At 43.1% G+C, this 115,343-nt stretch carries 98 protein-coding genes, 8 tRNA genes and 2 pseudogenes (2 of these 108 running past the window's edge); 51 read left to right on the top strand and 57 right to left on the bottom strand.

The annotated features are described in order from the left end of the window. The 3 genes in view from ACG9ZB_RS03490 to ACG9ZB_RS03480 are tightly spaced (at most 35 nt apart) and all read left to right on the top strand, a layout consistent with a single transcriptional unit that may run on beyond the window. Positions 1–752, top strand: the end of a protein-coding gene (locus tag ACG9ZB_RS03490; protein WP_419324189.1) for an FUSC family protein. Its footprint begins 1,330 nt before the window's first position; only the last 752 of its 2,082 coding nucleotides appear in the window; the start codon falls outside the window, past its left edge; the stop codon is at positions 750–752. Positions 753–754: 2 nt separating this feature from the next. After that, positions 755–961 (top strand): DUF1656 domain-containing protein, encoded by a 207-nt coding sequence (locus ACG9ZB_RS03485; RefSeq protein WP_005400946.1) that lies wholly within the window; start codon positions 755–757, stop codon positions 959–961. 35 nt (positions 962–996) lie between these two features. After that, positions 997–2,004, top strand: coding sequence for an HlyD family secretion protein (locus ACG9ZB_RS03480; RefSeq protein WP_419324144.1), 1,008 nt, complete (start codon positions 997–999; stop codon positions 2,002–2,004). 81 nt (positions 2,005–2,085) lie between these two features. Here the strand turns inward: ACG9ZB_RS03480 and ruvX are convergent, their stop codons facing one another. From ruvX to recN, 3 genes are all read right to left on the bottom strand, one after another. After that, on the bottom strand, positions 2,086–2,529 hold the full coding sequence (gene ruvX / locus ACG9ZB_RS03475) for a Holliday junction resolvase RuvX (protein WP_419324142.1): 444 nt from the start codon (positions 2,527–2,529) through the stop codon (positions 2,086–2,088). Then, a complete protein-coding gene (locus ACG9ZB_RS03470; protein ID WP_087527061.1) occupies positions 2,522–3,076 on the bottom strand; it encodes a YqgE/AlgH family protein in 555 nt (184 codons plus the stop codon). The genes ruvX and ACG9ZB_RS03470 overlap by 8 nt, the downstream gene beginning before the upstream one ends. A gap of 112 nt (positions 3,077–3,188) precedes the next feature. Then, positions 3,189–4,850, bottom strand: coding sequence for a DNA repair protein RecN (gene recN, locus ACG9ZB_RS03465; RefSeq protein WP_419324140.1), 1,662 nt, complete (start codon positions 4,848–4,850; stop codon positions 3,189–3,191). Between the two features lie 391 nt (positions 4,851–5,241). Here recN and ACG9ZB_RS03460 point away from each other — a divergent pair, with 391 nt between their 5' ends. From ACG9ZB_RS03460 to ACG9ZB_RS03450, 3 genes are all read left to right on the top strand, one after another. Next, entirely contained in the window at positions 5,242–5,565 is a 324-nt protein-coding gene (locus ACG9ZB_RS03460; RefSeq protein WP_125273379.1) for a pyrimidine/purine nucleoside phosphorylase, read from the top strand. A 141-nt stretch (positions 5,566–5,706) separates the two neighbouring features. Next, positions 5,707–6,456 carry a 23S rRNA (guanosine(2251)-2'-O)-methyltransferase RlmB gene (rlmB, locus tag ACG9ZB_RS03455; protein WP_419324138.1) on the top strand — a complete coding sequence of 250 codons (750 nt, stop codon included), beginning with the start codon at positions 5,707–5,709 and terminating at the stop codon, positions 6,454–6,456. A 31-nt stretch (positions 6,457–6,487) separates the two neighbouring features. After that, entirely contained in the window at positions 6,488–7,405 is a 918-nt protein-coding gene (locus ACG9ZB_RS03450) for a DMT family transporter (protein WP_419324136.1), read from the top strand. A gap of 13 nt (positions 7,406–7,418) precedes the next feature. Here the strand turns inward: ACG9ZB_RS03450 and coaE are convergent, their stop codons facing one another. Genes coaE through pilB form a run of 4 tightly spaced genes read right to left on the bottom strand, consistent with a single transcriptional unit; the run spans position 7,419 to position 11,857 of the window. Then, entirely contained in the window at positions 7,419–8,018 is a 600-nt protein-coding gene (gene coaE, locus ACG9ZB_RS03445; protein ID WP_419324134.1) for a dephospho-CoA kinase, read from the bottom strand. 6 nt (positions 8,019–8,024) lie between these two features. Further along, positions 8,025–8,885 carry a prepilin peptidase gene (locus ACG9ZB_RS03440; protein WP_419324132.1) on the bottom strand — a complete coding sequence of 287 codons (861 nt, stop codon included), beginning with the start codon at positions 8,883–8,885 and terminating at the stop codon, positions 8,025–8,027. Beyond that, a complete protein-coding gene (locus ACG9ZB_RS03435; protein ID WP_411371066.1) occupies positions 8,885–10,111 on the bottom strand; it encodes a type II secretion system F family protein in 1,227 nt (408 codons plus the stop codon). The genes ACG9ZB_RS03440 and ACG9ZB_RS03435 overlap by 1 nt, the downstream gene beginning before the upstream one ends. A gap of 30 nt (positions 10,112–10,141) precedes the next feature. Beyond that, complete coding sequence (pilB, locus tag ACG9ZB_RS03430) at positions 10,142–11,857, bottom strand: type IV-A pilus assembly ATPase PilB (RefSeq protein ID WP_419324130.1); 1,716 nt, start codon at positions 11,855–11,857, stop codon at positions 10,142–10,144. A gap of 279 nt (positions 11,858–12,136) precedes the next feature. On the opposite strand from pilB, the gene tpiA reads away from it, so the two are divergent. The 11 genes from tpiA (at position 12,137) to ACG9ZB_RS03375 (ending at position 19,388) form a co-directional block, all read left to right on the top strand. Further along, complete coding sequence (tpiA, locus tag ACG9ZB_RS03425; protein WP_419324128.1) at positions 12,137–12,928, top strand: triose-phosphate isomerase; 792 nt, start codon at positions 12,137–12,139, stop codon at positions 12,926–12,928. A 13-nt stretch (positions 12,929–12,941) separates the two neighbouring features. Beyond that, positions 12,942–13,271, top strand: coding sequence for a preprotein translocase subunit SecG (gene secG, locus ACG9ZB_RS03420; protein WP_411371063.1), 330 nt, complete (start codon positions 12,942–12,944; stop codon positions 13,269–13,271). Between the two features lie 53 nt (positions 13,272–13,324). After that, a tRNA-Leu gene (locus ACG9ZB_RS03415) sits at positions 13,325–13,409 on the top strand. A 49-nt stretch (positions 13,410–13,458) separates the two neighbouring features. Next, positions 13,459–13,535 (top strand) — tRNA-Met (locus ACG9ZB_RS03410). 74 nt (positions 13,536–13,609) lie between these two features. Then, positions 13,610–13,686 (top strand) — tRNA-Met (locus tag ACG9ZB_RS03405). A gap of 69 nt (positions 13,687–13,755) precedes the next feature. Then, positions 13,756–13,832 (top strand) — tRNA-Met (locus ACG9ZB_RS03400). Between the two features lie 89 nt (positions 13,833–13,921). Then, positions 13,922–13,998: transfer RNA gene (locus ACG9ZB_RS03395), tRNA-Met, on the top strand. Between the two features lie 228 nt (positions 13,999–14,226). Next, positions 14,227–14,751 (top strand): ribosome maturation factor RimP, encoded by a 525-nt coding sequence (gene rimP / locus ACG9ZB_RS03390; protein WP_308954896.1) that lies wholly within the window; start codon positions 14,227–14,229, stop codon positions 14,749–14,751. Positions 14,752–14,790: 39 nt separating this feature from the next. Next, positions 14,791–16,275, top strand: coding sequence for a transcription termination factor NusA (nusA, locus tag ACG9ZB_RS03385; RefSeq protein ID WP_419324126.1), 1,485 nt, complete (start codon positions 14,791–14,793; stop codon positions 16,273–16,275). Between the two features lie 9 nt (positions 16,276–16,284). After that, entirely contained in the window at positions 16,285–18,984 is a 2,700-nt protein-coding gene (infB, locus tag ACG9ZB_RS03380) for a translation initiation factor IF-2 (RefSeq protein ID WP_419324124.1), read from the top strand. Further along, the gene (locus ACG9ZB_RS03375) at positions 18,984–19,388 is read left to right on the top strand and encodes a ribosome-binding factor A (RefSeq protein ID WP_004978763.1); all 405 of its coding nucleotides are present in this window, start codon (positions 18,984–18,986) and stop codon (positions 19,386–19,388) included. Before infB ends, ACG9ZB_RS03375 begins: the two co-directional genes overlap by 1 nt. Before the next feature lie 392 nt (positions 19,389–19,780). Here the strand turns inward: ACG9ZB_RS03375 and ACG9ZB_RS03370 are convergent, their stop codons facing one another. The 15 genes and pseudogenes from ACG9ZB_RS03370 to ACG9ZB_RS03300 form a co-directional block, all read right to left on the bottom strand. Further along, positions 19,781–20,179, bottom strand: coding sequence for a Na+/H+ antiporter subunit G (locus tag ACG9ZB_RS03370; RefSeq protein WP_419324122.1), 399 nt, complete (start codon positions 20,177–20,179; stop codon positions 19,781–19,783). 11 nt (positions 20,180–20,190) lie between these two features. Continuing rightward, complete coding sequence (locus ACG9ZB_RS03365) at positions 20,191–20,466, bottom strand: monovalent cation/H+ antiporter subunit F (RefSeq protein WP_004692700.1); 276 nt, start codon at positions 20,464–20,466, stop codon at positions 20,191–20,193. After that, positions 20,463–20,984 (bottom strand): Na+/H+ antiporter subunit E, encoded by a 522-nt coding sequence (locus tag ACG9ZB_RS03360; RefSeq protein ID WP_004692699.1) that lies wholly within the window; start codon positions 20,982–20,984, stop codon positions 20,463–20,465. The genes ACG9ZB_RS03365 and ACG9ZB_RS03360 overlap by 4 nt, the downstream gene beginning before the upstream one ends. A gap of 2 nt (positions 20,985–20,986) precedes the next feature. Continuing rightward, a complete protein-coding gene (locus tag ACG9ZB_RS03355; RefSeq protein ID WP_419324120.1) occupies positions 20,987–22,795 on the bottom strand; it encodes a monovalent cation/H+ antiporter subunit D in 1,809 nt (602 codons plus the stop codon). Further along, positions 22,795–23,160: a Na+/H+ antiporter subunit C gene (locus ACG9ZB_RS03350; RefSeq protein ID WP_004692695.1), complete on the bottom strand. Its 366-nt coding sequence runs from the start codon at positions 23,158–23,160 to the stop codon at positions 22,795–22,797. Before ACG9ZB_RS03350 ends, ACG9ZB_RS03355 begins: the two co-directional genes overlap by 1 nt. Before the next feature lies 1 nt (position 23,161). Next, on the bottom strand, positions 23,162–26,002 hold the full coding sequence (locus tag ACG9ZB_RS03345; RefSeq protein WP_419324118.1) for a monovalent cation/H+ antiporter subunit A: 2,841 nt from the start codon (positions 26,000–26,002) through the stop codon (positions 23,162–23,164). Between the two features lie 361 nt (positions 26,003–26,363). After that, on the bottom strand, positions 26,364–27,728 hold the full coding sequence (locus ACG9ZB_RS03340) for an ATP-binding protein (protein ID WP_419324116.1): 1,365 nt from the start codon (positions 27,726–27,728) through the stop codon (positions 26,364–26,366). 38 nt (positions 27,729–27,766) lie between these two features. After that, the gene (locus ACG9ZB_RS03335; protein WP_419324114.1) at positions 27,767–29,269 is read right to left on the bottom strand and encodes an AAA family ATPase; all 1,503 of its coding nucleotides are present in this window, start codon (positions 29,267–29,269) and stop codon (positions 27,767–27,769) included. 11 nt (positions 29,270–29,280) lie between these two features. Then, entirely contained in the window at positions 29,281–30,063 is a 783-nt protein-coding gene (hisIE, locus tag ACG9ZB_RS03330) for a bifunctional phosphoribosyl-AMP cyclohydrolase/phosphoribosyl-ATP diphosphatase HisIE (protein WP_148826855.1), read from the bottom strand. Between the two features lie 189 nt (positions 30,064–30,252). Then, positions 30,253–31,527, bottom strand: a pseudogene (locus tag ACG9ZB_RS03325) (FAD-dependent oxidoreductase). A 260-nt stretch (positions 31,528–31,787) separates the two neighbouring features. Beyond that, the gene (locus tag ACG9ZB_RS03320) at positions 31,788–32,864 is read right to left on the bottom strand and encodes a patatin-like phospholipase family protein (protein ID WP_419324112.1); all 1,077 of its coding nucleotides are present in this window, start codon (positions 32,862–32,864) and stop codon (positions 31,788–31,790) included. Positions 32,865–33,025: 161 nt separating this feature from the next. After that, complete coding sequence (locus ACG9ZB_RS03315) at positions 33,026–34,645, bottom strand: ABC1 kinase family protein (RefSeq protein ID WP_419324110.1); 1,620 nt, start codon at positions 34,643–34,645, stop codon at positions 33,026–33,028. Positions 34,646–34,675: 30 nt separating this feature from the next. Beyond that, a complete protein-coding gene (locus ACG9ZB_RS03310) occupies positions 34,676–35,329 on the bottom strand; it encodes a ubiquinone biosynthesis accessory factor UbiJ (protein ID WP_419324108.1) in 654 nt (217 codons plus the stop codon). Positions 35,330–35,352: 23 nt separating this feature from the next. Next, a complete protein-coding gene (ubiE, locus tag ACG9ZB_RS03305) occupies positions 35,353–36,297 on the bottom strand; it encodes a bifunctional demethylmenaquinone methyltransferase/2-methoxy-6-polyprenyl-1,4-benzoquinol methylase UbiE (RefSeq protein ID WP_419324106.1) in 945 nt (314 codons plus the stop codon). 167 nt (positions 36,298–36,464) lie between these two features. Next, positions 36,465–37,169: an FFLEELY motif protein gene (locus tag ACG9ZB_RS03300; RefSeq protein WP_419324104.1), complete on the bottom strand. Its 705-nt coding sequence runs from the start codon at positions 37,167–37,169 to the stop codon at positions 36,465–36,467. Between the two features lie 196 nt (positions 37,170–37,365). On the opposite strand from ACG9ZB_RS03300, the gene ACG9ZB_RS03295 reads away from it, so the two are divergent. Continuing rightward, entirely contained in the window at positions 37,366–38,793 is a 1,428-nt protein-coding gene (locus ACG9ZB_RS03295) for a phosphate--AMP phosphotransferase (protein WP_419324102.1), read from the top strand. 53 nt (positions 38,794–38,846) lie between these two features. Here the strand turns inward: ACG9ZB_RS03295 and ACG9ZB_RS03290 are convergent, their stop codons facing one another. Continuing rightward, positions 38,847–39,389 carry a hypothetical protein gene (locus ACG9ZB_RS03290; protein WP_419324100.1) on the bottom strand — a complete coding sequence of 181 codons (543 nt, stop codon included), beginning with the start codon at positions 39,387–39,389 and terminating at the stop codon, positions 38,847–38,849. Positions 39,390–39,567: 178 nt separating this feature from the next. Here ACG9ZB_RS03290 and ACG9ZB_RS03285 point away from each other — a divergent pair, with 178 nt between their 5' ends. From ACG9ZB_RS03285 to recD, 3 genes are read left to right on the top strand one after another with little or no spacing between them, the layout of a single operon-like run. After that, positions 39,568–43,248 carry an exodeoxyribonuclease V subunit gamma gene (locus ACG9ZB_RS03285; protein ID WP_419324098.1) on the top strand — a complete coding sequence of 1,227 codons (3,681 nt, stop codon included), beginning with the start codon at positions 39,568–39,570 and terminating at the stop codon, positions 43,246–43,248. A gap of 3 nt (positions 43,249–43,251) precedes the next feature. Continuing rightward, positions 43,252–47,004, top strand: a complete 3,753-nt coding sequence (locus ACG9ZB_RS03280) for a UvrD-helicase domain-containing protein (protein ID WP_419324096.1) — start codon at positions 43,252–43,254, stop codon at positions 47,002–47,004. 39 nt (positions 47,005–47,043) lie between these two features. Next, positions 47,044–48,828 (top strand): exodeoxyribonuclease V subunit alpha, encoded by a 1,785-nt coding sequence (gene recD, locus ACG9ZB_RS03275; protein WP_419324094.1) that lies wholly within the window; start codon positions 47,044–47,046, stop codon positions 48,826–48,828. Between the two features lie 692 nt (positions 48,829–49,520). Here the strand turns inward: recD and ACG9ZB_RS03270 are convergent. Beyond that, complete coding sequence (locus ACG9ZB_RS03270) at positions 49,521–50,819, bottom strand: serine hydrolase domain-containing protein (RefSeq protein ID WP_419324092.1); 1,299 nt, start codon at positions 50,817–50,819, stop codon at positions 49,521–49,523. 251 nt (positions 50,820–51,070) lie between these two features. Between ACG9ZB_RS03270 and rpsO the strand changes: the two genes are divergently transcribed. The 3 genes from rpsO (at position 51,071) to ACG9ZB_RS03255 (ending at position 55,065) form a co-directional block, all read left to right on the top strand. Next, on the top strand, positions 51,071–51,340 hold the full coding sequence (gene rpsO / locus ACG9ZB_RS03265; protein ID WP_004692669.1) for a 30S ribosomal protein S15: 270 nt from the start codon (positions 51,071–51,073) through the stop codon (positions 51,338–51,340). A gap of 260 nt (positions 51,341–51,600) precedes the next feature. Next, positions 51,601–53,688 carry a polyribonucleotide nucleotidyltransferase gene (pnp, locus tag ACG9ZB_RS03260; protein WP_419324187.1) on the top strand — a complete coding sequence of 696 codons (2,088 nt, stop codon included), beginning with the start codon at positions 51,601–51,603 and terminating at the stop codon, positions 53,686–53,688. A 141-nt stretch (positions 53,689–53,829) separates the two neighbouring features. Beyond that, positions 53,830–55,065: a magnesium transporter CorA family protein gene (locus ACG9ZB_RS03255; RefSeq protein WP_419324090.1), complete on the top strand. Its 1,236-nt coding sequence runs from the start codon at positions 53,830–53,832 to the stop codon at positions 55,063–55,065. A 120-nt stretch (positions 55,066–55,185) separates the two neighbouring features. Here the strand turns inward: ACG9ZB_RS03255 and ACG9ZB_RS03250 are convergent, their stop codons facing one another. From ACG9ZB_RS03250 to ACG9ZB_RS03220, 7 genes are all read right to left on the bottom strand, one after another. Beyond that, positions 55,186–55,446, bottom strand: a complete 261-nt coding sequence (locus ACG9ZB_RS03250) for a YdcH family protein (RefSeq protein ID WP_086209810.1) — start codon at positions 55,444–55,446, stop codon at positions 55,186–55,188. A 70-nt stretch (positions 55,447–55,516) separates the two neighbouring features. Further along, positions 55,517–55,873 carry a chaperone modulator CbpM gene (locus tag ACG9ZB_RS03245; RefSeq protein WP_086209667.1) on the bottom strand — a complete coding sequence of 119 codons (357 nt, stop codon included), beginning with the start codon at positions 55,871–55,873 and terminating at the stop codon, positions 55,517–55,519. 10 nt (positions 55,874–55,883) lie between these two features. Beyond that, positions 55,884–56,837 carry a DnaJ C-terminal domain-containing protein gene (locus ACG9ZB_RS03240; RefSeq protein ID WP_419324088.1) on the bottom strand — a complete coding sequence of 318 codons (954 nt, stop codon included), beginning with the start codon at positions 56,835–56,837 and terminating at the stop codon, positions 55,884–55,886. A 144-nt stretch (positions 56,838–56,981) separates the two neighbouring features. Next, the gene (locus ACG9ZB_RS03235; RefSeq protein ID WP_419324086.1) at positions 56,982–57,434 is read right to left on the bottom strand and encodes a DUF2147 domain-containing protein; all 453 of its coding nucleotides are present in this window, start codon (positions 57,432–57,434) and stop codon (positions 56,982–56,984) included. 199 nt (positions 57,435–57,633) lie between these two features. Beyond that, entirely contained in the window at positions 57,634–58,509 is an 876-nt protein-coding gene (locus ACG9ZB_RS03230) for an Hsp33 family molecular chaperone HslO (RefSeq protein WP_183174638.1), read from the bottom strand. A 50-nt stretch (positions 58,510–58,559) separates the two neighbouring features. Then, complete coding sequence (locus tag ACG9ZB_RS03225) at positions 58,560–60,401, bottom strand: monovalent cation:proton antiporter-2 (CPA2) family protein (RefSeq protein WP_419324084.1); 1,842 nt, start codon at positions 60,399–60,401, stop codon at positions 58,560–58,562. A gap of 82 nt (positions 60,402–60,483) precedes the next feature. Further along, positions 60,484–62,706, bottom strand: coding sequence for a primosomal protein N' (locus ACG9ZB_RS03220; protein WP_419324082.1), 2,223 nt, complete (start codon positions 62,704–62,706; stop codon positions 60,484–60,486). A gap of 152 nt (positions 62,707–62,858) precedes the next feature. On the opposite strand from ACG9ZB_RS03220, the gene gspF reads away from it, so the two are divergent. The 4 genes and pseudogenes from gspF to ACG9ZB_RS03200 all read left to right on the top strand — a co-directional run bounded on the left by gspF (position 62,859) and on the right by ACG9ZB_RS03200 (position 65,648). Next, positions 62,859–64,064, top strand: coding sequence for a type II secretion system inner membrane protein GspF (gspF, locus tag ACG9ZB_RS03215; RefSeq protein ID WP_419324080.1), 1,206 nt, complete (start codon positions 62,859–62,861; stop codon positions 64,062–64,064). Between the two features lie 33 nt (positions 64,065–64,097). Further along, positions 64,098–64,535, top strand: coding sequence for a type II secretion system major pseudopilin GspG (gspG, locus tag ACG9ZB_RS03210; protein WP_419324078.1), 438 nt, complete (start codon positions 64,098–64,100; stop codon positions 64,533–64,535). 283 nt (positions 64,536–64,818) lie between these two features. Then, positions 64,819–65,154 carry a hypothetical protein gene (locus tag ACG9ZB_RS03205; RefSeq protein WP_005400913.1) on the top strand — a complete coding sequence of 112 codons (336 nt, stop codon included), beginning with the start codon at positions 64,819–64,821 and terminating at the stop codon, positions 65,152–65,154. 213 nt (positions 65,155–65,367) lie between these two features. Then, a pseudogene (locus ACG9ZB_RS03200) lies at positions 65,368–65,648 on the top strand (tRNA-binding protein). Positions 65,649–65,714: 66 nt separating this feature from the next. Here ACG9ZB_RS03200 and lnt read toward each other — a convergent pair. Both lnt and ACG9ZB_RS03190 read right to left on the bottom strand, forming a co-directional pair. Beyond that, positions 65,715–67,274, bottom strand: a complete 1,560-nt coding sequence (gene lnt / locus ACG9ZB_RS03195; RefSeq protein WP_419324076.1) for an apolipoprotein N-acyltransferase — start codon at positions 67,272–67,274, stop codon at positions 65,715–65,717. Then, the gene (locus tag ACG9ZB_RS03190) at positions 67,271–68,110 is read right to left on the bottom strand and encodes an HlyC/CorC family transporter (RefSeq protein WP_004978829.1); all 840 of its coding nucleotides are present in this window, start codon (positions 68,108–68,110) and stop codon (positions 67,271–67,273) included. The genes lnt and ACG9ZB_RS03190 overlap by 4 nt, the downstream gene beginning before the upstream one ends. A gap of 212 nt (positions 68,111–68,322) precedes the next feature. Here ACG9ZB_RS03190 and tusA point away from each other — a divergent pair, with 212 nt between their 5' ends. Next, entirely contained in the window at positions 68,323–68,580 is a 258-nt protein-coding gene (gene tusA, locus ACG9ZB_RS03185; RefSeq protein WP_004692640.1) for a sulfurtransferase TusA, read from the top strand. 72 nt (positions 68,581–68,652) lie between these two features. Continuing rightward, positions 68,653–69,180: a hypothetical protein gene (locus ACG9ZB_RS03180; protein WP_234963117.1), complete on the top strand. Its 528-nt coding sequence runs from the start codon at positions 68,653–68,655 to the stop codon at positions 69,178–69,180. A gap of 152 nt (positions 69,181–69,332) precedes the next feature. On the opposite strand, the gene ACG9ZB_RS03175 is transcribed toward ACG9ZB_RS03180, so the two are convergent. Then, complete coding sequence (locus ACG9ZB_RS03175; RefSeq protein ID WP_317455252.1) at positions 69,333–71,045, bottom strand: electron transfer flavoprotein-ubiquinone oxidoreductase; 1,713 nt, start codon at positions 71,043–71,045, stop codon at positions 69,333–69,335. A 191-nt stretch (positions 71,046–71,236) separates the two neighbouring features. On the opposite strand from ACG9ZB_RS03175, the gene ACG9ZB_RS03170 reads away from it, so the two are divergent. The 5 genes from ACG9ZB_RS03170 to ACG9ZB_RS03150 all read left to right on the top strand — a co-directional run bounded on the left by ACG9ZB_RS03170 (position 71,237) and on the right by ACG9ZB_RS03150 (position 75,671). Beyond that, positions 71,237–71,848: a DUF1285 domain-containing protein gene (locus ACG9ZB_RS03170; protein ID WP_419324074.1), complete on the top strand. Its 612-nt coding sequence runs from the start codon at positions 71,237–71,239 to the stop codon at positions 71,846–71,848. Positions 71,849–71,895: 47 nt separating this feature from the next. After that, the gene (gene murI / locus ACG9ZB_RS03165; protein WP_419324072.1) at positions 71,896–72,765 is read left to right on the top strand and encodes a glutamate racemase; all 870 of its coding nucleotides are present in this window, start codon (positions 71,896–71,898) and stop codon (positions 72,763–72,765) included. Positions 72,766–72,896: 131 nt separating this feature from the next. After that, complete coding sequence (locus tag ACG9ZB_RS03160) at positions 72,897–73,922, top strand: DUF4062 domain-containing protein (protein WP_419324070.1); 1,026 nt, start codon at positions 72,897–72,899, stop codon at positions 73,920–73,922. Between the two features lie 69 nt (positions 73,923–73,991). Beyond that, complete coding sequence (hemH, locus tag ACG9ZB_RS03155) at positions 73,992–75,014, top strand: ferrochelatase (protein WP_419324068.1); 1,023 nt, start codon at positions 73,992–73,994, stop codon at positions 75,012–75,014. Positions 75,015–75,026: 12 nt separating this feature from the next. Continuing rightward, the gene (locus ACG9ZB_RS03150; RefSeq protein WP_236769187.1) at positions 75,027–75,671 is read left to right on the top strand and encodes an MBL fold metallo-hydrolase; all 645 of its coding nucleotides are present in this window, start codon (positions 75,027–75,029) and stop codon (positions 75,669–75,671) included. Positions 75,672–76,067: 396 nt separating this feature from the next. Here the strand turns inward: ACG9ZB_RS03150 and ACG9ZB_RS03145 are convergent, their stop codons facing one another. After that, entirely contained in the window at positions 76,068–76,241 is a 174-nt protein-coding gene (locus ACG9ZB_RS03145; protein ID WP_259233708.1) for a DNA gyrase inhibitor YacG, read from the bottom strand. 85 nt (positions 76,242–76,326) lie between these two features. Here ACG9ZB_RS03145 and ACG9ZB_RS03140 point away from each other — a divergent pair, with 85 nt between their 5' ends. The 3 genes from ACG9ZB_RS03140 to ACG9ZB_RS03130 are packed head-to-tail and all read left to right on the top strand — an operon-like array spanning position 76,327 to position 78,624. Beyond that, a complete protein-coding gene (locus ACG9ZB_RS03140; RefSeq protein ID WP_419324185.1) occupies positions 76,327–76,986 on the top strand; it encodes an SAM-dependent methyltransferase in 660 nt (219 codons plus the stop codon). A gap of 3 nt (positions 76,987–76,989) precedes the next feature. Then, on the top strand, positions 76,990–78,201 hold the full coding sequence (locus ACG9ZB_RS03135; RefSeq protein WP_419324066.1) for a TIGR03862 family flavoprotein: 1,212 nt from the start codon (positions 76,990–76,992) through the stop codon (positions 78,199–78,201). A 57-nt stretch (positions 78,202–78,258) separates the two neighbouring features. Beyond that, positions 78,259–78,624 carry a GFA family protein gene (locus tag ACG9ZB_RS03130; RefSeq protein ID WP_419324183.1) on the top strand — a complete coding sequence of 122 codons (366 nt, stop codon included), beginning with the start codon at positions 78,259–78,261 and terminating at the stop codon, positions 78,622–78,624. Positions 78,625–78,726: 102 nt separating this feature from the next. On the opposite strand, the gene ACG9ZB_RS03125 is transcribed toward ACG9ZB_RS03130, so the two are convergent. After that, complete coding sequence (locus ACG9ZB_RS03125) at positions 78,727–79,287, bottom strand: hypothetical protein (RefSeq protein WP_419324064.1); 561 nt, start codon at positions 79,285–79,287, stop codon at positions 78,727–78,729. Between the two features lie 12 nt (positions 79,288–79,299). Then, complete coding sequence (locus tag ACG9ZB_RS03120) at positions 79,300–80,079, bottom strand: class I SAM-dependent methyltransferase (protein ID WP_419324062.1); 780 nt, start codon at positions 80,077–80,079, stop codon at positions 79,300–79,302. Between the two features lie 122 nt (positions 80,080–80,201). Here ACG9ZB_RS03120 and ACG9ZB_RS03115 point away from each other — a divergent pair, with 122 nt between their 5' ends. The 3 genes from ACG9ZB_RS03115 (at position 80,202) to ACG9ZB_RS03105 (ending at position 82,883) form a co-directional block, all read left to right on the top strand. Beyond that, positions 80,202–81,488 (top strand): hypothetical protein, encoded by a 1,287-nt coding sequence (locus ACG9ZB_RS03115; protein ID WP_419324060.1) that lies wholly within the window; start codon positions 80,202–80,204, stop codon positions 81,486–81,488. Between the two features lie 120 nt (positions 81,489–81,608). After that, a complete protein-coding gene (locus ACG9ZB_RS03110; RefSeq protein ID WP_419324059.1) occupies positions 81,609–81,803 on the top strand; it encodes a hypothetical protein in 195 nt (64 codons plus the stop codon). Positions 81,804–81,926: 123 nt separating this feature from the next. After that, the gene (locus tag ACG9ZB_RS03105) at positions 81,927–82,883 is read left to right on the top strand and encodes a 2-hydroxyacid dehydrogenase (RefSeq protein WP_419324057.1); all 957 of its coding nucleotides are present in this window, start codon (positions 81,927–81,929) and stop codon (positions 82,881–82,883) included. Positions 82,884–82,935: 52 nt separating this feature from the next. On the opposite strand, the gene ACG9ZB_RS03100 is transcribed toward ACG9ZB_RS03105, so the two are convergent. The 7 genes from ACG9ZB_RS03100 to glyQ form a co-directional block, all read right to left on the bottom strand. After that, positions 82,936–84,173 (bottom strand): IS3 family transposase gene (locus ACG9ZB_RS03100; RefSeq protein ID WP_419324055.1). Its coding sequence is split into 2 segments (ribosomal slippage): positions 82,936–83,837 and positions 83,837–84,173, totalling 1,239 coding nucleotides; the frame shifts between segments, so codons are not numbered across the junction. A gap of 89 nt (positions 84,174–84,262) precedes the next feature. Further along, positions 84,263–84,826, bottom strand: coding sequence for a hypothetical protein (locus ACG9ZB_RS03095; protein ID WP_419324053.1), 564 nt, complete (start codon positions 84,824–84,826; stop codon positions 84,263–84,265). A 168-nt stretch (positions 84,827–84,994) separates the two neighbouring features. Further along, complete coding sequence (locus ACG9ZB_RS03090) at positions 84,995–85,516, bottom strand: hypothetical protein (protein WP_419324051.1); 522 nt, start codon at positions 85,514–85,516, stop codon at positions 84,995–84,997. A 299-nt stretch (positions 85,517–85,815) separates the two neighbouring features. Then, the gene (locus ACG9ZB_RS03085; protein WP_004978867.1) at positions 85,816–86,205 is read right to left on the bottom strand and encodes a hypothetical protein; all 390 of its coding nucleotides are present in this window, start codon (positions 86,203–86,205) and stop codon (positions 85,816–85,818) included. Between the two features lie 72 nt (positions 86,206–86,277). Next, entirely contained in the window at positions 86,278–87,219 is a 942-nt protein-coding gene (locus tag ACG9ZB_RS03080) for a COG2958 family protein (RefSeq protein ID WP_419324049.1), read from the bottom strand. Between the two features lie 70 nt (positions 87,220–87,289). Then, a complete protein-coding gene (glyS, locus tag ACG9ZB_RS03075; RefSeq protein ID WP_419324047.1) occupies positions 87,290–89,359 on the bottom strand; it encodes a glycine--tRNA ligase subunit beta in 2,070 nt (689 codons plus the stop codon). Then, positions 89,359–90,345 (bottom strand): glycine--tRNA ligase subunit alpha, encoded by a 987-nt coding sequence (glyQ, locus tag ACG9ZB_RS03070; protein WP_419324045.1) that lies wholly within the window; start codon positions 90,343–90,345, stop codon positions 89,359–89,361. The genes glyS and glyQ overlap by 1 nt, the downstream gene beginning before the upstream one ends. Before the next feature lie 259 nt (positions 90,346–90,604). Here glyQ and ACG9ZB_RS03065 point away from each other — a divergent pair, with 259 nt between their 5' ends. Both ACG9ZB_RS03065 and ACG9ZB_RS03060 read left to right on the top strand, forming a co-directional pair. Continuing rightward, entirely contained in the window at positions 90,605–91,018 is a 414-nt protein-coding gene (locus ACG9ZB_RS03065; protein ID WP_419324043.1) for a lysozyme inhibitor LprI family protein, read from the top strand. 110 nt (positions 91,019–91,128) lie between these two features. Further along, positions 91,129–92,226 carry an HPP family protein gene (locus tag ACG9ZB_RS03060; protein ID WP_419324041.1) on the top strand — a complete coding sequence of 366 codons (1,098 nt, stop codon included), beginning with the start codon at positions 91,129–91,131 and terminating at the stop codon, positions 92,224–92,226. 96 nt (positions 92,227–92,322) lie between these two features. On the opposite strand, the gene ACG9ZB_RS03055 is transcribed toward ACG9ZB_RS03060, so the two are convergent. Then, entirely contained in the window at positions 92,323–92,598 is a 276-nt protein-coding gene (locus ACG9ZB_RS03055; RefSeq protein WP_419324039.1) for a PspC domain-containing protein, read from the bottom strand. 281 nt (positions 92,599–92,879) lie between these two features. Here ACG9ZB_RS03055 and ACG9ZB_RS03050 point away from each other — a divergent pair, with 281 nt between their 5' ends. Further along, positions 92,880–93,524, top strand: a complete 645-nt coding sequence (locus ACG9ZB_RS03050; protein WP_419324037.1) for a hypothetical protein — start codon at positions 92,880–92,882, stop codon at positions 93,522–93,524. A gap of 147 nt (positions 93,525–93,671) precedes the next feature. Here the strand turns inward: ACG9ZB_RS03050 and ACG9ZB_RS03045 are convergent. From ACG9ZB_RS03045 to ACG9ZB_RS03025, 5 genes are all read right to left on the bottom strand, one after another. Then, a tRNA-Lys gene (locus tag ACG9ZB_RS03045) sits at positions 93,672–93,747 on the bottom strand. Between the two features lie 103 nt (positions 93,748–93,850). Beyond that, positions 93,851–93,926 (bottom strand) — tRNA-Lys (locus ACG9ZB_RS03040). A 19-nt stretch (positions 93,927–93,945) separates the two neighbouring features. After that, positions 93,946–94,021: transfer RNA gene (locus ACG9ZB_RS03035), tRNA-Lys, on the bottom strand. A gap of 130 nt (positions 94,022–94,151) precedes the next feature. Further along, complete coding sequence (locus tag ACG9ZB_RS03030) at positions 94,152–95,993, bottom strand: long-chain-acyl-CoA synthetase (protein ID WP_419324035.1); 1,842 nt, start codon at positions 95,991–95,993, stop codon at positions 94,152–94,154. Between the two features lie 170 nt (positions 95,994–96,163). Continuing rightward, positions 96,164–99,646 carry an Rne/Rng family ribonuclease gene (locus tag ACG9ZB_RS03025; RefSeq protein ID WP_419324033.1) on the bottom strand — a complete coding sequence of 1,161 codons (3,483 nt, stop codon included), beginning with the start codon at positions 99,644–99,646 and terminating at the stop codon, positions 96,164–96,166. A gap of 758 nt (positions 99,647–100,404) precedes the next feature. On the opposite strand from ACG9ZB_RS03025, the gene ACG9ZB_RS03020 reads away from it, so the two are divergent. Together ACG9ZB_RS03020 and ACG9ZB_RS03015 are read left to right on the top strand one after the other, a co-directional pair. Next, complete coding sequence (locus ACG9ZB_RS03020; protein ID WP_419324031.1) at positions 100,405–101,343, top strand: RluA family pseudouridine synthase; 939 nt, start codon at positions 100,405–100,407, stop codon at positions 101,341–101,343. Positions 101,344–101,614: 271 nt separating this feature from the next. After that, positions 101,615–102,283: an HAD-IA family hydrolase gene (locus ACG9ZB_RS03015; protein ID WP_419324029.1), complete on the top strand. Its 669-nt coding sequence runs from the start codon at positions 101,615–101,617 to the stop codon at positions 102,281–102,283. Positions 102,284–102,542: 259 nt separating this feature from the next. Here the strand turns inward: ACG9ZB_RS03015 and ACG9ZB_RS03010 are convergent, their stop codons facing one another. Continuing rightward, positions 102,543–103,220, bottom strand: a complete 678-nt coding sequence (locus ACG9ZB_RS03010) for a DUF1345 domain-containing protein (RefSeq protein WP_125274602.1) — start codon at positions 103,218–103,220, stop codon at positions 102,543–102,545. A gap of 308 nt (positions 103,221–103,528) precedes the next feature. Then, on the bottom strand, positions 103,529–104,428 hold the full coding sequence (gene hcaR, locus ACG9ZB_RS03005; protein WP_419324027.1) for a DNA-binding transcriptional regulator HcaR: 900 nt from the start codon (positions 104,426–104,428) through the stop codon (positions 103,529–103,531). A 333-nt stretch (positions 104,429–104,761) separates the two neighbouring features. Between hcaR and ACG9ZB_RS03000 the strand changes: the two genes are divergently transcribed. The 3 genes from ACG9ZB_RS03000 (at position 104,762) to katG (ending at position 109,454) form a co-directional block, all read left to right on the top strand. Beyond that, positions 104,762–105,700, top strand: coding sequence for a cation diffusion facilitator family transporter (locus tag ACG9ZB_RS03000; RefSeq protein ID WP_419324025.1), 939 nt, complete (start codon positions 104,762–104,764; stop codon positions 105,698–105,700). A 70-nt stretch (positions 105,701–105,770) separates the two neighbouring features. Next, positions 105,771–106,826 carry an MBL fold metallo-hydrolase gene (locus ACG9ZB_RS02995; RefSeq protein ID WP_419324024.1) on the top strand — a complete coding sequence of 352 codons (1,056 nt, stop codon included), beginning with the start codon at positions 105,771–105,773 and terminating at the stop codon, positions 106,824–106,826. Positions 106,827–107,261: 435 nt separating this feature from the next. Continuing rightward, entirely contained in the window at positions 107,262–109,454 is a 2,193-nt protein-coding gene (katG, locus tag ACG9ZB_RS02990; RefSeq protein ID WP_419324022.1) for a catalase/peroxidase HPI, read from the top strand. A 130-nt stretch (positions 109,455–109,584) separates the two neighbouring features. Here katG and ACG9ZB_RS02985 read toward each other — a convergent pair whose 3' ends face one another. The 3 genes from ACG9ZB_RS02985 to ACG9ZB_RS02975 form a co-directional block, all read right to left on the bottom strand. Continuing rightward, a complete protein-coding gene (locus tag ACG9ZB_RS02985; protein ID WP_326942888.1) occupies positions 109,585–109,986 on the bottom strand; it encodes an NF045616 family extracytoplasmic (lipo)protein in 402 nt (133 codons plus the stop codon). Next, positions 109,983–110,594, bottom strand: coding sequence for a zinc protease (locus ACG9ZB_RS02980; protein WP_419324020.1), 612 nt, complete (start codon positions 110,592–110,594; stop codon positions 109,983–109,985). Before ACG9ZB_RS02980 ends, ACG9ZB_RS02985 begins: the two co-directional genes overlap by 4 nt. A gap of 335 nt (positions 110,595–110,929) precedes the next feature. Beyond that, positions 110,930–111,550: a TetR/AcrR family transcriptional regulator gene (locus ACG9ZB_RS02975; RefSeq protein WP_419324018.1), complete on the bottom strand. Its 621-nt coding sequence runs from the start codon at positions 111,548–111,550 to the stop codon at positions 110,930–110,932. 78 nt (positions 111,551–111,628) lie between these two features. Here ACG9ZB_RS02975 and ACG9ZB_RS02970 point away from each other — a divergent pair, with 78 nt between their 5' ends. Next, a complete protein-coding gene (locus ACG9ZB_RS02970) occupies positions 111,629–113,281 on the top strand; it encodes an acyl-CoA dehydrogenase family protein (RefSeq protein WP_419324017.1) in 1,653 nt (550 codons plus the stop codon). Positions 113,282–113,287: 6 nt separating this feature from the next. On the opposite strand, the gene ACG9ZB_RS02965 is transcribed toward ACG9ZB_RS02970, so the two are convergent. Together ACG9ZB_RS02965 and ACG9ZB_RS02960 are read right to left on the bottom strand one after the other, a co-directional pair. Continuing rightward, positions 113,288–114,424, bottom strand: coding sequence for a DUF389 domain-containing protein (locus ACG9ZB_RS02965; RefSeq protein ID WP_419324015.1), 1,137 nt, complete (start codon positions 114,422–114,424; stop codon positions 113,288–113,290). A 281-nt stretch (positions 114,425–114,705) separates the two neighbouring features. Continuing rightward, on the bottom strand, positions 114,706–115,158 hold the full coding sequence (locus tag ACG9ZB_RS02960; protein WP_086210007.1) for an Lrp/AsnC family transcriptional regulator: 453 nt from the start codon (positions 115,156–115,158) through the stop codon (positions 114,706–114,708). Positions 115,159–115,309: 151 nt separating this feature from the next. On the opposite strand from ACG9ZB_RS02960, the gene ACG9ZB_RS02955 reads away from it, so the two are divergent. Next, positions 115,310–115,343 carry the beginning of a LysE family translocator gene (locus ACG9ZB_RS02955; protein WP_419324013.1) on the top strand. Its footprint extends 581 nt past the window's final position, so only the first 34 of its 615 coding nucleotides appear in the window; the start codon lies at positions 115,310–115,312; its stop codon lies beyond the right edge, outside the window.

Raw genomic sequence — 115,343 nt, 5'->3', positions numbered from 1 at the left:
TCTTTCCGCACATTAGCGCTTTTTGGATGTTGGCTCTGGTGTTAGCCCCTTTTTGTATGTACTGTCTGATGCTGTTTTTACACCCACCACTCACAGGTTTGGCGCTACCTTTGATAATGGGTGTGGTCATGGGCTTAAACCTGCAAAACCGTTATCACCTTGACCAAGTGATGTTTTTTGATGCATCGATTGGGACGGTGCTTGGCCCCATCATTTCTGTCTATGTGATTCACTTGGTGCGTGCGATGTCGCCGGACATTACCGCCAAGCGAATCCTGTCTTTACATTATAAAGCGATACGACAAGCGCTTTATTTACCTTATGGGGTGGAGTTTAGAGTGCATTTGCGCAGTATGTTGGATCGGATAGGCGTACTGAATACCAAATTGGTACAGTCGGATCGATTGAAGCAAAAAATTAATTTGGCCCTGATTGAATCCAGTGCGGTGATTGATTTAACTCGGGTGCAAGAACTGATTGAAAAAATGCCTGTGCAGGCCTCTATCACGCTGCATCTACAAGAACTACAAAGCCAAATGGATGCTTATTTCTACGCAAAAGAATTAGACCATAGCGACCTACAGGTTAGACAACACATTTTGGACAAAATTCAGATCATTCAGGCCGAGCTTATAGAGCTGCAAGACTTAAGTATTGCTCGGCGTTTGCAAGTTTCACTGAATAATATTCAAAGCAGTCTCTGTCATGCGACATGGGACGAAATGTCTCAAGTCCGTTTGTTGGGAGCATAACAATGGGTGAACTTAATATCTATGGTGTTTATGTGCCAGTTTTGGTCATTCAGGCGGTATTGGCCTACATCGTATTAAGGTTACTCATGCGGGTGACTGATCCTTGGGTCGACAAAGGCTGGATTTTTTTACCCAGTATTTTTTATTTATGCCTCTACATTACAGTGCTTGGCATGGTCCATTGGGGTTTTATCGTGAGCTTTGCCTAAGCGCACATCTGATTGAAATGAATGAGGTAAAAGAAATGGCATCCTTTGATTGGCGTAAACTGAGTCGTCCCATCACTTTAGTCCTGATTGCGGGTACCGCGATCGCAGTGCTCGTGCATCTTTGGCATTATTATAATGCTGAACCGTGGACACGTGATGGGCGGGTTCGTGGCGATGTGATTCAAGTGTCTTCCGATGTTTCAGGCTTAGTTACTGAAGTTTTAGTGCATGATAATCAAAGCGTCAAACAAGGGCAGGTGCTGTTTAAAATTGATGTGGCGCGTCAGGCGCTTGATGTGGAACAAGCCAAATCAGACTTGGCTAAAGCCAAAGCTAGTTTAGCCGCCGCCGAAGCGGAGCTATTTCAAAGCAAGGCCAATTTGACCAAATCACAAGCCAATAGCCACTTGGCTGATAAAAATGCAGAACGCTATGCCAACTTGATGGACGGTGCGATTTCAAAACAAGAACAAGATCAGATGTTTGCCGTACGAGATCAATCGCATGCCGAACATGAACAAATGCAAGCGGCGATTCAGCAGGCCAAAGCCAATATTGCGCAGCAACAGGCGTTAATCGATGTAGCCACCAGTCATTTACATTTGGCTGAATTAAACTTGAACCGTTCCGAGGTGGTAGCACCAGCCGATGGCACACTGTCTAATTTTGAGATGAAAGCAGGGAATTATGTCAAAGTGGGACAAGCGGTAGCGGCATTATTAGATCGCTCACAGCTTTATGTGGTTGGTTATTTTGAAGAAACCAAATTAAATAAAATATATTTGGGTGCACCTGCGACTGTACAGTTGATGGGCGATTCAAACATCTTAAAAGGGCATGTGCAGGGGATTGCTTCAGGCATTGAAGATCGTGAACGAACTACAAGTACAGGTTTGTTGGTCAATGTAAACCCAACCTTTAGTTGGGTACGTTTAGCGCAGCGCGTTCCTGTGAAAATTGCACTGGATGATATTCCAAAAAATGAATTGGGGTTTGTCGCGGGGCGAACTGTGACAGTACATATTATCGAGAAGAGCCACTAAATGGGTCTCTGTTCATTTCAAAAAAGCATCTAATGAAGATGCTTTTTTAGGATGATACGCTATGTTTCGAGAGACTCCGAACTAAGGGTTAAGTCCTTTGGGTTCACGATACCAACTTTCAATAAAGAATGTTGCGGCCAGGCTATCAGCAGAAAGTTTTTTGCCTCGACCTTGCGCATGGTAATGGCTGAGCTCATCACGGGCTGCACGAGTACTTAAGCGTTCATCTACCATCCATGTTTCAATATTGGTTTGATGGCGTAAACGACGTGCGAACTTACGCGCTCGAGTAGATAATTCCGACTCGCTATCATCCATATTGAGCGGTAAACCGACTAAAAATAAATTGGGTTGGTATTGCTTAATAATTTTATGCAGTTCATCCCAATTGGGGATGCCATCTTTCATGGGAAACAAAGCCAAAGGTGTTGCACTTTCAATCAGTGCTTGACCGACTGCCATGCCCATTTTTTGTGTGCCGAAGTCAAATGCCATAATCATTTGGGGCGTGTTTAAATCAGGCATGTCCAATCTCAGAAGACAACCAGGTTCGATCCAGCCCGAGCTTTTTATAGGCAGCGTCCCAACGGTCGTCATAAGGAATATTAAAAATCAAATCCATATCAGCATCGCAGACTAACCAATCACCACGAGACAGTTCATCTTCCAATTGGTTTTTGGTCCAACTGGCATAGCCCAAAGCAATTTGATAGCGACCTACACCTTCATTATGTGCAATCGCATCTAAAATATCTTTAGACGTGGTGATACAGATATTCTCGCCCACCGCAATGGAAGAGTGCCATGTCGGCTGGCCCGTATGTAAGACAAAGCCAGCTTCTGGACGCAAAGGCCCACCTTGGAGAACATCGTGTGGTCGGACGTGATCGGCTTCAATTTCAAGATCATTGAGCAGTTCTTTGACTGAAAGGCCTGAAGGGCGGTTGATGATGATGCCTTGAGCACCTTCCTCATCGTGTCGGGCCAAATAAATCACGGTATGGGCAAAGACTTCATCTGCCATATCGGGTGGGGCAATGAGACAGCGATGCGTCAGATATTGTTTGCTCACCTAAAGGCTTCTCCTTGAAATTAAAATGCTTCTAGTCAAATGTTGTTATCTACCACGTTACTAGACTAATGCACTTTCTCCAAATCTTTTTTTGTGATCCAGTCTACATAAATTAGGTGGATTGAAACTTCAACTGACGTAATTGCTTGGCATGTTGTAGCGTGGTGTCATTAATTTCAACGCCACCTGTCATACGTGCGAGTTCATTGATACGCTCATTTTCTTCTAAGTTTAAAATGGTGCTGCTGGCAGGGTCAGTCTGACGTTTTTTCACCAACAAGTGCTGGTCAGACTGTGCTGCAACTTGAGCTTGGTGTGTAATACACAGAATTTGCACATGCGAACCCAAGTCGGCCAAGAGACGACCGACAATTTCCGCCGTGCCACCACTAATGCCGACGTCAATTTCATCGAAGACTAAAACTTCTGCTTCAGTTTTTTCAGCATTCATCACTTGCATCACCAACGCGATACGTGACAACTCTCCGCCTGAAGCAACTTTGGCTAATGGTTGTGGTGGAATGCCTTTGTTGGCGGTGAACAGTAATTGGATAAAACTTAGGCCTTCACTAGAAACTTGCTCCATTGGTTCAAACTTAAACTCAAAGTGTGCTTCAGGCAGAGCCAATTGTTTGACCTGTTCGGTTAAATGTTTTGCCAATGGTGCGGCTGCATCGCGACGAATTTGGTCGAGGTGCTGGGCTTTATTTAACAGGTCCTGATGCGAGACTTCAACTTGCTCAGCTAGTGTTTCTGGATCTTCTAATAAATGAAGCTCTGCCAGTTCAGATTGCCATTGTTCATGTTCTTGTTTTAAGTGTTCTGGCTGCGTGCGGTACTTACGGGCAAAACGGTGGAACATCTCAAGTTGGGTGTTCAACTCTTCCATGCGTTCTGGGTCATAACTTTGACGGTCAATAAACTGACGGAGGTTGGCTGTGGCATCGTCAAGCTCACTTTGTGCATTCAGCAAAGACGTATGAATCTCGGCCAATTGTTCACTGCGTCCTGCATGTGACTCTAAGCGGCGAATAATACTAGAAATTTCTTGATTAATATTTTGTTCAGCATCATCTAAGGCCGTAACGGCATAACTACAGTCCTGCATGATATTTTCATGATGAGACAGGCGGTCGAACTCTTGTTCAATCTCTTTATAGTCGATTTGCACCACATCTTCGAGTTCTTCTAATTGTAAACTCAAAGTATCCATACGTTGTTTACGCGTGGCTTGAGCATCCAATGCGGCTTGGTGCTGACGAATGTCTTTTTGCCATGTGCTATAGGCTTCACGCACAGCTTGCGCTTCTGGGTAGAAGTTATGATAGAGGTCTAACCAACGTCTTGGATAAGGCGGTTCTAATAGCTGTTGCTGACTGTGTTGACTATACAGCTGTACCAGCAAACGCCCGATTTCTTTCAATTCAGCTAAGCTGCTTGGACGACCATTAATCCATGCTTTGCTACGGCCAGTGGCAAAAATAACCCGTCTTAGATGAATTTCGCCTGACTCATCATCTAACTCATGTGCCTTTAACCATAAGGCTTCAGGACTGTGCTCTTGATAGCTGAAAATAGCTGTGACATCGGCTTTATCTGAACCGAAACGGACATAGTTGGTGTCGGTGCGTTCTCCCAGACAGGCGGACAGTGCATCTAGCAATAATGATTTGCCTGCACCCGTTTCCCCAGTCAGGACATTAAAACCTTGATCGATATCAAGTGCTAAGTGATCGGCTAAAGCAAAATTAATTAAAGTTAAATGTGTCAGCATAAACGCATCCGAGCTGCGAAAAGTTTTAGTTTAAGATAGTGAAGTTTTATTCAGCCGACAAGACGGCAACGCTATTCGTTTTGTGCAAAGTCGGCTTATTTTAGCGTGAATCTGAAAGTCGACCTAGCAGATTTTTTTAAATCCAACTGTTATAGCAAACTCGGCACAAACGTGTGGGTATGCGGTGTGTATAGAAAGAGCACGACTCAGGGAACGATCGCATTGGCAAAAAACAAGCCAAAATGGGCTAGAAATTGAGGCAATTGTACGATGGTCGGACTTTAACAAAATATTGATTGAGGGGAATAAAACATGGATTGATTAGTTAATCGCACATCTTTAAACTAGCACATCAATATGATTATAAATGCGCATTATCTGGAGTGTATGCATGTCAACTCAGTTCGATCATGTCTCTGTCATTAAAAAATCCAATGTTTATTTTGGCGGTTTATGCATCAGTCATACTGTGCAATTTGAAGATGGTACCAAAAAAACGTTAGGAGTTATTCTTCCGACAGAGCAAGCTTTGACGTTCGAAACACATGTGCCAGAGCGTATGGAAATTATTTCAGGCGAATGCCGTGTAAAAATTGCAGACAGCGAAGAGAGCGAATTGTTCCGCGCAGGTCAGTCTTTTTATGTGCCTGGCAATAGTCGTTTTAAAATTGAAACCGACGACGTATTGGACTATGTGTGCCATTTAGAAGGCTAAGCTTTCAGACGATACTCACTAAGTAATTTTAAGCAAAATCAGTTAAACTAGATATTGAACAGTAATCCTGTAAAGTCAGCTTTACAGGATTTTTATTTTGGCACATCGTGTCGATGGTGATTTATCTTTTAGAGGTCTTACATGGCTAAACCTGAATATTTTTATGGCGTTCATTCGGTGGAGTCATTGTTGGAGCTTGAGCCTGAACGTGTGCTCACACTTTTTACCTTAAAAGGGCGTGATGACCAGCGTTTAAAGCGTGTACTTGAATTGGCTGAACCGTTTGGTATTAGCGTACAACAAACGGGCCGTGATCGATTAGAAAAAATGGCGGGCTTGCCATTCCACCAAGGGGTTGTGGCGGCGGTCCGTCCTCATCCAGTTTTCAATGAAAAAGATTTAGAAGCCTTACTGAAGCAATCGCCAAATTGTTTATTACTGGGTTTAGACCAAGTCACCGATCCGCATAACCTCGGCGCATGTATCCGTACCGCGGCTGCAATGGGTGTCGAAGCTGTAATTGTGCCTCGTGATCGCTCTGCAAGTTTGACCCCGACCGCGCGCAAAGTTGCGGCAGGTGGTGCTGAAAAAGTCAAATTTATCCAAGTGACCAATTTGGCTCGGACTTTAGCGCAAATTAAAGATGAGTTTAATGTGCGTGTGGTCGGTACCATGTTGGATGAAAAAGCCTTGCCGTTACAACAGTTCGATTTTACTGGAAAGGCTGTATGTGTGGTGATGGGTGCTGAAGATACTGGTCTGCGTCCAATTACCCAGTCTCAATGCGATCAAACGGTTTATATTCCGATGGCGGGCAATCTACAAAGTCTGAATGTCAGTGTAGCAACGGGTATGGCTTTGTATGAAGCATGCCGTCAACGTAATGTCTAAGATTTTTAATTTCTGATTTAATGTAAGCCCAATGATGACCTCTCAAAAACAAGGCTATATCTTTATTGCCATCACCATGTGTATTTGGGGGGGATTTACCTTAACGGCACGTCTCAGTGCTAATTGGGGCATTGGTGCGTGGGATATTACCGCCTTACGTTTTCTGTTGGCGTTTTGCATCTTAATGCCGATCTTGATTTATAAAAAAGATACCGCCTTTTTGTGGAAGAAAGAGCCTTTTATTTTGGCGATGATTGGAGGGGTGTGTTACTGCATCACTGCTTATAGCGCTTTCCATTATGTGCCTGCGGCACATGCTGCGATCTTTCTCAATGGCTGCATTCCACTTTGTACAGCTGTTGCAGGTTATCTGCTATTTCGACAACCGTTTGACCGGCATACTTGGCTCAGCCTCAGTATTATGTTGCTCGCACTGACGGCCATGAGTGCGCTGATGTATAAAGAAACAGGTGTTGCTTTTAGTTTAGGTGATGGCTTGTTTTTCCTCAGTGCTGTGCTGTGGGGAACATTTACCGTTTTATTGAGACAGTGGAAACTGTCGGCATGGCACTCTATGGCAGGTGTTGCGATTTGGGCTGCGATTATTTTTGTGCCAATTTATGTTTTATTCCTCCCCAAAACTATAGCGCATGTGCAACCTGTGCAATTGATTGCTCAGGTGGTATTTCATGGTGTGTTTGTGGTCATCGTGGCGACCCTCACTTATGTCGAAGCCATTAAGCGTTTGGGGGCATTTAAAACAGGCAGTATTGTGACGTTGGCGCCTTTTATTGCTGCGATTATTGCGGTTCCTTTGCTCAATGAGCCTTTGAGTGTTGCGATTTTATGTGGGCTTCTGGGAATGGGGATCGGGGCCTTGCAGCCATGGCGTTGGATACGGCAGGACAGTCTGAAAGCCCAACTCGCACAACAAAAAAAGCAGTCATAATCGACAGCTTTTTTTAGACCTCTAAATGGGCCAAATATTTTAAATGCAACGGTCTGAGTTGTGCGTATAAGTGTTCCAAGTGTCCATCATTTACCACAATATCATCAGCTAACGATTGTTTTTGTTCACGGGACATTTGCGCTTTAATGATTGTTTGAATTTGCTCAATGGTTTGATGGTCGCGCTGCGAAGCACGAAGAATCTGGATATCAATTGAAGCATCGATCAGAAGCGTATGTTGTGTTAGTTCATGCTGATTGGTTTCAAAAAGTAGCGGTGAAACCAAAATTGCATATGGGCTGGTTGCAGCTTGTAATTGTTGCATGATGGACTGACGAATTGCAGGGTGGGTGATCTTTTCCAATTGCTTACGGGCAGACGGGTCCTGAAAAATGTGTTCACGTAAAGCGCGTCGATTCAGTTCGCCGTTGTCCAGCAAGACCCAATTGCCGAAGCTGCTTCGAATTTGCTGAAGTGCAGGCTGACCTACAGCAACAATTTCTCGAGCAACGACATCGGCATCGACCACTTGTATGCCTTGTTGTTCAAACCAGTGACTTGCGGCAGATTTTCCACTGCCAATCCCGCCTGTCAGACCTAAAATAAATGACATATTATTTTAATTGCCTAAGTATATTTTCATAATTTGCTCACCCCACAAAAAGGCAATCCATCCTGCGATGGCAATATACGGACCAAAAGCAAAAGGCTGATTTTCTTTACGCACTTTGAGCAGGATGATGCCGATAATGGCACCTACAAAAGAGGAAAGTAGCACAACCAGCGGCAGCAGCAAAGGGCCCATCCATGCGCCTAAAGCAGCAAGTAACTTAAAGTCACCATAACCCATACCTTCCTTGCCTGTGAAGAGTTTAAACAGATAGTAGACAATCCATAAGCATAAGAAACCAATGATATAGCCCCAAATGGCTGCTGTTGGCGTGGTGTAAATCGCATAACTATTGACCCCTAAACCTAGACCTGCAAGGGTGAGGGTATAGCGATCAGGTAAAAGTTGAGTGTCAAAATCAATAAAAGTTAAGGCGATTAAAATGTAAGTGAGTACGAGACCGAACAGCATTTGGACTGTTGGACCAAATACTGCAACCACGACCAATGCACAAATGGCGGTCAAGAGTTCAATCGCAGGGTAGCGAATGCTGATCGGGTTATGGCAAGTACCACACTTTCCTCTTAGCATTAACCAACTCATCACAGGGATATTTTGATACCAGTGTATGGCACTTTTGCATTTGGGGCAGGTCGATGCAGGCTTACTCAACGTGAGCTTAGTTTCATCAATAATCGGCTGCTCAGGATGAAGTAGAAATTGGCAGTCTGTGCGCCATTCTTGTTCCATCATTTTTGGCGTGCGATAGATCACTACATTCAGAAAACTACCGATGCACAAACTAAAAACTCCAACGGCGAAATAAAGCGCCATTGGAGTATTGATCAGATAGGAAATTATTTCTTGCATTAAACCACCGAACCCATTTGGAAGATTGGTAGATACATGGCAATCACTAGGCCACCCACAAGTACACCCAAGACCGCCATGATGAGAGGCTCCATCATTGCAGTTAAGCCATCCACCGCATTATCGACTTCGTTTTCATAGTGAGTTGCAACTTTATCCAGCATGGCATCGAGCGCACCAGATTCCTCACCAATCGCCACCATTTGTACGGCCATTGATGGAAATTTATTGGTGGCACGCATCGCGAATTGAAGTTGTTGCCCTGTTGCGACATCTTCACGGATTTTCATTACTGCTTCTTCATAGACTACATTATTGGTTGCACCCGCGGTAGACTCGAGGGCATCAATTAAGGGTACACCCGCAGCAAAGGTGGTAGACAGCGTGCGGCTATAGCGTGCGATAATCGCTTTATAGACTAAATCACCAAAAATCGGGGCTTTCAGAGCGGCTTTATCCAGCATGTCACGAAACTTTTTACTGCGTTTTTTTGTTTCGAGTAATGCTGTAATGCCAATACCAATCACTATAATCAAAATGAACCAGTATTTCTGCATCCATTCAGACATATTCACCACCATTTTAGTGAATGCAGGTAAGTCTGCACCAAAGGAGCTAAAGAGTTCTTGGAACACAGGGACGACTTTGACCATCAAAATAATAGTCACGATCACCGCAACCACAACCACGGTTGCTGGGTATTTCATGGCTTTTTTAATTTTTTGTTTTAACAACTCACTTTTTTCTTTATAGACCGCCACACGATCCAGCATGGTCTCAAGCGCACCTGATTGTTCACCCGATTCAACCAATGAACAGAATAAGTTGTCGAAATATTGCGGATATTTTTTGAGTGCTCCCGCAAAGGTGTTACCACCTTCGACTTCACCTTTAATGCCCAGTACAACTTCACGCATAGACGGGTTTTCCAAACCTTCAGCCACAATTTCGAAACCTTGTACCAGTGGTACACCGGCTTTCATCATGGTTGCAAGCTGTCGGGTGAAAATCGTGATGTCCAGTGTCGTTACTTTTTTCTTCATTATGCCTTCAAAAATATTCTTTTTCTTTTCTCGAATACTCTTGATGGTAATCCCTTGTTTGCGCAAAGTAACTTTGGCGAGGGCAAGATTACGTGCAGGCAATTCCCCTTTAATTTTTGCCCCTTTACGATCAATCCCTTCATAACTGAAGGTTGGCATCATCTGTGCTTTTTTGACAGCCATGCATTTATCCTTATTCTTTCAATATTTCAACTATTCGCTGGTTACACGATTCACTTCTTGTAAGGAAGTGACCCCCTGCATAACCTTGAGTAAACCTGAACGACGTAAATTGTTAAATCCTAATTTTGCAGATGCTTCCGCAATCTGTAAGGCATTGCCATCTTCCATAATAATTTTTGAAATTTCTGGCGTGACTTTCATGACTTCATAAATACCAACACGCCCTTTATAACCTTCACGGCACTCAGCACACCCCACCGGTTGATAAACTTTGAAGTCTGGATTTTGGATATCTGTTGAAGTAAAGCCCATTTCGAGCAAGCTTTGTTCAGGAATATCGACAGCGGCTTTGCATTGGTTACATAAGCGGCGCGCTAAACGTTGTGCAATCACCAAATTGACCGAGGTTGCAATATTAAAAGATGGAACCCCCATATTGCGTAAGCGTGTCAGGGTTTCAGGCGCACTATTGGTGTGGAGTGTCGACATGACCATGTGACCTGTTTGCGCGGCTTTAATCGCGATTTCAGCTGTTTCAAGGTCACGAATCTCACCGACCATCACAATATCAGGATCTTGACGTAAGAAGGACTTCAGTGCAGCAGAGAAGGTGAGGCCGACTTTATTGTTCACATTGACCTGATTAATGCCTTCCAAGTTAATCTCAACGGGGTCTTCCGCAGTTGAGATATTGGTGTCTTCTTTATTTAGAATATTCAAACCTGTATACAGCGATACTGTTTTACCTGAACCTGTCGGGCCAGTAATTAACAACATGCCTTGAGGTTTGTCTAAAGCCTGCATAAACAGGTCTTTTTGATCAGGTTCATAACCTAAAGCATCGATTCCTAGCATAGCACTAGATGGATCGAGAATACGCAGAACCAGTTTCTCGCCAAACAAGGTTGGAAGTGAGTTGACACGGAAGTCGATGGCTTTGCTTTTCGACAGCTTTAATTTAATTCGGCCATCTTGCGGGACGCGCTTTTCAGAGATGTCCATTTGTGACATAACTTTTAAACGTGAAGCAAGCCGAGTCGCCAGTTGTAGTGGTGGGCTGGCAATATGACGCAGAACCCCATCTACACGATAACGGACACGGTAAGATTTTTCATAAGGTTCAAAGTGTAAATCTGATGCGCCCATACGAATCGCATCGATCAGTAATTTATTAATGTATTTGACGATCGGTGCTTCATCGCCTTGAGGTGAGTCATTGTCCTCTTCATCATTTGAGTCTTGATGTCCTTGCTCTAAATCTAAATCAATATCTTCATCAGAAAATTCAAAGCTATCGGCCTGCGCAAAATTTTGTTCAATCAGTTTTTCAAGCTGAGGATGTTCAACAATAATTGCTTGAATATTCATTTTAGAATTGAAGCGAACTGCGTCCATCGCATCAATGTTGGTTGGATTGCTGGTAGCGATATAGAGGATATTGCCACGACGGTATATCGGCAACACACGATGCTTGGTGATGAGTTTATCTTCGACCAAATCCCGTAGAATTTGTACAGAATCATAGACACTTAAGTCAAAAACGGGCTCGCCAAACTCTAAAGAAATCGTCTCAGCGATCATTTGTGGAGAGAGTTTATGATTTTCAATCAGATAAGGAACGATGTCTTGCTGAGCTTTTTTTGCAGAGAGTATTGCCTGTTGCATATTTTCAGCAGTCATGCGTCCGTCTTCGACTAAGCGTCGAATGAAGCCTGTGAATTTAGGCAAACCATTTGATACTGACATACCCCAGATCCTTAACTTCTCAATTGTTTATAATTGGTATTGTAAAATTATACTTTTGTTGCACAAAAATACCATATCTGAAAGTGTTGTCACCACCTTAATATCGATTAAAAGCATGAACTGGTCGTGATAGCAGGCGGTTTTTTTACAAAAAGATGTCTTTATTTTCATTCGTATTATTTTGATTGCCGAAGAAATTCTAGAAGAAAACTATATTTGAAAAATAAATACCGTGTAGAATGAGGCCGTTTTTATGAACTGTTTTGAATAGGGTGCTGTATGTCGGGTTTGACGATTAAGCCATGGGTTGTCGGCAATTGGAAGATGAACCCAATGCAGGCAGATGCCAAGCAATTGCTTCAAGAATTTAAACAGCTCTTGCAAGAGAATGAAATAGCAGAAGAAAAATGTAATATTGGGCTTGCGCCTGTGACGCTGGCTTTGACGTCAACGCAGACTGAATTGGCGAATGCTGCACGTTCAGTTTTCACTGTGGCGCAGGATGTTTCGCGTTTTGCCAACATGGGTGCATATACCGGTGAGGTGAGCGCAGAGCTGCTCAAAGATAGTCAAATTGAATATGTTTTAATTGGTCACTCAGAACGTCGTGAATATTTTGCTGAAAGCGCAGCGATTTTAAATGCTAAAGTGGAAAATGCCTTAAATGCGGGTTTAAAAGTCATTTACTGTGTAGGTGAAAGTTTAGAGCAGCGTGAGTCTGGCCAGGCAGAAGTAGTGGTTTTACAACAAATTTGCGATTTAGCCAGTGTGCTAACGGCAGGGCAGTGGCCTCATATAGTGATTGCCTACGAGCCGATTTGGGCCATTGGTACAGGAAAAACCGCTTCACCAGAAGATGCACAAACCATGCATGCTAAAATCCGTGAAGGTCTCACGCAAATTACTAGTCATGGCGCGAACATGGCCATTTTATATGGTGGTAGTGTAAAAGCTGAAAATGCAGTAGAGTTAGCGGCCTGTCCAGATATCAATGGTGCACTCGTCGGTGGGGCATCTTTAAATGCAACGTCGTTTTATAAAATTGTCGAAGCATTTGCAAATACAAAATAATTAGGAGTTCAGCATGCAAACTTTTGTGCTGGTAGTACATATTATCTTAGCTGTGTTGATGATCGTGCTGATTTTGGTTCAGCATGGTAAAGGTGCAGATGCTGGTGCTTCGTTTGGTGGTGGCGGTGCTGCAACAGTATTTGGCGCATCAGGTTCAGGTAATTTCTTAACCCGATTGACTGCGGTTTTGACGGCCTTATTTTTTATCACCAGTTTGTCACTAGCTGTGTTTGCCAAAAAGCAAACCACAGATGCCTATAGCTTAAAATCAGTGCAAACGACAAGTTCTGTACCTGCAAAATCGACTGAAACTTCGCCAGCTGCACCTAAAACAAGCGAATAATTGGAATTAGTCCTTTCTTTTTTGTGACGATGCTACTAGAATGCGTCACAGCTGCGGTGGTGGTGGAATTGGTAGACACGCTACCTTGAGGTGGTAGTGCTTTCGGGCGTGGGGGTTCAAGTCCCCCCTTCCGCACCAACTTATGAATCCAGAAGATTAAGTTGGTGTATGCAGCGAATTCTATTGATGCGGGATGGAGCAGTCTGGTAGCTCGTCGGGCTCATAACCCGAAGGTCGTTGGTTCAAATCCAGCTCCCGCTACCAATCAATCTTATTTTAGATGCAAACTAAGGTGAGTAGCTTAATAATTATTAAGTTAAGAATATTTTGCGTTTTGTTGCGGGATGGAGCAGTCTGGTAGCTCGTCGGGCTCATAACCCGAAGGTCGTTGGTTCAAATCCAGCTCCCGCTACCAATCTTATTTTAGATGCAAACTAAAATAAGCAGTTTAAGTGATTAAATTGAAATAATTTTTGCGTTTTGTTGCGGGATGGAGCAGTCTGGTAGCTCGTCGGGCTCATAACCCGAAGGTCGTTGGTTCAAATCCAGCTCCCGCTACCAATTTGATTTAGGTGCAACTAAATCAGAGCAAGTACGAAGTATTTAGATTGAAAAATAGTTCATATTTGTATATAATTTTTGCACGTTGATGCGGGATGGAGCAGTCTGGTAGCTCGTCGGGCTCATAACCCGAAGGTCGTTGGTTCAAATCCAGCTCCCGCTACCAAGTTTCTAAAAAGAGGCTCACAACAAGGTGGGCCTTTTTGCACAGTGGATATTAATTTTCTGTGCAATAATTGGGGCGATTACGCCCTTTTTTATTGGCTATCGTGTAGTGTCGATGTGAGCCGGATACGGTGAAAATCAAAGTGTCATGTTCCACTACTACTATAGTTTGTATTGGCTTGTAGTGGTCTGTTTCGGCCATTGAATCGCACAAAAATGACGAGAGTAAATGAAGCTATCAAATAAAACTCAAGCACTCCAAGACTTAATTGCTCCTGCAGTGCAAGCCTGTGGTGTTGATCTTTGGGGGATTGAATTTCTTCCTCAAGGAAAACGTTCTTTATTACGCATTTATATCGACAAAGCGGTCGACGAAAATGCAGAACCCATCATCAATGAAGATGGTGAAGAAGAGCAGGGCCGTGGCATCGGCGTACAAGACTGTGTACGCGTGACTCAGCAAGTTGGCGCAATGATGGATGTCCATGATCCAATTTCAGGTGAATATGCACTTGAAGTGTCATCTCCGGGTTGGGATCGTCCATTTTTCCAACTTGAACAATTCCCTGCATATATTGGTCAACAGATCGCTTTCCGTTTGATCAGTGCGGTCGATAACCGTCGTAAATTCCAAGCTAAATTGGTTGCTGTAGATCTTGAAGCTGAAATGATTCAAGTCGAAGTGGAAAAGCAACAGGTGCTTGAAATCGATAGTAATAATATTGATAAAGCCAATTTGGTCTATCAAGATTAATTCATTTAATAAATAAGAATCTGAACGAATAGGTGGCTTATGGCACGTGAAATTCTTACCGTAGTTGAAACGGTTAGTAATGAAAAAGGTGTACCTCGTGAAGCGATTTTCGAAGCCTTAGAACAAGCGCTTGTTGCTGCGACTAAAAAGAAATTTTACGAAGGAACAAACTCTGAAGAAGCTCAGCTTCGTGTAGAGATTGATCGTAAAACGGGCGAATACAGCACTTTCCGTCAATGGGAAGTGGTTGCGGATGAAGATCATGAAATGCCAGCATGTCAAGATGCGATTTCTGATGTTGATCCTGCACAATGGTCGATTGGTGATATTCGTGAGCTTGAAGTACCTTCAATTGACTTCGGTCGTATTGCGGCGCAAATTGCAAAACAAGTGATTGTTCAAAAGATTCGCGAAGCTGAACGTGCGCTGATTGCAGATGCCTACGAGTCTAAAGTGGGTGAGTTGATCTACGGTGAAGTGAAAAAGCAAACTAAAGATGGCTTTATCATTGACTTAGGTGACAATGCTGAAGCGTATCTTGCACGTGAAGAAATGATTGCAAAAGAAATTTTGCGTCCGAAGCAACGTGTAAATGCGATTTTGTTCAATGTGAACCGTGAAGGCCGTGGTGCACAACTACAATTGTCACGTGCCAAGTCTGAAATGCTCATCGCTTTGATGAAGAAAGAAATTCCTGAAATTTCTGAGGAAATCATTGAGATTAAAGCGGCAGCGCGTCAACCTGGTGTTCGTGCTAAAATTGCTGTGAAAACCAATGATCATCGTATTGATCCAGTGGGTGCATGTATTGGTATGCGTGGTACACGTATCCAAGCAGTTCAGCAAGAATTGAACGGTGAGCGTATTGATGTTGTTGTATGGTCTGATGATCCTGCACAGTACATTGCAAGTGCTTTAGAGCCAGCAGATGTATCGGGTATTGTGATTGATGAAGAAGAACGTACAGCGGATATTATTTTCGCAACTAGCGATCAATTAGCGCGTGCGATTGGTTCACAAGGTCAAAACGTACGTTTAGCTTCTGAACTTACAGGCTACAAACTCAACATGATGCTTGAAGATGAGTATCATGCTCGTCAGCAAAATGAAGCACAACAATACTTAGACCTATTTGTATCGCGTCTAGATATTGAAGAAGATTTGGCAATGGCATTGGTTGAAATGGGCTTTACTTCTTTAGAAGAGATTGCTTATGTTCCAGCTGAAACATTTGACGAAATCGAGCTAGATGCTGAAGTTGTTGAATTACTTCAAAGTCGTGCCAAAGAAGTTGCATTGGCTGATGCATTACAGCAGCAAGAAAACATCCAAGATCCAAGCGCGGAACTCGTTGCAATGGAAGGGATGACGCAAGAGATTGCTTATGCACTTGCAGCACGTGGTGTCATCACAATTGATGACTTGGCTGACCAAGCGACTGACGATATTGCTGATATTGAAGGTCTGGGTACAGAGAAAGCGGGTCAACTTATTATGAAAGCGCGCGAATCATGGTTTAACTAGGAGATCTACATGACGGATAAGACGATACAAGAGTTAGCTCTCAGTGTGAACCGCCCTGTTGAGAAGCTCCTAGAGCAGGTTCGTGATGCTGGTTTACCACAGCGTAAATCGGACGATATAATCTCTACTGAACAACAAGATGCCCTCGTGCACCATTTGAAGAAAATTCATGGTCAAAACGATGGTCAGGCAGGAAAAATCACGTTGAAACGTAAAACGACCAGTACCGCTAAAGTAGCGAGTACTTCAGGTAAGGCAAAAACGATTAATGTAGAAGTTCGTAAGAAACATACATTTACCAAGCCAGATCCAGAACAAATTAAAGCGGAAGCTTTGGCAAAAGCGCAAGCTGAGCAACAAGCTCGTGCGAACGTTCAAGCTATGGTTGAACCTAAAGCTGAAACTCCAGCAGTAAATAAAGCGGCTGCAAACTTTGAAGCAATGCGTGCTGCTGCAAAGCAAGAAACGACGAAGCAAGAAGTTGCGAAAGCTGCGGTAGTTGTGAAGCGTAAATCAAACAATAAGCCTGTGGTTAAAGCACAAGTTAAAGTTGTTGAAACACCTGAACAGAAAAAAGCACGTGAAGCTCAAGCCGCTCAATTAAAAGCGACCGAAGAAGCAGCACGTCGTAAGGCAGCTGAAGAAGCGCAGCAACGTACACTTGAACAAATGCGTCAAATGGCATCTAAGTATTCAAATGAAGATGCAACTGCGACCATTCGTGTAGTGGATGATTCTCCACTTGCTGCGGGTCTGGTTGGTCAAGCATATGAAGACTCATTTGCGAAAGAAGACCGCGAAATCAAACGTGGTACCAATACGCCAGCTACACGTGCACCGAAGAAAGGTAGTCGTCGTGGTGAAGAGCAATCTTTCCGTGATAACTCGCATAAACGTGGTTTAAAAACAAGCTCTGCAAACAAGCATGGCTTTGAAAAACCGGTTAAAAAGCAAGTTTATGATGTTGAAATTGGTTCAACCATTGTTGTTGCTGACTTGGCTGCGAAAATGGCAGTTAAGGTACGTGAAGTAATTAAGTCACTCATGAAAATGGGTGAGCTTGTGACTCAGAACCAAGCGATTGATCAAGAAATTGCGGCATTAATCGTAGAAGAAATGGGCCATAACCCAGTTCTTGTATCGGATACACAAGCTGAAGATAACTTACTGGAAGCAGCAGAAGAAGCACGTGGCGCTCAAACGACTCGTCCTCCTGTTGTGACTATCATGGGCCACGTTGACCATGGTAAGACATCCTTACTTGACCGCATTCGTCGTGCTAAAGTGGCACAAGGCGAAGCAGGTGGTATTACACAGCATATCGGTGCTTACCACGTTACAACGGACAAGGGTATCATTACTTTCCTAGATACTCCGGGACACGCAGCATTTACTGCAATGCGTTCACGTGGTGCGAAAGCAACAGACATCGTGGTGTTGGTTGTTGCAGCGGATGATGGTGTAATGCCACAAACAGCTGAAGCGATTGATCACGCACGTGCTGCAGGTACGCCGATTATTGTTGCCATTAACAAGATGGATAAAGAATCTGCTGATCCAGATCGCGTATTGAATGAATTGACTGTGAAAGAAATCGTGCCTGAACAATGGGGCGGTGACGTTCCTGTTGCAATGGTTTCAGCACATACAGGTCAAGGTATTGATGAGCTTCTAGATATTATTTCAATTCAAGCTGAATTACTTGAGTTGAAAGCATCTGAAGAAGGTGCTGCTCAAGGTGTCGTGATTGAAGCACGTGTAGACAACAGCCGTGGTGCGGTAACGTCTATCCTTGTTCAAAACGGTACATTGAAAGTAGGTGACCTGGTTCTTGCGGGTGCATCTTATGGTCGCGTACGTGCGATGACAGATGAAAACGGTAAACGTATTCAATCTGCTGGTCCTTCAATTCCAGTTGAAATTTTAGGTCTACCTGAAGCGCCAATGGCGGGTGATGAAATTCTTGTTGTGAATGACGAGAAGAAAGCACGTGAAGTTGCCGATGCGCGTATGGATCGTGAACGTCAAAAACGTCTTGAGCGTCAAAGCGCAATGCGTCTTGAAAATATCATGGCGTCTATGGGCAAGAAAGATGTGCCTATCGTCAATGTGGTATTGAAAACTGATGTACGTGGTACATTGGAAGCATTACACGTTGCTCTTGCTGATCTTGCAACAGACGAAGTTAAAGTCCGTGTTATTGGCTCAGGTGTTGGTGCGATCACCGAATCTGACGTGACACTGGCTGAATCTTCTGAAGCGGTACTTCTTGGCTTTAACGTACGTGCTGATAACGCAGCGCGTCAAAAAGCGGATGCTGATGGTATCGACATTCGTTACTACTCAATCATCTATCAATTGATTGATGATGTGAAAGCAGCGATGAGTGGTAAGCTTGCGCCTGAACACCGTGAAACTATTTTAGGTGTGGCTGAAGTACGTGAAGTGTTCCACTCAAGTAAGTTTGGTGCAGCAGCAGGCTGTATGGTGCTTGAAGGTGTATTACACCGTAATAAACCAATTCGTGTCCTTCGTGATGACGTGGTGGTATTCCAAGGTGAGCTTGAGTCACTTCGTCGCTATAAAGACGTGGTGGAAGAAGTTCGCGCAGGTATGGAATGTGGTCTTGCGGTGAAAGGTTATAAAGACATCAAAGAAAAAGACAAGATCGAAGTCTATGATGTTCAATTGATCAAACGGAGTCTTTAATGGCGGGTAGTCAACGTCTTAAGCGCATGGCGGATACAGTACAACGTGAGTTGTCAGAACTGATTCGCCAAGAGCTGAAAGATCCGCGCTTAGGTGGTCTCGTGACCATCTCTGCGGTGAAGGTTAGTCCAGACTTAGGTTATGCTGAAGTATACGTGACTGTGATGGGCCGTGAGCTTGGCGATGAGCAAAGTGAAGCAGCCAATAAAGAAACGTTAGATGTGCTGAACAAAGCATCTGGTTTCTTGCGTCACGAACTCGGCCGTCGTATTAAGACACGTATTACACCGCGTTTGCGTTTCCATTACGATAAAACCAATGCATATGGTAACTATATGTTTGGTCTGATTGCTGAAGCAGTAAAGGATTTACCTGCTGATGAAGCAAACAAAGATGATGAATAATTCAGTCTAACTGAATCAAAAAGCCACCTTCGGGTGGCTTTTTTTATGCGGGGCTGGAGCTAGATTAAGACTTGAAAGATATTGCATAGGATTGTGATAGGGGAATAGAGGGTTGAGCTTTTAGGGATTATTTTGACTATCAAGTTGCTGTGGACTGGATTGATATGGACAATGATTTACTAGCGGGACACGTTGATCATTTTAATTTTTGCTAGCTCGAGTATCAATTAGTTTGATTAGTCCACCTGTGTTGGTCAATGTAATGGATGCGACACCATCTAATACTTTTGAACCTTATCATTAGTACAATATACAGATTAGCGCAACAGTACCATGTCAGTGCTGAAGCGCTAGAAATGTATTTATTTTTATATCTTTAAGGATACAAACGTTTAAAGACGATGTTCAGTGTCTTCATGATTATTGCTAAAAGCTCTGCGACGAGTACGTTGCCAAGGCAGTGGACGATTGAGTGCTTCTGGAACGTCACCACTTAGTGAGCGTAAGCGTAAATGTAGAGCCGCTTGTGCCATCAAATTCGCCGATACAGGCGCGGTTAAGAAGGCGAACAGCGTTAATAACAGCTCAGCAAAACCAAAGCGTCCTTGAAATGCAGAATAGATCATTGCCGCGATCAAGAAGCTCCCTAAGCCTAAGGTACTTGACTTAGTTGGAGCGTGCAGGCGCATGAATAAATCGGGCAGGCGTACCATTCCAATTCCTCCGACCAGCATGAAGAAAGTGCCGATCATGAGAAAAATGGAGACTAAAATTTCCATCGTAAGTTGCATCGATCTTGCTCCTAGTCAATCACATGACCTGAGGTGAAGTAGCGTGCTAAAGCGGCTGTAGAGACAAAGCCGAGCATCGCAACCAAAAGAGCACCTTCAAATAATGAAGTGCTGGCCCAGTAAATGCCTAAAATAATAATGAGGCAGATTGCATTTAAAAAGAGTGTATCGAGTGCTAAGAGTCGGTCTACAATCGATGGGCCGATGATTAAGCGAATTAAGCACAGCAACATTGAAATGGTGACAGCGATTAAACAAATCCCGAGGGCATAAGGCAAAATAGTCATGCTTTGTCTCCTGCTTCGACACCAAAAATTTGCATCAACGGTTTTTCATAACGCGCTTTGATATTTTCAATCTCGGCATTTTCATCATCGGTGCTGAGGGCGTGAACTAAAATGTCCCCACGATCTTGATCGATGCCTGCTGAAACAGTGCCTGGTGTAGTGGTAATAATCATCGCCAGTAAGGTGTTTACTTCCTCATGTTGTGTTTCCAGCGGAACACGAAACCACTTGGGTTGTAGACGATCAATTGGGCCGAGGACCAATTTAGCCACTTGAATATTCGACATCACAATGTCGTATAACACCACAAAAAAGAGTTTCACCGCCGCTTTCCATTCAATATTTGGAGTGTAAGTAATGAATGGTCTGATCAGACGCGGAATAAAAATGGCCAGTAAAAATGCCATCACTAAACTGGCTGCGTCGACACTATGTGCCAGCATCACCCAGCTCAGCGCAACAATCACCGAGACAAAAGGGTGGGGTAACCAACGTTCCAAAAACGACGTTTTTTTCATGTTTAAGGCTCCACCATCGGTTGTAGGCTTTCAGCATTGGGATTCACTTCAGCCTGTTGTTGCTGTTGCATTTGGCGTTTTTTGTATTCTGAAATATGTTCGCCTTCCAGTGTTTCTTCTGAAATTAAATATGGAATCAAATGAGCATTTGGATCCACCCGTTCGCCACCATATTTGGTTTCCGGTAAATTTTCGCTGTCGAAAGGTTGTACGCTAATGGTTTGGCCATGCTCATCAGTTTTGAGTAAAGTTTGTTCATAGAGCACATTATTTTGGATTTGCTCAGCCGTTTGATAAGTGTACTTTTGAATTGGACCTGCAAACACCATATAAGCGATTAACCCTGCCAACAATAGATAGATGGTTTTGTCATTGCGCTTCGGTGCTTGTTCAGGCAAAGCTTGATACACTGCATAAGCAGCTTCATTCGGGTTGTCTTCTGGTTTAGTTGCGCGCCAAAAAATCACGAAACCTACACGTGTAAACGCAATAATACTCAACAAGCTCACCACTAAAATGGTCACAATAATCAGCAATTGATACGGTGAGTGTGCGGTGGCTTGAAGAATAAACACTTTGCCTAAGAAGCCACTAAAGGGCGGTAAACCTGCCATCATCAAGGCAATGGTGAAATAGGTTAACGCCACCACCTTATGCTGTTTCATTTGCGGGGCAATTTTAAAGTGGTCTTTAAACTCACCACGTTGAGAGGTAATCCAACCACTTAAAATGTAGAAAGCTGCCGCAATAATGGTGCTGTGCACCAAATAATACAGTGCCGCTGCCCATGCCAAGGTATTGAATAGGGAAATGGCAATTAAAATCGTGCCCACAGAAGACAAAATCATAAAGCCAATGAAACGACGTAAGCGTTCTGCGCCCATCGCGCCAATCACACCATAGACTGAGGTAATTAAACCAATCGGCAATAGAATGTATTGCAGAATTTCACGGCTAATGGCATCGTCAAATACGGTGCCATTAACACGTAAAATGGCATAAATACCGACTTTGGTCATGATGGTGAACAGTGCCGCCACAGGAGTGGTCGCGACCGCATAGGTTTTCGGTAGCCAAAAACCGACAGGTAGCATGGCTGCTTTAATGCCAAAGACTGTAAACAACAACAGCCCGCCAGCAACAGCAATACGATGTTGATCGCCTTCTAATAGAGGCATCAAACGTGCAACATCCGCCATATTGAGGCTGCCGATGCTGCCGTAAATCATGCCCAGACCAATCAGAAACAGAGCTGATGCCAACAAGTTAATAGTGACATAGTGAATGCCGAGTTGAAAACGCGCTTTGCCTTGGCCATGCAGTAACAGGACATAGGAGGCCATCAATAAAATTTCAAAGAATACAAACAGGTTAAATAAGTCGCCTGTCAGGAAGGCACCGGTTAAACCCATCAGTAGGAAATGGCACATGGCATGGAAATAACGGCCACGTTCATCCCATTCTTTGCTGGCAAACCACATCACTGGAACAGCCAAGCCGTAGGTTAAAACCAACATCAGGGCAGACAGTTGGTCGAGGACTAAAACAATACCAAATGGTGCTGCCCATTCACCAAGGTTATAAACACTGATTTGCCCTGAGCTGGCAAAGATCAGATAGTTGACTGCTGTAAATAAGCCCAACAGACCAGAGGTATAACTGATGCCTCGACGCCACGGTTGTCGCCAGTCTTGTGCTAAAGAACCTGATCCTGGATTACCCAGTAATACCAAAATAAAGGCAGTAATGGCAGGAATTAAAATACTAAAAATTGGGGTGTGTTCGGTCCAAAATTGGATGAGGTCATTCATTATGGCTCATCCTCACGTGGGTCAATTTGTGGTATTTCTTCTTTAGAGTCAACGTGGTCGGTTCCTGTTTCATAACGACTGCGTAAAGCCAGTTGTACAATAAACGCCGTGGTAGCAAAGCCAATCACAATCGCGGTTAACACCAAGGCTTGTGGCAAAGGATCAGTGGCTTTGCTGGCTTCCGTGAGTACCGCGGGTGCATTAAGTTGAAGTCGCCCCATGGCAAATAAAAATAAATTGACTGCATAACCAATCATGGCCAAGCCAAGTACCACAGGGAAAGTACGGGCACGCAAGATCAGATAGATGCCTGTGGCAGTCAACAGACCAATAGCGGAGGCAAGTAACAGTTCTAAACTAATCATATTAATCCCCCTTTGGTACTGGACCAGACATACTAGAGTGACGCGAGTCCCCAAGTACTGAAATAAGTAGCATGGTTGCACCTACGACCGTGATATAAACCCCGACATCGAACAGTGCAGCTGTCGCTAGGTGCATTTCACCTAAGATCGGTGGCGACACATAAAAGTGTGCACTGGTGAGGAAGGGGCGTCCCCAGAACCATGCGCCTAAGCCTGTTAATCCTGCAATGACCAGACCGCTTCCAATCCAGATTTCATACAAACGACCAGACTTGGCTTTGAGCAGCTGTTCAGTATGATCTTGACCGAGTGCCATGTACTGAATAATCAAGGCCAAAGCGGTAATCAAACCCGCGATAAAACCGCCCCCAGGCAGATTATGTCCACGTAAGAAGATATACAGGCTAACCACCAAGGCAATCGGTAATATCCAAGATGCAGTGATACGAAGCATCAACGGCGATGGATTAAAACGGTAACTAAGACCTTTGGTCATGGTGGTACCGTGGGTACGCATACCATCCATTAGGCACAGCGCACCAATGCCTGCAATGCCAAGGACTGTAATTTCACCGAAAGTATCGAAACCACGGAAATCAACCAAAATCACGTTGACCACGTTGGTACCACCGCCTAATGGAATCGACTGCTGCATGAAGAACCATGAAATGGAGTTGTGATCACGGGTCAAGATAAGCCATGTGATCCATGCAATGCCAAGCCCGCCGCCAATCGCAATCAGGGCATCTCGCCAACGGCGTGATACACTCGACTCATAGGGAGTGAGTTGTGGTAAAAGCGATAAACTCATTAATAACAGTACGGTGGTGACTACATCGACAGTGATTTGTGTCAAGGCTAAATCAGGTGCAGAGAAGCAGACAAAGACCATAGTTACGACTAAACCAATCGCGCCACTGATCAATACCGCTTTAATCCGTTCGTGGTGGAACCATAGCATCATCCAGCACGAAGAGAATAACAGTAGCCACAGTACGATCGCTAAAGCAGGGGCATGGGTGAGTTCACGGGTGCCTGTGGTCAGCCCTTGTCCTAAAAATGGAAGTGAGACTATGACAATACTGAAGATCACAATCCAAAGAATATAGCTTTGTAATTTACCATTTTCAGTCCAGCGTTTAAATTTGTGCGAGTTGAGCAGGAGTGACTTAAGGAATAAGTCAAAGGCAACTCGACCTTGTAGACGACCTAAATATGGATCGAAATCAATGTCTCGAATTTTGCCACCTTTCGCCAGACTGAAATAGAAAATCAGACCGCCGACCAAGGCAATAGCACTCATCAACAATGGCATGTTAAAACCATGCCATAGAGCAAGATGTGCGCCTTCAAAGTCCATCACTTGGGTGCTGGCGCGTGCCGTACTGTTGACGATGTTTTCAACCAATAGAGCAGGGAATAACCCAACTAAAATACACAGAATGGCCAGTAAAGTGGCCGGTGCACGCATGCCAAAAGGTGGCTCATGTACATCTTTGTTCGGAACTTGTTTGCCCACTGGGCCATCGAAGAAAACCCCATGCACCAAACGCACGGAGTAAGCCACTGCAAAAATCCCCGCCAGTGTTGCGATAATCGCGGAGCAGATGAGCACAGGACCAGACAGGTTGCTAAGCAGCTCAGTAAAGAACATTTCTTTAGATAAGAAACCATTAGTCAAGGGCAAACCAGCCATCGATGCTGCAGTGACCATCGTCAAAGTGGCTGTATAAGGCAACAGTTGCCATAACCCACTAAGCTTACGTAAATCACGTGTGCCTGACTCATGATCGATAATACCTGCGATCATGAACAGCGCCGCTTTAAAGGTGGCATGGTTAATAATATGGAAAATAGCCGCAGCCACAGCCCATGGTGATCCGATTCCCAAGAGACACATGATCAAGCCGAGATGACTGATGGTTGAATAGGCCAATAAACCTTTTAGGTCTTCTTTAAAGATGGCGAAAAATGCAGCCATACAGAGGGTAAACAGGCCAATAAAGGTGACCAAATTATGGAACAGTGCCGCACCCGCAAAAATGGGTAACAGTCGTGCCACCAAGAAAATGCCCGCTTTTACCATGGTTGCTGAGTGCAAATAAGCAGACACGGGGGTCGGGGCTGCCATTGCGTTGGGCAACCAAAAATGGAATGGAAATTGTGCACTTTTGGTAAAAGCACCGAGTAAAATCAGCAGCAAGGTAGGAACAAATAAAGCATGACTTTGAATCTGCGCTGTCATCGTCAAGATTTGATCAATCTCGTAGGTGCCTGTGATTTGGCCGAGCAATATGAAACCACCCAGCATGGCTAATCCGCCCATACCTGTAATGGTCAATGCCATTCGTGAGCCACGTTGTGCCGCGTCGTAATTACTCCAATAACCGACCAATAAGAAAGAGGAGATGCTGGTCAACTCCCAAAAAACGAGGAGTAAAATTAAATTATTGGAGAGTGAAATCCCGAGCATGGCTGCCATGAACAACATGAGCAGTAGATAGAGTTTATTGAGAGAATTTTTTGGGCCTAAATAAAAATAGGCATAAATATAAATGAGCGTCCCGATGCCACTAATCAGTAAGGCAAAGAGGAGGCCTAATGCGTCTAGACGGAAGCTGAAGTCAATTCCAAGCTGCGGCAACCATGACCACGACTGCGTAATGACAGCGCCATTAAACACCTCTCGTGCTTGGGTCAGTAATAAGCCTAAACTTGTCATACTGACCCCAACAGCTGCGAAGGCGGTTAGCCTGCGTGAGCTCTGCTTCAGTAATGAGACAAGGGTTGTGCCAAGTATTAACGGTAACAATATAATAATCGGTAGCACACTCGTTTCCATTGTCGTGAATAGGTCAAAACCTATTGGTGAATCTCATCTTTCAAGGATTACAGGACTGCAAAGAGCAGCCCAAGAGTCTCAATCTTGAAAGCCAATGTGAAATTTAAAAATAATGAAGTTGTGTTGCGCAACTCATGAAGCGTTATAGCAAAATCCGATTTCAGTTAGAAATTTGCAAGTAAAACCGATCATATAACATGACTAAAACAACATCAATCTTTTTTGCGCTGACGCAAAACATTATACGCGTGATGGTCGTTTCTTGGTGGATGGCAGGTACTTTCTCAGTGCAAGAAATGTAAAAAAGCGACCATTGGTCGCCTGTTTTTGAGGGTTGAAATAGATATGCTTATGCAGCAGGCTAAGTTAATGGATTTGCCGATGAAGCATCATCTTCAGCACTGAGTAAAGCAATCAAATGCTGTTGCTGTTCGGGAGAGAGTTGCTGCTGTATTTGTGTGAATAATTCAGCCACACTTAAATCATGGGGTTCAGCCGCAATCGGTTCGGTGCTTCCACTCCTTGCTTCATGATTGGCAAGGTTTTGGTAAATCACATCGAACTGATGTTGCAGTGGTTCGAGTTGGATAGGACTTAATTGCTTATTTTCCAGTTTAAGGCATTGAAACTCACTGGCTTGTTCCAGCAACTCACTTCGGTTGCCTGAGGCGATAATTTGTAGTCGAGGAAAAGCCTGATTTAAACGTTTTAAAATGACTTGCGCCATATTTTGATCCAATTGATGATCAATCGCGTCAATTAACAGTACGCCGTCACCTTCTAAACAAGGAAACAGGCTTTCAGGGTTGAGTAAGCATAAACGCCGCACAATATCGCCAACGAGCGCCACCCAGTTGCGAATACTATTAGACAGCTGTTGATAGAGCATGCTGTTGCCATGGTAGCGCACCATCAGTTGTAACTTGGGATGATATTGCAGATAAAGATCTTCTATTTCGGGCAGAACGGTTGCTAACGCTTGCTTAAGCGCTTGTAGGCTGGGTGACTGGATGTGTGCTTGAGCCTGAGCCAGTTTATAGCTTAAGGGGATATCGGGTGGTATGCTTTTAGGCTGATGTAATATCGTTTGTAAAAACTGCGCAGTTTGCGCATTTTCAATATCGCTGATTTCACGAAACCACTCAAAGAAGCGAGCAAAGGTGGTATAGGGAATGGCTGAAATTTCATAGGCATGTGCATGTTGGAAAATAAGGGGATTGTTCTTGCTGAGAATATTCATCTCATTGACAAAACGTTCCGCAGGATAATACGCAATCAACGGTAAACCTTGCAACGGATCTTGTAACGTTGCCTGCTGATATAAATTCACCAGTTGTTCTAGTTCTAATGTTTCAACTCGACTGATGCCAATGCCTTGTTGGTTTAAGGTTTTGTAGAGTTGCCATGTATAGGGTTCGGGAGCAGTATCGGCTGCCGTAGGTTTGAGAGCATACAGCTCAGCGGGCACAGCAACTTGAATATCAATTTTGGACTGTAGGCGGTTCAGCATAATATCGTGATCTAACATCACCACACCTGCAGAGCGTAAATCTTTATAACGGGCCGCAAACCAAGTCAGAGCCTGATAGCTAAAACGTAAGATCGAGGTCTTGCCTGAGGCTTGATCGCCTAAAATTAAAGTGACGGGTTTATCGTGATAAGAAAAATCGACTTTAAGGTTAGCAAAATGCAGGATGTGTTTCAGGTGAATCGATTGAATTTTCATAGAACACCCGCAGCGGTTGTGACTATTTTTACATTCGACTATCCAACAACTTTACGTAATGAGTTTGGCATTTGTTTTTTTAGCTGTTGCATCAGATCGTAAATGTGATGGATATTTAAACTTACTTTAGCACGTGTACAGGCCACGTAAAGCAGTCTTAACTCTTCATCACTAATTTTATGGTCTTTGTCGTTGACCTTAAATTGGTAATCATCTTCGATGTGAACGCGGTTCCACTCTAAGCCTTTGGCTTTGTGTGCGGTGGAAATAATATAATCCGCTTGTTCAATCGGCGTAATCTTCGCAAGGGCTTTTTTGAGTGGATCGGTGCCATGATCATCCACCAATTTTACTAAAGGTTTGATGTCACTACCGTCATTAGTTTCGCAATATTCATGTACATCATGCCAAGAATTAAACCAGGCCAGTTCAGGCACATCGGTGACGCGCTTACCTTGTTTAAGCATCGCTGCGGCATCGACAAAGCGGTTCAGTTTGACATGGTCGGCTTGTAAGCTGACTTTGTCACCATGGACCAATCCTGAGAGTAGCAGTTCCATGGCGCGAGCATTGGTGCGACATAAAATCGCATCGCGCATTTTGGTATGGGGTTTGTTGACCACTTTGGAGTTGAGCAGAGGGTTGCCCATGAGTGGTACGGTTTCATTCAAGGCGCCTAAAATGGCATTGGCATGCAATGCAATCTCTTCACCAAAACGAAACGAGGTGGTGAGACGTGACTCAGGCAAAGGTAGTTGTTGCATGGCATTGACTGCGCCGCGCCATGCATAAATTTGTTGGTGTGCATCTCCGACATAGATCACTTGTGTATTGCGCTGTTTCAGTAAGATGCCCAACATCAGTGGGTCAGCATCTTGTGCCTCATCAAACAACACATAGTCACTTGGGATATTGGGTTCAGACAACGCCCACAGTTTTAAATAAATATCGTGACCAATCCCAGCCTGATGGTTGGGATCGATGGACTCTAACCAACGACGTTCAATGGCAGGGTAGAGGTGCTTTTGTAATGAATCGATATCATCGGGATGTAACCAGCTCGGTGCTTGTAAATGTCGCGGTGCTGGGTACTGAGAACTGGTTGAGCAGAAGTGACTCACGGCATTCGCCACAAGGCTGGCCAAGCGTGAGTGCATCAACACATATTTTTCATAACGTCCACCCATCATCCGTCTTAAGGTAATCGGTTCTAGGCGATATTCTTTGGCAATAAAGCTCGGACTTAAACGAGGCAGACGAAGTTTGTCCGTCACTCCACGTGGAACACTGCGAAAAGCAAGCGAGTGGAAGGTTCGGCAGTCGACATTGCCATGAAACTTCGTTTGCGCTTCGCTGGCAATGGCTTTGTTGAACGCTAAATACATGCCACGTCTTTGTGGCATGGCATCGCTAATCATTTGCAGTGTGGTGGTTTTACCTGTGCCTGCATAAGCAATTACTTTAAACGATTTGCCCAGACGCGCGTTATCAATGGCAATGGCTTGCTCATAAGTCGCGCTCGGTTTGATGATATTCGACACAGGCAATAAACTTAGTGGCTGCGGTTGGCTTTTTCAAGCAAACCAGAAAGCCCTTGACGACGTGCCAATTCATTGAGAACCACTTGAGGGTCTAAGTCGAAATAGCCTAAAACCACAATCGTATGGAACCAAAGATCTGCCACTTCATAGATCAAATCATTTTTATGGTCTTCATTGGCTTCAGATTTAAAATCTTTAGCCGCGATAATGGTTTCAACCGCTTCTTCACCGACTTTTTCTAAAATTTTGTTGAGACCTTTGTGATACAGCTTCGCGACATAAGACGAGTCTGGATCCGCTGCTTTACGCTCAGCCATCATTTGACCGAGGTAGGACAAAACTTCAACTTGCTCAGACTGTGCCGTTGAGGCATTCATTACCAATGTATGTGGGTTGGTTGATTTTTTACCATAAATTGCGTTCGGGTCTTTGAGTTGTGCATCCACAATTTCCCAGCCATTTGGCGTGAGTTTACGGTAGAAGCATGATTCGCGACCTGTGTGACAGGCAATTCCGCCGTGCTGTTCAATTTGTAGCACGATTACATCGGCATCGCAGTCGAGACGAATTTCATGCACGGTTTGAAAATGCCCAGATTCTTCGCCTTTGTGCCATAACTTGTTGCGTGAACGAGAGAAATACACGGCTTGGTTTTTCTCAGCCGTCAAAGCCAAAGCTTCACGGTTCATCCATGCAACCATCAAGACACGTCCCGTTTGGTGATGCTGTGCAATGGCAGGGACTAAACCTTGTTCGTTAAATTTTACTTCATCGAGCCATTGCAAATTGTTCATAAGATTTCACCAAGCGAATAAATATTGAGAGTGTTACGATGTTAACGTAGCGCGCTATAGTCTACGTGATTTAAACAGAATAGAGGAGAAACTTTCTACAGTTATCTCACAGCGGCTTAATTGATATATTTTAGAAATTCAACCATCAGTCACCCATCCAAAGCGGATGGTGATGATTGACGTCGCATTCTACACAGAATGATTGTTTTGTTTTGCAATATCTCGATAGTTCATTTGACTGAACATGCCTAATTTTAAACCTGAAATCGTCACCGCCATTTCTTTACGGAAATAGGGAATTCGATACATCCAAGCAAAGCTAAAATCACGTAAACCACCTGCCCACCATAGCTCAGATTGGTAAAGTGGTGTGAGTAAACGACTTAAAAATTTATAGAACGCCGTCGAACTTTGATGGTGTTGATCGTAAGTTTGCCAGAGTTGGACATAATCAAGGGCTTCATTTTTCCTTGCGCTTTGAACCGCTTGCCCCAAAGCCCATGCATCTAAAAGGGCCATATTTGCACCTTGCCCCAGTTGTGGACTCATGGCATGTGCTGCATCACCCATGACACCAATACGACCCTCACCAAACTTAGACAGTACCACATCACGATAATTTGCCGTCAACCATTGTGATTTTTGTTCAGGCTGGGCAATGACTTGTTCTAACCAATCCGCAGCAGGTTTCCAGCGCTTAGACACTTGGTTTAACCAGTCGGAATGCGCTTGTGAGTTGTGTAGAAAATTATTCAACTGATGGCTTGGAAGACTCCAAAACACACTCGATAGCCTTTGCTTGGGTTCATGTGGCACTGTGCCTGTTGGTAAGATTCCCAGCATCATTTTAGAGCGGTCATGAAACTGATGTAAAATTTCTGTATCTAATTCAAGACATTCGGGAACAATTGTTCATTTGGCTCCCCAAGGATAAGCTTGATCAACCTTTACCCATTTTTTTGGTCTTAAAAGGCTACGTGCACCATTGGCAATGATCACAGCATCAAAAGCTTCGCCACCTTTTGTACCCAAAACTCGAACTTGATCGGATGTTTCTTCTAATGTTTGAATATCGGTATTCATTTGCCAAGTAATCAGTTCAGAATATTCGCGGCATTTATTTTCTAAAACATGACATAACGTTGCTCGATGGATACCGACACCATAAAAATCAGGATGCGCTTGTTGATAATGGCTATTGACCAGTAAAGTTCCACTCGGTAACTGACCTTTGAGCCCAGTGACTTTTGCACCCAGTCTTAAAACCTCATCTAAAAGGCCTAAATGCTCAAAAACAGCTAAACCAGAAGGCTGTAGTAACAGTCCTGCGCCGACAGGTTCGAGTTCTGAGGCTTTCTCTAAAATACTGACTTGAATATTTTGTAGAGCCAGTAAAATCGCAGTGGCTAACCCTGCGGTTCCAACACCGATGATGGCGAAGTGGGGGGAGTGATTAGGAATCATAGATCGAATGATTTAACCATTGTCTAAAATGAATGCGTAACGAATATCATCAGATTTTTTTAATTGATCGATGTTGATTTGAATGAAATCTTCTAACGAGTTTGCAATCACATTTTTTCCTACGATTCATTTTGTAATTCAATGACTTGTCCATAATTTTCTTGTTCACTTAAAATTATTGTTAGCATAGAAAAAATGTAATCTCGATTTTTCTTTATTTGGTCAGATTAAACAAGATTACATTAATGCGCAAATTTCGTTTATAAATCTTGTATCACCTGTGCAAAATGCTGTTTTTCCACCATTTCCAAGAACTCATCGCCTAAGCGCTGACTTTCAGAAATACATTGATTCCACATTTGAATGCGCTGTTTTTGGTCGAGCCCTTTGAGTGTGAAATCTTTACGATCGGGCAGGCGTCCTAAAGGTAAGCTCTGTAAATAGTCTTGGGACGGAGACAATAGTAGCGTACGGGCTTGATTTTCAGGATTGGCGCGACGTTTAAACAGTTTATCAAACCAACCGGGCGTAATGCTGTCCGTAAAGTGTGGATAAAGCACAATGCCTTGACTCTCAAAAGGCAGATCGATGTGATAATCAATCAGACCACCATCACGATAACTGCCTTGTGGTGCATCTGGAATATCGCGAATTGCGGCCATCACGCCTGGAATAGAAGCTGAAGCAATCAGCCAAGGCAGAACGTTTGCAGCGGTGAGACTGTGGTAATGAGTGAGAAAATCATCTTCCACTTTAAATTGTTTGCCATCGTTGGGCTGACTAATCACCCGTTGCATAAAGTGGCGGCTATGCTTTCGCGCAACAGCAGTTGTACCGACGATACCTGCGACAGAGGCCAAGAGCGGGAGAACTTGGTCACTTTGAAAGATGTGTTGAGCCTTAATCGACAGTACCGCGAGGTGGTAATCGGGATGATTGACCAATTCCGCTTCTTTGCCTTGCACCAAGTCGAGCAGCATGCCACGGCAAATATCACTGACTTCTTGACGCTGCATTTTTTTGTCAAAATACAGGTTGGTATAGAGTTCACCTAAACGTTCGGTACCTGCTTTTGCACCGTGCGCTAAGATGCTGGCAAAGCGCCAACTGCCAATGGATGAACCAATCAAAGTCCGTCTTTGCGGTGCACGAGCAAAAAATTCACCAAAAATGGCTTGGTCTAAACCTTGAATCCCGATGCCTTTGGGCCCACCTGCGGCACCGGGTACAATATCAACCTGTTCAGCTTGTAAGCCTTCGCTTTGAATGAGTTGACGTGCTAATTTACCTGCACGAATGCTTAAAGCTGGAGGGTGTTTGTGCAGGATTTGAGTCATCGTGATTATTCAAAAAGACAATATGTATTGTCATTTTAGCTAGGAAGAGAGCAAGCACATTGGCAAAAGTGATCCAAGAATGACTTGGGAGTCACTTCCGACATAAAACCTAAACATAAAAAAGCCTGAGAGACTCAGGCTTTTAATACAGCATAACGCGTCTATTTAAACACGCGCCACACCGCCAGTAAGCTGGTGAGTATAATTAAAATCACTGAAATAAACCAAGGCGAGATAATCGCAATCGACAGCAAAATGGCCATGAGACTGCCAAAAATCCAACTGCGTTTTTGCTGATGCTCCATTTGTAGGCGCATACTTTGCAGTTCATTGAGCTGTTTAGCATGCCAAGCTGATTGGTTTTTGAGACCATTTAAGCTATCGACCAACAGCGTTGGGAAGTCTTGTGCCCCTAAAAGTAAGTCCGGAATTTTTTGGCCTAACTCTTTTAGATTCTTTTGTGGATTCATTTGCGCTTTGATCCAATCGGTCAGGATTGGCTTAGCTAAACTCCAAATGTCCAGCTCTGGGTAAAGGTCTGTCCCTAAACCCTCAACATGCACGAGGGTCTTAAGCAGCAGCATCAGTTGTGGCGGAATTTCCAAATGGAAGCGTCGTGCAATATCCATCACTTGAATCAAAATGCCTGCGAAGTCCAATTCATGCATAGGTTTGGACACCATTGGCCCGACCGTGCGACGCATTTCACGTGCTAACGCATCTTGGTCTGTACCCGGTGGAATCCAACCAGCTTGATGCACGATTTGAATCAGTTGCATAAAGTCGCTGTTCATGACCGCAAGCAGCATACGCGCCACGGTCATTTGGTCGTGTTTCGACAACTCACCCATAATGGCACAGTCCAGCGCAATATAGCGGGGTTGGCTTGGGTTTAGGGTTTCAACGAAGACATTACCCGGATGCATGTCGGCATGGAAAAAGTTGTCACGGAAGACTTGGGTAAAGAAAATGGTTAAGCCTTTTTCCGCCAGATCTTTACGATCCATTCCCAGCTTTTCGAAGGTTTCAATGTCTGAAATGGGAACGCCCGTAATGCGTTCGGCCACCATCACGTCTTTGCTATCCATATAGACTTCAGGCACATACATCATGCTTGAGCCTGTAAAATAATGGCGCATACGACGGGTATTGTCGGCTTCTAAGGTCAAATCCAGTTCATTTAAAATGACCTGACGATAGTCCTGAATAATTTCAGATAAGTGCAGTGCACGCGCGGCTTCTAGGCGTTTTTCTAGAAAATCACCTAGCCACTCTAAAATTTCAAAGTCTTGTAAAATTTGACTACGAATAGCGTGACGGGTGACTTTCACCACCACTTCGCGACCATCATGTAAAGCGGCCGTATGTACTTGAGCAATCGAGGCTGCTGCCAAGGGTTGTTCGTCGAAGCGAGCAAACAGCGTGTTTACATCGGCTTTCAGTGAGTCTTGAATGCGCATTTTCGCCACATCAGAACCAAACGGTTTGACACGGTCTTGGAGTAAAACCAGTTGTTGTAGTACTTCAGGTGGAATTAGGTCACGACGAGTAGACAGTAGTTGTCCCATTTTAATCGCCAGTGGTCCCATTTCCTCTAAAGCTTGTTTGAGCTTCAGTGGATTTTTTCGTTCACGACTGGACCATGCCGCAGGGTGCATACGAATTACACCCAGCGCATGGCGCGCTTTTTCAGGCAATTCTTCCGCAGGAAACAACGTGTCGAGTCTATAGTGCGCGGCAATGCGCCAAAGTTCGAGTAAACGTGAAACGTGCGGAATCATATATGTAAATACCTAGTTTTGAGTTGAGTCTTAAGTTTCAATCTGTGCTTGCAGCTGTTGAATTTTGGCTTCGGCACGATCTAAGTTTTGATTAAAAATACGGGTATCTTGATGCAGATCATCCATTTGCCAACGCGGGGCAAATAGACCACTGTCTTCTTTCAAGGCATCTTCAGCAAAAAACAAATGACTTTGTAAGGCCTGTTTGATGTGTTTTGGTGCCAGCTGAATTTTAGCCAATTCATGCGCCAAACTTGGGCCAATCCATGGGCTTAAATGCGCAGCCAAGTCAGGCTCAGCTTGTTGCATAATCCGTTGAATATCTTGCAGAAGGTGATAATCACCTTGGAGCGGGATATTGCCGACATCATCCGCCAGTAATAGCTTGAGCAGCTCAACCACATTGGCCACCGTTAAAGTTGTGGTTGCTGGGGTGTGAGATTGAGCTTGGTCAAAAGGGCGTTGTTCAAAAATGGACGCTGTTTCACTATGCCCTGTAACGGTAGGTTCTAAGCGCACTTTAGTGTGGTCAAAGAACACATCTACAGACAGTTGCGGGGATGCGATTACCACACGTAACATCTTGCCTTGTAGTTCATTGAGCTGGATGCGAGTGATCGCATCCAAATTAATCACATGATGAATTAATCGTTCAACTGCACCGAGTGCCAGAATCGACCACATAATTTGCCCTTAAACGTTTAATTTTAAAGTTTAAAACCACGGTGTACAGCAACGATACCACCTGTCAGGTTGTGATAGTCACAGTTTTGGAAGCCTGCATTTTCCATCATGCCTTTGAGCGTGCGTTGGTCTGGGTGCATACGAATCGACTCGGCTAAATATTTATAGCTTTCTGAGTCATTGGCAATGATTTTTCCCATGATCGGCAGTGCGGTGAACGAGTATAGGTCGTACAGTTTTGAAAATGGCTCAAATACAGGTTTAGAAAACTCTAAGACCAATAAACGACCACCTGGCTTAAGCACGCGATACATCGCAGCAAGTGCCGCATCTTTATCGGTCACATTACGTAGACCAAATGAGATGGTGAGTAGGTCGAAGCTGTTGTCTTCAAATGGCTCTAGGGTTTCAGCATTGGCTAATACGAAATCAACATTGGTACAGCCAGCATCAATCAGGCGGTCACGGCCAACATTCAACATAGATTCGTTAATATCTGAAAGTACCACATGACCAGTAGGGCCGACTTCACGACTAAATACTTTAGCCAAGTCACCTGTCCCGCCAGCAATATCTAGCACGCGTTGACCACGACGTACCCCAGACATATTGATCGCAAAGCGTTTCCACAGACGGTGAATACCAAAAGACATTAAGTCATTCATAATGTCGTATTTGCTCGCAACCGAGTGGAAAACTTCAGCGACTTTTTGAGCTTTGTCTTCACTGCTGACCGTTTGGTAACCAAAGTGTGTGGTACTACCGACGTTGCCTGTGTTAGCACCGCGAGGAAGATTGTATTTGGGTACAGAACCCGTCACTGGGGTATCAGTCAACTGTTGTTGTAATGATTTTTGCTGACCTTGCGCCGTACCTTGGGGTAATGGTTCAGTTAAAAATGGACTCACTTTGTCTGTGTTTTGTGCCGACTGTGGATTAGCGGTAGGCGTTTGATTTTCATTCGACATGGGAGTCACTCCTAACATAGCAATAGGGTAAATGTTGCAGTGCATGCATGATGACAGATTCTAAGACGTTGTACAGTAACCATCATGCAATTGTGCTGAATAATATACAGAAAAACAGCAGAGCTATGCAGCCACTGCCTTATTTTTATCAAGGAATAATCTGGAATTTACTGAAATGGGTATAGATGACCCGAATGTACTTTGTCAATAATTTGACGTTCCACCGCAGTAAAGTCTTTCACAAATTTCTCCGCCGACTTTAGCGGTTTCATGGCCAAAAAGCCATCTTGCATAAAATCATACATGACATTGAAGTTGTATTTGTTGGCTGTCCCTTTGCACATCTTAAAAGCGGTATAGACCATAAAGGAGCGCATGTATTTATCGAGGTTTCTACCGAGTTGGTCGAGTAAATATAGCTGTTTCAAGCGTTCTTCGCCTTGTTCTAGTTTTAAGTAGGCTTGGCGCATCAAATCATCGGTTAAGGCTTCATAGGGATGGTGATCTTTCAGCAATTGCATTGCTACTTGTTCATCCAGTCGCACCGCCAAAATCGCCAACTCAACCCCAGAGGTACCGGTTTTAATGGCATTTTCAGGAATTAATTTCTCTGCTTTGTGCGCATATTTGCTCAAGCGCGCAATTTGTCCCGCCAAAGCATCAAAATCTGGGCCACCATATAAACGGTTGATAAAATACTCGGCCATCAACAGATTTTGCTTTTCTGTGAAAGTTTTGTTGTGGGTACGCTGCATTCGCTGTTTTTGCCAAGTTTGCACATCTTGTAAACGTTGGAAGAGCACCGAATCTTGATGATAATGCAATTGGTAATACTGTTCTAAAAGCTCATCGAGGGCGGCGAGTTTGGACATTTGCTGTCTCAGTTCTATTTAAAGATAGCTAAATCTTAGTGCGTGATGACCGAACTCGCTATGACAAAGTGACAAAAAAACTATTTATTTGTGGTCAGTTTGATGTAGAAGTAGTCAAAAGATACATATGAAAATCATCTAGACCATCATTTTTTAGGATCTAGTGATTTGATTAAATAGAAAAAAGGAGGGGGCAATGGATACAGAAACGATCGCCAGTACAGTGCTGAACGAAGAACAGCTTTCACTGGACTTAATTGAAGCGCAATATGCGTTGATGAATACTCGTGATCAGAGCAATGCAAAAAGTTTGGTGATTTTGGTCAGTGGAATTGAACTTGCGGGTAAAGGCGAAGCGGTAAAACAGCTGCGCGAATGGGTCGATCCGCGTTTTTTATATGTCAAAGCCGATCCACCGCATTTGTTTAATCTAAAACAGCCTTTTTGGCAGCCCTATACTCGATTTGTACCTGCCGAAGGGCAAATTATGGTGTGGTTTGGTAACTGGTATGGGGACTTGTTGGCTACGGCCATGCATGCTTCAAAACCTTTAGACGACACTTTATTTGATGAGTACGTCAGCAATATGCGGGCTTTTGAACAGGACTTAAAAAATAACAACGTAGATGTCTTAAAAGTTTGGTTCGATTTGTCGTGGAAGTCTTTGCAAAAGCGTCTGGATGACATGGACCCGAGCGAAGTGCATTGGCATAAGTTGCATGGGCTAGACTGGCGCAATAAAAAACAATATGACACCTTACAAAAGCTACGTACGCGCTTCACCGATGACTGGCAAATCATTGATGGTGAAGATGAAGATTTGCGTAATCACAATTTTGCACAAGCAATTTTAACAGCGCTGCGACACTGTCCAGAGCATGAAAAAAAGGCCGCGCTAAAATGGCAGCAAGCACCAATACCAGATATTCTGACTCAGTTTGAAGTCCCTCAAGCTGAGGATGCGAACTATAAATCAGAATTGAAAAAACTCACCAAACAAGTGGCCGATGCCATGCGCTGTGATGACCGTAAAGTGGTGATTGCTTTTGAAGGTATGGATGCTGCGGGTAAAGGGGGGGCGATTAAACGTATTGTGAAAAAGCTCGACCCACGAGAATATGAAATTCATACCATTGCCGCACCTGAAAAATATGAGTTACGCCGTCCTTATCTGTGGCGTTTTTGGAGCAAATTGCAGTCGGATGACATCACTATTTTTGATCGGACGTGGTATGGACGCGTTTTAGTCGAGCGGGTAGAAGGCTTCGCAACCGAGGTAGAGTGGCAACGCGCTTATGCGGAAATCAATCGTTTTGAAAAAAACCTCAGTAACAGCCAAACCGTGCTGATTAAGTTTTGGCTGGCGATTGATAAAGATGAACAAGCAGCGCGTTTTAAAGCCCGCGAAAGTACTCCGCATAAACGTTTTAAAATTACCGAAGAAGATTGGCGCAATCGCGACAAATGGGATGACTATTTAAAGGCAGCCGCGGATATGTTTGCGCATACCGACACCAGCTATGCGCCTTGGTATATTATTTCCACCAATGATAAACAACAGGCCCGCATTGAAGTCTTAAGGGCAATTTTAAAACAGCTCAAAGCGGATCGCGACACGGATTAAAAAGCATAAAAAACGGTCATTTGACCGTTTTTTATAGAGGCAGATTTAGTTTTTTAACTTAAGGGAATTTGGGTCACTGGCGCTGCAACAGGAGCACCTTGTTCAGCGGCTTGTTTTAGTTGAATGCCTTTGGCGAGCTTATATGACTCTTCCACATGGGTTTCCGCAATTTTTTTCATCACGACATAACCCAAGCTGGCCGCAATCATTTGTCCACCTAAGGGAATGAATTTAGTGACTTGTTTGGTAATGAATTTGGCTGCCATGTTATTGATGGATTTTTTCATGGCTGTACGTGCCACCACCAGTCCAGAGAACTCCACACCACGTTTACGTAGTTCTGACCAATGTATTTGCTTGGTTTCTGGGTCGTAGACACTGACTTGCTCAGGGGTTAAACCAAAGCGGGCGTTAATTTCTGGAATCAACTGCGACAATATGCCCACATCAATCACCACATCAAGGAAAGGGACTGGAATAACCGCTGCACCTGCGGAAAAATAGGCGCGCTTTTTGACTAAATCCAAACACTCTTCACGGATTTTTTCTAAATTTAAAGAGGGATCAATTTTTTCTGGAATATGCTCTAATTTCATTTTCTAAATCCTAAAATATCCTGATTCACATTGATTCTAGTTTTGCTTAAAGTACGTATTTTAAAGCAAATTTTAAATAGAAATATGTCATCAAAGTGACATAGACATAACCAGAAGTATAGTCAATAATCTGTGTACTTTTGTAGATTTTTCATAAGATGGTTATTTGAGAGGGAACATGGCGATACACGTAATACAAAGTCAGCGTATTGATGTTCTGTTGCAGGCCATGCAAAAAACCGTCTTTAAACCAGCTAAAAATGCCTTTCAAGTGTTGCAAGCACAGCACTTTATTGTACCTTCACCTGCGGTTGAGGCTTGGCTAACACAAAAGTTGGCGGAGCAGCAGGGCATCAGTGCCAACACGCAGTTTCATCATCGTATTCGTGGTTTTCAATGGGCGGCTTATCAGTGGGTTTTGGTCGATCAAATAGACGAAGTCCGTAAAGCGAATATTCCGCGATTGATTATTAAATGGCGTGTCTTTCAAGCCTTAAAAGAATTTATACAAGCTGAGCTGAATCCTTTAGAGGTTGCCCATCCGTTGTATCCGATTATTCAGCGGATCTATGCTAGTGCTGACCGTTTGCAACAGGGTATTGATAAACAGCTGAAAAAACAAAGCATGTTGTATTGGGTCGCGGAGCAGGTTTCACGGCTGTTTAGTTTTTATATGGATTATCGTGGGCATTGCACCAAAGTCTGTCCACCGCAAAGTTGTCGTTGCCAGACCAATTGGTTACAAGCGTGGGGCAAAAACCAGCCGCTCGATTTAGAGCAGATGTTTTTTAAAACTCACCAAGAACTCAGTGCTTTTCAGCTCAATCAAGCGCATGAGCTGGAAGCGTGGCAGCGTTGGCTCTGGCAAGTGGTGTTCCATGCTGACTTTGAACAAATTCAGCGTATTGATACTGCATTTTGGGGCTTACTCGATCAAGCCGAGACCCGAGATGCTGCACTGAAAAAATTGCCTGCGCAGTTGGTGGTATTTACGGTTTTAGATTTACCGCCAAAACAATTGGAGTTTTTACATCGATTGGGGCAATATCTCGAGATCTTTATTTTTCACTATAACCCTTCACAAGAATACTGGGCGGACAGTGTCGATCCCAACTGGAAAGCGCGTTATGACGCACGGGTGAAGCAGCGTTTTATTGAAAAAAATCCAAATGCCAATGATGCAGAGATTCAGCAGTTTTTTGATGAGTTTACCCTCAATTTTAATGCAGAAACCCGAGAGTCTCGCCATCCTTTACTGACCCGATTTGGTAAACAGGCACGGGACCATTTCTCTTTACTTTCCAATCTTTCTTCAGGTGAAGATGGCGTATGGGCCGATGTCTTTGTTGATGAATATCCAGAAACTTTACTTGGTAAAATTCAGTCTGATGTCCTGTATTTGGTAGAACCTACGCAGCATCAGTATGCTTTGGCTGAACATGATGATTCGATACAGATCCATGTCTGTCACTCCAGCCTTAGACAGCTTGAAGTCCTCAAAGATCAACTGACGCATTGGTTGGCTCAGGGCTCGGCTGAAGCACCGCGACGTCCAAGCGATATTTTGGTGTTGACGCCGAGTTTGACTGAGCTAGAACCTTTTATTCGCAGTGTTTTTGCGCCGCCACCGCATGAGCGTGATGCTTTGCAAAAGGGTCACCAACTGAGTAAAGACAGTATTTATTTGCCAATTAAGCTGGCAGGCGTGACTCAACTCGATGCCTTAAATGCATGGCGAGCTGTGTTGGGACGGATGGTCTTGGTGCGGGGGCGTTTCAGTATTGAGGACTTTGCTGATTGGCTCAGTTTAAATGCAACGCAGCAACGTTATGGCTTAGACATGAATATGATTGAGCGGATGACGGAGCTGTTGATCAACGCAGGCTTTAAACGTGGATTGGATGCCGAACATTTAACACGCAGTTTGGCCGAAGGGGATGAAGACTATCGTTATAGTCTGAAGTTTGCTTTAGATCGTTTGGCTTTAGGCGTCGCTGTCCCAGAGCATGTGCTGTTTCATGAGACCTTGAGCTATGCCCAAGTACAGTCGAGTGATTTTGAGTTGATTGGTGTTTTGATAGAAATCTATCAGGATTTTAAACACCGTTCCGAATGGATGATCGCGCATGAAATTGGACAACGGACGACTGCTGAAACCTGGCTGAATCGTTTGATGGAAGATATTCGCGAGTTCGAAGCTGCGGGTGTCGAGTCTTTGGCTGCAGTGTATAAGATGGTCAAAAAACAAGAACGTATGCTGACCTTGGCGAGTTATTATGACGAACACGATCATCATGCACTGCGCAGTTTAAGTTTACCTTTGCCTTATGTATTAGAAGAAATCGAAAAGACCTTAGAGGCGCAACTGGACTATGCAGAACCCACGGGGCAGATCACATTTAGTGAAATTGGCCAGATTCGACCTGTGCCGTATAAGTTGATCGTGATGTTGGGCTTGGATAGTGGCAAGTTTCCCAACCGCAGTGCGCATTTGCCTTTTGACCTGATGGATTTACTGAAGCCACAACTGGGGGATCGTTCCCGTTTGGAAGATGATCAAGGGGCTTTTCTAGATGCGTTGTTGTTGGCACAAGAAAACGTATGGTTATTTTATAATGGCTTTGATATCAACGATGGTGAAGTCCGTGACCCGTCTACAGTGTTGCAAGAACTGATTCAGCATATGGCCTTTATTGTGCAGCCTGACACACAGACCAAGAGTGCCAACGCAACGGTTGATCAGCATGGTGTGACTGTCCCTGCACAGTTGGCATCGCTGTATCATGTCCATCCTTTATTGCCTTTTGATCCACGTGGTTTTGAGTCTGAGCACAGTATTCGTTTTCAAGATCAATGGTTTCAGGTCGCTAAACAATTACAACATGCATCAGGACAACGGAGAAGTTGGGTCAACACGCCTTATCCAAAATTAGAGCAAGACATTCAAGTTCTTGACAGTCAGCAGTGGATTCAAGACATCACTTTCCCTGCACGGTTGTATCTCAAGACTTTAGGCGTGGAAAACTTAAAACCAGAAGAGATTCCTGCAACGCAAGAACCGTTACTGCTCGATGGTTTAGGACGTTATGCCATTCGTCATTTTTTACAACAACATGAGGCAGAAGCAGACGCCAACCTTCTGATGGATCAACTGCCGATTGGTAAAGTGCAAGATGGGGTCTGGCAAATGAGCGTGCTTGAGCAGCAGCGCTTGCTGACACGTTTACGACGCTATGCACCTGAGACCACAGCCACGACCCAACAAGTCTGGAAGGTGAATGAACATTTACAGATCAATGTTACTTTAGCCAAATACAGTGCTGAAAAATGGGTCAGTGTAGAAGCATCTAGTGCCAGAGCAAAGCGCCGTGCCAAAGTTTGGTTAGAGTATTTACTGTGGCTGGCTTATGTCAATTTGGGTGAGGGCGGACAGCAATATCAACGCATCGTGGTGTTTAGTGATCGAACCATTTTATGTACTGGTGTAAGTTCAAATCAGGCGCGTGAATGGCTCAAGCCTTGGTTGAAAGCATGGGAGTATGCACAAACTCAGCCTTTGGTTTTACCTGCGGCCTTGTTACTAAAAATTGCAGAGAAAGATAAAACCCATGAATGGCAACTGAATGATCAGGAACAGATGGTGATTGTGGACATGGACGCCATTTATAAAGTGTGGGAAGAAGATGGTCGCTTTAGTGGTTTTTCAATGACTGAAAATGAAGCCAATAAAGCACACCGCGACTGGCAGTTTATTCTACAAGAGCAGGATGCCAAAGCATTACTTGCCCATGACTGTGAACAGTTTTCTTATGAACTATATCATCCGATATTTTTGCATCAGCAAAGCCTTGAGGACTAAGTCATGACAGCCCAGTCTCAGGTCACCACATCGAACATGTCTTATCAACCCATTGCCGATATGAGCTTTCAGGGCTTGCATTGGATTGAAGCTTCAGCAGGCACAGGCAAGACTTTTACTTTATCCAGTTTGATGGTACGTATTTTTCTCGGGGCCTATTTGCCGAATCAGGTTATTGCAACCACCTTCACCCGTGCTGCTGCTGCTGAACTGAAAAGTCGCGTTCGGGCACGTTTGATTGAAACTTTACGTTATTTTGAAGGTTGTCAAAGTCTGACTGTGCGAGAGATACAGGCCAAAATAGCTGTTGAACAAGATCCACTTTTTATTAAGGTGCTCACAGACTATGCCCAGCGGGTCGGTTTTGCCCAAGAGCGTTTGAAGTTGGTGATTGATCAGTTAGATGAGCTGTTCGTCGGGACATTGGATAGTTTTAGTCAAAAGTTATTGCGTGAGTTTTCTTTTGAAAGTGGCAAGATTGAGCGTGCAGATATTACCGATGATGCGCAGAGTTATACTCAGCAGCTCATTCATGATGTATTGCGTGAGTGGATTCAGGCACAGCCACAGCCTGTGGTGAATTATTTACTGTTAAAACAAAAATTAAAAACCGAACAGGCTTATGTGCCGATTGTCGAAAATAGTTTGAACTTTGCATCGGCACAGTTTCAACAGGTAGAAAAACCTGTACTTGATTTGACGCAATTTGAGCAGGCCATTGATCAATTTACCGCGCTGGATGTGGCGCAGATTGAAAGCTTGAAAGACTATTATGCCCCTGAGGGGCAGTACCATGCAGTGCTGGGGAAAAAATGGCGCACTGATGCCTTGATGCAACGCATTCTATGTCAGGACTTACCAGCTTTTTTGATGGCACTGAAAGAGCAACGGGCTTATGCTTTATTCGCGCCACATTTTGAAAAAACCTTAAAACACCTGACTGACCTCGCAACGAAAAAAGTCTTAAACAAATGTGCTGTAGATGTATTGGAACAGTTTGAGCAGCATCCTGTGTGGCGGCAGGTCCGCAGTTTCTTAGATGCGTTGGCAGAGCTAGAGCTCAATTTGGATGTGCTAGATGCGTATTTAAAATATCACTTAAGTTCTGAGGTGAAAAAGCGATTACCACAAGTCTTGCAGCAAAAGAGTGAAACGACTTTTGCCCAGCAAATCCGTACCTTGTCAGAAGCCTTACAGGGCGAACAAGGCCGGCGCTTTGCCCAGTTTGTACAAGCATGCTATCCACTCATTCTAGTGGATGAGTTTCAAGACACCAACCAAGACCAAGATGATATGTTGGCGCGGATTTGGCGTGATGCACAGCGTTATCATCAAGGCTGTATGATTATGGTCGGTGACCCGAAACAAGCCATTTATGGCTTTCGTGGGGGGGACATGCTAACGTATAACAAGGCACGTTTAGATGTTTTGGCAAAGCAAGGTCGGCAGTATAGTTTGAAATATAATCATCGTTCTGTGCAAAAGTTGGTACAGGTGGTGGATGCTTTATTTCAACGCCAACAGGACTTTGGTGAGCAGGTCTATTACCAACCTGTAGAAGCAGGGACTCGACCACATCCTGCTTTGGTCGATGCACAGGGTGAAAACCATGTACCGCTGCGCTGGCTGCTACTTGAAGATAAAAAAAATGAAGCTCAACAAGTGGCATGGAAAATTCGTGATTTAATCAACCAAGGCATTCAACAGCAACTCTATGTGGCAGATGATCCGCTACAGTTTATAGGGGCAAATGATATCGCGGTGTTGTCGAAAAACCATGATGGCTTGGACAAAGTTCAGTTTGAACTAGAGCGTTTGGGAATTTTGGTCAACCGTCCGTCTAAACGCAGTGTGTTTGAAAGTCAGGTCGCGAAAGATGTCGGTGCGTTATTGACCGCAATGATGCATCCTTTTGATGAAGCCAAAGTTCGCCGTGCGCTTTTGAGCCGGCTGTTGGCGATTGATTTAAAACAGTTACTAGAACTGGAAAAGCAAGCCAACGGTTTAAGCCAGTTTATGGCGGATTTTGATGACATCCGCGACATGTGGATCAATAAAGGCTTTTTAAGTGCATGGCAGTACGCTTTAAATCTGTTTAAAGTCTGGAAAAACTTGGTGGCTTACCAAAGCCGAGACAACGAACGGACTGTAGTTAATCTTCGACATTTGACTGAGTTATTGAGCCAACATAGTGAGCAGTTCCAAGGCGCGCAGAAACTGTATCATTGGTATCTCAAACAGTTACATTTGCCTGCGGAACGTGAGTGGGAGTTGGAACGCAAACTCTCCAATGCCACAGGCGTACAGTTGATGACTATTCATCAGTCCAAAGGTCTAGAGTTTAAAATTGTGTTTTTGCTGGGTGCCGACAAAGACTTTAAGGAAATAAATAAAACCTTAAACTTTTCAACACTGGAACAGATCAATCCGACGACAGGGCAGAGCGAGTTACAGCGCATCGTGGCAGTAAATGATGCCAACCTGTTAGATCCTGTCGCGATTGCTCAACACAATGAGCGAGCCGAAGCAGAACAGCATCGCTTATGGTACGTCGCACTGACTCGCGCCAGCCACCGCGTGTATGCCTTGCTTCAAGATCAGGAGTATAAATCAAATACGGCATTGGCGTTTTGGCGTGGTCAAGCTGGTAATCTGTTTGAGCATCCTGCCAGTGGTGATGAGGTGCTGCTGACTGAAAAGCCGATCCGTATACAGCCAGCGGAGCAGCAAGAGGTGATTCAGTTACAAGCTTTGGCTTTTCCTGAACAGCGTTTTTATCCACGTTCCAAAACCAGTTTTAGCGCGTTGGCACAGCATTTGAGTCGCAAAGAGGCAATCGATGCCTTGGCGGTTTTGAATGAGACAGTGGGCAGTGCGGATGATGAGATTAATCATCCAGTGCTTGATGATGTGGAGCTGAGTCAGCCTTTGACGTGGATTAAACGACAGTTTCCAATGGGGACGGCTGCGGGAACCTTCCTGCACGAAATTTTCGAGCATATTGACTTTCAGGACTCACGTGATTGGGGACTGGAAATTCATCGTCGTTTTAAAAATGATAGTCCCTTACTGTGGCAAGAGTTATTGGGCAAATATCAACACGAGTTTGGACAGGATGATGAAACTCAATTGGTGCTGTGGATGCAAGCGTGGTTAGCAGATGTACTAGAAACGCCTTTGCATGCAGGTTTTCAGTTGAAGCAACTCAAAGCCGATGAGCACTTGGCTGAGTTTCCTTTTTATTTGTCCTTGTCCGATCATGTGCTGGCGATTAAACGCATACAGGCATTGTTTCAAGAATACGGGATTGATCTACTCGACTTAAATGAAGCCAATTCTGCTCGTTATCTGACTGGTTCGATTGACTTGGTTTATTTTGATGGTCAGCGTTATCACATCGCCGATTATAAAAGTAACTTTTTAGGGGCGGATCAGCAGAGCTATAGTTATGACGCAATCCAATTGAATATGTCACATGCCAGTTATTGGTTACAGGCGGGCTTGTATTTGGTGGCCTTGCATCGTTATTTAACAGTGAATTTTCTGGACTATGACATTGAAGAACATCTGGGTCAGGCGAGTTATCTCTATTTGAGAGGGATGAATGGGCAGCCCAATCAAGGCGTATTAAGTTGGCATGCCAGCCCAGAGTTTATTTTAAGACTAGATGCCATTTTGGGTTATTTTGCTGAGGATACTTCTACTCAAAATCATGTAGGCAAAACTTCTGAATTAAGTGAAATTAGTCACTCATAAACAAACAATTAAGCTGTGGATAACTTTGAGGATAACCATGTGGAAAATGTTCGTAAAGCCAGTATTGATCAGGCTGCCGTGGTAGACACATGGTTAACGCGTTGGAGTCAGTTTATTCAGCTGTCACCGTTGAGTAAAACAGGGTTCACCGAAGAGCGAAGTGAAGTGATTCAACAGGTCCTTGAAGCCATGCTACGCGGTGAGAGTTGTATCTCGGTTGCAGCTGAAGCTGTCACAGTTTTAGATGATTTGGTCATGGATGAACAGCAGGCACAGCAACAAAAAGCGCCGTTTGTTTACGATCAGCAGCAATTATATCTGTATCGTTATTGGGCTTTAGAGCAGTCCTTGGCTCAGCAAGTGGCGCGGTTAAAACTGCAAAATTTAACGCAAGTGGATATTTCAGCTTATGCTCATTTACTTGAAGATCCACACCAAAAACAGGCTTTGGCTATGGTGGCCGAGCAGGCGCTCGCGATCATTACAGGTGGTCCGGGCACAGGGAAAACCTATACCTTGGCGCGTATTATTGCGGTGCTCAAGCAAAGTCTGCCTGATATTCGTATTGCGATGGCTGCACCGACAGGTAAGGCGGCGCAGCGGATGAAAGAAGCCCTTCAGAATTCTTTTCAGGATGAAAAGTTACAAGATTTAGTTAGTCCAGATTTGAAAAACTTAAACCCTGTGACGCTACATCGACTTTTGGGTCTAGGAAATACGCAGCAACCGCGTTTTCATAGCAGACAACCTTTACCTTATGATGTGATTGTCGTTGATGAAGCATCCATGCTGGATTTAAATTTGGCACAGATGCTCTTTGCTGCCATGCCGAATCAAGCCCGTTTGATTTTATTGGGAGATGCCGATCAGTTGGCTTCGGTCGATGTGGGTTCTGTACTTGCCGATCTACAACAGGTTCCAGCTTTGGCTGAAAATAGAGTCAATTTAGTCAATAGCCGTCGTTTCAAATCAGATGCACGAATTGGAAAGTTGGCACAATTTATTCAACAGCAATCTTGTTTTGACTTAACGATACATCCTGTCGAAAAACAGAGCGTATTGCATACTTTTCAACAGCAAGTAGTAAATGCCACGACGTTGAAGGCGGTTGAGTTGGATCAGGTCAAGGTCGATGATCTACAACTCGAATTGTTGCCTGAGCAGGCTTTAACTGCAGAGCAGTTACAACATTATTATGATCTGTTGATGCTCGGCTTTCAGGGCTATGTCGAGGCTTTAAAGCAATATCAGCAAAATCCTAATGATTCTCTCGTGCCCAAAGTGATTCAACACTTTGATGATTACCGTATTTTAGCCGCCATACGTCACGGTCATTTCGGCTTAAAACAGCTCAATCTGCAAATCGAGCAGCGCCTATTGGAACAATTAAAACAAATCAAACAAGGTGAATGGTACTTGGGACGTCCGGTGATGATGACCTATAACGACTATCAGTTGGGGGTGTCGAATGGCGATATTGGCCTGTGTTTACAGCGCGGTCAACAAGGTAAGTTTCAGTTTGAGGTTTATTTCCCTAGCTTGGATAAATGGGTAGCTGCGACACGATTACCCAAAAATATTGAAACGGCTTTTGCGCTGACCATTCACAAATCTCAAGGCTCTGAGTTTACTCATACCGCGGTGGTGTTAGATCGGCAGGCTGAAAAATTACTCAGTAAAGAGTTGATTTATACCGCAATTACGCGAGCGAAAAAAGTGGTCAGTTTACTGGTCGATGCCGATGCATTCGTACATGCTATGGTGACTCGGACCACCCGAGAAAGTGGTCTATTAAGAAAAATTAATCAACAAATTCAATTGTGAATATTTAATAAACAAATAGGAGTTTTGTACGAAATAGCTTACAGGGATTCAGGAGATTTGCGCATAGAGCTTTGCTGAGGATTCTGAGAAGATAGCTTCACATAAAGAGTTCAACACGGAATGTTGGGTATAATCGCAAAAAGATAATAATAACGTCAGTAGACAGTGAACTTACAGTGAAGTAGGTGAAAGAGGAAACTTACAGCCGCTAAGCCTTGTAGTTTTGGGAGAGACTACAAGGCTTTTTTATATCTGATAGATTGGCAAAATGTGACAAAAAATAGCATTCATTCCTGAAAGCATAAATATAGCTATAGATTAAATATTGAAGAGATACTGTCTCAGCATTGCACGGCTTATGCTTTTTTAAATTTAGTTGTTTTTTAAGCATTTGTTTTTAATAAATTAAATATTTACTACTGCATTTTTTAGAGAGATTTAGGTTGAATAATGGAGAAAATAAGGAGTTTGTGTAAGCAATCGCTTACATGAAGATGGGTAAAATACGACTTTTTTCTTTACTGTGATGTGGCAAAATATGTCACATAAGGATGTAAATGATTAAACATGGAATGTTTAATACAAGACGCGGAAAAGCGCATTATTATAATGATAACCAAAACAACAAGAACAAAAATAAAAGAACACTACAGCGTAAAAAAGCCCAAGTTTACTTGGGCTTTTTTTTATGCTCAGACTAAGTCTGTTTCGCTTCGATCGGTTGCAAATAAGGAGCGACGTTGGTGCTTTAAGATTTTGGGACAATGTTTTGAGATTTGATAAAGCATTTTCGCTAAAGCCGGTAAGTGGGTCCCGACGACAGATTTTCCTGTGGTTAATAGCGATACACTAATATCACGTTCTGGATCGGCCCAGCAGAGAATATTGGAAAACCCGAGATGTCCAAAGGCTTGCCCAGTCATGGGTCCAAATAACCCAATAGGATTACTCCCTAACATTGGGCCTAAGGCATAACGCATCGGGACTAATAATGTCCGATCTAAACTGACTCCTGACGTGGCCAAGGTCGAGCGAAATACTGTTTGGGCACTCATGATTTGTTTGCCCTGGTATTCGCCACCACTCAAGAGCATTTCAAAGAAACGTCCAGCTTGTTCTGCACTGGTATAAATGTTGCACGCTGGGCAAATCGTGTCCATAAAACGCGCATCATTGGTTACATCGACGGCCAACTGTAAACCACCGCCCAGTACCCGATTAAGATAATGGTCTGTGCCTAAACGTGGATGTAGACCTGTGGCATAGTTTAAAGCGACATCCGCTCGATACTCAGGTTTTAAACCATAGTTAAAGTAATCTAAGCCCATGGGTTTTTCGATATTTTCGGCAAGAAATTCACGGGCTGTTTGACCTGTTACCCGCTTGATAATTTCCCCTAAAATATAACCTGACGTCACGGCGTGATACGCCAGATGTGTGCCTGAGGCTGAAACGGGTTGTGCAGCATAAAGACGTTCTAAAATTTGATCTTGATTAAACAACAGTTCAGGCGTGACTTTACTGTTAATGCGCGGAATGCCACCACGATGAGCGAGCAAATGGAAAATGGTGGCACGACGCTTACCGTTTACGCCATATTCGGGAATATAGTGGCTAATCGGATCGAGTAAATTCAGATCGCCGCGTTCATCTAACATATGAATCAGCATGGCTGTAACGATTTTAGAGGCGGAAAATAAGCAAACTGGGGTATCGGGCGTGCCAATTTTAGCATCTGCCGCTAAACCATCGGGTGAGTTACCTTGCGCATAACCAATGCTGCGATTTAACAATATTTGTCTCTGACGACGTAAACAGAGGCTGATGAAAGGGGAGTTTCCTGTTTTATATAGGGACTCTACACTGGCCCAAATGCTCTGAATTTGTGCTTCATTCATGCCACCCAAGGTAGCGCAGACCTCATTCTTAGAACGAATCACGTGGTTGAGGTCATGAGGGACATAACAGATATTGGCAGATAAAATTTTCACAAATTTCTCTCTATTTTTCGTTTTTATTGGGGTTGATTCTGATACTGAAAATCAGAATTGTCACTATTGTGCATGATTTGTTCAAAGCCGTCAGTTGCTGAATTGACTGCGAACATAAAACATTTTTGCAAAATAGCGCTAGATCCCTTAAAATAACGCCTTGCTGTAGTGATGCACGGCAGTCAACTTGGTTTTGAAGAATCAATTTGATTTGTATCAAATGTAACTTATAAGCATCTCGGAGAAATCGAATGGCTTTAACAAACGCAGATCGCGCAGAGATCATTGCTAAATTTGCTCGTGCTGAAAACGACACTGGTTCACCAGAAGTTCAAGTAGCTCTTTTAACTGCTCAAATCAATGATTTACAAGGTCACTTCAAAGAGCACAAACACGACCACCATAGCCGTCGCGGTCTTATCCGTATGGTTAACCAACGTCGTAAGCTTCTTGATTACCTTAAAGGTAAAGATGCTACTCGTTACAGCGACTTGATTGCTGCTTTAGGTTTACGTCGTTAATTCGATTAAACTTTTATTTTCGGACTATCGCATTTTGAATGCTTTATTACTGAAAAAGAAAGTCTACCTTACTTCTGTGAGGTAATGGGGAAGGGGCGAATGTTTCGCTCCTTCTTTGTGTCTTAAAATCATATTTTTAGTCTCTGGTGAGGTCGGCTTCTAAGCTTTGTCATTTATACAGTTGCCTGAAATGGCGATGTGAATGCCAAACCTTAGGGGTCTCCACTAGAATAAAAATCAGGAAAGAAAAATACATGTCTATGTTTAATATTATTCGTAAAGAATTCCAATATGGTCAACACACAGTTGTTTTAGAAACAGGTCGTGTTGCTCGTCAAGCAAACACTGTTGTGATCACCATGGGTGGTGTACAGGTTCTTGTTGCAATCGTTGCTCAACCAAAAGCAAAAGCAGGCCAAGATTTCTTCCCGTTGACTGTTAACTACCAAGAAAAACAATATGCTGCAGGTCGTATCCCAGGTGGTTACGGTAAGCGTGAAGGTCGCCAGTCTGAAGCTGAAACTTTAATTTCACGTCTTATTGATCGTCCAATCCGCCCATTGTTCCCAGAAGGTTTCTACAACGAAATTCAAGTAACAGCGACTGTTATTTCTTCTGACAAAACCATGGAAGGCGATATCGCTGCAATGTTGGGTGCTTCAGCTGCGATGTCTATTGCTGGTGTTCCATTTGCAGGCCCAATTGCAGGCGCACGTGTTGGTTTAATCAACGGTGAATACATCCTTAACCCAACTTTAGAACAGCTTAAAGAATCTGATCTTGACCTTGTGGTTGCAGGTACTGAAGCTGCTGTATTGATGGTTGAATCTGAAGCGAAAGAACTTTCTGAAGATCAAATGTTAGGCGCTGTACTTTTCGGTCATGACGAAATGCAAATTGCAATTCAAGCAATTAAAGAATTTGCTGCAGCTGCGGGTGCGGTTGAATCAACTTGGGTTGCGCCAGTTAAAAATGAAGAACTTCTTGGAAAATTGAAAGAAGCATTTGAAGCGAAAATCTCTGAAGCATACACAATTGCTGTTAAGCAAGACCGTTATGCAGCATTAGATGCGCTTCACGCCGAAGCTGTTGCTCAGTTTGTTCCTGAAAATGATGAAACTGGTATTGCTGCTGAAGTTGACGAATTATTCGAAGACTTAAAATACCGCACGGTACGTGACAACATCTTGTCTGGTAAACCACGTATTGATGGTCGTGACACCAAAACAGTTCGTGCCATTGATGTTCAAGTTGGCGTGTTAGACCGTGCACACGGTTCTGCATTGTTCACACGTGGTGAAACTCAGGCATTGGTAACAACGACTTTAGGTAATACACGTGATGCGTTGATGGTTGATACCCTTGCAGGTACGAAAACTGACAACTTCATGTTGCACTACAACTTCCCAGCGTATTCTGTCGGTGAAACAGGTCGTGAATCTGGTCCTAAGCGTCGTGAAATCGGTCACGGTCGTTTGGCGCGTCGTGGTGTTCAAGCAGTTCTTCCTGCGGCTGATCGCTTCCCGTACGTGATTCGTATCGTATCGGATATTACTGAATCAAACGGTTCTTCTTCAATGGCTTCTGTATGTGGTGCTTCACTATCACTTATGGACGCAGGTGTTCCATTGAAAGCGCCAGTTGCAGGTATCGCAATGGGTCTAGTGAAAGAAGGCGAGCGTTTCGCAGTTCTTTCTGACATCTTAGGTGATGAAGATCACTTAGGTGACATGGACTTTAAAGTAGCTGGTTCTGCGAACGGTATTACCGCGCTTCAAATGGATATCAAGATTGAAGGTATCACTGAAGAGATCATGGAAGCGGCATTGAACCAAGCATATGCGGGTCGTATGCATATCTTGAACGAAATGAACAAAGTGATTTCACGCGCTCGCCCTGAAATTTCAATGCATGCACCGACATTCCAAGTGATCAACATCAACCCAGATAAGATCCGTGATGTAATTGGTAAAGGTGGTGCGACCATCCGTGCTATTACTGAAGAAACCAAAGCTGCAATTGATATTGAAGACAACGGTACTGTTCGTGTATTTGGTGAAACTAAAGCTGCTGCTGCTGCTGCGGTTGCAAAAATCCAAGCACTTACTGCTGAAATTGAACCAGGTACGATTTACGTTGGTAAAGTCATTCGTATCGTTGAATTCGGTGCGTTTGTCAACATTCTTCCAGGTACTGATGGCTTACTTCACATTTCACAAATCTCGAACGAGCGTATTGCAAACGTGGCAGATGTGTTGAAAGAAGGTCAAGAAATTAAGGTACAAGTTGCGGATGTAGACAACCGTGGTCGTATCAAATTGACGATGAAAGACATCGAACAAGTTTAATCTCTTGTCAATTCACATGGGGTTTGCTATGTGAATTGAGTTGTCTTAAAAAGCCCTGAGCTTGGCCAATGTAAACTTTGGCTTGCTCAGGACTTTTTTTATGGCATCATGCTGGCTAAGACAGACAATAATAAATGAGATATGCAAAGCTATTATTTCTATCAACATCCCACAGCACAGCATACCTATGTGCAAAAACAGCCGATTGCAGAGCAGGAAGCCGAGTTTATTTGGGTGGAGTGTAGTCGTGATGATGTGGTCAATCGGGCAGAACATTGGCAGCAGGACATTTATGCGGCAACGGGACTGTGGATGAATGAATATCATCTGCGCGATATTCTCAATTTAGAACACCCTTGTGCCTTTGACACTTTGGAAGATTACGACTTACTGATCTTTCGTAAGCTGATCACACCTGATGATCAAATCAAGCTTGATACGCAAGCGGCTGAAAAACATGAACGGGCTTTTGGTCTGGCGACGACCCCGATTAGCTTTATGCTTACGCCGCAAGTTCTGATTACGGTTAGAGAGCAGGGCAATAAAGAAGTTGAAAGCTATATTCAGCGTATGGAAACGGTGTTGAGCCGTCCGATTGAGGAGCATAATAAGCCAAGAAAATTACCCGCAACGCCTTTAGATTTGACCTTGAGGCTGCTCAATAATATGGTAGATGGTCATCTTGATTTACGTGTGCCGCTGACACGTCGAGTAGAGTTTTGGCAGCAAGAGCTTTTACAAGGCCATCGTCGTTTTACCAAGTGGCATCAACTGTTGCAAGAGAATATGGCTTTCCAACAAGTGGAAAATTTGTGCGAAGAACAAATTGAGACTTTGCAGGAATTACGCGATGAAATTGTCGATAACTATTCGCACTTGAAAGGGAAAAAGCGTAGCGAAAAACAAGACATCATGCTAGTACGTGTCGATGATTTAACCAGTCATATTGAACGTATTCAAAAGCATACCATTCGCTTGAGAAATGCAGTGCAAGCAGCCATCGATCTACATTTTTCAGCCATTGCCAATCAAACCAATGAAAACATGCGGATTTTAGCCATTATTACCGCGATTTTTGCGCCGCTAACCTTGTTGACAGGGGTGTATGGTATGAACTTCGAGTTTATTCCGGGGCTGAAGTCTCCAACAGGGTTTTGGATCATGTTGGGCATCATGTTAATGACGACATTGATCTTACTGTATTATTTTTATCGACGTCATTTGGTTGGGCGTGGCGAAAAAAGTGTCATTGATATGTTGGCACAGCAGCATGCGGATCAACATATGAGTTTATTTTGGTTTATCGATTATGAGCCGATCAAGCAAACCGTGAAGGGCACCATCAAAGATTTAGAGAAAATCACCAAATTAAAATAATTCGGTGATTTTCCACATAGACCATTAAAGCCAATGGGCTTTAAGGTGTTTCTTTACATGCTGGCGCTATCCTTGTTCAATTTATTATTCGGATATATGGGCGTCGCAAAGAGATTTAATTTAAGAAGTTTTTAACTGAGCTCCTTTTAAAATCCGATAAAGCTGATCTTTAATGAACAACTTTTTGCGTTTGAGGGGCTCAATCTCTCCACGATGAATCCGAACAGGGTCTTGTTCGAGTAAACAAATTTCCTTGTCCAGCGCTTCATGGTCATCAAACATTTTAGAAAAATGCGGATTGTCTTCTCTAAGCTGTTGAATCATGTCTCGGTATTCAGGAAACATGTGCTTGGTCTTTTTATTACAAACTTTAAGTTTCATGGTTGCCGTCAAATCCTCTTTTAGCATAAAAAAAAGAAAGAAAGGCATGTGCCAATCTTTCTTTATAGAATTAGTGCTGAGTTGGTTTAACTGGGTCGGTGAGGTGTAAGTGTTTCACTTCACGACGGAGTTTTTGAACCTCATCAATTAAATCCAGCATCATTGCAACAGCAGTAAAGCTGGCATCAAAGTCACGTTGTAAGCGATAGGCTCGCCGTGCACGTGAGACATCATCACCAAAAAACTGGTGAATACGGTTATCGGGTCGGTTAGGTAGAATGTCATATTCCAACAGCTGTAAAACCCACTCCGGACTTTGTCCGCAAGCTTCAGCAAAATGCTTTAAATCAAAGCTATGTTGTTCATCAACAATTTCAGCATGTCGACATCCGTCTAAAATAATTTCACGATAATGAATAGTCGTCATAATTTTCTCCTTAAGACTGACGCGGCTTGAAGTGAGGAAAGGCTTCAGCAAAGGCTTGGTAAGCCTGTTGCTCTTGCTCACTTTGCGCAGGAGGTTGAACAATGTTTAAAATTAAATATAAGTGTCCTGCCGTTTTGGCTGGAATCCCCTGATCTTTTAAACGGAGTTGCTGCCCCGTTTTGGCATTTTTCGGAATTTGAATTTGTAATGTCCGAGCATTGGGTAGCGCGGCGGTGATGCTTTGCCCCAAAGCAGCTTCCCAGGGACTAATGTTGAGTTGGTGATAGACATCAACCCCTTCAACGCGTGTGGTCTCCGTATCTTTGTAATAAATTTCGATATACAGGTCGCCATTTTCACCACCCTGAATACCTGACTGTCCTTGACCACTTAAGCGAATTTGTTGTCCTTCTTTCATGCCTTTGGGGATTTTAACTTCCAGTGTTTTGCGCTGAATTTCCGCTTCACCATAAGCATTTAAAGTGGGAATCTGTAAGGTAATGGTTTGGGTGGTACCGTGGAATCCAACCTCAAGATCGACCTCTAAACGCGCATGTTGATCTTCGCCTTTATAGCGTGTGCTATTTTGGCGTTGATATTGATAGTTTGATCCTCCAAAACCTGAACCAAAACGGCCAAATAAGTCTTCAAACCCTGAAAAATCATGTGCCTGTTGTCCGCCTTGGGCGTTCCGAAATGCGTCTTCAAAACCGCCAAAGCCTGCATTGGGGTTGAATTGATGTGAGCCTTGCGGATGATCGAGTTCAAAGTCATATTCTGCTTTTTTTGTTTCATCACTTAAGGTATCGTAGGCGACATTCAATTCTTGCATACGCGCTTCAGCATCAGGCTCCTTACTGACATCGGGATGATACTTACGTGCCAATTTTCGATAGGCTTTTTTAATTTGTTCGGCGGTCGCATCTCGCGTTAAACCGAGTATTTCATAATGGTTCTTCGGCATAAATAAGATTAAATAAATTGATTAAGTTTTAATCATTATTCAGCCTTTCAGCAGATTTCAACAGTAAAGATATGTTCCTTATTGTTTCAAAACATGACAAGAAAAAAGCCCCCGTTGAAAGGAGCTTTGATGGATGAGGGATACTTAATATTTGACCCATGTGATGTTGCGCCCACCACCATTTTCAGTGGAAGTTCCTCGAATTCGTAAGTGCCTACCATTATTGCTGAGTCGTGCATATGCGTCATAACGTAGCCCTGTGAAAGGGTCGAGGAACTGTCCATGGCTATAGGTCGAATCTTTGGCATTGTCTAGTTGCAAATGGCTGAGCGTTGTCATGCCGACAATGGGCTGATTTTTATTGACCCCATCACACTTGCTACAGTTTTCTATTTTTACCGCACCTGGAATTTCGCGCGTACCTACGATGACTGCTTTATAGCTATTGTTTTTGCCTTTTTCAATCACGACGTCACTGAGAGAGTATCCTGTTTTATCATCGATGGTTTTCCATTTGCCGATCAAGGGATCGGTGGCTGCAAAACTGGAGAAGGCGCATAAACTGCTGAGTATGAAAAGACTGCAAGAAAATTTCATGATGGCAAAACCCCAATGGAAGAGAAAAATAAAGACATATAAAAATTATGGTTTTATTTATAACGAAATTTAAGCGGTGTGACCAGTGAAATATCTATGAATAAAAGTGATGAATCATTTGAATTATCTTGTTTTTATGAGAACAAAGGCATAAAAAAAGAGCAATTCAGTTGCTCTTTTTTTATTGCACATGATGTGCTTAGCTTAAGTGTTCACCAAATAAACCCAAGGCTTCTTCTGCACTAAAGCTGTATTGCGTGTTACAGAACTGGCAGTCCATGGTAATTGGGTTCTGATGTTCTAGCGTTTCACGAACGGCTTCGGCGCCAATTTGTTCAAGCGCTTGAGCACAACGTTCTTTCGAACAGGTACAGCCAAATTTCAGTACTTCAACTTCAGGTAAGCGTACTTCTTCTTCGTTGTATAAACGGTAAAGAATTTCACTCGCTTCTAAGTCGGTTAACTCTTCGGTTTTGAGCGTTTCAGTCAACATGGTCAGACGTGGCCATAAGTCTTGGTCGACACGTTCTTGTTCTTCTTCACTGTTACGTGGTAACAGCTGAATGAGTAAACCGCCAGCACGCTGGGCTGAACTGGCCAAAACGATACGCGTTGGAATTTGGGCAGACAGGTCATAGTACTGCATTAAACAACCTGCAAGATTTGGCTTGTCTAAAGCCACAATCCCTTGATAACGCTCACCAAATTCGGGCTCAATATTAATAAATAGTACAGGGCTAATGAGGGTGCTCAATACCGTACTGCTGCTGTCGGCAGTATTAAAGCGAGGATCTGCTTCATAATCCGCCAAGGCACGTACTTCACCAAGGTGATTACATTCAGCCATGGCCCATTTGAAACTACCTGAAGCCTGAATTTGTAAACTAATACGGCCTTTAATTTTTAAAGTACTGGCAAGTAATGCCGTGGCACTGAGCATTTCACCTAACAGTACTTGGACCGCAGGTGCATAATCACGCTGCGCCAAGATGGTTTGTAGGGTTTCTTCTAGATGAACCACTTCACCACGAACAGGACTATCTTCAATATAAAAGCGTTGACGCAAATCAGACATAAATTTCTCCAATATCCTGTCTTAATGGTGACGATATTGTAAAACACAAGTCATTTTACTTCATCCCGTGTTACATCTATTCGGTCATGTTGTAACTCACGCTGTAGGTCAACTCCCACAGGGCTTTGGCGCAATTGGGTATCACTTTCAAACAGATGTTCTAATTCGGCTAAAGCGTTACGATGTGTTTCATACACTTTCTGTTCATCGTTATAAATGCTTTGCTGCTGTGCGAGCAGTTTTTCATCATAATCTCGAAATAACTCAATGCTCTTATAAGCATCAGCTTCAGCAATTCCGAGATTGCGCAGGGCAAAATAGGCCATCCCTAAAGACGATAAATAGGTTTCACGCCAAATATGCTCTACCCCCAAGTCACGCAGCAAATGCACATGATGTCGATCCCGTGCCCGCACCAGCAAGTTTAAGTCTGGATAATTGAGTCGAATATGGCGTGCCACATTCATGGAGTCTTCAATATCATCAATGGCTAGCACAAACACTTTGGCATGCTCGATACCGGCTGCACGCAGGATATCGGGTTGAGTGGCATCACCATAGTAGAGTTTACCGCCATAGTTTCGAACGAAATCAACCTTGTCGATATTGCTGTCAATCGCCGTGAAGGTTTGGTGCTGTAAGTGAACCAGTCGTGCCACAATTTGTCCGACACGGCCAAAGCCAGCAATGATCATCGGGTTATGCTGTTCAGGAATCTCATCATAGACAGGTGTAGTTTCTTTTTCGAATAGAGGCACTACCCACGAACTCATTAGCCAGTACAGAATAGGCGTTAGAATCATCGACAACGTCACGATCAAATTGATCGGCTCTAAAATGGCCTGCGTAATCACGTGTTCACTCATGGCAACATTGAGCACTACAAAAGCAAATTCACCACCTTGTGCCAAACAGGTTGCCAGCATCAAACTATTGCGCCATGAAAACTCGAAGTAGCGAGCGATGGCCGTCAAGGCCAGCAGTTTGACCAACATCAGCAATAATGCACCGCCAATAATCAGACTTGGGGTCTCCCACAGGAGCGAAACTTGCGTGCTCATCCCGACGGTCATGAAAAATAGACCGAGAAGTAGACCTTTAAAGGGTGCAATACTGGCTTCCAGTTCATGACGGAATTCAGAGTCAGCTAGAAGTACCCCAGTTAAAAATGCGCCCAAGGTGGTACTGATGCCTAAGACATCCATCAGCGCGACCACGCCTAAGACAATAAACAAACCGACGGCGGTAATCAGTTCGTGCGCGCCACTTTGGGCCACAAAGCGGAAAAAAGGGCGCATGAGATAGCGGCTAAATAAAAACAAACCTGTAAAGGTGGCAACAATTGCTGCAAAGTAGGCCACGCCATGATGGGTTGAGTTTGTTCCCGCAAGAAGGGGGATAATCGCAATCAGCGGAATCGCGGCAATATCTTGAAAGAGTAAAATGGAAAAGGACTGCTGACCAAAAGTGGTATTGAGCTGCTGTTTTTCGTTTAAAAGCTGTAGCACAAAAGCGGTAGAAGAAAGGGCAAGGGCAAAACCAATCACAACACTGGCCGCAATCTGCTGTTGCAGGGCAAAAAAGACGATGCACGCCAGTAGCACGCCGCAGACTGTTACTTGTAAACTGCCCATCACAAAAATGGATTTACGCATTTCCCATAAACGTTGCGGGCGAAGTTCGAGTCCAATAATGAACATCAAGAAAATCACGCCGTACTCAGCGAGTTTATGAATGTCTTCAGGGTCATGGACGACATTTAATACACTGGGACCGAGTAAGATACCCGTGAATAAATAGCCGAGTACCGTGGCAATCCCTAGCCGTTTGGCCAACGGAACGATCATCAGTGCCGCAGCCAAAAAGAGGGTAATTTGAAGCAGTAGAGACATTGCCCTGTCCTAAATTTTTTTCTTTATGTTGGAAGTTTAAGGGAGAACGCGACTCAGGTCTAAACCTTATTCAAGTCAAGCCTTAACTTAACTCTTGTGGATCAATATCAAGGCTCAATTTCATACCATGCGGTTTGTTGTGCCAGACATTTTGCCACCACTGACGAATGTAAAAATGCATACGCGCACGGTCTTTGGACAGTAATACCATATGCGCTTGATAGCGGCCTGCTTTACGTTCCATCGGCGCAGGAATAGGCCCCCAAATATCAATACTGTTTTCGGAGGCTTGGCGGAGTGCTTGTGCATGCTCTTGTAAAAAGCCTTGGTTCAGTTCTTGGTCTTTGGATTCACAGCGCAATAAAGCCGCATAGCGATAAGGCGGCATCCATGCAGCTTTACGCTCTTTCAACGTTTGCTTGGCAAAGCTGCGATAGCCCGATTCCAGCAGGGTATTCAGCAAAGGATGATCGGGACGTAGAGTTTGTAAATAGACTTCGCCTTTTTTCTCACCGCGCCCAGCACGTCCAGCGACTTGGATGATGAGCTGTGCGGTACGTTCTGTGGCGCGAAAGTCAACACTGAGTAAGCCCGAGTCGATGTCTAAAATCGCCACCAAAGTCACATAGGGAAAGTGATGTCCTTTGGCCAGCATTTGGGTGCCGAGCAAAATGATGGGTTCACTTTTCTGAATCTTGTTATAGATTTTTTGCCAGCTGCCGACCCGACTGGTCGAGTCACGATCAACCCGAATTACGTCAAAGTTGGGGAATAGTTCTTGTAGGTTTTCTTCAACTTTTGCGGTGCCTAAACCAATTGGTTTTAGTTCGCTATGCTGGCATTGCGGACAATGTTCAGGCATTCGGTGGATGGTGCCGCAGTGGTGACAGTGCAAATGCTGATAGGGCTGTCGATGCACGGTAAAATTGGCATCGCAGTGGGGGCACTTGGCCTGCCAGCCACAACTTTCACAAATCAACACAGGGGCATAGCCGCGACGGTTTAAAAAAATCAGCACCTGTTCTTTTTTGTCTAAGCGCTTTTGTACTTCATGAATCAGCTGTTGGCTGATGCCATTTTGTTTTTGTGCCACTTTCAGATCGATCACATGCATTTTCGGCATCACGGCCACACCTGCACGTTGGTCCAACTCCAAACGGGTCATTTTACCTTGTTCGACCAACGCATAACTGTCGATACTTGGCGTTGCAGAACCGAGGATAATCGGACAGTTTTCTAAGTGTGCACGGTATAAAGCCACATCACGAGCGTGGTAGCGGAAGCCTTCTTGTTGCTTGAAAGATAAGTCATGTTCTTCATCTAAGACAATCAAACCCAAATGTGGAAGGGGCGTATAGATGGCAGAACGTGTGCCAATCACAATCGAAGCTTTTCCTGTTTGTGCGCTTTGCCAGGCTTGCAGGCGCTTAGAATCATTTAAACCTGAATGTAGTAGCGCAATATGACAGTGAAAACGTGACTGAAAACGGCTCACTGTTTGTGGGGTGAGACCAATTTCAGGCACTAATACCAAGACTTGTTTGCCTTGTTTTAAAATCTCTTGCATGACTTGCAAATAGACTTCAGTTTTGCCACTACCGGTTAAACCATCCAGTAAGAAAGCGTGGTAGCTATGACGAACTTTGAGAATGTTTTGAATGGCGCGCTTTTGTTCATCATTGGGCGTGAGAGGCATTTGCGCCAGCGTCATCGCTTGCGGTTTAAAGTCTTGAGCTTCAAGTATGCACTGGGTGATTTGCTTTTTTTCTAAGGCTTTTAAGGTCGGAGTTTCAATGCCAGCCAAATTTAAAATGTTTTCAGAAGTTCCGGTGGGATGCAGCTTTAAAATTTTATAGGCATCTTGTTGTTTTTCAGAACGCTTTAATTTGTCTTCGGCATGATCATCTATCAGCTTCCACATCCGCGCCAGTAGGTTATAAGGTTTGCCTTGGCGTAAAAAGCTGGGCAAAGCAGCATGCATCACTTCACCAATAGGAAATTGATAATATTGCGCTGACCATGTCAATAAACTTAAAACTTTAGCGTCTAGAATAGCGCTGTCATCGAGCAACTCAGTTATGGCTTTGAGTTTAAAGCCTAAATCGAGTGGTTTCTCATCAGTGAGTTTCTCAACAATGACACCGACCACATTTTGGCGACCAAATGAGACAGCCACACGTGCACCCACTTCAGCTTGGTGGTATTGTTCAGCCGTTAAACTATAGTCAAAACAGTCATATAGATAAACGGGAACAGCCACACGAATACGGTAGCTTGGTGTTGTGGAAAGTGTATTTTCTGGCATAAAAAGCTCAAAATGTCCTGATGAAATTGTCGTTGTGCGATGAATGAGTTGTGTTAGAGTGATGACGTAATTTATAACTTAGAATATGAATGATTTTGGTGCCGACATGCAACAGCGCCAAATGACTAAATGGACAATTAGAAAGCGTAAACATGCCAGCATATCAATTTACCGCACTCGATGCCGCAGGAAAGCAGCAAAAAGGCGTGCTCGAAGGGGATTCAGCGCGTCAAATTCGGCAACAACTTCGTGATAAAGCGCTGATTCCAGTCTCGGTTGATCCTGTTGAACAAAAAGATAAGCACAGCAGTAAAACATGGTTTCAAAAACAAATTACCGCCTATGATTTGGCCTTGTTGACACGTCAACTTTCGGTACTTGTGGCGGCGGCTATTCCGTTGGAAGAAGCCATTCGTGCGGTCGGAAAGCAGTCAGAAAAAGCACATGTACAAAATCTATTGATGTCAGTCCGTTCTAAAGTATTGGAAGGTCACTCTTTGGCGCAGGGTTTACAGCAATCGGGACGTTTTCCAGAGTTGTACATTGCTACGATTGCCGCTGGCGAGCGTTCAGGACATTTAGACTTAATTTTAGATCAGCTGGCAGACTACACCGAAAATCGCTTTGCAATGCAAAAGAAAATCCAAGGCGCGATGATTTATCCGATTATTTTAATGCTGATGTCTTTTGCCATCGTGATGGGACTTATGACCTATGTGGTGCCCGACATTGTCAAAACCTTTGACCAAAGCAAAGATGCCTTGCCATGGATTACTGTTGCCTTGATGAAAGCCAGTGATTTTATTCGAGTGGCATGGCCATTTTTATTGGTGGGCAGTGTACTCGGCATCGGCTTATTACTGCGATTTTTAAGAACCACCGCAGGGCATTATGCCTTTGATCGTTTAACGCTCAAATTGCCATTATTCGGTAAACTTTCACGTGGTATAAATGCCGCACGTTTTGCCAGTACCTTGTCGATTTTGACCCAGTCGGGTGTGCCCTTGGTGGATGCATTAAAAATTGGCGCGGCGGTGAGTAATAACTGGGTGATTCGTGATGCGGTCAATCATGCCGCAGAAAAAGTGACCGAAGGTGGAAACCTTGCGACCCAGTTGGAGCGCAGTGGTTATTTCCCACCGATGATGGTACAAATGATTAAAAGTGGTGAAACCTCGGGTGAATTGGATCGGATGTTGGAGCGCGCATCGACCATGCAAGACCGAGAGGTGACAACGCTCATATCGACCTTGATGGCTTTACTTGAGCCACTGATGTTGGTTCTGATGGCAAGCATTGTCTTGGTGATTGTGATCGCAGTGATGCTGCCGATCGTCAACATGAACAACATGATTTAATTTTAAAAATATAAGATGGAAGAGAAAATTCACATGCAATCAAAAATCTATAGACGCCAAGCTTTAGGCTTTACCTTAATTGAAGTCATGGTAGTGATTGTTATTTTAGGTGTGTTGGCAGCCTTAATTGTACCCAATGTGATGGGACGCGGTGAAAAAGCCAAAGTTGATACCACTGTCATTACCCTCAAAGGGGTTGCTGCGGCATTGGATCAATATAAATTGGACAATGATAAATACCCTTCGATGCAAGAGGGTGGACTTGATGCTTTGGTGAATAAGCCTGAGTCTGCAAAAAATTGGTTACCAGGCGGTTATGTGAAAGGTGGATATCCGAAAGACAGTTGGGATAATGACATTCAATATGTTGCACCTGGGACCGATGGACGACCATTTGATTTATATTCTTTTGGCGCAGATGGACAGCAAGGTGGCGAAGAAACCGATGCTGATATTCAGTATCAACCTTAATTGAGAACTATTATATATTGGCTTTAATTGAATATATCATTACAGTGCATAGGTTATGTCAATGTGGACTGTAATGATAATACATCTTAATTTAAAACTAATATCTAAGATTATGATTTTAATATATTAAATATAATAAGTGTCAGCTGAGATTTATAATAAGAATTATTCCCATATTTATTGATTACAAATAATGTAAATTATGGATAAAAATAGGCTTTTTATTTATTTAAATCCTTGCATAATGTTCTCAATGGCAACTGAATTGCCTGAGGAGAATAGAATGAAAGCATTAACCTTGTTGGATGAAATGAGCCAATTCCATTGGTCGATGCTTAAATCTGTTCTTTTGATTTTGAGTATGCTTCCTGTTGCTCAAGGTGTTTTAAGCGTGTGGCAGTCGACTGAAGGTAGTAGCCAAATCATGGTGGGTTTCTTTGCAATCAGTCTGTTTAGCACATGGGCGGTTTTGAGCTTTTGGTCGGCGTTAAAAGCGACCGTACTCACACTCGATCAAGTACAGATTACAGCATTAGAACAAAAAGTAGTTATGGTTTATCGTTATACCCCGATGCTCTTTTTAGCTGGTATGGTGTCCTATTTGGTCAGTCAAATTTAATTCTGACATTTATAGTTATGATAAAAACCGAGCATATACGCTCGGTTTTTTATTGCGTCATGAAGAATGGCAGAAAGATAGGATTGCTTGTCTATTTCGTCGTATATGATCCTAGTGTTCACTCCCTATACTGTAGAAAATATAAATATAGAGTGAAATATGGAACAGATTGATTGCGTAGATTTTTTAAAAGTCGAGCTCTGAGTCGGGCGAATTATTCAGGCCGAAGTTTTTAAGCAGGCACGTAAGCCTGCTTATATTTTACATGTCGACTTTGGCCATGAAATTGGCATTAAGAAATCGAGTGCGCAGATTACTGAGCGTTATCAACCTGAACTGTTGTTAGGTAAATTGGTGGTGGCAGTGGTTAACTTTCCAAACAAATTGGTCCCATCCAGTCTGAGTGCTTAGTGACTGGCTTTCATGATTCAGACGCAGGCTTGGTGCTGTGTGTGCCTGATACAGATGTTCCAGTAGGCACCAAGCTACTATAACTGAAAAAGAAAACCCCAGGCTTAGCTTGGGGTTTTCTTTGGAAAAGTCTGATTTAACAATAGCAACTATCGACGAGACTTAAACGATACATCGACTTTACGTGGACGATAGATCCAGCCCAAGATCAGTAAAAAAACTGAGAAACCTAAAATTGGCCAGTCACTTAAACGGGTATACAACGTTTGACCTTGCATAGCAGGCAGTTCGCCGCGAAGCACGGTTGCCACATCTTGTGGGGCACGCTTTACGATATGCCCTTGATGGTCAATAAATGCCGTCACGCCAGTATTGGTGGCACGGATAAACCAGCGTCCATTTTCTTTGGCACGCATTTGAACCATCTGTAAATGCTGTAAAGGGCCTGCAGTTCCCGTAAACCATGCATCGTTGGAAACCGTCACCAAGAAATCACTTTGGCTGGCATTACGACGCGTCAAGTTCGGATAAGCCACTTCATAGCAAATGGCCGCGCCTAGATGCTGCTGATGAATAGAAAGCGGTTGTTGCTGTTGTTCGCCACGTGAAAAACCACTCATCGACGGATCATTCTGCATGGCAGGCAACACCCATTTCAGTAAACCTGATAGTGGAATATATTCACCAAAAGGCACTAAACGTTGCTTTTTATAGAGTCCTTCGGCTTCAGCACCATTGGCTATAATACTGTTGTAGTACAGTGGTCGACCTGCCGCTTCAGAGCCTGAAATATCCCAGTATGGAATACCCGTGACCCACGCCGTGTTGGTTTTCTTGGCTTGTGCCGTCATTGCAGCTAAAAAGGGTTCGATATCACTTTGGAACATCGGAATAGAGGATTCAGGCCAAACAATGAGGTCTCGTCCCCATTCTGTTTTGGTTAAATCAGCATAGATTCCAAGTGTTTTCAGTTGATATTCAGTGAGCCATTTTAAGTCTTGTGGGATATTGCCCTGAATTAAAGAAACCGATAATGGTGGGTTATTTTTTGCGGAGACGAATTCAATTTTTGATGCGCCCCATGCACCAAGGACCAATAAAGCAGAGGGGATGACCCAAAAGACACGACGGTTTAAAACTTCGACCAGTGCGCAGGCCAACACCAATACTACAAATGACACCCCGAAGATACCAAATAATGGTGCATAGCCATCCAGTAAACGTTCGGTAAAGGCATAGCCTGCAAACAGCCATGGGAAGCCTGTGAAAAACCACGTTTTTGCCCATTCAAAAAGTACCCAAAGCGGAGCGAAGGTTAGTGGCGTTTCAGGGAAAAAACGGCGGTAAATAAAGCTTTGGACAGCCGTGAATAAACCCATGACCAAGGCCATAATGCCGATCATACCGACACTTAAAGCACTGTTGGTATCGCCATAGACATGAATGGAAGTGTAGAGCCAAAAAGCCCCCACGAACCATAGGCCGAAACCATAGGCCCAACCAATACCAAAGGCCTGCTTTGCACTGCGCCTGCGTAAAGTGGCATAGAGCAGTGCAGGGGATAATATTGCCAACCACCAATAATGATAAGGGGCGAGTGCAAAACTAAAGACAGCCCCTGAGAATAAGGCAATTAAAATTGGATAAATTAAAGGTAACTGTTTTTGTTGTGGATTTGGGGTTAACAGTTTGTCAAAGTAAGCTCTCATTTACGAACGGCTCGAATCAGATGAATAGAACGTGCATCTGCTTCTACAATGGTAAATTCCCAATTTTCAAGATCAATCACCTGACCTTGTAAATCACTCACTAAACCAATTTCTTGAAGCAATAAACCGCCCACAGTTTCAACCTCATCATCAGAAAAGTCTGCATCTAAAAGATTGTTAAAGTGTTCGATTGGTGTAAGTGCTTGAACCAGCCACGTATTTGCGGTCGTTGGGTCATTGTCGGGAATAATATATTCCGCTTCTTCATCGATCTTGTCGTGTTCATCTTCAATTTCACCGACGATCTCTTCCAAAATATCTTCTAGCGTCACTAAACCTGAGGTGGTGCCATACTCATCAATTACCACTGCAATGTGCGTTTGGGTGTTTTTCAACATGCGAAGCACTTGGTCTGAGCGTGCGCTTTCAGGTACATATAAAGGTTGACGCATCAGCGCACGTATATCCACTTTATTGTTTGGTTCAGTCAAAAAAGGCAATAAGTCTTTGGCTAATAAAATGCCCACGACATTGTCTGGTTGATCTGATGAAAAGACAGGGAAACGTGAATGTGCCGACTCAACCAGAGTATGCAAAATGTCGAGTAACTCATCATCTTCTTGTAGGCTAATCATTGATGTACGCGGTGTCATGACCTCGCGGACTTTGGTTGCTGGAAGGTCTAATACGCCTTCTAACATCGCAACAGTGTCAGGTTCTAAAAAACGACGTGAATCTTGAACTAACTTTAACAGTTCATCGCGAGTTTCTGGCGCGGTACCTAACCATTTGCGTAAGCCACGCATTCCCCACGACGGGCCTGATTCCTCGTGCATGATCTTTCCTAAAGACTCTTAATATCTAAAAAACTTAATTTTATCATACCGTAGAAAACACAGTTGTCTATTGTAATTAAGCAAGGATTGCATGAATGATTAGATCAATACTTTTAAATACGAGGTTCATCTGCCATCAAGCTATGCAAACAGATATGCGAAATGGGCAGTTGTGTTAAAATTGGCAAGTTTTTAAATTTTTGAGTTTATATATGTCTGATTTGGAAGTGAGCCCAAGCATTCAATTAAACACCCGTGGTTTACGCTGTCCAGAGCCTGTGATGATGTTGCATCAAGCCATTCGCAAGTCTAAATCTGGAGATGTAGTGGAGGTGTTTGCAACTGACAATTCAACTTCATGGGATATTCCTAAATTTTGTATGCATCTTGGGCATGAACTTTTGCTGCAAGAAGAGCGCTTAGATGAAAACGGCAATAAAGAATTTCATTATTTAGTTAAAAAAGGTTAGGACATTTGTCTTAGCCTTTTAAAATGTGCTTGAGTAAAGAAAAAGAAATCAAGTTCATCCAAGGAAATCAGAATGAAAAGAATAAATGTGTTCTTATGGGCTCACATTTTTGCATTATTTTGTTCAATTTCTTGGGCAAAATCTTGTGAAGTTCCTGTAGCCACGATGAATGTTGCAGGTTTAAAAATTGGACAGCATATTCGTGAGTTTCAACAGCATCATCCCACCGCAAAAACGGTTATTTTAGGTGGCGATAATTATCAGTTTGAATTTGCACAAGGTGTAGATACACAAATTAAAAAAGCAGGTGTGAGCTGGATTCAGCATATTCGTTACGATCCGCATTCTAAAATGATTATTTCGTACAGTTTAAGTTTTCTAGATGGGCCGCTTGCGACGTATGAAACCGATTTAGATGTTTTTAAAAGTCGAGTATTAAAACGCTTTGAGGTGGCGCAAAACGGCTGGAAACGAGCTGAAAATAAATATGTCTATCAGTGTGCCGATTATCGGATTGAAATTCATCAAGATCATGGGGTTGGACATACCGCGATAGGGCCAACAGTGATGGTTTTTAGCAAAAAGTCAGATGCCTATTAATTAAAAAAATCCCTTCAGTGCTGAAGGGATTTTTTTAATCTAAAAGCGATTACTTGCTCGGAAATGTACTTCAGTGCAAGCCCGTTTTAAGATTACATGTTCGGGTATGAGACACGGTTAGCAAAGCAACCGCTTTACCGTGTCGCAAGGAATTACATATTCGGGTAGTTAGGACCACCACCACCTTCAGGTGTTACCCAAGTAATGTTTTGAGACGGATCTTTGATATCACACGTCTTACAGTGAACACAGTTTGCCGCGTTAATTTGGAAACGCTTAGAACCGTCATTCTCTTCCATAATTTCATAAACGCCAGCAGGGCAGTAGCGCTGAGCTGGCTCGTCCCATTTTGGTAAGTTCACATTTACAGGAATAGAAGCATCTGTCAGTTTCAAGTGAGCAGGCTGGTTCTCTTCGTGAACGGTATTCGATACGAATACTGAAGACAGACGATCAAATGTAATTTTACCATCTGGTTTTGGATAATTCGGTTTGAAGGTCGCAGCATCTACAGTTTTGAGTGCGCTGAAATCAGGCACTAAATCATGCAAGGTAAACGGTATTTTAAACACGTTTTGGTCGATGAAGTTAAACGCACCGCCCATCCATTGACCAAACTTATGCATTGCAGGACCAAAGTTACGCGCGCTATAAAGTTCTTCTTTCAGCCAGCTGTTGTTGAATTTTTCAGTGTATGCCGTTAGCTCTTTCACAAAGAAATCTTCGCCTTCAGTTACACGAGCAATTGCAAGGTCACCACCTTTTTCAACGCCAGCTTGAATCGCTTCGAATACCGCTTCGCCACACAACATGCCCGATTTCATGGCAGTGTGAGAGCCTTTAATTTTAGCGAAGTTTAGGAAGCCTGCATCATCACCAATTAAAGAGCCACCTGGGAAGGTGAACTTCGGCAGAGAGTTGAAACCGCCTTTTACAACCGCACGTGCGCCATAAGAAATACGTTTGCCACCCTCAAGATATTGCTTAATAAGTGGATGCGTTTTCCAACGCTGCATTTCTGCAAATGGATACATGTGTGGGTTTTCGTAAGATAAATCCACGATCATACCCAACGTCACTTGGTTGTTTTCAGCGTGATATAACCACCAACCACCAGAAGAACCGGTTTCAGCTAGAGGCCAACCTGCACCGTGCATCACCAAACCTGGTTTGTGTTTTGCAGGGTCAATTTCCCATAGTTCTTTGATGCCGATACCATAGTGTTGAGGGTCTGCATCTTTATCGAGATCGAACTTGGCAATTAGGCGCTTACCTAAATGACCACGACAGCCTTCCGCAAAAATCGTATATTTGGCATGTAGTTCATAGCCTGGGGTAAAGTTATGTGTTGGTTCACCATCTTTACCAATCCCCATATCACCAGTTTGGATGCCTTTAACGGTACCATCGGCATGATAAAGAATTTCAGATGCAGCAAAACCTGGGAAAATAGACACTTCTAATTCTTCAGCTTTTTGGCCTAACCAACGCACCACGTTACCGAGTGAAATCACATAATTGCCATCATTGTGCATGGTTTTAGGAACCATCCAGTGCGGCGCTTCTTGTGACTTTTCAGCAGACATTAAGAAATATGTTTTATCTTCAGTTACTGGAACATTTAAAGGCGCGCCTTCTTCTTTCCAGTTTGGGAACAACTCATTGATCGCACGCGGTTCGAGCACAGCACCTGAAAGGATATGCGCACCAACTTCAGAGCCTTTTTCTACGACACAAACGGACAGATCATTAAGGTTGTTTTCAATTGCAAGTTGACGAATTTTAATCGCAGCAGAAAGGCCAGCAGGGCCTGCGCCAACGATGACTACGTCAAACTCCATCGATTCACGTTCGATGTGTTCCATGTAGGACTCCTCATATGGTTAAAGGTGGCAACCGTTTTGACTCAAAGAAAGGTGCTGCCATGAGTGTTCTTAGTTCCCAGACACAAAATTTATCATCGTGTCTTTTATATTGTGAGCTAGTATAGGTTTAAACCGAGTTTTAGCCAATTGGCTGAATCATATTATTTTTCCGTCAGACAGGCATGAATTTTATGGATAAGCAGCACAACTCAGAAAATCCGACGAAAAAAGTAGCTATTGCTGATAATAAAAACTTAACCGATATTGCACAATACATAAAAGATGGACAGACCGGTCACAAAAGGTCAATCCCCCCTTTAGATCAATGGCACCCAAAGCATTGTGGCGCAATGGATTTGAAGGTTTTAGCCAATGGAGAATGGTGGCACGAAGGTCAATTGATCAAACGCCAAGCCATGATTGAGCTGTTTGCAACGGTACTTTGGAAAGAAGAAGATAAGTTTTATCTCAAAACTCCTGTCGAGCAGATTGAAATCAAGGTAGAAGATGAGCCTTTATTTGTCAATCAGGTCGATCAAGTCGAAATCGCAGGAAAAATTTACTTACAACTGACCACGACCACACAGGATGTGGTGATTGTTGATGAAGACCATCCCATTTTTATGCGTGAATATCAAGGTGAATTGCGTCCTTATGTGCATGTGCGTTTTGGAATTAATGCACTGATACAGCGTGCAGCATTCTTTCATTTGGTTGAGATGGGGGAACTGCTTGAAAATGAAAAAGGTGAATCCATTTTAGTGTTACGAAGTGGTGATTTGCGCTTGCAATTAGGCACCTGAGGTTTAAGCTTGATTGATCTTTTAACTTTATACTGCAACGAGTCCTCATGAGTGCCATTCAGCCCTTATTCCCTATGATCAACCCCATGCCAAAAGCGACAGCCGATGCGCCAATCGGGATATTTGATTCGGGGATAGGCGGCTTATCCATCGCTCAAGAAATTGCCAAGCATTTACCACATGAACGATTTATTTATTTTGCTGATACCGCACATGTGCCTTATGGGCCGCGCGATGATCAAAATATTCGAGAATTGACTGCACAAGCGATTGAGTGGCTTTACCGCAAAGGCTGTAAGGTTGCAGTTGTGGCGTGTAATACCGCTTCTGCCTTTAGTTTGGATTATTTACGTGAGCACTATGGCGACAATTTCCCGATTATCGGGCTTGTTCCGGCCCTAAAACCTGCGGTATTGCAAAGTAAATCCAAAACCGTAGCTGTACTAGCAACCCCTGCGACCTTTCGTGGGCAACTGATTAAAGATGTGGTTGATAAGTTTGCACAGCCTTCGGGAGTCACAGTGATTCCAGTGACTTGCTTAGATTTAGTACCTTTTGTTGAAAGTGGCGCACAGATGAGTGCGGCATGTTTAGCCACGTTAAAAGATATTTTAGAACCTGTTGTCGATCAGGGTGCAGATTACTTAGTTTTAGGCTGTACCCATTACCCTTTTTTGAAAATAGCGATACAATCTATTTTTGGTCAGAAACTGACACTAATTGACTCTGGACTGGCAGTTGCACGACAAACAGCCCGTATTTTAATCAAAAATGAGTTATTATTTGAACAAAATCATGAAGGTGATGTTCGAATTGAATGTTATGTCAGTGGGAATAATGCAGAAAGTTTGAGACCTATCTTACAACTTTTGATTGAACCAGAACTAAGTTGGACTATTTTAAATATATCTGCTTAATTCTTAAGCAAATAAGTCGAGTATTTTGATATATAGTCAAAAATTGCAACTTAATATGCTTGAGTTAGTCGCAGTGTCTATCTAATGGAATTTGGGGGATAGGATGCTGCGAAGAATAATGAGGATAACCGATGCTCGATAAGCGTTATCAAGTGTTTATAACCACCTCTGGAAGCGAGATGCAGCCAGAGAGGATCATTTTGGCCCAAACTTTAGTGGGCATGGGATTTTTTTCTTGGGGATTAGAACAACGGACACCACTTTCAACGGCTTTTGCACGTCGTCAGATCGATGACTGTGACTATGTCATATTGTTGCTGGGCAGCAAATATGGGGAACAGTCTGTATCGGGTGTGGGCTATATGCATCTCGAATACATTTATGCGGTCACCAAACAAAAGCCGATTATTGTCTTTATGCATGATGATCCAGATGCGCGTGATCCTAATTTGCATGATGACAAGCCTGAGTTACGTGAAAAATTCAAAGATTTTAGAAAACTATTGCAACAGGAAGTTGATCAGGTTTTCACTTATCGGACCATGCGTGACTTAGAAATGGCTGTTCGTTTAAATATGACCCAGATGTTGGAGCGTTATCCTGTATCAGGCTGGGTTCGTCCGCAGAATACCCAAGTCTTGCATGACGAGATAGATAAGCTCAAAGCGAAGGTGATGCAGTTAGAAACCGAAGCAGGTAAACGCGAAGTCGATCCATTTTTGTCTTTACCCAAAGTCGCTATGCATGAATTTTTTGCCTTTGATTATCGGACGCATGCCTATCAAGATGGCAACTTTAAGGAACTGAAAATTCAAAAGCAGATGACTTGGGCACAATTACTCTCTGTTTTGGGGACAACCTTTATTCACCCCACTCCTGAAGAGTATTTTTCCAAACGCATAAATGAGTATTTAAACGAAACTGGTTTAAATGATGCACGTCTGGAAATGCCTCGTGCTCATGCTGTTGCACGCTCGCAAATTAATATTCGTGCTTTGCACAGTATCAAAATGCAAATGCGTCAAAATGATTGGATTGTTCAGTCGGGTCGAGATGATCGTCAGCGCATGCTTTGGCAGTTGACCCCGAAGGCGACTAAACTTTTGGAGAGTAATTTATTGCAAAAGGATCGGCCTTTTCAATTTAAATCTTCGTAGTTATCCATTTAGATAATGCACTGAAAACTGTTACAGTAGAGACATTCGAAAACGAGCCACGGGGGCTGAATGTCTACTGCAACAAAAGCAAAAGTTACTGTTATTTTGGCAAATTTGGGAACGCCTGATGCACCGACAGCTTCAGCAGTGCGTCGCTTTTTGGATCAGTTCTTATCTGATTCGCGTGTGATTGAAATTCCCAAACCGCTTTGGCAGATTATTCTTCGTTTATTTATTTTGCCGTTTCGTCCGAAGCGTGTTGCCCATGCTTATGAAATGGTGTGGGGTAATGACTCGCCAATGCGAGAGATTTTAATGACTCAAGTGGCTGCGTTACAACAACAGTTGATTTTGCAATACCCTGAGTTTGAGCTGAATATCGTCCCTGCAATGACCTATGGCAATCCAGGTATTCAGTCTTTACTTACTGAGCTGAGTCAAAACCCTCAAGATCATATTGTGCTTTTTCCTTTGTTTCCGCAGTATTCTGCAACATCTAGCGCGCCTTTATATGATGCTTTCGCGAAGTGGATTCCAAAGCAGCGCAATTTGCCAGGGCTGAGCATTATTCGCGATTATTATCAGCACCCTTTATATATTCAGGCTTTAGCGCAAAGTGTGCGCGATTTCCGTGCTGAACATGGGGGGACTGAAAAGCTGTTAATGTCTTTTCATGGTATTCCACAGCCTTATGCCGATAAGGGTGATCCCTATGCCGACCGTTGCCGTATCACGGGGCAGTTGGTGGCGGCAGAGTTAGGCCTAGCGGAAGATGAATGGGCAATCAGTTTCCAATCCCGCTTTGGCAAGCAAGAATGGGTGAAACCCTATACCGATGCCTTATTGACCGAATGGGCAGAGCAAGGAGTGAAATCGGTGCAAATTATGAGTCCTGCATTTTCAGCGGATTGCTTAGAAACTTTAGAGGAACTGGCGATTCAGAATGCTGAATTGTTTTTGTCTCAAGGTGGAGAGCGGTATCAATATATTCCAGCCTTGAACAGCCGCGGAGATCATTTGCAATTGCTCAATACGCTGGTTCAAGCTAATCTTGATGCCTTAAAACAGACATTAGCCAGCAAAATGAATTGAGGTTGACACTCTATGTTGCAAGTTAAAATTGTGCCTGTAACGGCATTTCAACAGAACTGTTCCATTGTTTGGGACAGTGACAGTAAAGAAGCAATTTTAATTGATGCAGGTGGAGAACCTGAAAAACTTAAAGCAGAAATCGAAGCGTTGGGTTTGACGGTAAAAGCGCTGTGGCTGACGCACGGGCATTTAGATCATGCTGGAGCAGTCGGGGCATTAAAAAAACTGTGGGATGTCCCTGTGATTGGCCCACATAAAGAAGATGCCTTTTGGTTGGATATGATCCAAGAAATCTCGCAGCGTTATGGTTTTCCTATTCCTGAAAAAGTGGATGTCACGACATGGCTTGAAGGTGGCGAAGTCCTTAAACTGGGCAATGAAGAGTTTGAAGTGCGTTTTGCCCCTGGACATACTCCGGGCCATGTGATGTTTTATAACAAAAACTATGGTTTGCTTTGGACCGGCGACGTGTTGTTTAAAGGCTCAATTGGTCGTACCGACTTTCCACGTGGCAATCATCAGCAGCTGATTGACTCTATTCAGCGTGAATGCTTTAGCTTACCTGATGAGACGCAGTTTATTTCAGGACATGGGCCAATCAGTACGATTGGTTTTGAAAAACAACATAACCCTTTTGTGGCAGGAAAAGCAGGCTAAGCGCTTTGTGGTCTTATTGAAAAATAAAAAAGTTAGCAGCTGCTGACTTTTTTATTTGCGAAATGGATTATGCAAAATGTGTTGGGTTTCTAGAGCAAACACGATAGAGAATAAGGCCACTAATAGTCCAACCGAGAGGATCAACAGATCTTGCATATAGATGCCAAAACTGAATAGACAGATCTCAAGTAAAACGCCAATTAAAACAATAGTCTTACTCAGGATGTTCATCTTATCCCCCTTTAGGATGTTGTTTTTGTCACTTGATCATGCTGTGAGCATGTACCAATTTTGGCGGGAGTATAGTCGACGAATTATCCTTTTAAGCGAATATTAAGATCTTAAATAATGGACAATTTCTCTTAAAATATGAAAAATATCATGAAATTAAACATATTATTCTTCTGAGTTTTCTGCTTGCGGTGCATCTTGCGTTGGGAGGCGATACTCATCATTAGCCCATGCACCTAAGTCAATCAATTTACAACGTTCTGAACAAAATGGGCGGAATGTGTTGTCTTCCCATTGACTCATTTCTCCACAACGGGGACAAGGGAAAGTGTGTGGCATGATCGACTCCAGATAAAATTTTCGGATTGAAATAGGCAAAAACGTTGGCAGTTGTTAGACTGATGCGGTTTTTTCTTAGTTTGATCTGATTATGCCGATTCGTCAATTTCAAGCCCAGCGTATGCATGCGCCTCGTGATTTTCAAATGATCAGTCCTGATCCACTGTGTGTGGAAATTGGGGCGGGCAAGGGTAAACATGCTTTATTGTTTACGGCCCATCATCCTGAGAAAAAGCTGATTGCAGTTGAGCGAACCCGTGAAAAGTTTGTGGCGATGCAGAAACAACATAGCTTAGAAGGTCAGCAGAATTTACAGCTGGTACATGCCGATGCTTTGCCTTGGGTGGTACATGCTTTGCAACCGCAGCAGGTTGAACAGTTCTTTATTCTTTATCCCAACCCTGAACCGCATAATCCTGCGCAGCGCTGGTTGAATATGCCGTTTTTTGAGTTTCTGATTTCACGTTTACAAGTGGGCGGACAAATTACTTTAGCCAGCAATATTCCAGAATATATCGAAGAAGCACAGCAACAGTTGATTGAGGTGTGGAAGTTACCATTTGTGAAAGAGCGCATTGCGGATAGCTCAGCGCGCACGCATTTTGAAATTAAATATTTAGAACGTGGTGAGTTGTGCCAACAGTTAATCATCACGAAACCTGAAGGTTATCGCACGCGCTTTGATGCGTTTCAGGCCCTGCAAGGTCAGAACCCACAGGTGCAATCTTCGGAACAAGCTGAATAAACCATGCCAAAGCGTATTGCAATTATTGGGGCGGGCCCAGCCGGTTTGATGGCGGCAGAAGTGTTGAGCCAATATGAGGTTCAGGTCGATGTATTTGAGCAAAAACCATCTGCTGCACGTAAGTTCCTGATGGCGGGTAAAACAGGACTAAATATCTCTCATGCAGAACCTGTAGAGCAGTTTATTGGTCGCTATGATCAAGCCGAATGGTTGGCACCTTGGATTCGTAAGTGGGATGCCAACTGGATTCAAGCATGGATGAAAGATTTAGGCATTGAGTCCTATGTCGGAACGTCTGGGCGTATTTTTCCGATTGAAATGAAAGCCGCGCCTTTATTACGTGCATGGTTGAAACGTTTGGTTGAGTCAGACGTTAAGTTTTACTATCGTCATCAATGCCTCAGCCTCAAAGAACATACACTTGAAATTAAGTCTTTACTTAGTGATCAAGTACATAGCCAGAGCTATGATGCGATCGTCTTGGCTTGCGGAGCAGTGTCATGGTCTCAGCTCGGTAGTGATGGCGCATGGCAAAACTGGTTGGAGACCGATGAAATTGAGCCTTTTCAAGCCAGCAATGCTGGGGTAGAACATGAATGGTCTACCTACATGCACCCCGTTTTTGGGCAGCCACTGAAACGTATCGCAGCATGGGTGGGCGATGCGGAAAAAAGTATGGGCGATATCGTCATCACCCATTATGGACTAGAAAGTGGTTTGGTCTATAAGCAAGGTCGAGCGCTGCGTGCGCAGCAAAAACAGCTCCAACCTTTAGTGTTAACGCTTGATTTACTGCCAGATGTCACGGTTCAAGAATTGGCTGTGCGTCTGAAACCCACAAAAAAGCAGTCGTTAAGTAATGTTTGGCGTAAAGCTGGTTTAGATGCAGCTAAGGCGAGTTTAGTGCGAGAGTTGGTTGCAAAAGATCACTGGAATCACCCAGAACAACTGGCTCAGCAGATTAAGCAACTCCAGATTCCTTTAACTGGTTTTCGTCCGATTGAAGAAGCCATTAGTTGTGCAGGTGGTGTGCGCCTTGAAGTGCTGAGTTCGCGGTTGCAATTAAAATCTAATCCCACCGTTTTTTTATGTGGGGAAATGTTGGACTGGGATGCACCTACAGGGGGCTACTTACTCACTGCATGTTTTGCAACTGGACGTGCCGCGGGTGAGGGTGTGATACAGTATTTGAATGTGGCAAAAAAATCGCCATAAGCGATGCAACTGAAAATCAGCTGTGCTAATTTGAATAAAAATTCAAGGAGCATCATGATGTCGGATCTTCAGCAGTATGTGGGCAGCTGCCTGTGCGGTGCAGTGACTTATCAAATTGATGGGTCGATTGGCGATATTATTCAATGCCATTGTCAAAAATGTCGCAAGGCCAATGGAACGGCCTATGCAACCAATGCACCGATTGCTAAAGCGGATTTTAAACTGACCTCTGGTCAGGACGTTGTGAAAAAATATGCATCGAGTGCAGGCACAGAGCGCTGTTTCTGTGGCAACTGTGGTTCACCTTTGATCAGTATTAAAGCTGACACCCCTGACTTTTACCGTTTGCGGATCGGCACTTTAGATACCCCGTTACAGCAAAAGCCGACGCAGCATATTTTTGTGGCATCTCAAGCCGAGTAGGACAACATTTGTGATGCATTGCCACAATATGCTGAACGCCCATAATTAGAATAGATTTAGTGAAAGGGATCGTCGGATCCCTTTTCTTTTTCCGAGATTGAGTTAGTGGCCTGTCGACATCGTATCTTGAGCCTTAGGATATTGCGACTGCCAGTGTTCAAGCTGCTCTTGGGCATGAATGAGCTCACCGAGGCCTTTCACGTTATCATGTGGTGCTGCGACTTTATCTTGAATGATTTTGGCTTGGTTATCCCAATATTGGTACATCAGAGTTTGAATGTAGCGTCCTTGTTCTGTTTTTAGATCCAGCTCTTTCAACATATTCAGTGCAGACTGAATATTGTCTTGTTTGCGTGTTTTTGCAAATTCATCCGAGAGCGTGCCTGCCTCACGCATTTTCATGAGTTCATCTTCCATTTCATCACTCATGTTACTGAAGCGCTGGTCATAGTCGACTAAGAGCGCAATATCGTGTGGATCATTGGCTGTTTTAGCAAAATTTTTGACAGGTTCAGAGCTGAGTTCTTGCAGAATTTTATCATCGCTCGAAAGCGTGTCTTGCTCAGCAGGTTCATTGACTTTGTTACAGCCTGTGAGGATTAAGCTACTACCTAAAAGAAGTGGCAGTAGAATCTGTTTCAATGAAAGAGTATGTGGGTTCATATCGATGTCCTATTATTCTGCTATTTTTTGAAAGTGATAGGCATAGGTGATGTAAGGAAAACTGATTTCGTCTTGTGGCTGTTTGCCTGTGTACTGCTGCACAATTTGTTCAAACTGATGTTTTAAATCCTGTTGTTGTTCGAGTGGCATTGCGGCAATAAAGCTGGTCGAAAGGAGACGTTTTGAGACCACTTGTTCTACTGTACCGGTTTGCTCCTGGGCAAACTGATGCAGGCTTTTGAGTTGAAATAAGGGTTGATGTTCAAAGACTTTTTGCCACAGCCCACTATGATAACGCGGGGTATCTCCTTCTAATGGAGAGAGCCGTTCTGCGAGCGCATTGACCCAGTCGACTTGAGTGTCGCGTTGATTCCAGACCAAGCCCAAATGCCCTTGCGGTTTTAGGACACGGTGAATTTCCTTTAAACTGTGCATGTTGGCAAACCAGTGGAAGGCTTGTGCAGATAAAACTGCATCGATACTTTGCGAAGGCAGGGGAATATGGTCACTAAAGGCTTGTAATGTTTCGACCTGCGGGTAAGCCAGTTTGAGTTGAGCCAACATTTCGGTGACAGGTTCGATGGCAGTGAGTTGTCCACTATGTGGAATCAAATAAGGCAGAAACTTACCTGTGCCCGAGGCAAGATCAATCACATGAGAATCTGCGTTTAAATGCAACTGCTCGGTGAGCCATGCATGGATCTCTTGTGGATAACTCGGACGCACTTGTTGATAAAGTTCAGCAGCTGCACTAAACCCGTGTTGTGCCGCAGGATGGAGTAATTGTGTCATATTTTGCGCTTTTTTATCTGCTCTGCATCTATAAAATAACACATTTGGTTCGATGAAATCGCTTATGCTGTATGGAACGAACATGACCTCACTTTATAGGAATGAAATCTCTCAGCATGGACATGGCGAAACAAATTATTTTTGAAGACGAACAGATTCGTGTCATTTTTTTACAGGGTTCATCGGACGAACTTATTTTCTCTTTTGGCGATCTAATTACTCGTGCCAAGGGAACGTCGATCAATGCAGAAAAGTCGCTGGCGAAGTTTGGCTTTAATGTGGTTGGCATTATGCCAAAACAAAAGTCATGGTTTCCAGAGTCTTCGATGTTAGCGATGTTGGATGCAATTCGCGCTTGGATTGCTCCCTTTCAAACCCGCATTGCCTATGCAGGGTCGATGGGCGGCTATGCAGCGATTAAATACTCTAAACTGCTTGGATTTAAGCGCGTGGTGGCCTTGGTGCCGCAGTATTCGATCGACCCTGAACAGGTGACGGATAACCGCTATAACATGTTCTATCAGCCTGAGCTGAACCATGACATGCAGGTACAGGCGAAGGATGTCTCGGCAGAGTGTGAATACATTGTTATTTATGACCCTTACTGCCCTGAAGACCGTGCGCATTATGAAAAATTACAAATGGTCATGCCGAATCTGAATACCCTGAACTTACCTTTTACAGGGCATGATGCGATTGCGGTTTTAGCCAGTTCAGATTTATTGCACGATTTTTTACGTCATGAGTTTGATGCGCCGTATTTTTATAAAAAAATTCGTGAAGTGAAAAAGAACAGCAAGTTTTATTACCGTAAAGTGATCGAAAACTTGTTGCCGCGTCACCGCTTTTCTTTGGGGCGAATTCTGAAAAATAATGAGCTTGAGTTAGATGGTCAATTTTTTGATGCCAAGCTAAAACAAAGCATTATCCGCGAGTTACTTAGCAATCGACAAGTGAGCCAAACTGATCTGTTGAAACTAGGCATTCAGGTCAACTTACCACAAGAAAATAGCTGTCAGTTGATGGATAATTTTGGACATGGTTTGGTGTTCAATATGATCAGTCAGAAAATTGAAAGCTATGCACCAGATGCCATTGCACTAAATCATAAGTTTCTGCTGCCGATTTTTGCCAAGGGCAATGGGTTAGTACATATTTACTATAACGACATGCGTTATACCATCGTCATGAATGACAGACAGATCATGAAATTGGTGCATGAACAAGCCGAATTAAGCGCTGGAATGCATCCATTGTTAATGAAAAAATACAGTGATTATTATCTGATTAGCTATAAGCAGTTTAACTTTAGCTGTGATGAATATGGTGGCTTTGATTTGGTCGAGGATATTCCAGAAACAGCGCAGTTTTTGGTGTCAAGCGATGCTGAATCAGATGTGTTCATGTGATTTATTCATATAGAGCTTTGGTCTAAGGCCAAGCGCTTGTTTTCCGTCCTATTTGGTTTAATATGAGAGTATTGTTTATCTTTTAAACAATACAGATAAAGATCAAATAGGGTGGAAGCAATGCAAAGACATTGGTCGGCTGTATTTATAACATTACTGTTTATTTCAACATCACAAAGCGCACTGGCACAAAGTTTAGAGCCAGCTTATCTTACATTCGGTGGTGGCCTGATTCTCCTGCTGATCCTGACGTTTTATGTGATTAAACAAATCAGTATTTCTATTCGTATTCATCGCAATAAGCCCTTTAAATAGAGGGCTTTTTTCTGGACGTAGTACTTGTTTTCAGGTGATTAGGACAGCGTTTACATTGAAAAGTGGGGCTGAGTTCGTTTAAATAAGCGCTCTATCATTATGCAGAACAACTGGACGTGAGCAATGAAAGCCCTATTTTTAGATTATGCATCCTTAGATAAAAATGATTTGGACTTTCAAGCACTGCATGCTGTTTTTGATGAACTGATCCTTTACCCAAGTACCGATGCTGAGACACTTGTCGCCCGTGTACAAGATGCAGATGTGATTATTAGCAACAAAGTAATGGTAGATGCCGATACCCTAAAACAATGCCCTCAGTTAAAGTTGATTTTAATCTCTGCCACAGGCACCAATAATATCGATTTGCAGCAAGCCAAAGCGCAAGGTGTTGTGGTGTGTAATTGTCAGGGTTATGGCACGGCAGCGGTGGCACAGCACACTTTAATGTTGATGCTTAACCTGGCAACCTCGTGTTTACCATACGACCGTGCAGTGCAGCAAGGTGAATGGAATAAAGCTTCGCAGTTTTGCCTACTGGACTACCCAATTATTGAACTTTCCGGCAAGACCTTAGGTATTTTAGGGTATGGGGAATTGGGGCAGGCAGTGGCTAAACTCGCTGAAGCCTTTGGCATGCGAGTTTTAGTGGGCAATTTGCCGAACCGTCCACATGCTGACTCAACACGAGTGGGCTTTGATGACTTGCTGGCGCAATCGGATTTTGTCAGTCTGCATTGTCCATTAACCGATGACACGCGTGACCTGATTGATGCTCAAGCTTTCAAAAAAATGAAAAAAAGTGCCTTTTTAATTAATTGTGCACGGGGTGGAATTGTCAATGAAGCAGCTTTGGCAGACGCGTTAAAACAGGGTGAAATTGCGGGTGCAGCAACCGATGTATTGACCGTTGAGCCACCTAAAGAGGGTAATGTTTTATTGGATGCTCGTATGCCGAATTTAATCATTACACCACACAGTGCGTGGGGCAGTGTCGAAGCACGTCAACGCATGGTGCAGCAGTTAGTGGAAAATGCTCAAGCTTTTCAAGCAGGGCAGCCAATCCGTCGGGTGAATTAAAGCAAATTGTCTTGTCCTGAAATAGATTGACAGTATTCCACTTCAAACCGAGTTAAGCAATTAGCTCGGTTTTAGTTTGCTCATACATCTGATTCGGGGTGTTCATATTTAAACTTAAATGTGGTCTATAGCAATTATAAATCATGATAGATTCCGTAATTAAGTGATCTAACTCCTTCATGGTTTGACATCGTGTAGTTAAAAACTCCTGCTTTAATATTCCATTAATCCGCTCTGCTAATGCATTCTGGTATGAGAAACACTGTTTCGCAAGGCCTCCATCTGTCATAGATGGACATACCCCATAATGGCGTAATGCCGATTGATATAGTTCAGAGCAATACTGAGAGCCTCTGTCTGAATGGTGAATCATCCTTGTCGCTCGATCCGTCACATGCTGCATCGCCATATGTAGAGCCTGCACAACATTCTCCGCACGCATATCATTCGATAACTTATAACCTTTAATCTGGCGGGTATAAGCATCTGTCACTAAGGATAAATAATGTACGCCTTCAGCACTCTCAACATAGGTAATATCACTGACAAAGACTTCATTGGCTTGCACAGCTGAATAATCCTTTAATAAATTTGGATGCTTCTTCATCCAATGCTTGCTATCCGTAGTTTTTGTGTAGCGACGCTTGGGGCGAATCAATAAATTATTTTCTTTCAATATTTTAAATAACTGATCCCGTCCACACTTTAAACCACGCTGCAACAATTTGCCTTGAATAAGCCAATACAGGTTACGTGTTACGATACTTGGCATGAGACAACGATATTCCATAACCAACTCGAGTATTTGTTCGGTTACTTGTGCAGTCATTTGAGCACGTTTTTCTGCTTGATAATAAGCTTGTCGAGTGATTCCTAACCACTGACAATAACGTGAAACGCTTAGTCCTCTTTGGCTTTGCCAATCTTTGAAACGTGCTCGGTATACTTTTTTCCAAGATCAGTCCCACATTCTTTATCAATGTGATAAATCACATCCTGTATAAATTCAGTTTTGAGCTTTTCTGCGGCTAACTGTTTTTCTAATTGGCGGATTCGTTGTTGGGATGTCAATTGGCGTTTAGAAGAAGTCGGCATATTCGAAGTCCAATCTTGTTGTCCGTGCTTGCGTAACCATACCAGCACAGTTGATCTTCCTTGAATACCATATTTTGCCTGAGCTTGTTTATAAGTAATTTGCCCTTTTTCTACTTCATGTACAACCATCATTTTAAAGGCGAAGCTATAATCACGTTGTGTACGCTTAACTCGTTGTTCTCGTTCATGTTCCATAAAATAAGTCTCTTAAGGTGTAAACTTATTTCAGGACGGGACAAATAATGACAACGAAAAAGCCCATCAACTGATGGGCTTTTTTGCTATTAAAGCTTAGTCACTTTAATTTCTTCTTCTGCTTGAGCAGGTGTAAATGATGATGGTGCTTGGGTAATCGTGGGTTCATTCATTGTTTGTGGTGCGACAGGCTGTGGAGATGAGACTGAAGGCACTTGAACCGCAGGAGCATCTACAGGTGCAGATGACGGTTGACTTAAACTGCCTTGGTAAATGGGGGCGGGTTGATCCGTTTGACCAGTAATCACTTGCTTGGTTTCATGCAGTTTTTTATTCACACTTTGGGTGACTTGCTGTCCTGTTTCTTTGGCTTGTTCTGCGGTGTCGTTGGTGATGGTTTTTGCACTATCCAGGGCTTGGTGTGCAGAAGGGCGAATTTTTTGGATGCCTTTTTGTGTTGCTGTACCGACTTTTTCTGCCGTGTTAATCACACCTTCTTGAGTTTTATAAGCCCAAACGTGAAAGATATTGGGGTTTTTACCATAAGGCGTAATTGGCTTTTGCGCTTGCTGAGTGGTGGTTTCTGTTTGTGCCCATACACCTGCTGTTGTCATTAAAAGAGCGCAGAAGAGTGTTGTTTTCATCATGTTCATAGAGCAGTGTACCTCTTGGGCTATCGTGCATAAATCAGCGTTTTAGCATAAAGCCTCTTTGTGTGAATTTCATGTGCTTGGTTGTAAACAAGCATCCTGTGTAAATGTATATAGCTAAAAAAAAGAGCCCAGCATGTGGACTCTTTCAACTCTGGAGGAGTTTAACTTCTACTTCGCGCCAACGGCAGCATCCGCAGATGAACCGACTTTGGCTTTAGCAACAGGTGTATCTAATTCCACTTGAGCCTGCCCATTTACGTCAGCACGTTTAGGTTGAACACTGACAGCCTGCTTAGTTTCCTGCCATTTTTGTTTGGTCGCTTGTTGGCCTTGTTTTGCTTTATCCGCTATATAGTGACCACTTTTTTTGGTGTTATGCTCAACAGAGTCTTTAACGTCACCTGCCTTATCTTTTACGACAGCAGATTTTTCAGCTGAAAATTCTTTGGTGTCTTGCCATTTTTCTTTGCTGAATGCTTTGGTTTTGTCGACACCATGCTCAACCGTTTCACCTGTCGCATGCGCGGCATGTTTGACATCATGTTTTAAGTTTTGCAATACGCTTGGCTGCGAGGTTTGAACTTGAACATTGGCCGATGTATTGGCTGTGGTATTTGCAAATAGGGAAGTGGAAGCTAAAAGTGCAGTGGTTAAAGCCGAAGCGGTGAGTGTTTTTGTTAAAACTTTCATCTTTGATTTTCTACCTCTTATGACAGAACCCGATGAGGAGTTCAGAACAGCAGTCATCATAGACAGAAATGAGCTCAAAAATAGCGTTTGATATGAAAGTCGCACAATGCGGCAACAGCGCATGAACAATGGGCTGAAAATTGTGTCGTTCAGTTAATTCATTAAAATTATGTAAGTTTATGCATGGTCGTTGTTTTAAATGTAACAAGTATGAAGACTGGTGTTGAAATAAAAGATATGAAGCGGAAGGCATTTGAGAGGAAGTCATCACTGATGTTGCACCAGTGATGACGATTTGCTTAGTTACATTGCGCTAAGGCTTCTTTTGCAAAGTGATTACGTAGTGCGAGGAAGTTTTTCTGTACTTCTGCATCGTGTAATTCAAATTTGGTTGCTGTGCTAGTGCCATCGAGTGCAAAGGTTGCTGAGCCACCTGTGATGAGGGTGTAGTCACGGAACGCCCACTGTTCTACGACTTTGCCTGCTTTGAGGTTGCCAGTAAATTCGATGACGCATTTGTCTTCAAATTTGGTCAGTTTTGCTTTGTTATTGGTTGTATCTGGATAGACTTCAATGTCTTGGACTTCCTGTAATACACCCGCTGTCAACTGTGGAATCGTTGGTTGAGATGTACATGCTGTAATAGAAAGGGCAGCAAAAGTAGCGAAAAGTACAGTTTTTAATTTCATAAGGTTCGTTCTTGTTGCGAGTTGTTAGGTTGAGTATAGGGAATCAGTTGGAAAATGACTATAGCTCAGTGATTAACGATTCCAATCTTGTGTGCGAATACGGCCAGTTTGGTAATAAATTGAGACCAATTCGATAAAATTTTTAAAGTCTGAATTCTCATTTAAAATTCGATTTATTGATTGCCAATCCACTTCGGGTCTTCGGCGAGCAGGAAGTAAGATTTCACTTTCAGTTGGATTTTCTGGATTGAGTAAAATTACACCTATACCATGTAAAGCTGAAAGCATACGCAGTTCTTCTTCAACTTCATTGGTAGAAATTGAGGTTGCAACTAAATATCCTTCATTTGCCCAACTTGAATTACTAACAGCTTGGAAAAAGCTACTTCTAATATTTGAGTTATTTAGTTCTTTTTTTACCTCGAATGACCAAAGCCGAACATTCTGACCTGAACCATGTTTAACGCAGGTCTTCACTAGTTCATGCCACTTTTTATCAATAGGCTGTATAGCAACAATATCAGGGTGTAACCATTGATTACCATTTTGTCCTCGATTATTTGAAGACTTTTTTTCATCAATTCTCAGGCTATAGAGGTTTAACTCTTTAGACAAATATTCGATGAGAACAGGATATAAATCATGTTCTGAGAGTACTTTATACGTTGGAGTAGATACTACTTCTTGCTCATCATCGAGAGGAATATTTTCTGAATTATCTAAATCAAGTAAGGGGATGTTATTTTGTTCAAACCAATACAAGCGCGGTCTAGGCCTGTCTTGCATTTGAATTCTTGGCTCGATTTTCAGGATTGCTTTTTTATGTGCACCTATTTCAGCAATAACTTGATTTAAAAAATCTTCTTCATTCGAAAATCGTGAGTTGCTTCTTTTTTCTAGGTAGTCATTTGGATAAAGCTTTGTTATCCCTAGAGCAATTTCTCGAGCAGTGAATTTTTGAGTTGGATGTGCTTTTAAAAATTCCGCGACTTTTTGTGGTTGTGATAATTTCATTTCATCAATATGTAAAAAACCCCACTATCAACATAGCGGGGTTTCTTTTAACTTACAAGCAATTAAGACTTTAGTGCTGCAACACACTTACATCTGCAACACGTGTAAACAAATCACGAAGCTGAGCAAGCAGACGTAAACGGTTTGCTTTCAGTTCAGCATCATCTGCCATCACCATTACGCCATCAAAGAACGCATCGACTGGCGCACGCAGGGCTGCCAATGCAGACAACGCAGCAGTGTAATCTTTAGAAGCAAATAGTGGCTCAACCACTGGTGTGATTTTCGCAAGTTCAGCGAATAATGCTTTTTCAGCATCTTCCACCAAGTTTGCTTCAACCACAGCACCTTCAGGTGCAGCTTCTTTCGCTAAGATATTCGCAACACGTTTGTTGGCAGCAGCCAAAGCAGCCGCTTCAGGCAATGCACGGAAGTGATTTACCGCATTTACACGCTTATCAAAATCTAGTGGAGATTTTGGTGATAACGCTTGAACTGCTTGGATCACATCAACAGCAACGCCTTGGTCTTCATATTTCGCACGGTAACGACCTTCAAGGAATGCAACAGCATCCGCTAAAGTTTTATCGTGATCTTTCAAGACATCGCCATAGGCAGCCAAAGCAAGCTTGATCAATTCTTCAATCGAAACATCAAGATTGTTTTCAGTCACTAAACGCAAAATACCAATCGCAGAACGACGTAAAGCAAACGGGTCTTTCGAACCTGTAGGCGCTTGACCAATACCGAAAATACCTGTGAGCGTATCTAAACGATCTGCAAGAGCAATTGTAGTACCTGTCTTGGTCTGCGGTAAAACATCACCTGCAAATTTAGGTAAATATTGCTCGCCTAAAGCTTCAGCAACTTCATCATTCTCGCCTTCAATACGTGCATAGTAAGTGCCCGCAATCCCTTGAAGTTCAGGGAATTCGCCAACCAATTCAGAAGTTAAATCACACTTTGCAAGAAGTGCTGCTTTTTCAGCATCGGCAGGATTCGCACCCGTGATCGCAGATAAAGCCACAGCCAATTTGGCAATACGTTCAGATTTATTCCAAAGCGTACCTAACTGTGCTTGGAAAACCATATTAGCCAATTTTTCTTTACGAGATGCAAGCGGTTGCTTTTGATCTTGTAAGAAGAAGAATTCTGCATCAGACAAACGAGGGCGTACAACTTTCTCATTCCCTTCAATAATTTGAGTCGGATCTTTCGACTCAATATTTGAAACAGTAATGAAATAAGGTTGAAGTTTATTATCAGCATTCACCAAACAGAAATACTTCTGATTGTCTTGCATGGTTGTGATCAATGCTTCTTGAGGCACAGCAAGGAAACGTTCTTCAAAGCTTGCACGAAGCGCAACTGGCCATTCAACCAATGCAGTGACTTCATCACGTAAATCAGTAGGAACGATCGCAATCGCATTCACTTCATCAGCAAGAGCTTTGACTTGTTGGTCGATAATAGCCTGACGTTCTTCAAAAGAAGCAATGACTTTAGCAGCACGTAACGCATCTAAATAGTCATTGGCGTGTTGTAGTGCGATTGCTTCAGGGGTATGGAAGCGGTGACCATAAGTCACATTCGCTGCCTGATGATCTTGAATCGTGGCTTCAACCACGGAGTTGTCTTTAAGCAACACCACCCATTTTACAGGACGCACAAATTCAGTACGGCTTGCGGCAGAGCGCATGCGTTTTGCAATTGGCAGGTTGTCCAACGCAGTTTGTAGAATTTGTGGCAATAATGCATCAAGGCTTTGACCTTTCACATCTTTTAGGTAGCAGACTTTTTCAACTTTACCTGCTTGGAAAGTAGAAACCTGATCAACCGTAATACCTTGACCACGCATAAAGCCTTCAAGCGCTTTGGTCGGTTTGCCTTCGGCATCATAGGCGGCTTGAACAGCAGGACCATCAAAACGTTTTTGGGTGTCTGCTTGCGCACCATCTACATTGACAATTTTAAGTGCCAAGCGACGTGGCGCTGCATAGGCTTCAATTGCATCAAAAGCCAAGCCTGCATCTTTTAAACCTTTTTCAGTTTCTGCAAGTAAGGCATCGCGTAAGGTTTTTAAGCTTTTCGGTGGGAGTTCTTCGCAACCGAGTTCAAATAAAACTGTATGTTTAGACATTATTTGCTTTCCTCAGTATTTTGCGCTTTGGCTTCCGCTTCAACCTGTGCTTTTAACTGCGCCAAGACTTCATCACGTAAATGTGGTTCAGCCATTGGGAAACCTAGTTTTGCTCGTGCGGCTACATAACTTTGAGCAATAGAACGTGCTAAGGTACGTACACGTAAAATATAACGCTGACGCTCAGTCACAGAAATTGCACCACGCGCATCGAGCAAGTTAAAGCAGTGAGATGCTTTAATCACTTGTTCATACGCAGGTAATGGTAATTCTGCGGCAATTAAACGGCTTGCTTCTACTTCATAGAAGTCAAACAGTTCAAACATTTTATCAACAGGCGCATATTCAAAGTTATAGGTCGATTGTTCAACTTCATTTTGATGGAATACATCACCATAAGTGACTGTACCAAACTGTCCTTTAGTCCAAACAAGATCGTAAACAGAATCTACACCTTGTAAATACATTGCCAAACGTTCAAGACCGTAGGTGATTTCGCCTGTTACAGGGTAGCATTCAACTCCACCCACTTGTTGGAAGTACGTAAACTGAGTCACTTCCATACCGTTTAACCAAACTTCCCAGCCTAAGCCCCAAGCACCCAATGTTGGAGATTCCCAGTTGTCTTCTACAAAGCGAATGTCATGCACCAATGGGTCAATTCCAATTGCTTTTAAAGAATCTAAATACAACTGTTGGATGTTGTCTGGGTTTGGTTTCAGCACCACCTGAAATTGATAGTAGTGTTGTAAGCGGTTCGGGTTTTCGCCATAACGACCATCCTTAGGACGACGTGACGGTTGAACGTATGCTGCGTTCCATGTTTCAGGCCCAAGTGCGCGTAAGAATGTTGCAGTGTGGAATGTCCCTGCACCCATTTCCATATCGTAAGGTTGTAAAATGACACAACCTTGTTCAGCCCAGTAGTTTTGTAAGGCAAGAATTAAGCCTTGGAATGTATCAATATGCGATATGGCGCGACTCATGCAGCATCCATTATAAATATAAGAAAAAATTGGTTCTAAGTATAAGGATTTTGCAGGGGAGTGGCAAAGGGTTCAGTAGGATTCATTCATTTAAAAATTTAACTGTGGTGGTTACGTGAGAGAAGTCAGATAGTATGATTTTTGTATGTTGAAAAGATTGAGCTGCATGTATTACATAGACAATCTATTCTCTGGTTTGAGCCAAATTGCCCGAGTTTGCTATATTCAATTTCTGCACAATAAAACCAAGAGCACCCTCATGCCAAAATTTTATCTTCAGATCCTTGTTCTGCTGGCTACGTTCAGTGGAACGGTTCACGCACAGCAGCAAGAGGCCGAGCCAGATATTTATAACCAATGTGTCGAGCAGACCATTCAGGCTTTACAGCTTGTCAGTATTAACAATGGTGTGGTGGAGATCTGTTCAGAACGAGCCAAACACCTTGATGAAAAGAAAATTGTATCATTACTTGATCAAATACGTGTGCAAAGTCAGCAGGATAGCCAGCCAGAACGTTATCAAGCCATTTTGAAATCACAACGCTTGTGGAAAGCCTATGTTGAGCAAGAGTGTGATAATGCCGGACAGTATGTAGGATCGCCTATGTATGCTTTTTGTCCTATGCAGTATTACGCCGAACGGGTTGTACAGTTACAGCAATACGTTCACTAAAGAATTCAGTGGAATTACTCATAAAAATAAGATGTAAAATAGATGCATCTTATTGGTGAGACCACGTATAATTTTGCACCGGTTAAGTGCGAAAAAGTAGAAGGGTGGCTGTGTTTCAAATGCAACTTGAATGGTTAAATGCCTTAAAACCAAATTTTAAAGTGTTACCGCTAAAGGAAAGAATGCTCTGTGGTTTGGGTGCATTGTTGGGATTAGCACTTTCTTCACTCATAAGTTGGTGGCTTTTGGGTGGGATCAATGCATGGTATATCGCCCCGATGGGTGCGTCCTCGGTGTTGCTTTTTGCCGTACCAGCCAGTCCTTTGGCTCAGCCATGGAATATTGTGATTGGGAATACGATTGCAGCCGTCATTGGGGTGACCTGCGCACTCTATATTTCCAACTTAACAGAAGCATTTAGTGTTGCTGTGGCTTTGTCGATTATTTTGATGATGACGACAGATTCTTTGCATCCACCGAGTGGTGCTGTGGCGATTACAGCGGTGCTGGGAGGTGAGACGGTACACGAGTTAGAATATCAGTTTGTGTTTTATCCTGTTCTACTCAACTCGATCCTGCTTCTCGTGATTGCGATTGCGTTCAACCGTTTACTCGGGAAACAATACCCAACTGTGGCACAAGTCAATACGCGTAGCACCGACCCGACCCCAACTCAGAAGGTCACCATTCAACCTGAAGATATTCATCAAGTTTTAGCCCAAGAAACACAGTTGCTTGACATCAGTGAATATGATTTACAAAAACTGATTTTAAAAGCCCAAGCGCAGGCAGATACTCGCTTTCATATAGACCTACGTTGTCGGGACATTATGAGTAAAGATGTCCTGTGTTTATATGAAGATGAAGACATTCAAGTCGCTGTGGAAAAATTTAAACAGGTCAATTTGATGAGTTTACCTGTGTTAAATCGAGCGGAACAAGTATGCGGCACCTTGGCTTTATATGAAGTCGTGGAGTGGTTCCAAAAGGCGACGGATTTGCGTATCTCTTGGCAAGATCAAGTCAAGCACATTATGAAACGTCAGGTGGTCACGGTACAGCCGAATCAAGAACTACAAGATTTGATTCCGTACTTTGTTGAACGTTCTTTTAACTATATTCCTGTGGTTGAAAACAAGGCTTTGGTCGGCATCATTAGCCGTGCCGATATGATTGCAGCATTGTATCGTCTGTTACAACATCGCTAAGTCATGTGAGTGTAGTAGGCAAAAAAAAAGCTACGACACTTTGGGGGAAGTTGTCGTAGCATAAAAAGAAACTTTTTTGAGACGAAAGATGTGCGCTTATGGGTTGCGATGATCTGGATTAACGGTACGCATCGTATTGCTATAACCTGATCGAGTCTGTGGAGAATGCTCAATTTGGTCTTTTTGTTTCGGCATCACCAACCAAAGAATCAGGTAAACTAAAATTCCGGGGAATGCTGCACTTAACAGTGAAACAGTGATGAAAACAATACGAAGTAAATTTGCGTTCCAACCAAAACGTTCAGCAATACCACCCATCACACCAGCAATCATGTTTGAGCGGTTTGAGCGATATAAACCAACATTGGCCATCTAGGTCTCCTTAAAATTTAAAATCTGAGTGGCTTTATGCACTCATAATTTAAAAATGGAGATGTAATTGCGTTTTTAAAGGTGACGGAGTCGATTAAAAAGTAAAGTTATGTAAAGAGATAAAAGCTGGGGTTTTGATCAGGACTAAAATGTGCTCTATTTGGCGTTGTGCTAGCTGCTTAAAATCAGCAAGTCATTTGAATCCGAGAGAATATCAAGGGTCAGGATGGAATATTCGTGATGGTTATGGAGATTAATCACGTGCAGGAAGTGAGTGTGGAATGAAGTTGAGACGAAAGGATCAGGGTTTGATTGGCGCATTACTGCAAGGAGCGGTGGCGCTAATCGGTGTATCGTTAGCTGGTTGTGATGGTGGGCTTTCGGAAGCGTCACAACAACATGAAAATAGCATGGTAGAGGACGCTGCTGTTACTGCTGAGTCGGGGAAGAAGCTGACTGAGGTGGCAGGACGGGCAACCATACAAGATGATTCGGAGTATGCACCTCGTACGCTTGATATTAGTGAACAGCAGTTCATTGGGCGTTATCGCACACAAATTCAATGTGATGGTTATTTTTTCCCTTGTGAAACGGGAAAGGCTGATTTTATTCTCAATTTTTTACCTGATGGTACGGTGCATCGCAGCATTGTGCGCTTAGGTAAGGTCTTTTCGGAAAAACAACGCCCTGGCTTTTCAAACTTAAGTTATCGCCGTGATACATGGACCATGAATAAAGAGCGAACAGAGCTGATCGTCCATCGTAAAGAGGGTATTAATTTTTATTATCGCGTGGTGGATTCGCAAACGCTGCAAATGGATTTGAATAAAAGTAATAATCTAGATGCCACTAACCAAAAATTGTATGCGCGAGGTTTTCCGAAATTAGAGCGTGCGTATACTTTAAAGCGTGAGCCTAATTCATAGTTAAAATGGAATTGGGCCAAGCAACAAAATACGACTGAAGAATAAAAATAGTGAAGAAATGAACAGCGTGCGAATTTTATGACTTAAATAGCATGTTGCTAAATAAATGTTATATCAATGCAATTAAAAAAGGATTTAAATAATAAATGGTGGGTCGTCCGCGATTCGAACGCGGGACCAACGGATTAAAAGTCCGCTGCTCTACCAGCTGAGCTAACGACCCTGAGCAAGGTATGCGAAAGAGTCTTCGCTGAAAGTTTAAAAAAGAATTTTTTAAAGCATTCGAACCTGAGCAGGTTTGTAAAATTAGATTTTACAAAAAAAGATGGTGGGTCGTCCGCGATTCGAACGCGGGACCAACGGATTAAAAGTCCGCTGCTCTACCAGCTGAGCTAACGACCCATCAAGGGTATCAAAGGAATGGTGGGTCGTCCGCGATTCGAACGCGGGACCAACGGATTAAAAGTCCGCTGCTCTACCAGCTGAGCTAACGACCCATATCATTTGATGGAGCGTATTGTAGCAAGATATGCATCGAGCGCAAGTAAAAAATCGCAAACTTGTTGATGTTTGATTATAAATACAACAAATTTGCGATTAGGTAGCTAAAAAACAAGCAATTCGAGTTTAGAAGCGATATTGATAGGCTTGAATGTTATCAAAGACTTGTTGCGTTAAATCTGCATAGGCACTGCTGTTGGGTAACAGAACCAGCAAACGTTCATCGGTTTTCTTAGGGTCAAAGGCTTGTTCTTTGAGCTTGTTCTTTTGGTATTTAAATGTCCCAGTGGTTTCAACTTGCTTTTGTACGCGTAAGAAAACGGGTACAGCATAGGCAGGCAGACATTTTTTAAAGCTCACGAGCATTTGAGCTAAATCCTGCTCATTTAGTTCAGCGCCATCTGCCAGTGTAATCGCAGCCATTCCCGCACGACCATTGGTGTTTGGAATTTCAACACCATATACTACAGCTTCGGTGATTTTGTCATATTCACTAACCATGTTTTCAACTTCAGTCGTGGACACATTTTCGCCTTTCCAGCGGAAAGTATCGCCTAAGCGGTCGATGAATTGGGCATGACGGAAACCAATGTCGCGGACTAAGTCCCCTGTGTTGAAGTAAGCATCTCCAGACTTGAAGACATCTTTAAGAATCACCGATTTATTTTTTTCAGGGTCGGTATAGCCATCAAATGGAGAACGGCGAGTAATTTTACCAATCAATAAACCAACTTCGCCTTTTTTGACTTTGATACAGCCACCCTTGGCATTATAAACAGGCGCATTTTTTTCTTTATCAAACTGGATAATGGCATAAGGCGTAGGTGAAAAGCCGACAGTGTTGTCAAAGTTAAATACATTGCTAAAGCCGACATTGCCTTCGCTCGATGCATAAAGCTCTAAAATTTCTTCAATACCAAACCGCTGTTTGAATTTGTCCCAAATGTTTGGACGCATGCCATTGCCGATCATTTTGGTGACACGGTGGCCTTTTTCTAACGCTGAAGGTGATGCATCCATGAGGTAGCGACATAACTCACCCACATAACCAATCGCAGAGGCATCAAACTTTTGCACATCTTTCCAAAAAGCAGAAGTGGAGTATTTACGGCGTAAAGCCAAGGTGCCAGCACCTGCAATCACACCACACCAACACACCACAATGCCTGTTGCGTGGTACAGCGGCAGGGTGACATACATTACATCGTCTTTACCGAGGTTGAGTACGTGCCCGTAGGTGCCATAAGCCAACGTCCAGCGGCTATGTGTGAAAATAACGGCTTTAGGTAGACCGGTTGTTCCTGAGGTATAAATATAAAACAAGCCATCTTTACCCAGCACACTGTGTGTGGTTGGGGTGTTGAACTTGGCAAAGGCATCAATTTTTTCAGCAAGATTACTGAAACCTTGTGGTGAAAGGCCTGCATCTTTTTGGGTTTCTTGGTCGGCAAACCAATAGAAACGATCCGCAGTGAGATTTAGATCATGGCGGATTTCATCAACTGCGGCACGACATTCTTCACCCACGATGACTGCGATGGGTTTGACCAGATTAATACTATGCGCCAGCACTTTACCGACTTGCGAGGTATTGACTAAAGCCGCAGTAACGCCAATTTTGGCAAGTGCAATCACGGTTGCAACGAATTCAGGACGGTTTTCAATCATCACTGTGATGACATCACCCTTTTTTGCCCCGATGGATAAAAAATAATGGCAGATTTGGTTTGCCCATTCGTTGAGGGCTTGGTAACTAAATTTTTGATCTTCAAAAAGTAAGGCCATACCGTGAGGGTTGCGCTTCACTGCTTTTTCAAAAGCAATCCCGAGGCCTGCTGGGGTGTTTGGGGTACGTAAATATGCTTGTTTTAATCCACTGAGTAAGTTGGGAACTTTACTGATGAATTGAGGAAGTTTTGCTGCAACGTCAGTAATACCAATGAGGTCATGTGATGGGTGTTGGCTCATATGAATCCTAATTATTTTATGCAATCCAATGCGTTTGAATCGTGCTCAGTTTCTACACTTGTTCTTTTAATCGTTTCGGTCTAGTGCAATCAACCTAATCTGATGAAAATAACAAAAAAACCTAGCCACTGACATGACTAGGTTTTTAAAATTTACAACTCTAGGGTGAATTACGACTCAGTCGCGCTCGCTTTTTTCGGTGGACGACCACGTGGACGACGTGGGCGAACTGGCTTGTCCGAGTCTGATTTGTCTGACTCATCCGCAGCTATTGCCGCTACAGTTTCAGTTACTTCTACTTTTTCAGCTTGCTTTGACGCTCTAGGCGCTTTGGCTTGAACTGGAGCAACAACAACTTCCACTTCTTCAACCGCAGCTACATCAGCCGAGCTTTTCACTTCACTGCTTTCAACGGCAATAAGTGCTTCGCTTTCTGTTACAAGAGCAGGCTCGTTTTCCTCTGGAGTTACAGCAGGCGCAGCTTCAGTAGCAGGCGTTTCTGCAACAATCGCTGTTTCAGGCGCTGACGACTCAGCAACAGGTGCTGTTTCGCGTGCTTGTTTAGCTTGTTCAGCAGCAAGTTTAGCTAGACGACGACGCTCACGCGGGTCATTTGCAACACGTTGTTCAGACACAGGTGCAGGCGGTGTCAGGTCCAATACTGGAACTGGCTCTGCTTCAGGCTGCGCTTTTGTGATTTCAACATCACGCGTGACCGGTTTTTTCTCTGCTTCAACAGCAGGCGTTGTCACAGTTTTGCTTAACGTTGCTGCATACTCTTCAGTAAATTTCTGAAGGGCACGGTTGAAGGTTGGAATTAAACCAAACTGTTCAATCAGCACTGAACAGTCTTCACCATAGACATGGCGAATCAAGCTGCTGATGGTGTACTGACCTAAAGTTGGCACCTGTGAAGGTGTGAGTTTAGGTGTTTCAGTTTGCTGTGTATGTGCAGCGCGTTGTTGGCGACGGCGTTGACGTGGGTCATTACTGGCACGTTTTACGCTTTCACGTGGTTTTTGCTCTGCGTGTTGTCCAGCAGGTGCTGCTACAACTTCAGCTGCTTTCTCCTGTACCACTTTCCCAGCTTTTACTTCAACTTCTGCTTTCGCAACAGCCACTTGCTGAGGCTTGGTTTCGGTTGCAGTGTGTGCAGGCGGAGTTAATGCCACGATTTCACTTTGCGCTTGATCGACATTGACCACATGGGCTGTTGTGATCATTTCTTGACGCGGTGCTTCAATCAACTCAACTTTAACTTGAGGTTCTTGAACCACAGCTGGCGCTGTTTCAGTCGCTTGCTCATTTAGTACACTTGGGTCGCGGTGGCGATTTGGGCGCTCTGGACGAGGTTGGTTACGGCGGTCACGACGTGGCATTGCATTTTGCTGTTCGTTTTGAACATCAGTGTTTTGCTGTTGCTCACCGTGTTGGCGACGTGATGAACGCTTGTTTTCACGCGGTTCCTGACGTTGCTGTTCACTGCGCTCTGGACGGTCTTGACGTTGGTGTTCACTGCGCTCAGTACGTTGTTCATGACGGTCTTGGCGTTGTGGTTCATTGCGTTCAGGACGTTGTTCATAACGATCTTGGCGCTGTTGATCTTGACGAGAGACCTGCACAATTTCTTCATGAACTTGGTTGTCATGTTGCGCATTTTGCTCACGTGACTCTTTGTGCTTATTAGGGCGCTTTTTGTTGTGGCGTGTGCCGCGTTCTTCTTTCTCTACATGCTTATCTTCACGGTGTTCAGATTTTGCATGAACAGGTGCAGAGCTCATGTAGACATTATTGCTTGGTGCAACTGGTGCCGCAGCAGGCGTGCCAACTTGACCAAACTGACCACGGCTCACTGCACCGCCATTTACCATTTGCTCAATGGCTGCAGCAGCATTATTTGCAGAACGTGATTGATCGACAGTCACAGCTTGTTTTTGTACAAACAAGTTTTCTAACCATGCACATGGGCTGCTTGAAGGTGCAGTCTGAGCAGGGGCTTGTTGAGCGACTTGTTGTTGTGGCGCGTTGTTACGAGGTTTTTTGTTGCCTTTTTCTTGTTGTGCAGGCGCAGGAGCGGCATGTTGATGCACATGATCTGCACCATCTAAATGCCATTCTGATGACTCGTAACCCAACTCTTTTTCGCTTGAACGTGTTGCTTCTGTACGTTCATAGCTGGTTGGTGCAAAGCCTTCAGGGTTATACGAAATTTCGTAATGTGGTGTTTCTAAGTGTGGGTGCGGAAGCACAGTCACACGAACACCTGAGGTTTGTTCGAGGTAAACCAACGTGTGACGCTTTTCATTCAATAAGAAGGCTGCAATTTCAACTGGAACCTGTACTTGAACTTCACCATGACGTTCACGCAGCGCAATTTCTTCTACTTTACGCATGATTGAAAGCGATAATGAACGCAAGTCACGCACCATACCTGTGCCATGACAGCGTGGGCAGACATAACCTGTTGCTTCTTCAAGCGAAGGGCGTAGACGTTGACGGCTCATTTCCATCAAGCCAAAACGAGACAATTGGCCGAATTGGATACGGGCACGGTCGCTTTGTGTAGCTTCGCGAAGTTTCGCCTCCACCATACGTTGGTTGCGGTCTTTGGTCATGTCGATAAAGTCGATTACTACCAACCCACCAATGTCACGTAAACGTAGTTGACGTGCAATTTCTTCTGCCGCTTCAAGGTTAGTATTGAGCGCTGTATCTTCAACGTCGCTACCACGGGTTGATTTTGCAGAGTTAATGTCAATTGACACTAATGCTTCGGTTTGGTCAATAACGATTGAACCGCCTGAAGGAAGTTTAACTTCACGTTCATAAGCTGTTTGAATTTGGCTTTCGATACCAAAATGAGCAAATAACGGCTCATTTAGCGTATAGGTTTTTAACTTGTCGATTTGACGAGGCATGACTGCTTTTACGAAGTTATAGGCTTCGTTATAGGCTTGCTCTGAATCAATTAAGATTTCAGCAACATCATCACGTAAATAATCACGAATCGCACGGGTCACTACGCCCGCTTCTTGGTGAACCAACATTGGTGATGGACCAGAACTTGCTGTGTTTTGGATTTGCGCCCAAAGATCCAGTAAGTGCTGTAGGTCAAGTTGTAACTCTTCTTGAGAACGGCCAATACCCGCAGTACGTACAATCACGCTCATGCCACGAGGTACATTTAATGACGCCAACATTTCTTTCAATTCTTCACGTACTGAACCTGAAATTTGACGGCTAATACCACCACCTTTCGGGTTGTTTGGCATGAGTACCAAATAGCGACCAGCTAAAGAAATGAAGGTAGAAAGGGCAGCGCCTTTGTTGCCGCGTTCTTCTTTTTCAACTTGAACCAAAAGCTCTGTGCCTTCAGTGATCAATTCGCGAATGTTTGAAGTTTGGCGTGGGTCTGCTTGGTAATATGAATTTGCGATTTCACGCATAGACAAGAAGCCTTGACGTCCCGCACCATATTCAACAAAGACGGCTTCTAAAGAAGGCTCAACGCGAGTCACGTGACCTTTATAGATATTGGATTTTTTTTGTTCACGGGTACGATTCTCTAAGTCAAAATCGTAAAGACGCTGCCCAGTGACAAGTGCAACGCGAATCTCTTCTGCATGTGTTGCATTAATCAACATACGTTTCATGGGTGTAACACCTAATAGTGATACACAGCAAACTATCGCTAAACACGTAGCGAACATCAAACATCACGGACCAATTTTACTCAGATCTCAAATAAACCGATTGTGGTCTGAGTTTTATTACCTGCCTTTTTGATCGGCTTCGGTTTTGATTCACATATTGATGATGGCAATACGGCTTCAATCTTTAAACGATTAAAGTCTCCTGCGCGTTTCACTGGCGGACAAGCAGTGCATTGGATGTAAGTAACTTTCACTGTCACATTTGCTCGAAGAGCAACCCTTCTTTTTGGATAGGGTGTCTTGATACGGAATTATCATCGTACCTTTACAACTGAACAGATCCATATGCATCAACGCTGTGGCCTGAATACGACATCAGGGAGCGACTAATCTGATGTATATCAGTTTACGTTTAAAAACCAACCTTCGTTGGTCACATATTTTTTTTGGGGCAAACTGATTTATGTGCAGATGCACAATTAAACCTAACAGTTTGCTGTTTTGCCGATATAATAAGCCTTCGGCGTCGGCATAATTCTTTTGGGACCGTTCCAAGCTCAGTTGAGTTATTTTCTTAACTATTCAATTTAAAATTGAAATGATTAAGCTTTTGACTCACTTATGGTGGTATCCGTGCGCTGACTATATCAAACCTTGTACCATCTGCCTATGGGCTAAGCTAGTCTTTCTTGTGTAAAGCATAGCCTAAATGGTCATTTTTTATTCAAATTCCGTATTTTTTAGGTCGCAGTAACTGTATGAATTCTACCCAACAATGGCAAAACGTGACGTGGTTTGAAGTGGACGAGCATCAAGCAGGGCAACGGATTGATAACTTTTTATTTAGCCGTTTAAAAGGGGTGCCTAAAAGTCGTATTTATCGCCTGATTCGTGAAGGTCAGGTTCGCGTGAATAAAAAGCGTATAAAAGCAGAAACTAAGCTGTCTATTGGTGACCAGATTCGTGTGGCACCAATTCGCTATGAACAAAAAGATGAAAATGCGGCGCCTGTTTCTGACAAAGTAGCACAGAGTTTACTCAGTCGTGTGGTGTATGAAGATGAGGGCTTGATGGTCGTCAACAAGCCATCGGGCATTGCCGTACATGGCGGCAGTGGTGTGGCTTATGGTCTGATTGAAGGCTTACGTGCGGCAACAGGTAAGAAATATTTAGAACTGATTCATCGTATTGACCGTGATACCTCAGGTTTGGTGATGATTTCTAAAAAGCGTAGTGTGTTAAAAAGCTTACAAGACATGTTGCGTGAACACAAAATTAAGAAAACTTACGCCGCTGTAGTCAAAGGTGTGGTGAGTTTAGACAAGCAGTTAATTGATGCGCCTTTGCACCGTTATGAACTAGCCAATGGTGAGCGTCGTGTGCGTGTGTCGAGTGAAGGTAAAGAGTCTAAAACACAGTGGAATGTGGGTGAGCGTTTTATGCATGCAACCTTAGTCTATGCATCGCCGCTTTCTGGGCGTACCCATCAAATTCGTGTGCATGGTTTAAGCATTGGTCATCCATTGGTAGGTGATGATAAGTATGGTCATGAAACAGAATATAAAGGACCGAAACCGCGTCGTTTATGTCTGCATGCAATGCGTTTAGACATTCCTGGTTATGCACCGATTGAAGCGCCTTTGCCTGAAGATATGCAGAGTATTGTGGCGCAGCTAAGAGCACAGAAGAAGGACTAAATCTTTTCCCTTTCATTTTGGGAGAAGTGATAAAGCCATGACTTTTGTTGGTTGTGATTAATTTAAAATGATGCTGTATTGGTCATCTTTATTTTTAAAGATGCAAAGTAATAAAACTCTTTTGTTGAGCTGATGGAACATACTGAACGCGCTTTAAGCACCGCTCTAAAGCGAGAAGTGCAAATCAGCTCAACGGCGCCATCCTTGTCGCCATTGTGTAGCAAATGCATCGTGTGAATTGACTTTATAAAAGTAAATATTGGACCCTAGCATGAACAAACCTGTAGAACTGATTATCTTCGATTGGGATGGGACATTATTTGATTCAGTGGGGCAGATTGTGGCGAGTTTATTGTTTGCCGCGCAGCAATTTGCACAACCCTTAACTGCTGATGCAGCAAAAAGTATTATTGGTTTAGGTTTGCCAGAGGTTGCGCAGCGATTATTTCCTCAAGTACCTGAGCTACATACTGAAATTTTGCAATGCTATGCCGAGCATTATGTGGCGAACTCGAAAGGCGATGTTTGGTTCGACGGCGTGGCCAATATGTTGAATGGCTTACGTGAAGCGGGTTTACAGTTGGCGGTGGCGACAGGTAAAAGCCGTAAAGGCTTAGATCGAGTATTGGCACAAACGCAGAGCCAGGCACTATTTGTGACAACGCGTGCTGCCAGTGAGACTAAATCTAAACCGCATCCTTTGATGTTGGAAGAGATTTTAGCTGAAACGGGTGTGTCTGCTGAACGCGCGATTATGGTCGGTGATACCAGTTATGACCTAGAAATGGCACGTACTATTGCGATGCCGCGAATCGGGGTTAGTTATGGGGTGCATACACCTGAAACACTCAGACAATATCAACCTTTGGCCATCGCGGATGATGTGCCGAGCTTGCAGCAGCATTTATTGCAATATGTTGACCTTAAACAAGTCATTTAACTTGAGTTGTCTAAATATATAGCCTGTGGAAGATGGTCAGAGTGAGCTTGCCTGTTTTGGGGCGATCATCTTCAAAGCTTTTGTTTTTAGTATGTTTTAAGGCGAATGAACGGTTGATTTAATTGTTGAATTTGTGATTTGAAAAAGCTCTGATTGGGGCTTTTTTTTGTGATGTTTTCCTCGAAATGACTTCAACCATCGTCTTTATATTGGATGGTTGTCATTTGAGAGGATGACCAAGAAATGAAAAATAAGATGTTTAAAGCGTGATGAAACCTGCCGCAACATTGATGCTAATAGCGAGAATAGAGGTATTAAAACCATAAGCTAAAATAATGTGCAGAATATTGAGGATACGCATCGAACGTGAGGTAATGGAAACATCCGCGGTTTGCGCAGAAGTGCCAATCACATAACTAAAATATAAAAAGTCAGGATAGGTCGGTTGAGCCGTTTTGGGAAAGTCTAAGCCTGCATCTTGTTGGTTTGCGAGAGCCAGATAATAATCATGCGCATAATGAATGGCAAATACGGTATGCATAAAGAACCATGCGCTAATAATGGTGAGTAAGGACAGCGCTAAGTGCCCATATTTGATGGTTGGGTCATTTGGGAGGTGAGTCAATTCTAATACAATCGCAATTAAGCACATGAGCAAAGTCATGATTACCAACAGTAGAATGATCCATTTACTGGCATCTTGCTGTTGTGCATGTTGCAGAATGTGCCGATGGTCAACAGACCACAGGGTGGTCATGGTTTTGACCAAATAACTTGAGACGGCAAGATTCCAACTGATCAACAAATTGGTCGACCATGACCAGTCGGTAAATGTATTCAGCAGCGTATAAAAAACAGCAGTTAGCAAAAAACTAATGAAAAAGAAGGGGCGAAATTTCATTGCTGTTTTTAAACGCTGCAAAGTGGGCATCGGCATAATTTTCTCCGTCTCTATTTTATTATTTTTTCGTGCAGCTAAAGTCGCAAGATCTACTTCATTACCAGTCTGTGTTCGGACTTCAGCTGTAGGGAACCTGACTAAAGCCTGTTTTTCTTAGCCTATCCTAGCTTAAAAAGAATGCAAAATGAAAAAGCGAGATATCATCGACATCACTGAAAAACAAAAGGATAAAAATACGCTTGTCTTACAGCCTATAGTTCTATGAGAAAGGCGCGTAACTATTTATTTTATTCAGAAAATAGTGGCACGCCGAATGAGATGCGTAATGAGGACTCACTGCGGATTTATTCGCGGTTAATATCCAAATAAAATACCCGAGTCAGTAATTCTATAAATTTTGTCACTGCCAGTGAGCTGTTATTTTTACGATTGTTCACATACAGATCCAAATACGGCAGCTCAACCTCAAGTGGACGAATTACAGTGTTGTTCATGCTAAGTGGCGCAATGTAACCGGGTAAAATTGTACAGCCGAGCCCCAAGCCAATCGTATTGATATTGAATAGGATATTGTCGGCTTTTTGCACAATGTTAAATTCAATATTGTGGGCTTTGGCAAATTCCAAAATGGTCTGGTGCAAAGTCTGTGACTGCTCAGCTGCGGGAATAATAAAATCAATGCCATTTAATGCTTCAACAGGGATTCGCTCATATTCGGCCAAAGGATGATCTTTTGGCAACAGGAAAATGAGTGGTTCACGCAGTACAAACTGGCTTTCGATTTCATCACTATGAACATTATTTCGTGTAAAGCTAATGTCCAATTCACCTTTTTTCAGCAAACGTAGTTGCTCAGTATTGTTCATACTGAACAACTCAATTTTTAATTCTGGGTTTTGTACTCTTAAATTGGGCAGCACATAAGGAAAGATTTTCATTTCTGCAACAGGGACAAAACCAATGCGGAGCATCTGCTGTTTGGCCTGTGAAACTTGGCGTGCCATAGCGACCGCTTTGTCTGCCTGAGCGAGGGTGAGACGCGCTTGTTCTAGGAAAACAGCGCCTTCTTCCGTGAGTTCAACTTTTCGCTTGGTTCGATACAATAACTGTACACCGACATCTTCTTCAAGGTCTTTGATTTGCTGACTTAATGAGGGTTGGGCGGTATAAAGTTTCAGTGCTGCTTTACTAAAGTTCAGTTCTTCAGCAACAGTAATGAAATAGCGAAGGTGTCTAAGTTCCATATAAATAACCCACTGACTAATCCAAAAAATGTCTTACCATGACTGCAGTAAAGTATAATCGATAAACAATGATGCCGTGAAGATGATTCAATTATTTAGAAAATAAATGATCTTGGGTTGATTTTTGAGATTTTCGTATATGAAATAACAGGTTTAATAATTGTTAAAAGGTATTAATTAAATACTAAAAATAGTCCATATCAATCACCTGAAAATCAAGGGAGGTGAACTACATAAAAATACAATTGCGTTTTGCTGAAATTGGATATGATAAAAACATAAATATAATTTAATTTAATTTAATTTAATTGAACATATGGGCTAAAAATCGATATGGCAGATTCAAATAAACTGGTGGTCTATGCCGCGCTGTTGGGGAATTTAGCCATTGCGCTGGTAAAGTTTATTGCGGCTTATCTGACCAATAGCTCGGCCATGTTGAGTGAAGCCATTCACTCTGTTGTGGATACCTTAAACGAAATTTTACTGTTATATGGACTGAAGAAGTCGAATAAACCTGCCAATTTTAATCATCCTTTTGGCTATGGGCGAGAGCTGTATTTTTGGGCCTTCATTGTATCTCTCATGGTTTTTGCCTTAGGGGCATTGGTGTCTATGTACAATGGGATCATGCACATTTTGCATCCTGAACCCATTTTAAACTCGACCATCAATTATGTTGTACTTGGCTTTGCATTTGTAAGTGAAGGTATTTCATGGTGTGTTGCTCTGAAAGTGTTTCGTAAGGCGAAAGGCCAACAAGGTTATTTTGAAGCTTTTCGTCGTAGTAAAGACCCCACCACATTTACCGTTCTGTTTGAAGACTCTGCTGCATTAATTGGTCTGTTGATTGCCTTTCTGGGTATTTATTTGGCACATCGTTTAAATATGCCTGCACTGGATGGGGTGGCATCCATTCTAATTGGGCTGGTTCTGGCGGTGTCCGCTTTTTTACTGGCACGAGAAACCAAAGGTTTGCTGCTTGGTGAGACCGCAGACCTGCATGTACGGCAAAATATCTTAAAAATTGCCCAAGACGATGAAGGCGTACTGTCGGCCAATGGTTTACTGACCGAGCAAATGGGTGCCAAACAGGTTTTGGCCTCGTTGAGTGTAGAATTTGAAGATCACCTTACTACCGATGAGATAGAAGCGTGTGTTAATCGAATTGAAGTAAAAATTAAACAAAAACATCCTGAAATTGTGGCACTCTTTGTGAAGCCGCAATCAAAAAAAGTGTGGTTAGAGCGAATGCAAGGACGCTTGGAATAGGTTAAGGTAGAGGTCAGTTTTCAAAACTGGTCCTGTTACTCGTGTATTGCAATAAAGATAACGACGTTAAATGAAGCCAAAATCAACTGAACTCCATTATCAAATTCCGACTGAAAATACCATGTCCCATACATGGCGACAGCCCGAATTTCAGTTTCTACACTCCGACCATTATAACGGGACTCGCTTTGTCAATTCGGTTCGTCGACCTGAGGGCCGTAGCCGAGGCGACTTGCTGAAATGGTTGATTAAGCGTAAATCTTCGACATGGAATGTGGATTTGGCACAAGAGTATGCACACTTTCATGCCGATAAAAAAAGCCTGCCGCAAGATCGGCCTCATGCCGATTTAAATGATTGGCAGGTTTGGTTTGTGGGGCATGCCACGGTATTACTCCAAATTGGGCCGTATAACTTATTGACCGATCCTGTGTGGGCTGAATATGTCAGTCCGAAGCAAGGGCGAGGACCTCGCCGTGTTATGCCAGCTGGCATTGCCTTGGAAGATTTACCGACCATCCATGCGGTGCTCTTGAGCCACAACCACTATGACCATATGGATATTGCCAGTCTGAATTGGTTGTATGAGCGTTTCGCCATGCCCATTTATACAGGCTTAGGTAATAGATGGTATTTACCCAAGCACTTACAAGTGCTGGAAATGGATTGGTGGCAGTCGGCGCGTCTGAATGATTTAAAACTGGTCTATACCCCAGCACAGCATGGTTCTGGCCGTGGTCTGCGCGATCAAAATCGTGCGTTATGGGGCGGGTTTAGTGTTCATTGTGGCGCTGACTATGCTTATTTTGCTGGGGATACTGGTTATTCACCGCACTTTAAAGAGCTGCATCAGCGTTTTGGCGCACCGCGAATTGCGTTACTGCCTATCGGGGCCTATGAACCGCGTGAGCTCATGCGCTATATGCATATGAATCCGCAAGATGCTTTTCAAGCACACAAAGACCTGCATGCCAAATGCTCGATGGCCATTCACTATCGTACCTTTCAGCTGACCGATGAAAGTCGTGAACAACCCGAAATTGACTTAAAAGTGGCGATGAAAAATAGCTCAAAGCTGATGAATCCGTTTGTCTGTTTAAGAGAAGGTCGACGTTTAACTGTGTAATGAATGCTTTATATAAAGATTAGGTGATGGCTGGAGCAAAAACAGTCATCACCGAGACCATAACAACATCACAAAATATCTTTCAAATAAAATCTAAAAAGCGAAAGTATGCCTCTTTTTTATTTAATTTTTACTCAATCTGAGCCGCGCACATTGCTGGTAAGGTTGGTCTGAGTTTTGATCGATAAACTCAATTGAAAATGTCCATCAAACTCGTATAAAAATGCTTTCTTTTTGCTGTGTTTTCCTCGGGTCTTATCTTGTTGAAAAATTAAAATTCTTTTTTTTCTTAAATATTTACATGGAAGAATCCGATTATTTTTATTCGTAAAACTCGCTTTCGATTGTCATCAAAAGAGGCTATGTTAGAACAGTACTAATTACTTTAAACGGTTCATGATAATCATAATTTGATGATCAAATTTGGAGCTCGACATGACACAGAATATGCAAGCATCAGGCTGTCCATTTCACCAGAAAGATGGTGGACAAACGAGTTTAGCCAGCACCAATAATTCTGATTGGTGGCCGAATGCGCTCAATCTCGACATCCTGTCGCAACACGATAAAAAAACCAACCCGATGGATCCTGATTTTGACTATGCAGCTGCATTCAAATCATTGGATTTAGAAGCGGTGAAACAAGATCTCCGTGAACTCATCAACAGCAGCCAAGAATGGTGGCCATCTGACTATGGTAGTTACATTGGGATGTTTGTACGTACCGCATGGCACTTGGCGGGTTCTTACCGTAAACAAGATGGGCGTGGCGGCGCTAACACAGGGAACCAACGTTTTGCACCACTCAACAGTTGGCCTGATAACGTCAACACCGATAAAGGCCGTCGCCTACTTTGGCCAATCAAACGTAAATATGGCAACAAAATTTCATGGGGCGATTTAATCATTCTTGCAGGAACCGTGGCTTATGAAGAAGCAGGCCTGAAAACCTTTGGCTTTGGTGGTGGCCGTCTAGATATTTGGGCACCAGAAAAAGACATTTACTGGGGTGAAGAGCGTCAATGGCTGGCACCAACGGCAAACCGTTATGCCAATGACCAAGACCGTAAATCGCTTGAAAATCCATTAGCTGCGGTACAAATGGGCTTAATCTACGTCAATCCAGAAGGGGTTGATGGCGTCCAAGATCCCCTTCGTACTGCACAAGACATGCGTGTCACTTTTGACCGTATGGGAATGAATGATGAAGAAACCGTCGCACTCACTGCGGGTGGTCACACCGTAGGGAAAGCGCACGGGAATGGTAAAGCTCAAAACTTAGGGGCAGATGTCGAAAGCGCTGATGTGGAGTTTCAAGGTCTCGGTTGGCATAACTCTGAAGGTACAGGCAATGGCGCGAACACCATGGTCAGTGGTTTAGAAGGGGCTTGGACCACACACCCGACCAAATGGGATAACGAATTTTTCTATCTACTGTTCACTTATGAATGGGAAAAAACCACCAGTCCAGCGGGTGCGAAACAATGGGAACCGATTAACATCAAAGAGGAAGACAAACCTGTTGATGCACATAACCCGAATGTACGCCGCAACCCAATGATGACCGATGCCGATATGGCGCTGAAAATGGACCCTGAATACCGCAAAATTTCAGAGCGTTTTTATGCAGATCCAGCTTACTTCTCTGAAGTGTTTGCTCGTGCGTGGTACAAGCTGACTCACCGTGACATGGGGCCAAAATCTCGTTACTTAGGTGCCGATGTGCCGAATGAGAATCTGATTTGGCAAGACCCAATTCCATCGGTCGATTATGTTTTGTCTGAAGCTGAAATTGAAGAATTAAAAGCGAAGTTGCTGAATAGTGGTTTAACTTCGGTTGAATTGATTAATACTGCTTGGGACAGTGCGCGGACTTTCCGTGGTTCCGACTACCGTGGTGGTGCCAATGGTGCACGTATCCGTCTTGCACCACAAAAAGACTGGGTGGGCAATGAGCCTGGGCGTTTAGCCAAAGTTTTGGCGAAGCTTGAAGAAATTCAGGCGAATCTGGCGAAAAAAGTCAGCATTGCAGACTTGATTGTATTGGGTGGTACGGCAGCGGTTGAAAAAGCGGCACACGCTGCGGGTGTGAATATCAAAGTTCCGTTCCTTGCAGGGCGAGGCGATGCGACTCAAGAGCAAACAGATGTGTATTCTTTTGAAGATTTATTGCCTAAGCATGATGGTTTCCGTAATTGGGTCAAAGAAGATTACAGCGTACAGCCTGAAGAAATGTTGTTAGACCGTGCACAATTACTAGGTTTGACTGCACCTGAAATGACGGTTTTAGTCGGTGGTATGCGTGTACTTGGTACTAACTATGCTGGTACACCAGAAGGTGTGTTGACGGCTCGTGTGGGGGTACTCAGCAATGACTTCTTTGTCAACTTAACGGATATGAAATATAACTGGAAACCCGTGGGTAAAAACCGTTATGAAATTGTAGACCGTGCGACAGGGGCAACCCAATGGACGGCGACACGTGCCGACTTAGTTTTTGGTTCGAACTCGATTTTACGTTCATATGCAGAAGTTTATGCGCAAGATGACAACAAAGAGAAGTTTGTAAAAGACTTTGTTGCAGCTTGGATGAAAGTAATGAATGCTGACCGTTTTGACGTCAAGTAGTTTAATTGAAATAAAAAACCGTCCTTTAGGACGGTTTTTTAGATTGCAATATATTGATATTATTAAATTTTGTATTATTTTTGTATGGCGTGAATTATGTTAATTTTAAAGTGGATTAATGCGATAGGAGTTATTCACATGTGCTTTTTCCAGCCTCTACCTGTTTAATACTAATACCGCTGTTATTTTCTAAAATACAAATTTGAGAGTTAAATGACTTATTAATAGTGCTTAAAGTAATTGTATAAGCTAAATTTTTTTCTAACTTATCTAATGGGATAGCTATACAATTTTTTTCACTAATAGGTAAGTCTGTTTTTGAGTAAGATTTTTCATATTCACTTCTATATTCTTTAGAAAAGTCAATTTTTGCAAAATGAACTAGAAAATTATCTTTTCCATAATCTTTAGATTCATTCGTGAAAAGACATAAATTATCATTAATAATTTTTGTATTAAGATCTCGACTCTGCTGATTACAACCTATAAGCACCATTGCTACAAAACTATATATTATTTTTTTCATAATCACGATTTCGGTAATAAATTTTTATTTGAGGGGTTAAGTAAAAAATCTCTTAATATTTTCTCAACATAGCCTAATAATTGTAAACTTTTTTGATGATGATCCCGTTTGGGATTAACTTTTTGTAAATAACAAGCATCAAACCAAAACTCAATAATTCTACCTTGTTGTTCAAAGTTAAAATCTTGAAATTTTTTATTTAAATCTCGACCTCCTAAGTCCGTGTCATAGGCTTCTAACTCATTGTCCGAGTCAACAGAATTGACCTCCGAAGTATATCCTCCTTTACATAATTGTTTTATCCCAAGCCAACCAGTTGATGTCCCCATTTGATATTGCCAAACATGTACCATTTCATGAATAAACCAATGTCTGTCTTGACCTAAAGCCTTACTATAGTCAGGTGTTTTTAAGTAATCATCTTTCGGTAAATAGATTTCCCCAGCAGGCGTCATGGCATTACCTGTTTTTGTATGTATTAAGCCACCTAAATGTATCCAGACCTTAGAGTAATCAATTGCATCTTTAAAAATCAGGCGAGACATAGCTATTTCACCAGAAGTTAACAGTCTTTTACTTCCGACTTTAATAATAGTAGCAGCTTGATTTTTCATCTCTGCATCTATTTTTTGTAATTTAGGGTGGTGTTTCAAAAAGTATGCTGATTATATTTTAACCACAATTGAAATCTCATAAAGCATTAAAAATATAGTGAATTTAATTTACTTATTTTCAATTTCTCTATTGACAGAATTAACTAGCATACTTTTTGAAACACCACCTGTTATTAAACCATAAGAATTAAATGATACAAAATTCCAAGGAATACCCTGAAATATTGATTCCATTTTAGATAATAGGGCTTATACGAGCCTAATTTAAATACTATTATGTATATCAATTATTTAAAAATTAAATGTAAGCGAGAAAATGAATAGAATGTCTATTTTTATTCAAACTTAAGTTTTCCTAAACTTTGAACAATATCCTTTTCAAGCGCATCCCACTCCCCAAACTCAGGCTCAACCAATAAAGTCTGCGACACAAAGCCATAACACACCCGCTGTACATTTAAACTCATTTGCTGGAGTTGTACTTCATCATCAATATAAGGCTTAAGAATGCTCTGCCACATTTGCACCATCATGGCATAACTTTTACGGTAACTTTCAATGTTTGAAACCTCTCGTTCCAGCAAGAACGTCTGCGCCCAAAGAAACTGCCGAGTCTGAATCTGCTCAAGCTGAAAGTGAATAATCTGTTGTAAATAGTCTTCAAAAGTTAATTTTGTGGATAACGCGATCAGGCTTTGTGCATAACTTTTTAGCTGCTCCGCATTGGTTTTTACGTGCTGATGAATGGTTAATGCAACCAAATCTTCCTTCTTTGAAAAGTACTCATAAAAAGTCCCTAAACCGACACCTGCCACATCGGTAATTTCCCGAATGGTAATTTCGTGCGCGTGGCGTTCATGTAAAAGCCGAACAAAACTTTCTTGCAAAGCTTCTTGGGTGAGTTTAGCTCGCGACTGGCGTGGTCTACGACGGACTTGGATCTCAGGATTCTTCATAGCACAAAGCTGAACATGGCAGACTCAATTTTTCTCTATACTGAAATGAAAAGCACAGCATAACAAGAGCAAAGTGATATGAATACGACAGGGATGACCCATCAAATCAGCAATCAGTTTGATGAACTGGAAAATTACAATCTGTTTGAAACTGATATCGTTTTACAAGAAATATTGGCCCGTTATGGCAGTCAGGATCAGGCAAGACTCACAGAGATGGGAAAAGCCGTTGGTTCAGCGGAATATTATGATTATGCTGATCTCACCAATAGGCATACGCCCATATTACATGCCTTTGATGCGCGCGGACGCCGTAAAGACTTTATCGAGTTTCACCCTGCATGGCATAAATGGATGGGACTGAACCGTCAGTTCGATACCCATGCACATCCGTTTAATCATCCGAATTCATCCTCAAAATGGGTCGAGTGGGCAGCGCGTTTTTATTTGGCAGGGCAGGTGGAGTGTGGAAACTTGTGCCCAAACTCGATGACTTTGAGCAGTATTCCACTGATTCAACGTGAACCTGAACTGTGGGCCAAAATCGGCGATAAGTTACTTTCGATCGAATACGATGAACGTGATATACCCATCAGCCAAAAAAAATCAATTTGGTTGGGGATGGGCATGACTGAGAAACAAGGCGGTTCGGATGTACGTGCTAATGAAACCATTGCAGTACCCGTCGCAGAGTCGGGGCGTGGACACGCTTATTTGCTCACAGGGCATAAGTGGTTTTTCTCTGCACCGATGTGTGATGCGCATTTGGTGGTGGCAAAGACGGAACAAGATGGTTTGGCCTGTTTCTTTGTGCCACGTTGGCTAGAGGATGGCACCAAGAACCCAATTCATGTGCAACGCTTAAAAGACAAAGTGGGCAATCGTAGCAACTCCAGTTCCGAAGTCGAATTTACAGACGCGTGGGGCATTATGATTGGGGAAGCGGGACGTGGTATTCCCACCATTATTGAAATGGCGAATTATACTCGTCTGACCTGTTCCGTGGGCAGTACTGCCATGCTTAGACAAGCCTTGGTGCAATGTATTGCCTATACCCGTCAGCGCAAAGCTTTTGGCAAACACTTAGCACAGCAGCCTTTGATGCAAGCCGTATTGGCGGATTTAGCCTTAGAAACGGAAGCAGCAATGCAACTCAGTTTCCATCTTGCACATTGCTATGAAGCGGATGATACGCTGTCTGTGGCGTGGAAACGCATTATGACCCCAGCTTCGAAGTTCTGGGTATGTAAGCGTGCAGTTGAGCTGACTGGAGAGATGATGGAAGTCTTTGGGGGCAATGGCTATGTCGACAACGGCATTATGGCGCGTATTTTCAAAGAAGCACCAGTCAATACCATCTGGGAAGGCTCAGGCAATGTCATGTGTTTGGATGTGCTGCGTGCCATCAGCCGTGATGTAGAGTCGATTGAAATCCTGTTTCAAGATTTGTCCACCACGGCTATGCAAGATGAACAGTTGAAACAAGAGCTGCAAAATCTATTTCAGTTGTTCCAGGAGAAATCTGATGAACTACAATTTATGGGGCGCAGTTTGGTCAGCCGTTTAGTCATTTTGGCTCAAGCAGTCCTGCTAAAACGGCATGCACCAGACTATGTGGCTGATGGCTTTATTCAAAGCCGTTATAGTCCATTTCATGGTCGGGTTGTCGGGATGCTTGAGATGAAACAACCCGACGTAGAACGACTGCTGCATAGAGCATTTGCGGTTTAAGGCACATTATTGTACTGAAAGTTTTTGCGCCTCATGTTGTTCGAGTTTGACGTTGGGGCTGTCCTCAGCCTGAACAATATCAATCGGAATAAAACGAACTTGAACGATACTTGGGTTATCGTTCAAGTCTGGCAATAGCTTTTGATTGAGTGCTGCAATTTGTGCAGGGCTCGGTGGTAGATCACCCCGAATAGAGACACGGACTAAAGTGAAATCATCTCTTTTATCGAATTGGATGGTATCAATAATATTATTATCATGATTCAGCGCAGTACTGATGGTTGTTTCAGTACTGCTTTCATATAGTCGAGCATTGAGCAGAGTATAAAAATTAAAGGAGAGATAAATCCCTAAGAGCGCCAAGAACATTAAGCTAATAGCATTACGTTTGAGAAACTCTTTGACATTACTCTGCACTTCTTCGCTGGAACCACGTCTAAAGCCTGCAATCCAAAGGACTAAAGATGAGCTAATCTGAATGGCGAAGATGTTAGTCACCGCCAGTAAAAAAGCATTGGCTGAATTTTTCCATTCCATATGTGCAAATAAAATCCCACTGGCCACCAAGGGCGGAACCAAAGCAGTGGCAACAGCGACACCGACGACTGCTACAGACAACCGAGGTGAAACCGAAGCAAAAGCTCCTGCTGCACCACCTGCTAAAGCAATCATCAAATCTAAAATGGTCGGTTGCGTGCGCGATAGAATCTCATTGGTCATAGGCAGGTCATAGTTGACTAAACCAATCACGATTCCAATGCTATAAATCATGGCAATGCCAAGGAGTAAAGTGGACAGCGCGGTTTTAAACAGTAAAAGGCGGTTGTCAATTAAAGCCAAGGCAATACCTGAAATAGGCCCTAACATCATCGCCACTAGCATCGCGCCAATCACTACCGCAGCCGAGTTTGAAAGCAGGCCATAACCTGCAATGACGGCCGCCAAGGCATTCATAATAAAAAAGGTTTTACTGGGAAGAGCATCCGCTTGAATATTCAGCCGAACTTTTTGATGGTCAATTTTTTTTGAATTTTCGCGTAAAGCTTGTTTATAACGAATCTTCTCTTTTAAGAATTCATACTTTTCTTGGTCAGGGGTGTCGTTGACCACAATAGTTGCATCTTTGTCTTTTTCTAATGGCATGATGATGCTCTTATTTTATATCGAGTTAAGTATTAATTTAGCGCTTTTAAAGAAGGAAACAAATATAAACAATAGTGAAAAATAAGATAAGTTGCGTATAAATTTTCAGCATTCGTAAATAGAACTTTTTCTCTTTATACGCGTAGTATGGCTTCGCTCATTTACCTTTAGGTTGGATTGGTCTTTTGTCGTTCAGCTCATCCATCGAACTAGGGTAAGTATTGCGTTGTATGACGTTTCTCACTGAATGGTGGGGTGGATATCACTGTATAGTGTTCTTTTTAGAATAAAACACTCCGATTCGAAATAATATTTTTCATGACCATAGTGGAAATCAGGCGTTGCACATTGGGTAGTGCTGACAGTTGTTCATCATAGAGTTTCTGATAACTTTCCAAGTCATAAGTTACGACATGCAATAAGTAGTCTGGGTCACCAAAAAGCCGTTGTGCTTTGACAATTTGAGGGATCTGCAAAATAGCCTCTTCAAGGCTGAGCACTGAATTTTTATCGCCATTTTTGAGTGTGACAAAAACAATGGTGGAAAAATTTAAACCCAACTGAGAAAAATCGAGCTGTGCACGATAGCCTTTGATAATACCCGCATCTTCTAAGGCTTTGACTCGTCGATGACAGGGTGAAAGACTCAATCCAACTTTATTTGCCAACTCGGTAACCGATAAACGACCATCTGCTTGCAGTTCAGCAAGAATCTTCTTATCAATTTTATCCATGTGGAAGAATCTCCCTTTTTTATCCGTTATTGCACAAAGATTTGAAAGCACATTTTAGAGCCTAAAGGATATCCTTTCAAAATTATTTGAGGCTGTTTGAATGATCAACTCCCCAAATTTTAACAACGATAACCGATAAAAGGGGAAAGGGATGTCACTCAGCATTTTGATTGCGTTTTGGAGCG

The sequence above is a fragment of the Acinetobacter johnsonii genome, from assembly GCF_048551975.1.
GTDB lineage: Bacteria > Pseudomonadota > Gammaproteobacteria > Pseudomonadales > Moraxellaceae > Acinetobacter > Acinetobacter johnsonii_A.
The sequence above is the reverse complement of the archived record's forward strand: the minus strand, read 5'-3'. Positions and strand labels throughout refer to the sequence as shown.

Excerpts from the sequence above, each read along its gene's own strand:
- ACG9ZB_RS03485 (WP_005400946.1), top strand. The coding sequence starts at position 755 with ATGGGTGAACTTAATATCTATGGTGTTTATGTGCCAGTTTTGGTCATT.
- ACG9ZB_RS03480 (WP_419324144.1), top strand. The coding sequence starts at position 997 with ATGGCATCCTTTGATTGGCGTAAACTGAGTCGTCCCATCACTTTAGTC.
- ruvX (WP_419324142.1), bottom strand. The coding sequence starts at position 2,529 with ATGCCTGATTTAAACACGCCCCAAATGATTATGGCATTTGACTTCGGC.
- recN (WP_419324140.1), bottom strand. The coding sequence starts at position 4,850 with ATGCTGACACATTTAACTTTAATTAATTTTGCTTTAGCCGATCACTTA.
- ACG9ZB_RS03460 (WP_125273379.1), top strand. The coding sequence starts at position 5,242 with ATGTCAACTCAGTTCGATCATGTCTCTGTCATTAAAAAATCCAATGTT.
- rlmB (WP_419324138.1), top strand. The coding sequence starts at position 5,707 with ATGGCTAAACCTGAATATTTTTATGGCGTTCATTCGGTGGAGTCATTG.
- ACG9ZB_RS03450 (WP_419324136.1), top strand. The coding sequence starts at position 6,488 with ATGATGACCTCTCAAAAACAAGGCTATATCTTTATTGCCATCACCATG.
- coaE (WP_419324134.1), bottom strand. The coding sequence starts at position 8,018 with ATGTCATTTATTTTAGGTCTGACAGGCGGGATTGGCAGTGGAAAATCT.
- ACG9ZB_RS03440 (WP_419324132.1), bottom strand. The coding sequence starts at position 8,885 with ATGCAAGAAATAATTTCCTATCTGATCAATACTCCAATGGCGCTTTAT.
- ACG9ZB_RS03435 (WP_411371066.1), bottom strand. The coding sequence starts at position 10,111 with ATGGCTGTCAAAAAAGCACAGATGATGCCAACCTTCAGTTATGAAGGG.
- pilB (WP_419324130.1), bottom strand. The coding sequence starts at position 11,857 with ATGTCAGTATCAAATGGTTTGCCTAAATTCACAGGCTTCATTCGACGC.
- tpiA (WP_419324128.1), top strand. The coding sequence starts at position 12,137 with ATGTCGGGTTTGACGATTAAGCCATGGGTTGTCGGCAATTGGAAGATG.
- secG (WP_411371063.1), top strand. The coding sequence starts at position 12,942 with ATGCAAACTTTTGTGCTGGTAGTACATATTATCTTAGCTGTGTTGATG.
- rimP (WP_308954896.1), top strand. The coding sequence starts at position 14,227 with ATGAAGCTATCAAATAAAACTCAAGCACTCCAAGACTTAATTGCTCCT.
- nusA (WP_419324126.1), top strand. The coding sequence starts at position 14,791 with ATGGCACGTGAAATTCTTACCGTAGTTGAAACGGTTAGTAATGAAAAA.
- infB (WP_419324124.1), top strand. The coding sequence starts at position 16,285 with ATGACGGATAAGACGATACAAGAGTTAGCTCTCAGTGTGAACCGCCCT.
- ACG9ZB_RS03375 (WP_004978763.1), top strand. The coding sequence starts at position 18,984 with ATGGCGGGTAGTCAACGTCTTAAGCGCATGGCGGATACAGTACAACGT.
- ACG9ZB_RS03370 (WP_419324122.1), bottom strand. The coding sequence starts at position 20,179 with ATGCAACTTACGATGGAAATTTTAGTCTCCATTTTTCTCATGATCGGC.
- ACG9ZB_RS03365 (WP_004692700.1), bottom strand. The coding sequence starts at position 20,466 with ATGACTATTTTGCCTTATGCCCTCGGGATTTGTTTAATCGCTGTCACC.
- ACG9ZB_RS03360 (WP_004692699.1), bottom strand. The coding sequence starts at position 20,984 with ATGAAAAAAACGTCGTTTTTGGAACGTTGGTTACCCCACCCTTTTGTC.
- ACG9ZB_RS03355 (WP_419324120.1), bottom strand. The coding sequence starts at position 22,795 with ATGAATGACCTCATCCAATTTTGGACCGAACACACCCCAATTTTTAGT.
- ACG9ZB_RS03350 (WP_004692695.1), bottom strand. The coding sequence starts at position 23,160 with ATGATTAGTTTAGAACTGTTACTTGCCTCCGCTATTGGTCTGTTGACT.
- ACG9ZB_RS03345 (WP_419324118.1), bottom strand. The coding sequence starts at position 26,002 with ATGGAAACGAGTGTGCTACCGATTATTATATTGTTACCGTTAATACTT.
- ACG9ZB_RS03340 (WP_419324116.1), bottom strand. The coding sequence starts at position 27,728 with ATGAAAATTCAATCGATTCACCTGAAACACATCCTGCATTTTGCTAAC.
- hisIE (WP_148826855.1), bottom strand. The coding sequence starts at position 30,063 with ATGAACAATTTGCAATGGCTCGATGAAGTAAAATTTAACGAACAAGGT.
- ACG9ZB_RS03320 (WP_419324112.1), bottom strand. The coding sequence starts at position 32,864 with ATGACTCAAATCCTGCACAAACACCCTCCAGCTTTAAGCATTCGTGCA.
- ACG9ZB_RS03315 (WP_419324110.1), bottom strand. The coding sequence starts at position 34,645 with ATGATTCCGCACGTTTCACGTTTACTCGAACTTTGGCGCATTGCCGCG.
- ACG9ZB_RS03310 (WP_419324108.1), bottom strand. The coding sequence starts at position 35,329 with ATGTGGTCGATTCTGGCACTCGGTGCAGTTGAACGATTAATTCATCAT.
- ubiE (WP_419324106.1), bottom strand. The coding sequence starts at position 36,297 with ATGTCGAATGAAAATCAAACGCCTACCGCTAATCCACAGTCGGCACAA.
- ACG9ZB_RS03300 (WP_419324104.1), bottom strand. The coding sequence starts at position 37,169 with ATGTCCAAACTCGCCGCCCTCGATGAGCTTTTAGAACAGTATTACCAA.
- ACG9ZB_RS03295 (WP_419324102.1), top strand. The coding sequence starts at position 37,366 with ATGGATACAGAAACGATCGCCAGTACAGTGCTGAACGAAGAACAGCTT.
- ACG9ZB_RS03290 (WP_419324100.1), bottom strand. The coding sequence starts at position 39,389 with ATGAAATTAGAGCATATTCCAGAAAAAATTGATCCCTCTTTAAATTTA.
- ACG9ZB_RS03285 (WP_419324098.1), top strand. The coding sequence starts at position 39,568 with ATGGCGATACACGTAATACAAAGTCAGCGTATTGATGTTCTGTTGCAG.
- ACG9ZB_RS03280 (WP_419324096.1), top strand. The coding sequence starts at position 43,252 with ATGACAGCCCAGTCTCAGGTCACCACATCGAACATGTCTTATCAACCC.
- rpsO (WP_004692669.1), top strand. The coding sequence starts at position 51,071 with ATGGCTTTAACAAACGCAGATCGCGCAGAGATCATTGCTAAATTTGCT.
- pnp (WP_419324187.1), top strand. The coding sequence starts at position 51,601 with ATGTTTAATATTATTCGTAAAGAATTCCAATATGGTCAACACACAGTT.
- ACG9ZB_RS03255 (WP_419324090.1), top strand. The coding sequence starts at position 53,830 with ATGCAAAGCTATTATTTCTATCAACATCCCACAGCACAGCATACCTAT.
- ACG9ZB_RS03250 (WP_086209810.1), bottom strand. The coding sequence starts at position 55,446 with ATGAAACTTAAAGTTTGTAATAAAAAGACCAAGCACATGTTTCCTGAA.
- ACG9ZB_RS03245 (WP_086209667.1), bottom strand. The coding sequence starts at position 55,873 with ATGACGACTATTCATTATCGTGAAATTATTTTAGACGGATGTCGACAT.
- ACG9ZB_RS03240 (WP_419324088.1), bottom strand. The coding sequence starts at position 56,837 with ATGCCGAAGAACCATTATGAAATACTCGGTTTAACGCGAGATGCGACC.
- ACG9ZB_RS03235 (WP_419324086.1), bottom strand. The coding sequence starts at position 57,434 with ATGAAATTTTCTTGCAGTCTTTTCATACTCAGCAGTTTATGCGCCTTC.
- ACG9ZB_RS03230 (WP_183174638.1), bottom strand. The coding sequence starts at position 58,509 with ATGTCTGATTTGCGTCAACGCTTTTATATTGAAGATAGTCCTGTTCGT.
- ACG9ZB_RS03225 (WP_419324084.1), bottom strand. The coding sequence starts at position 60,401 with ATGTCTCTACTGCTTCAAATTACCCTCTTTTTGGCTGCGGCACTGATG.
- ACG9ZB_RS03220 (WP_419324082.1), bottom strand. The coding sequence starts at position 62,706 with ATGCCAGAAAATACACTTTCCACAACACCAAGCTACCGTATTCGTGTG.
- gspF (WP_419324080.1), top strand. The coding sequence starts at position 62,859 with ATGCCAGCATATCAATTTACCGCACTCGATGCCGCAGGAAAGCAGCAA.
- gspG (WP_419324078.1), top strand. The coding sequence starts at position 64,098 with ATGCAATCAAAAATCTATAGACGCCAAGCTTTAGGCTTTACCTTAATT.
- ACG9ZB_RS03205 (WP_005400913.1), top strand. The coding sequence starts at position 64,819 with ATGAAAGCATTAACCTTGTTGGATGAAATGAGCCAATTCCATTGGTCG.
- lnt (WP_419324076.1), bottom strand. The coding sequence starts at position 67,274 with ATGAGAGCTTACTTTGACAAACTGTTAACCCCAAATCCACAACAAAAA.
- ACG9ZB_RS03190 (WP_004978829.1), bottom strand. The coding sequence starts at position 68,110 with ATGCACGAGGAATCAGGCCCGTCGTGGGGAATGCGTGGCTTACGCAAA.
- tusA (WP_004692640.1), top strand. The coding sequence starts at position 68,323 with ATGTCTGATTTGGAAGTGAGCCCAAGCATTCAATTAAACACCCGTGGT.
- ACG9ZB_RS03180 (WP_234963117.1), top strand. The coding sequence starts at position 68,653 with ATGAAAAGAATAAATGTGTTCTTATGGGCTCACATTTTTGCATTATTT.
- ACG9ZB_RS03175 (WP_317455252.1), bottom strand. The coding sequence starts at position 71,045 with ATGGAACACATCGAACGTGAATCGATGGAGTTTGACGTAGTCATCGTT.
- ACG9ZB_RS03170 (WP_419324074.1), top strand. The coding sequence starts at position 71,237 with ATGGATAAGCAGCACAACTCAGAAAATCCGACGAAAAAAGTAGCTATT.
- murI (WP_419324072.1), top strand. The coding sequence starts at position 71,896 with ATGAGTGCCATTCAGCCCTTATTCCCTATGATCAACCCCATGCCAAAA.
- ACG9ZB_RS03160 (WP_419324070.1), top strand. The coding sequence starts at position 72,897 with ATGCTCGATAAGCGTTATCAAGTGTTTATAACCACCTCTGGAAGCGAG.
- hemH (WP_419324068.1), top strand. The coding sequence starts at position 73,992 with ATGTCTACTGCAACAAAAGCAAAAGTTACTGTTATTTTGGCAAATTTG.
- ACG9ZB_RS03150 (WP_236769187.1), top strand. The coding sequence starts at position 75,027 with ATGTTGCAAGTTAAAATTGTGCCTGTAACGGCATTTCAACAGAACTGT.
- ACG9ZB_RS03145 (WP_259233708.1), bottom strand. The coding sequence starts at position 76,241 with ATGCCACACACTTTCCCTTGTCCCCGTTGTGGAGAAATGAGTCAATGG.
- ACG9ZB_RS03135 (WP_419324066.1), top strand. The coding sequence starts at position 76,990 with ATGCCAAAGCGTATTGCAATTATTGGGGCGGGCCCAGCCGGTTTGATG.
- ACG9ZB_RS03130 (WP_419324183.1), top strand. The coding sequence starts at position 78,259 with ATGTCGGATCTTCAGCAGTATGTGGGCAGCTGCCTGTGCGGTGCAGTG.
- ACG9ZB_RS03125 (WP_419324064.1), bottom strand. The coding sequence starts at position 79,287 with ATGAACCCACATACTCTTTCATTGAAACAGATTCTACTGCCACTTCTT.
- ACG9ZB_RS03120 (WP_419324062.1), bottom strand. The coding sequence starts at position 80,079 with ATGACACAATTACTCCATCCTGCGGCACAACACGGGTTTAGTGCAGCT.
- ACG9ZB_RS03115 (WP_419324060.1), top strand. The coding sequence starts at position 80,202 with ATGGCGAAACAAATTATTTTTGAAGACGAACAGATTCGTGTCATTTTT.
- ACG9ZB_RS03110 (WP_419324059.1), top strand. The coding sequence starts at position 81,609 with ATGCAAAGACATTGGTCGGCTGTATTTATAACATTACTGTTTATTTCA.
- ACG9ZB_RS03105 (WP_419324057.1), top strand. The coding sequence starts at position 81,927 with ATGAAAGCCCTATTTTTAGATTATGCATCCTTAGATAAAAATGATTTG.
- ACG9ZB_RS03095 (WP_419324053.1), bottom strand. The coding sequence starts at position 84,826 with ATGAACATGATGAAAACAACACTCTTCTGCGCTCTTTTAATGACAACA.
- ACG9ZB_RS03090 (WP_419324051.1), bottom strand. The coding sequence starts at position 85,516 with ATGAAAGTTTTAACAAAAACACTCACCGCTTCGGCTTTAACCACTGCA.
- ACG9ZB_RS03085 (WP_004978867.1), bottom strand. The coding sequence starts at position 86,205 with ATGAAATTAAAAACTGTACTTTTCGCTACTTTTGCTGCCCTTTCTATT.
- ACG9ZB_RS03080 (WP_419324049.1), bottom strand. The coding sequence starts at position 87,219 with ATGAAATTATCACAACCACAAAAAGTCGCGGAATTTTTAAAAGCACAT.
- glyS (WP_419324047.1), bottom strand. The coding sequence starts at position 89,359 with ATGTCTAAACATACAGTTTTATTTGAACTCGGTTGCGAAGAACTCCCA.
- glyQ (WP_419324045.1), bottom strand. The coding sequence starts at position 90,345 with ATGAGTCGCGCCATATCGCATATTGATACATTCCAAGGCTTAATTCTT.
- ACG9ZB_RS03065 (WP_419324043.1), top strand. The coding sequence starts at position 90,605 with ATGCCAAAATTTTATCTTCAGATCCTTGTTCTGCTGGCTACGTTCAGT.
- ACG9ZB_RS03055 (WP_419324039.1), bottom strand. The coding sequence starts at position 92,598 with ATGGCCAATGTTGGTTTATATCGCTCAAACCGCTCAAACATGATTGCT.
- ACG9ZB_RS03050 (WP_419324037.1), top strand. The coding sequence starts at position 92,880 with ATGAAGTTGAGACGAAAGGATCAGGGTTTGATTGGCGCATTACTGCAA.
- ACG9ZB_RS03030 (WP_419324035.1), bottom strand. The coding sequence starts at position 95,993 with ATGAGCCAACACCCATCACATGACCTCATTGGTATTACTGACGTTGCA.
- ACG9ZB_RS03025 (WP_419324033.1), bottom strand. The coding sequence starts at position 99,646 with ATGAAACGTATGTTGATTAATGCAACACATGCAGAAGAGATTCGCGTT.
- ACG9ZB_RS03020 (WP_419324031.1), top strand. The coding sequence starts at position 100,405 with ATGAATTCTACCCAACAATGGCAAAACGTGACGTGGTTTGAAGTGGAC.
- ACG9ZB_RS03015 (WP_419324029.1), top strand. The coding sequence starts at position 101,615 with ATGAACAAACCTGTAGAACTGATTATCTTCGATTGGGATGGGACATTA.
- ACG9ZB_RS03010 (WP_125274602.1), bottom strand. The coding sequence starts at position 103,220 with ATGCCGATGCCCACTTTGCAGCGTTTAAAAACAGCAATGAAATTTCGC.
- hcaR (WP_419324027.1), bottom strand. The coding sequence starts at position 104,428 with ATGGAACTTAGACACCTTCGCTATTTCATTACTGTTGCTGAAGAACTG.
- ACG9ZB_RS03000 (WP_419324025.1), top strand. The coding sequence starts at position 104,762 with ATGGCAGATTCAAATAAACTGGTGGTCTATGCCGCGCTGTTGGGGAAT.
- ACG9ZB_RS02995 (WP_419324024.1), top strand. The coding sequence starts at position 105,771 with ATGAAGCCAAAATCAACTGAACTCCATTATCAAATTCCGACTGAAAAT.
- katG (WP_419324022.1), top strand. The coding sequence starts at position 107,262 with ATGACACAGAATATGCAAGCATCAGGCTGTCCATTTCACCAGAAAGAT.
- ACG9ZB_RS02980 (WP_419324020.1), bottom strand. The coding sequence starts at position 110,594 with ATGAAAAATCAAGCTGCTACTATTATTAAAGTCGGAAGTAAAAGACTG.
- ACG9ZB_RS02975 (WP_419324018.1), bottom strand. The coding sequence starts at position 111,550 with ATGAAGAATCCTGAGATCCAAGTCCGTCGTAGACCACGCCAGTCGCGA.
- ACG9ZB_RS02970 (WP_419324017.1), top strand. The coding sequence starts at position 111,629 with ATGAATACGACAGGGATGACCCATCAAATCAGCAATCAGTTTGATGAA.
- ACG9ZB_RS02965 (WP_419324015.1), bottom strand. The coding sequence starts at position 114,424 with ATGCCATTAGAAAAAGACAAAGATGCAACTATTGTGGTCAACGACACC.
- ACG9ZB_RS02960 (WP_086210007.1), bottom strand. The coding sequence starts at position 115,158 with ATGGATAAAATTGATAAGAAGATTCTTGCTGAACTGCAAGCAGATGGT.